Source organism: Nocardia sp. NPDC019323 (assembly GCF_044389845.1).
Taxonomy (GTDB): domain Bacteria; phylum Actinomycetota; class Actinomycetes; order Mycobacteriales; family Mycobacteriaceae; genus Nocardia; species Nocardia implantans.
Window position 1 is genome coordinate 1,412,958 of the sequence record NZ_JBIRYN010000001.1, and the last position, 113,618, is coordinate 1,526,575.

Below are 113,618 nucleotides of genomic sequence, written 5' to 3' on the forward strand. Positions count from 1 at the left end.
CCAGCCGCCAGCCCGCGGCGTAACCGAGATCCCATGCGGTGGCGGCCGGCTTCATCGGTCACCCGTCGGCGGCCTGCGTCGTTTCGTCGGTCGCCATGGCGGGCGTTGCGGTGACGGCGTCGCTGAAGACGGGCAGATGGACCGCACCGGGCGCGGGCGCGCCGGTCTCCACCGGCTCACTGCGATGGCTGAACAGGTCAGATGACGGTCGGTTACTTCGATACATTCCGGGGTTCTCCGCTCACTCGCGATCGATGGCACCCGACTGGGTGGCGTACCGCGAAGACACGATCGCCGCCGCCGTGAATTCGGCGGTCACCTCGAGACTCCACACTACGCCTACCCAGATCAAACGGAACGGTTTTTTCGGAACTGCAGCCACCGTCGACGACCCTGTGGCTGCGTCGATGGGTCAATGACACGATCACGCCAATCGGCGTTCATCCCTGGACAGGCGCACCCCCGCCGAGGCAGCGTATCGCCCTGAGTCGCTGGATCGACGAATCAGCGGACGTATCTTCACTCGAGCAGTACCAGAAAACCTCAAGGAGAACTGGTTATGCAACGACTGAGTTTTACGCGTCGCCTCGCTACCGCCATCGCCGCCTCGGCGGTGTTCGCAGCGCCGTTCGCCGGACATGCCGCCGCCGAACCCGCCGGGGTGGATTGGTCCGCCGCCGCACAGCAGCTGCGAGCCGCCGCATCCGGCAATCCGGCGGCGGAGCGGGCGGTGGACCGGCTGATCGCCTCCGGACAGCTGGCGAAGGCGGGCCAGGTGGCCTTGCCCGCGCAGCCGTTCCAGATCCCCGCGCAGTCGGACATCGGCCGCGGCGAGGGCCCGGGCGTGTACGGATCGGGAATCGCGCTCGGCATGGACGGATTCCGCATCGGATTCTTCGGCGGACCCGGCACCATCTCGCCGAACCAGGGCGGCGCGAAGCTCGAGGCGCTGTGGATCAATCTCGCGAACGGACGCAGCGGCACCGAATTGCTCTACGAACACAACGACGTTCCGGTGGACACCACCATCCGCACCCGCGCCTTGGACACCGGCGCGGGCCCGGTGGTCGCCGCGGTGTACGGCTCGCTGTGGCACCGCTGGTCGGTGCCGGTCAGCGACCAGAACCCGGACGGGTACGCCTACCGGCTGGGCACGATCTCGGTTCCGTCGTTCGGCGCCGTCTACAACTGAGCGCCGCGGCTCCGGCTCCCGCCGCCACGGGAGCCGGAGCCTTCGGTTTGTCGGAAGGTGGGTCCTTCCGTAGCTTTTGGGTTCGTGAGTCTGGAAGACCGGGTCGCCGAACTGGAGCGGCGGCTCAGCGCGCTGGAGGAAAGCATCCGGCCCGATGGCCTCCCACCGGGGGCCGAGCAGTGGGCGGTGGCTCGTTTGCGGGAGGAGTTCGCCGCGGCCGACGAACCCGACGGCGGCGTCGTGTTCGCCGGGTCCGTGCGTCTGCCCAACGATCAGCAGCGCGAGTGGCAGGCCCGGTTCACCACCGGCGACCTCATCGAGGACGACTGGGCCGAGACGGCGGAATGCCTTGCCGCGCTGGGCAGCCCGGTCCGGCTGCGCCTGCTGCGCGAGATCATGGGCGGGCGGCGAACCGCGGCCGAACTGGCCGGAGTCGACGGTGTCGGCGACTCCGGCCAGATCTACCGGCATTTGCGGCAACTGGCCGCGGTGGGCTGGCTGCACACCGCAGGGCGCGGGCGATTCGAGGTGCCCGCCGCCAGGGTGGTGCCGCTACTGGTCGCCCTGGCCAGCGCTCGCCGCTGATTCCGGCGGCGTCGCGGCGGCCACGTATCCCGCGGTGGCGAGCATGCCGCCGATCTGCTCGTAGGTCGCCCGCTCCCGTGGCGCGACCGTCGCCAGGCCGTCCACATAGCGGTTGAACATGCAGAACGCCGAGGCGACCAGGACCGCGTCGTGGATGTCCTCGTCCTTCGCGCCCGCGGCGCGCGCGTTCTCGATGTCCTCCGGCGTCACCTCCAGCCCGGACCGGCGCACCTTGTCGGCGATACGCAGCAACGCGCGCAGTTTCGGATCGATCGCGGCGGAGTCCACGTCCTCGATGACCGCGTCGACCAGTTCGCGGCCGCCGTCCACCAGCGCCGCCGCGGTCGCCGCGTGCGACTGGGTGCAGAAATAGGTCTGGTTGCGCGAGGACACGTACGCGGCGATGGTTTCGCGCTCTCCCGGCGTCAGCGGCGACGACCCGCGCAACAGCGTCTGCGCGAATTCGCTGAGCGCCATTCCGGTTTCGGGCTTGAAGGCGAACAGACCCCGGATGCCGGGCAGATCGCCGGGAATGTCGATGAATGGTGCACGGTCCTGCGGATCGGACATCGGCCGCGGCTCCCTTCGAGCGGTCTCGAGACGTTGCGAGGGTAGCGCTACCGGCCGGTAACGGCGGGCGAAAAGGGCGAAATCGGTCCGACGGCCGTTCCCAGCTGGGACGGAAGCCACCGAACCGAGACGGATTTGTCCGTTTCTATTGTGACCTGTCACACTCCGCACTGCTACGGTGGCAAGTCAACACGCCGTACCGGTTCGCTAGGTCGAGGACCGACGCGAGGGTTTTGTGGAGGTAATTCGACATGAACTTGGCCCACACGCTGGAGGCCGTGAAGGCGCTAGGGGTGCTGCGGAGCCGGGGTGTCACCGACCCGAAGAAGCCGCTGGAGACGCTGCGCACGATGCGGGAATCGCGCATCCTCGGCCCCCAGGCGACGCTGATCCGGCACTCCGCGCGGGTGGCCCCGGACGCGCCGGGCATCGTGGACGAGGCAGGCACGCTGACCTACCGGGAACTGGACGACCGGTCGACGGCCGTCGCGCGCGGCCTGCAGGCGGCGGGCATCACCGAAGGCCAGGTGATCGGCCTGCTCGCGCGCGATCACCGCGGGCTGATCATCGCCATGGCCGCCGCGGGCAAGCTCGGCGTGCGGGTCGCGTTGATGAACACCGGGTTCGCCAAGCCGCAGTTCGCCGAGGTGTGCGTCCGCGAGAAGGTCAAGGCGGTGCTGCACGACAGCGAGTTCCTGGGCCTGCTCGACGCGCTGCCCGCCGACTTGCCGCGCTACCTCACCTGGGTCGACGAGGGCACCGCCCTGCCCGAGGGCGCGCAGACGCTCGACGACTTGGTCGCGGCCAACTCCACCGAGCCGCTGCCTGCGCCGAGCAAGCCCGGCGGCTTCATCATCCTGACCAGCGGCACCACCGGCCTGCCGAAGGGCGCCCCGCGCACCAAGGTGACTCCGCTGTCCACGGCGCAGATGGTCGACCGCATCCCGTTCCCCCGGCGCGGCACCCAGGTGATCGTCTCGCCGATCTTCCACAGCACCGGCCTGGCCACCTGGCTGGTCGGCGCGGCGCTGTCGAACAAGGTGGTGGTGCGCAGGCGGTTCGACGCCGAGGCGACGCTCGCCCTGGTCGCCGAGCACCAGGCCGACATGCTGGTGGCGGTGCCGACGATGCTGCACCGGATGGTCGAACTCGATCCGGCGATCCGGGCCGAGTACGACACCTCCTCGCTGAAGGCGATCGTGCTGGCCGGCTCGGCGCTGTCGCCGGAACTGACCATCAAGGCCACCGAGGCGTTCGGCCCGGTGCTGTACAACCTCTACGGCTCCACCGAATGCGCCGTGGCGACCGTGGCCAATCCGGAGGACCTCGCGCTCGCGCCCGGCACCGTCGGGCGGGCGCCGATCACCTGCGAGGTGCGGCTCTACGACGACAACGACCAGCGCGTCACCGCCGTCAACACCACGGGGCGCATCTTCATCCGCAGCGGCGCGCCGTTCGAGGGCTACACCGACGGCAGGCACAAGCAGATCATCGACGGCTACATGTCCAGCGGCGATGTGGGCCATTTCGACGAGAACGGTCTGCTCATGGTGGACGGCCGCGACGACGACATGATCGTCTCCGGCGGCGAGAACGTCTTCCCGCAGGAGGTGGAGAACCTGCTGCTGGAACGGCCCGACATCTTCGACGTCGCGGTGGTCGGGGTGGACGACGTGGAGTTCGGCAAGCGCCTGCGCGCCTTCGTCGTTCCCGAGCCCGGCTCATCGCCCGACGGTGAGGAGATCAAGGCGTACGTGAAGAACAACCTGGCGCGCTACAAGGTGCCGCGCGAGGTGGTGTTCCTCGACGACCTGCCGCGCAACGCGACCGGCAAGCTGCTGCGCCGCGTGCTGGTGGAGTACGAGGTCAAGGCCTGACCGACAGCGGGCCGGGCCACCGCGCCCGGCCCGTTACCAGCGGGTATCAACCCGATGAGATACGTGACACAACCGGTTACACACGCTTGCTAGTGTTAGCACCAGCACTGGGTATATCGAATTGCGGTCCGCACCACCCGGAGGATCACCGGGTGCCACCGCCGGAAGGTTGTCGTCGATGTCTCTTTCCCTCCCCGCGTTGGGCGGCGCCGCCCGCAAGGCGGGCGATCTGGCCCTTGGCGTGAACGTGATGGTCAAGCGGCGGCTGTTCAATCCGCTGCGCCCCGACCATGCCGCACGGTCGGCGTTCAACATCTTGAAGTTCGGTCCGTTCGCCGGTGTCGTCATGCACGCCGCGCAGACCAGGCCGCACGCCGTCGCGATCGTCGACGAACGCGGGGAGCTGACCTTCGGCCAGCTCAACGAGCAGTCCAACGCCCTGGCCCGCGGGTTGCAGGCCAAAGGCATCAATCCCGGTGACGTGGTGGCGATCCTGGCGCGCGACCACCGCGGCATGGTGCTGAGCCTGCTGGCCACCGGCAAGCTCGGCGTGCGCGGGGTGCTGATGAACACCGGTTTCGCCAAGCCGCAGTTCGCCGACGTGGCCGAGCGCGAGAACGTCAAGGCGGTGCTGCACGACAGCGAGTTCATCGATCTGATGAGCGCCATTCCCGCCGCGATCCCGCGCATCCTCACCTGGGTGGACGAGAAGGACGGCGCCGATCCCGCGATCCCGACCATCGATTCGCTGATCAGCGGTCAGTCCGGCGCGGCGCTGCCCGCCCCGGCCAAGCCCGGCGGCATCGTCATCCTCACCAGCGGCACCACCGGCACCCCGAAAGGCGCCCCGCGCGACCGGGTCAGCCCGTTCGCCTCGGCCCAATTCATCGACCGGGTGCCGCTGCCCGCCGACGGCACCATGATCATGGCGGCGCCGATCTTCCACGGCACCGGTCTGTCCCAGTTCACTCTCGGCCTCGCGCTGGGCAACCGGGTGGTCTTCCAGCAGCGCCGCTTCGATCCCGAGCAGACCCTGGCGAATATCGAGAAGTACCGGGCGGATTCGCTGGTGGTGGTCCCGACCATGCTGCAACGCATCCTCGACCTGGACGCGGACGTGCTGGCGAAGTACGACGTCAGCAGCATCAAGGTGATCTTCGCGGCGGGCTCGGCCATCGCGCCCGACGTGGTGACCCGCACGCTGGACCACTTCAACGACAGCCTCTACAACCTCTACGGCTCCACCGAGTGCGCCGTGATGACCGTCGCGACGCCGGAGGACCTGCGCAAGGCGCCCACCACCGCGGGCAAGCCTCCGGTCGGCATCAGGATCGTGCTGCTCGACGCCGACCGCAAGCCGATCACCGAGCCGAACGTGACCGGAACCATCTTCGTGGACAACGGCTTCGCCTTCACCGGCTACACCGACGGCCGCACCAAGGAGATGGTGGACGGCATGATGTCCAGCGGCGACGTCGGGCACTTCGACGCCGACGGCCTGCTCTACATCGACGGCCGCGACGACGACATGATCGTCTCCGGCGGCGAGAACGTCTTCCCGCTCGAGGTGGAGAACCTGATCGCCGGGCGCGACGACATCTTCGAGGCCGCCGTGGTCGGCGTGGACGATCGGGAGTTCGGCAAGCGGCTGCGCGCGTTCGTCGTCCCGGGTCCCGAGTGCAAGCGCGACCCGCAGGAGATCAAGGACTACGTCAAGGCGAATCTCGCTCGCTACAAGGTCCCGCGCGAGGTGATCTTCCTCGACGAACTGCCCCGCAACGCGACCGGCAAGCTGCTGCGCAAGCCGCTGATCGAGATGGAGGTCGACGCGGGCTGAGCGGCGCGCGTCCACGGTCTGCTCGGCGGTGCGCGGGCCGCCAGCCTCGCGGGCCGAAGTAGGCCCAGTTGCAGCCGCATGTCGCACCGGATTTCGGTGCGTGCCGATGCGGTCGGACGCGTGCAATCGGTCCGCTATCATCAGCGGGTGAGTTACGAGTTCGACCGGTCTGCCGCGGGACGTCGCGGCGCCGTCGCGCGGGTGCGCGGTGGCTCGGCCGGTGCGATCTCGGGGGCCATTTCCGTCGCGGCGCACGGCTGGGCTTCCGGCGGCATGCTGCCGGGCACCACCGCGCTGGCCCTGCTCGCCGCCGCGTCCGCCGTGATCGGCGCGATGGTGGCGGGCCTGGCCCCGCTGCGCGAGACGTCGTCCGGGCTGGTCGCGGCGCTGGTCGCCGGGCAGCTGCTCGGGCACTTCACCATGGGGCTCGACTCGGGGCACCTGCATCACGGTGATGCCCAGCTGACTCCGGCCATGCTCGCCGCGCACGTGTGCGCGGCATTCGCGGCGGCCATCGTCATCCGGGGCGCGGAGGCCGCGTACCGGATCGCGACCGCGGTGCTGCGCCGCGTGCTGCCGGTGCGCCACACTTCGCCGATCGTCGCGGGCCGCGCTCCTTTGCGGACGGTCCATCGCGACCGGGTCGTCCTTCGTGTGTTCGCGGCCGAGGCGCTGCGCACACGTGCTCCGCCATTCGCGGTCGTTCGCTGATTCTTTCCACACCCGGTGCACGCGTGGCGTGAGTGTTGCTCATCGTCACGGTCTTTCGTGCGGCACCGCGTCGCCTCGCACCCTCGTGCCCACGCTGAGCGCGCGAACGCGACGTGTCGTCCCGGGTCGCGAATCCATCCCTCCGCCTGCGGCGGTGCGATCGGGCTCCCTCGAAGGAGCGCGTGTCCCGCCGTCGGAACAGTCGTATCCGCGACGAGCGCGTTCGATGTATGCGCTCTCGCCGTGGCGACCCCGTGCCCATGGCTATCGAAGGGTGGTGCGCGCCCCGACCGGGTTCCGCCGTCAGAAACGAAACGATCGTGAGTACAACAGAAACCATTTCCGACGCCGACTTATCGGCGCCGTCGGATTCCTCCGGCCCGCGCAGGGCCACCGCGCGTAACAGCCTGTACGCGCCGGCCATGCGCCTGCACTTCTACGCGGGTGTGTTCGTCGGGCCGTTCATCCTCATCGCCGCCGTCACCGGCGCGCTCTACGCGATATCGCCGACGCTCGAGTCGATCGTGTCGCGTGACCTGCTGACGGTCACCGAGACCGGAACGCCGAAGCCGCTGTCGGAGCAGGTCGGCGCGGCCGTCGCCACCCGGCCGGACCTGCCGCTGGCCGCCGTCGCCCCCGCCGCGGGCGCGCGGGACACCACCCGGGTGCTGTTCAACGACCCCTCGCTGGGCGAATCCGAGCGGCGCGCGGTGTTCGTCGACCCGTATACCGCGCAGCCGGTGGGCGATTCCGTCGTGTACGGCAGCTCGGGTGCGCTGCCGATGCGCACCTGGATCGATCGGCTGCACCGGGACCTGCACCTGGGCGAACCGGGCCGGCTCTACAGTGAGCTCGCCGCGTCCTGGCTGTGGATCGTCGGGCTGGCCGGGCTGGTCATCTGGGTGCGCCGGGTGCGCAGCCGCCGGACCCGCAACGGCTGGGGCTGGCTGCTGGCGGCCGATCGGTCGCAGCGTGCGCGAGGCCGCACCCTGAACTGGCACGGTGCGGTCGGGATGTGGGTGCTTCCCCTGGCGCTGCTGCTGTCGGCGACCGGCATGACCTGGTCGACCCACGCGGGTGAGAACATCACCGACTTGCGCGAGCAGCTCAGCTGGACCACACCGGCGGTCAGCACCGCATTGCCCGGTGCCGTCGCGCCGAGCCATGATTCGGGTTCCGATCACCACGGCGGCGGTCACACCGAGCACGCGCCCGCCGACCCGGCCGATCGGATCGCCCAGCTGGATCGGGTGTACGCGACCGCACGCGCCGAAGGCATCACACAGGCGGCCGAGATCGCCGTCCCGGCCGCGCCGGGCCGAGCGTTCGCGGTGAAGGAACGCCGGATGCCGGGCGTCTACACCGTCGATTCCGTGGCCGTCGACGGCGCGACCGGCGCGGTCACCGATCGTCTGCCCTACGCCGACTGGCCGCTGATGGCCAAGCTCACCAACTGGGGCATCCAGTTCCACATGGGCTTGATGTTCGGGCTGCTCAATCAGTTGTTGCTGCTCGCGGCGATGATCGGCCTGATCACCGTGATCGTGCGCGGCTATCTGATGTGGTGGCGCAGGAGGCCGACCCGCGACGCGGGGCGGTTCGCGCTGGGCCGGGCGCCGCGGCGCGGGGCCTTACGCAAGACCTCGCTGTGGCTGGTCGTCCCGCTGGTGGCCGCCGCGCTGGTGGTCGGCTGGTTCGTCCCGTTGGTCGGGCTGAGCCTGCTGGTGTTCCTCGCGATCGACGTGCTGCTCGGCCTCGCCGGACGGATGCGCGCCGCCGCTTAATCACATATCCACGGGCTGCGGCCCGTTACTTCCACGACCTACCGAACGTCACGGGTATGGCCGTCGCTTCGCCATGCCTCGAAAACCAAGGATTCCCATGCAGATCACGAAACTAGCCCTGGCCGCCGCGTTCACGACCGCCGCGGTGAGCATCGCCGCCGGCACGAGTTCCGCCGCTCCCGAGGTCGCCGCGGTGGACAGCACGTCCGTCGAGTCCACGTCCACCGAAGCCGCCGAGGCCGTCGGTTTCACCGCCCACGCCACCGAGACCGCCAGCGTCATCAGCATCGATTCCGGCTCTCTTGTGGTCGAGGATCACGTGTTGAAGGTGAAGGCCGCCGACGGCACCGTCGTCGCGGGCGCGCCGTTGACCTTCCTGGTCGACGAATTCGAATTCCCCATCGCCGCGGAGATCTCCGGCCGCACCGCGACCCTGACCCCGCAGTTCGACATGGCGCACGCGGTCTACAAGCCGGTCGCCCTCCCGTTCGAGGACAAGGCGCCGTGGAAGACCGAGTACGACCGTGAGCAGGCGGCCTGGTCCCGGATGACCAGCACCATCTCCATGGGCGCCACCATCGGTACCCTGGTCGGCGGCATCGGCGGCGCGGCGGTGGGCTGCGTGCTCGGCGGCATCGCCGGCGCGACCGTCGCCGCCGCCACCATCGTCGGCATGTTCGGCCCGTTCATCCCGGCCGCCGCCGTCGGCTGCCTCGGCGGCATCGTCGCCGTCGGCGCCCTCGGCACGGTCGCGGGCCAGATCCTGGTGACAGCGCCCGTCGCCATCGGCGCGGCGATCATGTACTTCTCCACGATCAACTCCCCCATGCCCGCTCCGCTCAAATGACCCGTTGACGCGAGTGGCACACCACCGAGAGTTCTGCCCGCGGTTCGCCGCAGTGGTGTGCCACTCGTGTTCGTCGGTGGGGGTCAGGCGCAGCAGGTGGCGCCGGAGGCGAGGGCTTCCTTCTTCGCCGCGGGGGTGCAGCAGGTGGCTTCGGCGGTGGGGCCGCAGCATGTCGGGACCGCGTCGGACGAGGTCGGTTCGGATGCGGTGCCGAAGGTTTCGCTGTCGGCCAGGACGGTGTAGACCTCCCAGCGCTCCTTGTCCGGTGCGGTGACCCAGACCTTGTCCTGAGTGGCGAAGCAACAGGTTGTGGCGAGCTGTTCTTCGGTGAACAACCCGGCTTCGGACAGGCGGGCGATCTCGGCGTGCACCTTCTCGGAGGTTTCGACCTCGACGCCGAGGTGGTTGACGCTGCCGCCGTGGCCGGGATTCTCGATCAGCACCAGTTTCAGCGGTGGATCGGTGACGGCGAAGTTGGCGTAACCAGGCTTGCGTTTGGCGGGCTCCGTCGCGAACAGGGTCGAGTAGAACGCCACGGCCTGGTCGATGTCGTCGACGTTCAGGGCGAGTTGGATGCGGGACATGACTACCTCCACTTGTGTGACATATATCGAAGAACCGGTTCGGTGCCGAGTCTGCCACCTTTTCGACATATGTCAATGCAGTCGGTAGAGTCGATCGCATGCCCAAGACGCTGCCCATGATCGATATGTCCGCCCCGGTCTGCTGCGCGCCGGTCGCGGCGGGGCCGGTCGACGACGCCGCCGCGCTGGCAGTGGCGCTGCGGTTGAAGGCGATCGCCGACCCGGTGCGGGTGAAGCTGCTGTCCCTGCTGCTGACCAGCGCCGCGGGCGAGGAGAACGGCGGCGACCTCGCGGCAGCGGTGGGTCTGTCGGAGTCGACGGTCAGTCATCACCTCGGCCAGTTGCGCAAGGCCGGGCTCGTGGAGTCCGAACGGCGCGGTATGAACACCTTCCACCGCGCCCGCCGCGATGCCCTGGCGGCGCTGTGTGTGGTGCTGGACCCCAACTGCTGCCGCTGAACTGCACCTGTCCTCGGCGTCGGTCCTGGCCGGGCGCCGCCGCCTTGGTGGCAGCCGGTAGCGGCGGTAGCAGGCCGGCGCGAGGAAGACGGCCGCGCGACCGGTGAAGACCCTGACTCAGCAGCCAGGTGCCGAGGGCGTTTCCACCGGGCCTGGTCCGCCTTCGTGCGGCGAGGGTGTCCAGGTCCGGCATGGCGGCTCCTGCGCCTACCCCGCCGGGACGGTGGAATGTCGGGCAGTTCAGCCGACCGAGAGTTTCACCACCGGATCGTGGCCCAGATCGGTGATGTAGATGTTGCCCGCCGAGTCGACCGCCACACCCTGAGGATTCTTCAGGCCGGTGAACGGTAAGGGGGTCGGCGTCGACGCGCCCGCCGCCAACCTCACCACCCATTTGTTACCCCAGTCCACGACGTACACATCGCCCGCCGCGTCGACCGCCAAGCCCTGGGGATCTTTGAGCCCGGTGAACGGCAACATGGTCGGCGCCGGCGCGCCCGCCGCCAACATCCGCACCTGCTCGGTACCCAGTTCGGTGACGTAGACGTTGCCCGCCGGGTCGACCGCCACACCATCGGGGCCTTGGAGCCCCGTCAACGGCAGCGTCGTCGGAGCCGACGCGCCCGCCGGCAATTTCAGCACCCGATCGTTGCCCCGGTCGGCGACGTACACGTCTCCCGCCTTGTCGACGGCCACACCATGGGGGTCCTTCAGGCCGGTGATCGGCAGCGGGGTCGGCGTAGGCGCACCCGCCGCCAATTTCAGCACCCGATCGTTACTCGTGTCGCTGACGTAGACGTTGCCCGCCTGGTCGACCGCCACATCCTGCGGATTCTTCAAGCCCGTGATCGGCAGCGGGGTCGGAGCCGACGCGCCCGCCGCCAATTTCAGCACCCGATCGCTATCCATGTCGGTGACGTACACGTTGCCCGCCGGGTCGACCGCCACACCGGTGGGCAGGCTGATGCCGGTGAACGGCAACGCAGTCTGTGACGAGTAGCCCGGGGCGATAAGCGTGGGTGAACTGCCACCTCCGCCCGATTCCCGTTGGACACCGAGGACGACGGCTACGGCGGCCACCACCGCGACCGCGGCGGCCAGCGCCCCGGCGGTCTTGGGCGACAATCCGAACCGCCGCCCCTGGCGCGCAGGCACGCCCACGGTGACGCCGGCCGAGGAATCGTCCACCGCGGCGCGGGCCGCCGCGGCCAGTTCACGCACGGTCTGGTAGCGATCGCCGGGGTCTTTGGCCATCCCCTTGGCGATGACCGCATCGAACGCAGCCGGTACATCAGGTGTGGTGGCGCTGGGGCGCGGCGGCGGGGTGTGCAGGTGATGGGCGATCACCCCTTGCATTCCGAAATCGCTCGCGAACGGCGGCCGACCGGTCAGGCACTCGTACAGCACGCACGTCAACGCGTACACGTCCACCCTGGCATCGGCCTTGACCTCCGCGCCGATCTCCTCCGGCGCCATGTAGGCGACGGTGCCGATGGTCTCGCCGGTCGCGGTCAGCGTGCGGTCGTCGGCGGCGTGCGCGATGCCGAAGTCGATCAAGGAGGCGAATTCATCGGCCCCCAGCAGGATGTTCGTGGGTTTGACGTCCCGGTGGACCAGCCCGGCGTCGTGGGCCGCCTGCAGCGCACCGGCCACCTGGGCGATGATCGCCACTGCCCGCCGCGGCGCCAAGGGGCCTTCGCGCGTGATCAGCGTGCGCAGGTCGGTGCCCTCGATCAGGCGCATATTCAGATAGAGCCGACCGTCGATGTCGCCGAAGTCGTGGATGGGGATCACATGCGGCTCGGTCAACTGCGCCACCGCGCGGCACTCCCGGCGGAACCGCTCGCGCAACTGCTCGTCATCGGCGAAGCGCTCGGGCAGCACCTTCAGCGCCACCACCCGGTTGGTCAGCGAATCGTGCGCCCGCCACACCTGGCCCATGCCGCCCTGACCCAGCAGCGACAACAGCCGATAGCGCCCGAACACCTCGGCCGACTCCGGCCCCCGGGCGGTGCCCCCGCCATCAACTGTCGCGTCATCCATGGTGCCGTCCCGTGACCACTTGTCTGGCTAACGGCCTCGCTCGCATCCCGACCCGCTCGCGAGCAGATAGCTCCACCCTAGTCGATCCGGCCAGGCCGGACGCCCGTAGTCGGGCAGGGAGGGCGGTGACGCATTCGTACATGTGGCCGTCGAAGGAGGTCATGGGGGCCACGCTCCAGAGCATGCCGGTTCCTCGAGGCTGGGGGTCCTCTGGTCGATGGTCTCGTGCGGTCGCCATGACGAATGCGTCACCGCCGCAGAGGCCAGGATCCCGCTCCGCGTTCTCGGGTGCCCTCGCACGTTTCGGGTGGTCCTCGCATCCGCTGCCGCGAGTGCGCGAAAGATGCCGTTCACAGCCGCCACGCGTCGCCGGCGCATCGGACGATGAGCGATGCCGAGACGGGCATCGCACGACGCGCAGTTTCGGTACCGGTGTCGAATGCCGCTTCGGCGCAACGGGTTACGGTGACGGATTTCACGGCGCGCCGCGGTCACATCACCCGGTTCGGCGTGATCATCGGCGAATTCGCGTTTCCGCCAGTTTCCGGTGCGCGTGACTCATCGGTCCGGATTTCAGCGTCGCTACCAGCGAAAATACGGCCGACCATGATCCGTGCCCGCACGTCGACCGGCCCTTCAGAGCGCGGGTGGCCCGACCGTCGCCTGTTTGCGCCCGAACCCCTCGGGTAAGCGACCAATGTCCCGAGTCGCCCCACAAGGGAGCGCTTGTCAACCGAGAGACGCCCGTCCGCGAATGACGCGGGCAGGCGAGGAAAGGGGTAGCAAGTGAGCACAATGGCCGCCACGGTGGACGTCGAGGTCCCGGTTCGCACCGCCTACAACCAGTGGACGCAGTTCGAGTCGTTTCCGCAGTTCATGGAGGGTGTCGAAGCGGTACAGCAGATCGATGACCGGCATATGCACTGGCGTGTCCATGTCGGCCCGTCGACGCGGGAGTTCGACGCCACCATCACCGAGCAGCATCCCGACGAACGCGTCGCCTGGAAGTCCGACAGCGGGCCCAAGCACGCTGGCGTCGTCACGTTCCATCGGCTCGACGACACCCACACCAGGGTGACCGCGCAGATGGACGTCGATCCCGAAGGCTTCGTGGAGAACGTCGCCGACAAGCTCGGTGTGCTCAAGCACCGGGTGAACGGTGACCTGGAGCGCTTCAAGCACTTCATCGAGCATCAGGGCCGGGAGACCGGCGCGTGGCGCGGTGACATTCCGCGTCCCGATGCCGGGAGCACCGCCACGGAGCGCGGCGCCGCTCCCCGCCCGGGCACGACCGGTACGCCAGGTGTGGGCGGAACCGGCATGCCTGGTGTCGGCGGAACCGGCACTCCCGGTGCCGGCGGAACCGGCGCCGGTGGAACGGGCACCTGGCCCGGCGGAACCGGCACTCCGGGCGTCTGACCCGTACGACAACGGTGCCCCCTGGGTCTTCCCAGGGGGCATCGTCGTGTCAGGCCGAGTCGCGCTCCTCCTCCGCGTCCGCCGGGCGCGATTCCGGCGGCACCTGGACCGGGCGCAGCACGGCCCAGGCCACGAAGGCCACCGCCACCACGCCCATGCCGAGCCCGGCCCAGAGGTTCACGTTCACTCCGCCGGTCTTGGCCTGCTCGGCGGCGGTGTCGTGGACCAGTCCGGTGACGACGAGAACGATCGCGTAGCAGCCGAGCAAGCCACCGACGATGGTGCGGATATCGAAAAGCATTGCGATGGTTCCTTATCCGACGAGGATGTTGAGCGCGATGACGAGCACGAGCGCGATGCCCGCGAGCAGGACCGGGCGCTGATACCAGGGCAGCGTGCCTGCCTCCGGGTCGGTGCGCACTTCCTTCGGCGTCTCCGAGTACACCAGCCCGATCAGCTCCGCCGCCGGTTTCGGCAGGGTCACCTGGGTGACCACGACGCTGACCACGATGTCGACCACGAACGCGGCACCGGCGGCGACGAAGCTCGCCCCCTGGCCGGACAGCTCGAAGACCTTCGTCTCGTGCAGGATGAAAACGACGATGGCGGAAGCGGTTCCGCAGACCAGCCCCATCCAGCCCGCCGTCGGCGTCATCCGTTTCCAGAACATGCCGAGGATGAACGTGGCGAACAGCGGCGCGTTGAAGAAGCTGAACAGGGTTTGCAGGTAGTCCATCATGTTGCTGAACCCGGAGGCGATGAACGCGGTGAAGATCGCGGCCACGGTCGCGCCGATGGTGGCCAGCCTGCCCACGCGCAGGTAGTAGCCGTCCGGGCGGTCGCGCCGCACGTACTGCTGCCACAGGTCGTAGCTGAAGACGGTGTTGAACGCCGAGACGTTGGCCGCCATGCCCGCCATGAACGCCGCGAGCAGACCGGCCAGCCCCACCCCGAGCAGCCCGTTGGGCAGCACATCCTTCATCAGGTACAGCAGCGCCTGGTTGTAGGTGGTGTCGCTCTCGAAGTCCGGATTCGCGGTCACCGCCGCCTTGTACTCCGCCATCTGCGGCACCAGCACCGCGCTGATCATGCCCGGGATCACCACGATCAGCGGGATGAACATCTTCGGGTACGCCCCGATGATCGGGGTGCGCCGCGCCGCCGAGATCGAGTGCGTCGCCATCGCGCGCTGCACCTCGACGAAGTTCGTGGTCCAGTACCCGAACGACAGCACGAACCCGAGGCCGAACACGATGCCGAGAATGGACAGGAAATCGTTGGAGAATCCGCTCAGCGCGTTACCCGGCCACGACTCCCACTGCGCCGCCCCTCCCGGTGACGCGGTCACCTTGTCCTGCAGACCGCTCCAGCCGCCGACGCGGTGCAACCCGACCAGAGTCAGCGGCAACAGCGCGGCCACGATGACGAAGAATTGGAGCACCTCGTTGTAGATCGCGGCCGACAGTCCGCCCAGGGTGATGTAGGACAGCACGATCACCGCGGCCACGATCACCGACACCCACAGCGGCCAGCCCAGCAGCACGTTCACGATGGAGCCGAGCAGATACAGGTTGACCCCGGCGATGAGGATCTGCGCGATGGCGAAACTCAGCGCGTTCACCAGGTGCGCACCGGTGCCGAACCGGCGGCGCATGAATTCGGGCACGCTGCGCACCTTGGAGCCGTAGTAGAACGGCATCATCACCACGCCGAGGAACAGCATGGCGGGCACTGCCCCGATCCAGAAGTAGTGGAAGGTCGGGAACCCGTATTCCGCGCCGTTGGCGGACATGCCCATGATCTCCACGGCGCCGAGATTGGCGGAGATGAACGCCAGGCCGGTCACCCACGCCGGCAGCGAACGCCCGGACAGGAAGAAGTCGATGCTCGAGGACACCCGCTGCCTGGCCAGCAAGCCGATGCCGAGCACGAACACGAAATACAGCGCCACCAGCGCGTAATCCACAGGCTGCGCGTCCAGGCGGAGGGTCTCGGCGGCTACCAGGGACGGTGGCGATGCGGCCGGGTGCGGGCCGGGCACGGCGGCGAGAACGGACGAATCGACGAGCGGCACAGCGTTCCTCCTGGCGGTGAAACCGGGGCGGCGAGCGAGGTCGTTCGTCGTGCGAGAGCTGCGCCGTGCTGGTCGAGCCCGGCGCGCGCGACCTCATCGTCGCCCGCCGAATGGTGTCGGCAGACACCACTCTGCGCGATCATGCCCGACCGGCGTGGCACATTCGCGCACAAATCCGGCCGGTCGCTCAGGCGACCCGGTGGGCTCCGTCGGCCGGGGCCACCGCGAAGGTCCGCGGGCCGGACAGATCCGCGTCGGCGAAACGCCGCCGCACCGACTCGGCCACCGCCTCGGTGCGGTCCCGGTCGACGAGCGCGATGACGCTGCCGCCGAACCCGCCGCCGACCATGCGCGCGCCGTGCGCCCCGGCCGCGAGCGCGGCCTCGACCGCCGTGTCCAGCGCAGGTGTGGACACCTCGAAGTCGTCCCGGAGCGAGGCGTGTCCCGCGGTGAGCAGCGGGCCGATGCCACGGGGGTCCACGCCCGCACGCAACTTTTCGGCAACCGCGAGCACCCTGGCGTTCTCCGTCACCACGTGCCTGGCGCGGCGGCGCAGCACGTCGTCGGCGATCCGGGTGGTGTCCGCGGCCGCTGCCACCTCACGCAAAGCGCCTACGCCGAGCGCCTCGGCCGCCGCCGCGCATTCCGCGCGGCGCTCTGCGTAGCGGCCGTCGGCCAGTTCGTGCGGTTGGCCGGTATCGATCACGAGCAGTTCCAGCCCGGAAGCGCCGAGGTCGAAGGGAATCTGCTCGGCGCAGCGTGGGACGTCGATGTCGGCGGCGAACGCCCGCATGTCCAGCAACAGCGCGTGCCCCGCGGTGCACAGCATCGCGGCCGATTGGTCGAGCAAGCCGGTCGGCGCGCCGACGTAGTCGTTCTCGGCGGCGCGGGCCACGTCGATCAGCCTGCGGTCGGTCAGCTCCGGTGCGAACAGATCACGCAGCGCGATCGCCACCGCGCAGGACAGCGCCGCCGAGGACGACAGTCCCGCGCCGATCGGCACCGCGCCGTCCACGTCGAGGTCCACGCCGGGGACCCCGTGCCCGCGCCGGATGAACTCGGCGACCACGCCGAGCGGGTAGCGCGCCCATCCCGGCACCCTGGCCCGCGCGCCGTCGAGGTCGGACACCGCGACGTGCACCGGCTCGCCGGGCCGCTGCCGCGAGCCGACCCGCACCAACCCGTCCGTGCGCCCCGCCGCCGCGCACCGCACCACCAGCGGCAACGCGATGGGCAGGACGTAGCCGTCGTTGTAGTCGGTGTGCTCACCGATGATGTTGACCCGCCCCGGCGCCACCCATGTCCGCACGCTCGCTCCTCGCTGTCCCGATCGCTGCCAGGGTACGAGACACGCCGCGCCGACTCCGCTTTCGACCCGCTGGGCTGCGGAAGGCGTTCGTGCCGCCCACCCGCAGTCGCCATCCCCCTCTGCGCCGGCCTGGCGGACATGACCGGGCGCGGCGACGCCGGCCGCAGTGGTGTGCCACTCGTGTTCGTCGGTGCGGGGTCAGGGTCGCGGTGCGGCCGGAGAACTGCGCGGCGATGGGGCTGGCTGCTGGCGGCCGATCGGTCGCAGCGCGCGTGAGGCCGCACCCTAACCGTGCCGTGGATCGGCCCGGACCATTTCGCGGCCCGCTCTCCCGAACCCGGGACGCGAACTACTACGCGGGATTCCCCCTTGTTGCGTCAAGTGCCCGCCAAGGGGCCGCGTTCCGTGCCATGATCAAATCAGTTGTCCAGATATTGGTTGCCGAGCGCGCCGCGGTCGGTTGGGACATCTGCTCGTACAACAACACTCGGTTCTCGTTCGCCGACAGCATCCGGGCGGTGCTCGGCGAACAGGCGAACGTCGAAGTCGCGGTGGAGGATTCCAGATCTATTACGCGGCCCGGTGCACCGGGGATGGAGCGACCAAGGGGGGCTGATGACACCCAGCGAACCGCCACAGACCAGCTGTCGGCGCAGCATCGGAACGGGTTGGTACGCGGCGCTTCTCGGGGGAAGCGGGGCCGCGATCGCGGTCTATCTGGCACTGGACTCGCAGGTCGCGGCGTTCGTGACGATGGCGGTCATCGTCGGCGAGACCCTCGCCATGATCGCCGTCGGCGTGCGCACCCACCGGCCGGCGCACCCGTTGCCGTGGTATCTGCTGTCCGGCTCGGCGGTGCTGTTCGCCACCGGCACCACGCTGCGCGACGTCTGCGACCACGCGGTACACCCGCTCGACGACGCGTTCACCCTGCTCGGCTACCTCGGCGTCGGGCTCGCCGCGCTGATCTGGTTGTTGCCGCGCCACGTGCACGGCGACTACGACCTGCTGCTGGACTCGGGCCTGATCGGACTCGGCGCGCTGCTCGCCTCCTGGACCTTCCTCATCTCCCCGATCCTGCAGGCCACAACGACCGGTCCGGACGCGCTGGTGGCGGCGACCTATCCGGTGCTCGACGCGCTGCTGCTCACCCTGGTGGCGCACTCGATGGCGACCTCCACGCGCGCGGAGACCTCGCTGTGGCTGCTGCACGCCGGACTCGTGGCGGTGCTGCTCGGCGACCTGGGCTACAGCTTGGAGACGGCGGGCGCGACCGCGCTCGGGCGCGGAGTGCTGCTCGCTCCCCTGCTCGCCGCCTACGCCACCGTCGGTGTCGCGGCGCTGCACCCCACCATGACCTCGCTCGGCGCGCCGCGGCGCATCCATCCGCACCACTCCAGGCAGCGCGCCAGCCTCATCGCGATCGCGCTGATCGTGGCCTCGCTGGTGCCGGTGGTCGGGTCGAGCCTGCGTCCGCTGGACCGCGTGGTGGTGTCGTCGCTGTTCGCGCTGTTGCTGATCGGCATGCTGGTGCGCAGCGAACGCGCGATCGTGCGCAGCGCCCGCAGCGAGCGGCGCGCGCAGTACCAGGCCGACCACGACATACTCACCGGATTGCTGAACCGGGCCGCGCTGCTGCGCGCGCTGCGGCAGCGCGGCGAACAGTGGGCGGAGCAACCGATCTCGCTGCTGTTCATCGACCTCGACGGCTTCAAGCGGGTCAACGACAGCTACGGGCACGCCGTCGGCGACGAGCTCATCGCGACGGCGGCCGGCCGGATCCGGCGGGTGGCGCGCCACGAGGACGTGGTGACCCGCTACGGCGGCGACGAATTCGTCGTCCTCGCCCGGCTGTCCCGGCCGGAGGCCGCCGTGCTGGCCGAACGGCTGCTCGGCGCGTTCGTCCGGCCGTTCGGGCTCAGCGCAGGGGAGATACCGATCACGGCGAGCGTCGGCGTGGCGTGCGTCGGTCCGCGCAGCTCGGACACCGACATGCACGGCCTGCTCCGGGAGGCGGACGCGGCCATGTACCACGCGAAGCAGCACTCGCTCGGTTACGCGTTCCACGACGACATGCGGCGCACACCACCCGGCACCGAGCGCCGGATCTGGCGCACGGCCGCCCGATCCGCCACTCCCGCCGTGTGATTCAGTCGCTCAGCTCGTCCAGCAGGCGCTTGGCCTCCTCGAGCTCGGCCTGTAACTGCTGCACCTTGGCCTCCTGCACCCCGCGCAACGCCTCCAGGACGCCCGCGACCACTTCGGCGACCTCCGGATGCAGGATCTTCGCCGCCTGCGCCACCGCCGAACCGGCCACCGGCAGGCCGCGCAGGGTGCGCTTCTTGCCGCTGACCACGTCGATCGACCACTCGCCGTCGGAAGTGCCGGTGAGCGTCACGGTGACCTCGGGCGCCTTGGCCTTGCGGGCGGCGGCCGCCTTGGCGGGTTTCGGCGCCGGGGCCTGCTTGGCCGCGCTGTCGGCTCGGCTCGCTTCCGCGGCCGCCTGCGCCGGCTTCGGGGCGGCCGACGGCGCGGGCGCGCTCGGCGGCGCGGGCTCGGTCGTGGCGCTCGTCGTGGTCGACGACTGGGTCACAGGGGATTCCTTCCTGGTTGACTGCTTCGGCTGGGCGGTGGCGCCCGCCGCCCCTCGCGGCGGCTTGGTCAAGGTCACCTCGGTGGGAGAGAAGGACAGTACATCCTTCGATCCGGTCGGCCGGACCTGCAAGAAATCACCGTCGGCAGGGTCGCCGAGCGAGATCACCTTGCCCGAGCGCCCCTCCGGCACGCCGACCGCGGCGGCGGTGAACCACACCATGGGCGGTCGGCCGCCGGCGATCTCCGCGGCGATCTGTTGAATCTCGCTGTCGGACAAGGGCTGCGGCTTGGTTCGTGGGGACGGCATGGGTAACTCCGAGCGATTCGTGGTTGGCTGCGTGCACAGATGATGCCGCACGACGCCGACACATTCGCGGGCCACCATCGAATACGGCCCGTCCAAGCCAATGTTCGAGCTCTCAGCGAACGATGGGCAACATACGCGGTCGGCCCGCGCTCGGTTCAGCTCGCCGTCGTCGGCGCGCGCAGCGCGGGAAACCAGATGTCGGTGAGCACTTCGACGGCTTGGTCCACCGAGACATCGATGGTGCCCTGCATCGCCCATCGCGTGAAGAATCGTTCCAGTTGCGCGACCAGCAATTCCACGCGCAGCCGCGCCTCGTCGCGCCGGTCGTCGGGCCACCCGGCGAGGTAGGCGGTCATCGCATTGGGCAACGCGAGGATCCCGGTGCGGGCGATCTCGCGGAACTCCGGCTCCAGCGCGGTCGCTTCGTCCCAGGCGGGCAACAGGTCCTTGTATTCGTGGAACCACTCGATGGCGCGGGTCATCCATCCGGAGAACTCGGCGCGCGAACCGGTCTCGAGCACCCGGTCGAGATCCTGATAGAAGTGCAGCACGGTGGGCACGGTGCCCTGCTCGGCGATCGCGCGCAAGATCTCCTGTTTCCCGGCGAAGTGCAAGTAGAAGGTGGCGCGGCTGCAGCCGACCGCGGCGGCGATGTCGTCCACCCGCACGGCCGCGTAGCCACGGGTGGCGAACAGCTCCTTGGCGCCCTCCATCAGCCGGGCCCTGGTCTGCTGCTTCTGCTCGTCCCGCAGATTCGTGCTCGCGTTCGTACGCATGGTGGACAGGTACCTCATATCCGTTGAAAAGAGGGCTCGACGTGCGGCTGCGCCGACCGAGTCTACGCGCGAACGATCTCGATGGACAGTGCGTCACTCACTAGACGTACTGTCTACCGACTGTTATTTTGTTGCCTACGTCACTCCGGCGCGCGAGCCGCGCCGGACGGTTCGGCCGTCACCGACGACGGCCTCCAGCACGAGGACAGTGAATGACGTCAACCGCACTCCCCCGCGTCTGCGTGATCGGGGCGGGCCCGTCCGGGATCACCGCCGCCAAGCGCCTGAACGACCACGGCATCCCGTTCGACTGCTACGAGGCTTCCGACGAAGTCGGGGGCAATTGGTACTTCAAGAACCCCAACGGCATGTCGGCCTGCTACCAGAGCCTGCACATCGACACGTCCAAGTTCCGCTTGGCTTTCGAGGACTATCCTGCGCCCGAGGAGTGGCCGGACTTCCCCCACCATTCGCAGCTGTTCCAGTACTTCCGCGACTACGTCGACCATTTCGGCATCCGCGATCGGATCGTGTTCAACACGAAGGTGACCGCCGCCGAGCGCGACGCGGACGGCCGCTGGGTGATCACCACCGGCGACGGGAGCACCAAGGACTACGACGCGCTCATCGTCTGCAACGGACACCACTGGGACCCCCGCGTCCCGGACTATCCGGGCGAATTCGACGGCACGCTGCTGCACAGCCACGCCTACAACGACCCGTTCGACCCGGTCGACATGCGCGGCAAACGCGTCGTCGTGGTCGGCATGGGCAACTCGGGCCTCGACATCGCCTCCGAGCTGTCGCAGCGGTTCATCGCCGCGAAGCTCTACGTCTCCGCCCGGCGCGGGGTGTGGGTGCTGCCGAAGTACGTCAACGGCAAGGTGGGTGACAAGCGCTCGATGCCGCGGTGGATGCCGCCGAAGCTGGGTCTCAAGCTCAAGCAGCGTTTCGTGCGCAAGTTCCGGGGCAACATGGAGGACTACGGCCTGCCCGAGCCCGACCATCTGCCGTTCGAGGCGCATCCGTCGGCGAGCGAGGAGTTCCTGCACCGCGCCGGCTGCGGCGACATCACGTTCAAGCCCGCGATCACAGCGCTGGAGGGCCCGCGCGTGCGCTTCGCCGACGGCAGCGCCGAGGAGGTGGACGTGATCGTCTGCGCCACCGGTTACCGCATCAGCTTCCCGTTCTTCTCCGATCCGGAACTGCTGCCCGACGCCGACAACCGTTTCCCGCTGTTCAAGCAGATGGTGAAGCCCGGCATCGACAACCTGTTCTTCCTCGGTCTGGCCCAGCCGCTGCCCACGCTGGTGAACTTCGCCGAGCAGCAGAGCAAGCTGGTCGCCGCCTACCTGACCGGCCGCTACCACCTGCCGTCGGCGCAGGAGATGCGGGCGGCCATGCGGTCGGCGGAATCGGCCAGGTCGGGCCGTTACTACGACTCACCACGGCACACCATCCAGATCGAATTCGAACCGTACGTGCGCGACCTGCGACGGGAGCTGGCACGCGGAGCCAAACGCGCCGCCGCCGCGGGGAACGCGCTGCCCGTTCCCGCTCGCACGCCCGAACATGTGTGAGGCGGCGATGACCACCACCACGGGCACCGCCACCTCGGGATTCTGCGCCGAACGATTCGCGCGCGTGCGCACGGAACTGGAGAACCGGCTCGCCTCCGGCGACGAGCTGGGCGCGTCGATCTGCGTCACGGTCGACGGCGAAACGGTCGTCGACCTCTGGGGCGGCCACCGCGACCCGGAACGCGCCGCGCCGTGGACCGAGGACACCTTGGTCAACGTCTTCTCCATCACCAAGACCATGACCGCGCTGAGCGCTCTGCTCCTGGTCGAGCGCGGCGAACTGGACGTGCACGCGAAGGTGGCCAGGTACTGGCCGGAGTTCGCGGCGAACGGCAAGGGCGGCATCGAGATTCGCCATCTGCTCGCGCACACCTCCGGCGTCTCCGGATGGCAACCGCCGATCGAGCTGGCCGACATCTACGACACCGAAGCGTCGGCCGCCCGCCTCGCGAGCCAGCCGCCGTGGTGGGAGCCGGGCACCGCGTCGGGCTATCACGCGCTGGCCTACGGCCACCTGATCGGCGCGGTGATCCGCCGCGTCACCGGCCGGTCGCTGGGCGAGTTCTTCGCCGAGGAACTGGCCGGGCCACTGGGCGCCGACTTCCACATCGGCACCGCGCCCGAACACCACGGGCGGATCGCGACCTTGATTCCGCCGGAGATGCCGGAATTCGACCTGGCCGCGCTCGACCAGGACAGCGTGCTGGTCAAGACGCTCACCAGCCCGCTGCTGGACATCGCCGCGACGGCCAGCGCCGAGTGGCGTCAAGCCGAGATCGGCGCGGTGAACGGCCACGGCAACGCCAGATCGGTGGCGCGGGTGCAATCGCTGGTGTCTTGCGGCGGCGAACTCGACGGGCGGCGGCTGCTGTCGGAGCGGACGATCGAGTTGATCTTCCAACAGCAGTCCGACGGTGTGGATCTGGCGCTTCTGACGCCGCTGCGGTTCGGCATCGGTTACGGTCTGCCGCAGCGGCAGACCGCCCCGGAAGTGCCCGACGGCCGGGTGTGCTGGTGGGCCGGGTACGGAGGCGCGATGGTGGTCAACGACCTCGAGCACCGCACCACGTTCGCCTATGCCATGAACCGGATGGCGCCGGGTCTGATCGGCTCCGACCGCGCCGACGCCTATCTGCGCGCGACGTTCGCGGCGGTGCGCGGATGATGCAGGCGCTCCAGCTCACCGAGCCGGGTGTGCTGGAACTGCGCGAGGTGCCGATACCGCGGATCGGTCCCACCGATCTGTTGCTGCGCGTGGGCGCCGCGGGAATCTGCCATTCGGATCTGCACGTGCTGCACATCCCCTTCCGGATGCGCGAGGAGCCGTTGACCCTCGGCCACGAGATCGCGGGAACCATCGAAGCCGTCGGCGACGGAGTCGACGGCCGCAGGCCCGGCGAGCGCGGCATCGTGTATCTGTGCTGGTCGTGCGGCGTCTGCCGGGAGTGCGCCGCAGGCAACGAGAACGTGTGCCTTGCCGCGGGACGCACCGCCATGCCACCGTGCCCCGGGCTCGGACCGGACGGCGGGATGGCCGACTACGTGCGGGTGCCTGCCAGTTCGTTCGTGCCGATCGGTGACCTCGACTTCGCCGAGGCCGCTCCGCTGGCCGACGCCGCGCTGTCGAGCTATCACGCCATCCGCGACGCTCGTGATCGGCTGGGGCCCGGGTCGGTGGCGGTGGTCGTCGGGATCGGCGGGCTCGGCCACCTCGCGGTGCAGATCCTGACCGCTACCACCGCGGCGAGGGTGCTGGCCGTGGACGTGAGCGCCGAGAAGCTGGAGCTCGCCGCGCGCTGCGGTGCGGCGGAAGGACTCATCGCGAGCGACGGCACCGCGAGCGAGATTCTCGCGCGGACCGAGGGGCGGGGCGCGGACGCGGTGTTCGACTTCGTCGGCGTCGACGCGACCGCGCGCCTGGCGGTGGAATCGGTAGCGCCCAACGGGGCCTACCGCATGGTCGGCCTCGGCGGCGGCGCGCCGGAGATCACGGCGGCCCCCGCCACCGGCACGGGCTGGCCGTGGGGCGCCACGGTGCGCAAGTCCTACGGCGGCACCAGATCCGACCTGATCGACTCCGTGGCGCTGGCCGCGGCGGGCAAGCTGCGCGCCGAGGTGGAGCGCTACCCGCTCGCCGAAGCACGCGCCGCCCTCGACCGGCTGGAGCGCGGGCTGGTCACCGGGCGCGCGGTGCTGGTCCCCGAGCCGTGACGAATCATCCCTGCGCAGTGACGAGGAAGTATCCGATATGACAAAGGCCATCGACCAGCAGGCGTTCGCGGCGCAGGCCGCGAGCAGGCTCACCGGACCCGGCGGTCGATTCGAGATGGTGGTCGAGGACGTGCTCGGCGCACCGATGCCGGTGGTGCGCCGTCGCAAGTCCTCGCTGCGGGAAGTGCTGGTCGCCGCGGCCGCGCACGGTGATCGGGACTACCTGGTCACCGCGGACCGGACGATGTCGTTCACCGAGCACGCCGCCGCGGTCGCCGCGCTGGCCACGGCCCTGCGCGACCGCTTCGGCGTTCGCAAGGGCGACCGGGTGGGCATTCTCGCCGCGAACACGCCCGAGTGGGTGCTCACGTTCTGGGCGGCCCAGGCGCTCGGCGCGATCGCGGTGGGCTACAACGCGTGGTGGGCGCCGCGCGAGGTCGCCTACGGCGTCGAACACACCAGCCCCACGGTGCTCGTCGTCGACGCGAAACGCGCGGCGCTGGTGGCGGAGCTGGACCTCCGGGTCCCGGTGCTCACCATGGAGCACGACGTACCCGCGCTCTTGACCGAATACCGCACCGCCGAGCTGCCCGACGCCGACATCGACGAGGACGATCCGGCGGTGATCCTGTACACCAGCGGCACCAGCGGACGACCCAAGGGCGCGGTGCACTCGCATCGGAACCTGGTGGCGGTCACCGACTATCACGCTTTCAACGACGCGCTGGCCGCCGCGCTCACCGGGGCGGCCGAACTGCCCAGCGGGCGGCGTTTCCTGCTCACCTCGCCGCTGTTCCACATCGCCAGCCTGCACAACCTGGTGGTGCCCCGGCTGGTCACCGGCGACGCGGCGGTGATCCACCAGGGATCGTTCGACGCCGACCGGGTGCTGCGGCTGATCGAGGCGCAACGGGTCACCAACTGGGGCGCCATGCCCACCATGGCGACCAGGATGCTCGAACTGGACCTGTCCGGCTACGACTTGTCCTCGCTGGCCGCCTTCTCCCTGAACTCCGCGCCGTCGTCGGCCGCGCTGCAACAGAAATTGCGCGATCAGCTGCCCGTCGCCCGAAACGCGCTGGTGACCAGCTACGGGCTCACCGAGTGCAGCACGGCCGCGACGCTGGCGAGCCCGGCCGAGCTGGCGGCGTACCCGGACACCGTCGGCCGCCCGGTGGTCGGGGTCACGCTGGAGATCCGCGACAGCGCGGGCAACACCCTCCCCGACGGCGCCGAGGGCGAGATCTGGGTGCGCAGCCCCTACGTGATGCTGGGGTACTGGCAGGACGAGGCCGCGACCGCGGCGGCGATCACCGCCGACCGCTGGTTGCGCACCGGTGACATCGGTGTGCTGGAGGACGGCAGGCTGCGCTTGTCCGGGCGCCGTTCGGATCTCATTCTGCGCGGCGGGGAGAACGTCTATCCCACGGAGATCGAGCAGTGCCTGGAAGAGCATCCGGCGGTGCGGGAATGCGCGGTGCTGGGGGTGCCCGACGCCGACCTCGGACAGCAGGTCGCCGCCTTGGTCGTGGTCGAAAGCGCCACGGCGACCAGCGAAGAGGAGCTGCGGGCGTTCACCGCCGAGCGCCTCGCCTACTACAAGGTGCCCGCCCGCTGGCGGCTCACCACCACCGCACTCCCGCGCAACGCGACCGGCAAGGTCGTGCGCGCCGATCTCGAGGTGTAAAGCCATGTATGACACCATCATCGCGAACGGCCAGTGGTTCGACGGCACCGCAGCGCCCTCGGCGATCCGGCACCTGGGCATCCGGGACGGGCGCGTCGCGACCGTCTCGGCCGACCCGATCGAGGATCCCGACTGCCCGGACGTCGTGGACGCCACCGGGAAATGGGTGATCCCCGGCATGCTCGACATCCACACCCATTACGACGTGGAAGTGCTGCAGCATCCGGCGCTGACCGAATCGGTGCGGCACGGCATCACCACGGTGCTGCTGGGCTCGTGCTCGCTGTCGACCGTCCACGTCGACGCCTCCGACGCGGGCGACCTGTTCGCACGGGTGGAGGCGATTCCGCGCAAGCACGTCCTAGCCGCGGTCGGCGAGCACAAGACCTGGCGCTCGGCGCACGAGTACGCCGCCGCGCTGGAACAGCTGCCGTTGGGGCCGAATGTCGCCGCGTTCATCGGTCATTCGGACATCCGGGCCGCCGAACTGGGTCTGGATCGCGCGACCCGCACAGACGTGCGGCCCGATGCCGCCGAACTGGCGGGGATGGAGGCGAAGCTGATCGAGGCGCTGGACGCCGGATTCGTCGGCATGTCCTCCCAGCAGTTGCTGTTCGACAAACTCGACGGTGCGGTGTGCCGGTCGCGCACCCTGCCGTCCACCTACGCGACCACCCGGGAAAGGCGCAGGCTCAACGCCATTCTGCGACGGCGCGGCGGGGCGCTGCAGGGCGGACCCGACGTGTCCCGGCCGCACAGCCTGGTCACGATGGCGGCCAGCAGCCTCGGCCTGTTCCGCAGGCCGTTGAAGGTGAGTTTGCTCTCGGCCGCCGACCTCAAGGCCATTCCCGGCATCGTGCACCTGTTCCCGCTGATCGCGCGGGTGCTCAACGCGCTGGGCGGCAACTTCCGCTGGCAGCATCTTCCGGTGCCCTTCGAGGTCTACGCCGACGGCATCGACCTGGTGGTGTTCGAGGAGTTCGGTTCCGGCGCCGAAGCACTGCACCTCGCCGACCAGGTGGACCAGCGCCGCGAACTGCTGCGGGACGAGCGGTACCGCCGTCGCTTCCGCAAGGATTACGACAAGAAGTTCGGTCCCCGCGTCTGGCACCGTGATTTCTTCGACGCGCAGATCGTGGAGTGCCCGGATCCGGGCGTGATCGGCAAGACCTTCGGCGAGGTCGGCGCGGAGCGCGGCGGCACGCACCCGGTGGACGCGTTCCTCGACCTCGTGGTCGAGCACGGCACCAAGGTCCGCTGGCGCACCACGATCTCCAACCATCGACCCGAGGTGCTCGACCGGCTCGCCGCCGATCCTGGCGTGCAACTGGGCTTCTCCGACGCCGGGGCGCATCTGCGCAACATGGCGTTCTACAACTTCGGGCTCCGCTTCCTGCGCCGGGTGCGCGACGCCGCGAACGCGGGCCGTCCGTTCCTGTCGGTGGAACAGGCGGTGCACCGGCTCACCGGCGAACTCGCGGACTGGTACGGCTTGGACGCCGGGCACCTGAGGGTGGGCGATCGAGCCGATGTCGTGGTGCTCGATCCGGCGCGCCTGGACGATTCGCTCGACGCCTACCACGAATCCCCGATCGCGCCGTTCGACAACCTGTCGCGCATGGTGAACCGCAACGACGAGACCGTCACGGCGGTCTTCGTCGGCGGCGTGCCGGTATTCCGCGACGGCGTCCCCGCTCCGGTGCTCGGCGCCCAGCGGACCGGCCGGTTCCTGCGCTCCTCGACCGCCGTCGGATAGCCCCAATCACCCGCTCGGGCCGGCCCCGCCCACGTAAAATCGCTGCTACCCGGCGGTTCGCTCGCCGGTGGTTCGCAGGGAGTCGGCGTGCGCGTATTCGAACATCGGGGCAGGTCCGTGGTCTTCGACCGGACCGGCAGCGGATCACCGGTCGTGCTCCTGCACAACGCGGGCACACAACGCCGCATCTGGGACGACCAGGTCGCGGCGCTGCGGGGCGGACACGAGGTCTTCGCGCTCGACCTGCCCGGCTACGGGCAATCCGACCGGCCCGCGACCGGCTACCGCCTGATCGACTACGCCGACATGCTCGCGGCGTTCCTGGACGCTCACCGGCTCACCGACGTGGTACTGATCGGCAACTGTCTCGGCAGCGCCACCTCGCTGCGCTACGCCATGGAGCGACCGGACCGGGTGCGCGCGCTGGTGCTGATCAATCCGCTCACCTTGGACACCGTCAGTTCGGGGCAGTCGGCGGGCCTGGCCTGGCTGGACGCGCGGTTGCCGCTGGCTCCGCTGGCCCGGCGGATCAGCCTGCCGAACCCGGTGGTCTCGCTGATCGTCGGCAATCAGCTCGGCCCCCGCGGCCGGGGCAAGCGCGACCAGCACGACCCGCGGGTGCGGGCGCACTGGACCGATCGGGGCAGACTGGAAGCGCTGCACGGCTTGGTGCAGGACTTCCCGTCCTACCGCGCGTTGGACACATTCGAACCGCCCTCCGGTTTCCCGCCCATCTGCACGATCTGGGGGCGGCGCAACCGCATCCTGTCGGCGAAGGCGGGCGGGCGGCTCAACCGTGCGCTGCGCCCGCACACGGCGGTGGAATTACCGGACTGCGGTCATCTTCCGATGGTGGAGGCCCCGGAACGGGTCGCGTCGATCATCACCGGCTTCCTCGCCGCGATCGACGCGCCCCTGCCGAAGCCCACCGGCGGCTGAACCGCGCTCAGAGCGGAGCCGCGGTCGGGCAGAGTTCGGCGAAACTGGCCGAGTGCACACCGCATCCGACGCATTCGAACACCACACCCATGTCGAGCATCCAATGGATGCGGGTATGGCAGGTCTCGCACAGGAAATCCACGCCCGCCGGATGGCAGCAGGACCGTTTACGGATGAACCATTCCGCCCGATGACGGCAGGGCACCGAATCGAAGCGGAACGTGCACTTCGGCGCGGCGGGCAACTCGGCGACGACGGCGTCGAACGCCGTTGCGGCCGTACGGGTGTTCACAGCAGATACCTTCCGGCGGAGCAGGGCGGGAAAACGAGCGGTGCGGCGGCGCCTTCACCCCCCAGATCGATTTCTCTCGATTAGCTGTTACCCGGATGAGGCGGCCTTCACACGGCGGCGGACCGGCGTGTTTGGCCCCGAACCGCGCGGGAATCCGAATTGTGACGCCATCAATGGAAGGGGTTTCGTCATGTTGTTGCGCCGACTGGCCCGGCCGCTACTGGCCACCGCGTTCGTGGTCGACGGGGTCCATACGCTGCGGCACCCGGACGAGCGGGTCAAGTCCGCGAACGCGCTACTGGAACGGGGACAGCGGCAGCTCCCCGAAGAGATCGCCGCGAAGTTGCCGTCCAATCCGTCGACCGTCGTGCAGGTCAATGCCTTCGCTCAGGTCGGCGGCGGTGTGCTGCTGGCCCTCGGCAAGGCGCCGCGCCTGGCCGCGCTGGTGCTCGCCGCGACCGTCGTGCCCGCGGCCGTCACCGAGCAGGACTTCTGGAACGAGCAGGATCCGGCCCGCAAGTCGGCGAAGCGGAACGCGTTCCTCAAGGATGTCGGGCTGCTCGGCGGACTGATGATCGCTGCCGCCGACACCGAGGGCAAGCCCTCGCTGGGCTGGCGCGGCCGCCGCGCCGCCCGTGACGCCGCGGCCGCGGTGACCGCGGCGCTGCCGTTCGGCGCGGCCTCGGACACCACCGGCGCGGCGCTGCGCAAGCACGCGCACGAAGCCGCGGACAAGGCGCGGGCGCTGGGCGCGGTAGCCGCGAGCAAGGGGGCCGAACTCGCCGAAACCGCCCAGCGGCACGGACCGGGGTTGGCGGACGCGGCCAAGGAACACGGCAGCGAGCTGGCCGACACCGCCAAGACCCACGGGCAGGAATGGGCCGAGATCGCCAAAGAGCGCGGCGCGGAATGGGCCGGAATCGCGAAAGAACGCGGCTCCGACTGGGCCGAGATCGCCAAAGAGCGCGGCGCGGAATGGGCCGAGATCGCCAAGGAACGCGGCTCCGAATGGGCCGAGATCGCCAAGGAGCAAAGCGCGCACCTGGCGGATCTGGCGAAGCAGCGCAGCGCCGAATGGGCCGACCTCGCCAAAGAGCGCGGACCTGAACTCGCCGAAACCGCCAAAGAGCGCGGGACGCACGCGGTGGACGTGGCCCGCGAGCGGGGAGCGCAGACCGCGCAGGCGGCGCGCGAAGCGATCGAGTCGCGTCGCCGCTGACGCGGCCAGGATCGGTGGCCCGCCGAACGACGCGTTCGGCGGGCCACCGGTGTGGGTACGACCCGGAACGCCACGACGCGCAGGCCAGGGTCGGTGGTCCACCGGCCGGTTTTCCGGCGCGGACCCTAGAGGTGCTCGCGCTCCCGCCGCAGGAGATGGTGACGGCCTCCCCGTTGAAGTGACGGCCGTGCTCGGAGACCAGTAACAGCATGGCCTCGGCCACCTCGGCGGGCTGGATCAGATCGCCGTTGGGCGGCCCTGATTCGATGATCGCCATCCAGTCCTCCCTGGTGGGATTCTCCTTGCCGGGCACCATGAGCCGCCAGGTCGCCGGGTTCTGGATCATGTCGGTGTCCACGCCGGAGGGCAGCAGCGCGTTCACCGTGATGCCGTACTCCGCCACCTCCAGCGACAGCGACTTCACCAGGCCGAGCACGCCCCACTTGCTCGCGGCGTAGTGCGCCGCGTTGCGCACGCCCATCTTCGCCACGATGGAGGAGGTGGCCACCACGCGACCCCAGCGCCGCTCGATCATGTGCGGCACGACCGCGCGGAAGCTGTGGAACACCCCCGTCAGATTGGTGTCGATCATGTCCTGCCACAACTGCTCGTCCATCTCGGCGACGGGCGAGTTGGACGCGATGCCCGCGTTGGCGATGAGGATGTCGATGCGGTCGAACTCCTCGAGCGCGCGCTCGGCGACCGTCCGCATCTGTTCCAGGCTGCGCACGTCGGCCCGGACGGCGACGCAGCGGCGGCCGGTCCGCTCCACCAGCGCGGCGGTCTCGGCCAGGTCGGCGGGCGTGCTCAGCTCGTAGGGAAGGCCGGACAGCGGTGCGGCGATATCGCACACCACGATGTCGGCCCCGGCGTTCGCCAGCGCCAAGGCGTGCGCGCGCCCCTGTCCGCGGGCTCCGCCGGTGATCACCGCAATCCGGTCGTCGAGGTTTCCCATGGCGGGCCTTTCGTCGGTCGCTGCCTGCTTCGGCCGTCACCCATCGTGTCACGGACGAACCGGCTGAGCTCCCGGTTTTGCGGTCGGCGGCCCGGAGGCGCGATTTCCCAGAATTGGGAACGGCCGGGACCTGACGGCGGGCGCGGCGGGCGCCTCTGCGCGCCGCAACACGACCACCACCTGCGCTGACGCGCCCGTTTTGCCGAATTGCCCTGGGACAGTGGAACAATGGGCACGATCTCCGCGCCGGAGCCGGCGCGGCCACGGCACGGACGAGCCGACCCGACTGCGGCACGGAGATCACCCGCACCCATTCCGACCCGGTACAGCGACCGACCAGTTGCGATGTACGCTGCGCCCCGGAACGATCTCGCCCGTGCCCACACAGTCGTTCCAGGCACGAGCGTCGCATGCACATGGTTTCCTGGGGGCCCGATGACCGATTGTGAGTACCTTCCCGTGAATCTCGACCGACAGCTCGACGCCGATCCGACCGAACACGACAGCACCCTCGTCGACCGCCTCGCCAGCCCGCGGTTGCGCAGGCTCCTGCACACGGCCATCGGCCTCTCCGAGGACTCCGTCGATCTGCTGACGACCATGACCACGCGCCTGCGTGCGGCCGAGGGCATGATCCTGCGCGACCCGCTCGACGACTGCTGACCTACGGGCCGGCGACGGCCGCGGTCGGCAATCGGTTGCCGAAGCGGCAACGATATTTGCCGTTTCGGCCGGGCCGATGGAGGGTGGGACACATGAGTGCGACACCCCATCACCACGCCGACCGGATGACCTCGACGACCGTCGAGTACTGGGAGGCCTTCTACCAGGAGCGCGAGCGGGTCTGGTCGGGACGGCCGAACTTCCTGCTGGTCCGCGAGATCGAGGCGCTCGCGCCCGGCACCGCGCTGGATCTGGGCTGCGCCGAGGGCGCCGACGCGATCTGGCTGGCCGAGCGCGGCTGGCGGGTCACGGCGGTCGACGTGTCGGAGACCGCGCTGGCCCGCGCCAGGACCAACGCGGCCCGGCACGACCTCGACGGCGAAATCGATTGGCAGCGGCACGATCTGGATCACACCTTCCCCGCCGGACGTTTCGACCTCGTCACGGCGCAGTATCTGCACTCACCGGCGGCCGAGGACGGCGAACGGACGCGAATCCTGCGCCGCGCCGCCGAGGCGGTGGCCCCCGGCGGGGTATTGCTGATCGTCGGGCACGCGCAATGGCCTTCCTGGGTGCTGGAACCACCCGCCGACGTGCATTTCCCGACCACGGCCGAGGTGCGCGCCGGTCTCGCGCTCGACCCGGCCGAATGGCGGGTGGAAGTGGAGGAGGAGGTCGAGCGCGAACACGCCGGACCGGAGGGCCAGCCCGGCACCAGAAAAGACAACATCCTACGAATTCGCCGCGGCTGACAGGTCTGCAAATAACGGGCGAATCTCCTTGCGGCCGAGGGAAATTCGGCGAAACAGCGGGTGAAATTAACTCCGATATTACTCAGGATTCATGGCGTCGATACGGCTTTCTCGCTACTGTGGACGAAGCCTACAACGCGGTGGCAATCGAGAATCTCACGTCGGTCGGGGGGACATTCGCCCGTAGGAGAGTTCCCAGTGAAGTATCCAGTATGCGCTCGCGTGCTAGGCCCGTTGACGCTTGCTCTGAACAATCACAACGCGACGCCGACTGCGCAGAAGCAGCGGCAGTTGCTGGCATTACTGTTGGTTCGGCACGACACCGTCGTCCCGGTGACGGCCCTGATCGAAGAACTGTGGAACGACGATCCGCCGCGCAGCGCGGTGACCGTCGTGCAGACATATGTGCTCGGAATTCGTAAGAAGATGGCGGAGCAGCTCGGGATCGGACAGGCCGAGGTAGCCGAACGCTTTTTGCGCACGTGCAGCAAGGGCTACTCCTTCGACGTGCGGGACTGTGTGTTCGACCTGCGCGACTATCAGTCCATGTCCGCTGCTGCCCGCTGCGCGGCCAAGACCGGCGACGACGAGCGCGCGGTGGATCTGTTCAGCGCGGCGGAAGCGCTGTGGAACGGTCCGGCGCTGGTGGACGTGGAGGGCGGCATCCCGCTCGCCGCGGAGATCTCGCATCTGGACCACCTGCGTCTGGCCAACATCGAGCTGCGGGTGGAGGCGGAATTGCGGCTGGGCAGGCACCGCGAGGTGTGCCCCGATCTGGCGCGGCTGACCATGCAGCATCCGCTGCACGAGCGGCTGCAGGCGTACTACATGTTCGCCCTGTGCCGGTCGGGACAGCGCGCCCGCGCCTTGGCCTCCTATCAGCAGTTCAGCAGGTCCATGCAGGACGAGCTCGGGCTCGACCCGTGCCAGAAGCTGCGGAAGCTGCACCAGGACATCCTGGCCGCCTCCGACGACTCGGTGAGCGCGATGCTCAACAGCTGTCACGCCGGTTACCTGATCGGCTGGCACTCCCCCGAGCTCAGCGCCGCCGCCGAGCCCGCATGACGCGGCCGCGTCCGAGCCCGGCCACGCTCGATGACGCGGGGCCGGGCAACGGTCCGGTGCGCTCATTCCCGTCCGAGCAGTTCGTCCACCAACCCGGTGGTGTGCGTGGCGGCGCGCATGGCCGGGTGGTCGAGCACCTCGTAGAGGAAATCGCGGGTGGTCGCGACGTGGGCGCCCGAGATCCGGAATTCCGCCAGCGCCCTGCGCATCCTGGCCAGCGCCCGGTCGCGATCGGGCGCCCACACCACCAATTTGGCCAGCAGCGAGTCATAGTTCGGAGGTATCGAATAGCCGGCGTGGGCATGGGTGTCGACACGGACGAACGGACCGCCCGGCGGGGTGAATTCCGTCAGGATGCCGGGAGCGGGCGCGAATTCGGCCGCAGGATTTTCGGCATTGATCCGGCATTCGATCGCCGCGCCACGCAGGACAATATCCTCCTGCGCGAGGCCGAGCGGTTCTCCCGCCGCGACGCGAATCTGCTCGGCGATGAGATCCATACCGGTGACCATTTCGGTCACCGGGTGTTCCACCTGAATTCGGCAGTTCACTTCCATGAAGTAGTAATCGCCGTCCCGATCGACCAGGAATTCCACGGTGCCCGCGCCGGTGTACCCGGCTTCGAGCACACCGTGCACGGCGGACTCGCCCATTCGCTGGGCCAGGCCGTCCGGTAACAGCGGCGCAGGCGATTCCTCGATCAGCTTCTGGTGCCTGCGCTGCACCGAGCAGTCGCGTTCACCCAGGTACACGCCGTTGCCGAAGGCGTCGCACAGCACCTGTATCTCGACGTGCCTGGCCGCGGCGAGGTACTTCTCCAGATACACTCGGCTGTCGCCGAACAGCATCCGCGCCGTCGCCCTCGTCTCCTGATATGCGCGCGGGAACGCCGCGCTCTCGTGCACCACCCGCATGCCGCGCCCGCCTCCGCCCGCGGCCGCTTTGACGATCACCGGATAACCGATCGAATCCGCGAGCGCGTGCGCCTCGTCGAGTTCGAGCGGATCGAGGCTGCCCGGCAGAAGGGGCAGCCCGGCCTTCGCCATCAGCGTGCGCGCCGACTGCTTGTCGCCGAGCTGGGCCATCACGTCGGCGGGCGGCCCGATCAGCGTTCTGCCCGCCGCTCGGCACGCGTCGGCGAAATCCGGCGACTCGGAGAGGAATCCGTAGCCGGGATGGATCGCGTCCGCGCCGGTGAGCTCGGCGGCGGCCAGGATCGCCGCGGCGTTCAGATAACTGCGCTTGGCCGCGGACGGGCCGATCTGCACCGCCTCGTCGGCGAAACGCACCACCGCCGACTCGGCGTCGGCGACCGAGTGCACCGCCACGGTGCGCACGCCGAGTTCGCGGCAGGTGCGCGCGACGCGAAGCGCGATCTCGCCGCGATTGGCGATCAGGATTTTCTCGAACACGACGCCACTCCTACGCGACCGACCGGACCAGGACCTGCTGCCGCGCGCCGAAGCGCCGGAACCGGGCGCGGCGTTCGTCGGCCAGCTCGGCGCCGCCGCGACCGGCGAGTTCGCCGAGGGTCGCGGCCAAGGCGCGGCGCAGTCGGTCGGCCGCGGCCACGGGAGCCGCGCCCACATCGTCGTCCGGCTCGGGCAGCACCGCGTCCACCACCCCGAGACGCAACAGGTCCCGGGCGGTCAGCGACAGCGCGGCGGCGGCGTCGGGCGCGGCGGCGGGATCGTTCCACACGATCGCCGCGCAGCCCTCCGGGCTGATCACCGAGTACGTGCCGTTCGCGAACATCAGCACCCGGTTGGCCACACCGAGCGCCAGGGCTCCGCCGCTGCCGCCCTCGCCGATCACCACACTGACGACCGGCACCCGCAGGGCGGACATCAGCCGGATGTTCTCCGCGATGACGATCGCCTGCCCCTGCTCTTCGGCGGTCGCACCCGGATATGCGCCGGGCGTGTCGATCAAGGTGACGACGGGCAGCCCGAGCTTCTCGGCCAGCCGCATCAGCCGCGCCGCCTTGCGATACCCGGCCGGGGTCGGCATGCCGAAGTTGCGTTCCATCAGTTCCTTGGGATCGTGTCCCTTCTGGTGGCCGATCACCATGACCGGCCGCCCCCCGAGCCACGCCGTTCCGCCGACCACCGCGGCGCAATCGCCGGAGATCCGGTCGCCGCGCAGCTCGCGGAATTCGTCGAAGGCGAGGGCGAAGTAGTCCATCGCGGTGGGCCGCCGCGGTGATCGAGCCCGGCCTACTTGCGTCCAGGGATCGGTCACGGGGACGCGGGCCGGATCGGTGATCGTTCCCGCGTCGGCGGGGACGAAGGTGTCGGCGGGATCGACCGGACTTGCGGCCCGCAGCAGCGAGCCGAGCGCCTGGCGCAGACCCGCGCGCGGGACGATCAGGTCGATGAGCCCGCGTTCCAGCAGGAATTCGGCGGTCTGGAACTTCGGCGGCAGCTCCTGGCGGATGGTCTGCTCGATCACCCGCCGCCCGGCGAACCCGAGGCGCGCGCCCGGTTCGGCGATCAGCACGTCGGACAGGGTGGCGAAGGAAGCCGCGACACCGCCGTAGGTGGGGTCGGTGATCAGGGTGACGGTGAGGATGCCCGCGCGGTCGAGTTGTTCCAGCGCCGCACTGGTCTTGGCCATCTGCATCAGCGACAGCGGACCCTCCTGCATCCTGGCGCCGCCGGACGCGGTGACGATGATCAGCGGAAGACGCCGGGCCAGCGCGGTTTCGGCGGCCGCGGTGATCATCTCGCCGACGGCGGTGCCCAGGCTGCCGCCCAGGAAGCGGAAGTCCATGGCGGCGATCACCGCCGGCCTGCCCTCGATCGTGGCCACCGCGCACAGCACCGCGTCGTGCATGCCGGTGTGAGCGCGGGCGGCGGCCAGCCGGTCGGGGTAGGGCTTGGTGTCGGTGAACGTCAGCGGGTCTTCGTCGGTGGCGGGGACCGGCAGCGGCTCGAAGCGGCCATGGTCGGCGAGCTGCTCGATGCGCTGGCGCGCCGTGATCGGCGTGTGCCTGCCGCATTCGCCGCAGACGCCGAGGTCGCGGGCGAACCGCTTGCCGTACAGCGGGATCAGGCATGCCGGGCAGAGCACCCAGTCCGCGGCGCCGTCTCGGCCGTGTGCTGACTTCATCACGCGTGTCTCCTGTGCTCGGGAACGGGTGATCGATCCGGGCGGCGCCGGCCGAATGATCACTGCGACAGCCTGCGCCGCACCGCTAGAGAACAGCTCGACTCCTTCGCTCGAGCGAGGTTCGAGGGCCGTCGCCGATGCTCGATCGCACCATCGAAGGGAGAACGCCATGAACCTCAACGCATCCGGTGGTCCACGATGAGCCGCCGCGTCGTCGTCACCGGGCTCGGCGTCCGCGCGCCCGGGGGGTCGGGCAAGGACGAGTTCTGGAAGCTGCTGTCGGAAGGCCGCACCGCGACGCGCCGGATCTCGTTCTTCGACGCCTCGCCGTACCGGTCCCAGGTGGCCGGCGAAGCGGACTTCGACCCGGTGCGGGAAGGGTTGTCCCCCCGAGAGATCCGGCGCATGGACCGTGCTGTGCAGTTCGCCGTGGTCTGCGCGCGGGAGGCGGTGGCCGACAGCGGGATCGACCTCGCCGCGGTCGATCCGCACCGGCTCGGTGTGAGCCTCGGCAGCGCGGTCGCCGCGGCCACCAGCCTGGAGCGTGAGTACCTGGTGCTGTCGGACTCCGGGAAGAACTGGCTGGTCGACGAGACGTATCTGTCCCCGCACATGTTCGACTACATGATTCCCAGCGTGATGCCCGCCGAAGTGGCTTGGAGCGTCGGCGCCGAAGGACCGGTGGCGATGGTCTCCAACGGCTGCACGTCGGGACTGGACTCGGTGGGCCACGCGGTGCAGCTGATCCGCGAGGGATCGGCCGACGTCATGGTGGCGGGGGCGTCGGACACGCCCATCACACCGATCGTGGTGGCCTGTTTCGACGCGATCAAAGCGACCACCCCGCGCAACGACGAGGCGGAGGTGGCCTCGCGTCCGTTCGACAACTCGCGCAACGGATTCGTGCTCGCCGAGGGCGCCGCGATGTTCGTGCTGGAGGAGTACGCGAGCGCGCGCAGGCGGGGCGCACACATCTACGCCGAGATCTCCGGGTACGCGACCCGGTGCAACGCCTATCACATGACGGGACTCAAAGCCGACGGCCGCGAGATGGCCGAGGCGATCCGGGTCGCGCTCGACGAATCCAGGATCGACCCGACAAGCGTGCACTACATCAACGCGCACGGCTCCGGAACCAGGCAGAACGACCGCCACGAAACCGCGGCGGTGAAGCGCAGTCTCGGCGCGCACGCCTACGCCACGCCGATGAGCTCGATCAAGTCGATGGTCGGGCATTCGCTCGGCGCGATCGGCTCGGTGGAGATCGCCGCCTCGCTGCTCGCGCTGGAATACCAGGTGGTGCCGCCGACGGCGAACCTGCACGAACCCGACCCCGAATGCGATCTGGACTACGTGCCGCTGGTCGCCCGCGACCACCGGATGGACACCGTGCTCACCGTGGGCAGCGGGTTCGGCGGCTTCCAGAGCGCGATGGTGCTGCGCAAAGCGGAAGCGGTGGCGGCATGATCCTCGTGACCGGAATGGGCGTGCTCGCGCCCAACGGCACCGGCGTGGAGCGTTTCTGGGACGCCGTGCTGGCCGGGCGCGGCGGGGTCGCGCCGCTCACCCGGTTCGACACCAGCCGCTCGGCGGCGCGCCTGGCCGGCCAGGTGGCCGATTTCGACGCCGGTGCCCACCTGCCGAGCCGGCTGCTGCCGCAGACGGACGTCTCGACCCGGATGGCGCTGGTCGCCGCGCAGTGGGCGCTGGACGACGCGAAAGTCGACACGGCGGCGATGACCGACTACGACATGGGCGTGGTCACCGGAAATGCCTCCGGCGGCTTCGAATTCACCCATCGGGAGTTCAACAAGCTGTGGTCGCTCGGCTCCGAGCACGTCAGCGTCTACGAGTCCTTCGCGTGGTTCTACGCGGTCAACACCGGCCAGATCTCCATCCGGCACGGCATGCGCGGACCGAGCAGCGCCTTGGTCGCCGAGCAGGCGGGTGGCCTGGACGCGATCGGTCACGCGCGGCGCACCGTGCGGCGCGGGACGCCGCTGGTGGTCACCGGCGGCGTCGATTCGGCGCTGGATCCGTGGGGGTGGGCCTCGCATCTGTCCAGCGGTGCGGTGAGCACCGCGACCGACCCCGAGCGCGCGTATCTGCCGTTCGACGCCCGCGCCGCCGGGTACGTGCCGGGCGAAGGCGGCGCGATGCTGGTGATCGAGGACGCCGCCGCCGCGCGGGCTCGTGGCGTGCCGAAGGTGCACGGCGAGATCGCTGGGTACGCATCGACCTTCGACCCGCCGCCCGGTTCCGGCCGGCCCTCTGGCCTGCGCCGCGCCGCCGAGCTCGCGCTGGCGGACGCCGGGATGACGCCCGGCGACATCGACGTGGTGTTCGCCGACGCCTCCGGCATACCCGATCGCGACCGCGACGAGGCCGCCGCCATCGAGGCGGTGTTCGGGCCCGGCGGCGTTCCGGTCACCGCGTCGAAACCGCTGACCGGGCGCCTGTTCTCCGGCGCCGGCCCGCTCGACGTCGTCACCGCGCTGCTGGCGATGCGCGACTCGGTGCTCCCGCCGACCGCGCACACCACCACCCTCGCCGAGGACTACCGGATCGATCTGGTTCTCGGCGCCCCGCGCTCCGCCACCGTCGGCGGCGCGCTCGTCCTTGCACGCGGGCGCTGGGGTTTCAACTCCGCGGTCGTCGTGCGCGCCGTATCCGATCGAGATCTGCCGAGGAGCGAATCATGACCATGACCATCACCGATTTACGCCGCATTCTGGTGGACTGCGCCGGCGGCGAAGACCTCGCCGAACTCGGCGGCGACATCGCGAGCGTGGAATTCGAGGAGCTGGGCTACGACTCGCTCGCGCTCATCGAGACCGCGGCGCGCATCCAGCGCGACTTCGGCGTGACAATCCCCGAGGAACAGCTCATCGAGGTCAAGACGCCACAAGAGCTGGTCGACATCGTGAACACCCAACTGCGCGGTGCGGCATGAGCGCGGAAGTGATGTCCCACTCCAGGGTGGTGCGGGCCGCCCCGGACGTCGTCTACGACCTGGTCGCCGACGTCACCAGGTGGCCGGTGATCTTCGAGCCGAGCGTGCTGGTGCGGCATCTGCACCGCGGGCCGGACGAGGAACGCTTCCGGCTGTGGGCGACCGTCGGCGGCGCGGTGCGGAACTGGACGTCGCGGCGGGTGCTGGACGCCGGACAGCGCCGCATCGCCTTCGAGCAGGAGCGCAGCCAGGCGCCGATCGCGTCGATGGGCGGCGGCTGGTCGTTCCGCGAGCTCGGCCCCGGCACGACGAAGGTGGTCTTGGACCACCACTTCACGGTGGTGGACGGGGCCGATGCCGCGCAGGTCGCCGCCGCGGTGGATCGCAACAGCGTGTCCGAGCTCGCGGCGCTGGCCCGTATCGCCGAACTCGGTCACCCGGCGCGCGAGGTGGTCCACACCTTCGAGGACACGGTGACGCTGGACTGCTCGGCCTCCGAGGCATACGACTTCGTCTACCACAGCGAACGCTGGCCCGAGCAGGTGCCGCACGTCGGCCGCGTAGAGCTCACCGAGGACGCCGACGGCGTGCAGCTGATGGAGATGGACACGGTGACGGCGGGCGGCCTCCCGCACACCACCAAATCGATCCGGGTATGCGTCGCGGGCGAACGGATCGACTACAAGCAGCTGGTGCCGCCCGCGATACTGTTCGGCCACAGCGGCGGGTGGGAGTTCGCCGACGGACCGGGCGGCGCGGTGGTGACCGCGCGGCACACGGTCGCGATCGATCCCGCGGCCGCGCGCGAGATCCTCGGTGCGAACACCGATCTCGCCGATGCCCGCGCGTACCTCACCGAGGCCCTTTCCAGCAACAGCCGCAACACGTTGCGGTGCGCGGAACGCCATGCCGCGTCGACGAAGTCGCCGACATGACCGCCACCGAGACGGCCGCGGCACCGCGCGTGCACGAGATCGCCGACGGCGTCTACGCCTACACCCACAGCCGCGGCGGCTGGTGCGTCAGCAACGCCGGTGTGCTGACCGGGCCGGACGGCGCGGTGGTGATCGACACGCTGGCGACGGAAGGGCGCACCCGGGCGCTCGTCGAGTTCGTCGACGGGCTGGGCGCCGGCCCGGCCCGCACCATCGTGAACACCCACCACCACGGCGACCACAACTTCGGCAACCACCTGTTCGGACCGGCGGCGGTCGTGGTCGGCCACGACCGGATCCGGCCGGAGATGATCGAGACCGGCCTGGCGCTGACGAAGCTGTGGCCGGACGTCGAATGGGGCGATGTGCGGGTCACGTTGCCCAGCATCACGTTCAGCTATCACCTCACCCTGCATCAAGGCCGGCGCCGGGTGGAACTGCTCCACTTCGGCACGGCCGCGCACACCACCAATGACGTGGTGGCGTGGCTGCCCGAGGAACGCGTTCTGTTCGCCGGGGATCTGGTGATGTCGGGCGCGGCGCCGTTCTGCCTGATGGGGTCGGTCAGCGGGGCGATCACCGCCGTCCGGCGGCTGGCCGCGCTGGGCGCGGAGACGGTCGTCGCCGGGCACGGCCCGGTCACCGGGCCGGAGATCTTCGACCAGACGCTGCGCTATCTGCGCTGGGTGCAGGACCTGGCGGTGGAGGGACGCGCGCTCGGGCTGACGCCGCTGGCGATCGCGCTGGAGGCCGACCACGGCGAGTTCGCCGACCTGGTGGATCAGGAGCGGCTGGTCGGCAATCTGTATCGCGCGGACGCGGAACTGTCCGGCGGCGAGCCCGGTGAGCCGCTGGATGTCCTGGCGATCTTCGACGAGATGGTGCTCTACAACGGCGGGCAGGTGCCGGCATGCCTGGCGTGAGCACCGAATCGGTGCGGGTGTGCGTGATCGGCGGCGGTCCGGCGGGGCTGATGACCGGTCTGCTGCTGGCGCGCTCCGGCGTACAGGTGCTCGTGCTGGAGAAGCATCCGGACTTCCTGCGGGATTTCCGGGGCGACACCGTGCACACCTCGACACTGCTCGCGATGAACGAACTCGGCCTGGCCGAAGAGTTCCTCGCGCTGCCGCACGTCGAGCTGCCCCGGCTGCCGATGGCGACCGCCACCGGGCCGGTTGTGTTCGCCGATTTCAGCGCGCTGCCAGGGCCGTTCCCGTTCGTGGCCTTCATGCCGCAGTGGGACGTGCTGAACTTCCTCGCCGAAGCCGGTCGCCGCTATCCCGGTTTCCGGCTGGTGCAGGAAGCGGAGGTGACCGAGCTCATCCTGCGCGACGGCAAGGTGACGGGCGTACGCGCCGAGACCACCGACGGCCCGCTGGAGGTCGCCGCGGATCTGGTGATCGCGGCCGACGGGCGGCATTCGATCGTGCGCCGGTCGGGGCTGCTCGAGGTCGCCGCCGCCGCGGCGCCCATGGACGTGCTGTGGTTCCGGGTCGGCAAGCCGGAGGGCGAGCGCCTGCCCACGGTGCGCAGCGGGAAGGGCTTCTTCATCGTCTGTATCGATCGCGGCGACTATCTGCAAGTCGCCTACATGATCCCGAAGGGCGGTTTCGCGACGATCCGGGCGGCGGGGCCGGCGCGGTTCCGTGCGGATCTGGCGGCCATCTATCCCGTGCTCGCGCCACGGCTGGACGCGGAGATTTTGGACTGGGACGACGTGAAACCGCTCGACGTGCGGGTGGACCGGCTGCGCCGCTGGTACCGCCCCGGACTGGTGGCGATCGGGGACGCGGCGCACGCGATGTCCCCGGCGGGCGGAGTCGGCATCAATCTCGCGGTGCAAGATGCCATCGCGACCGCCCGGCTGCTGGCGCCTGTCCTCGCGGCGGGCGTGAACCCGTCAACGGCCCAGCTGCGCACCATTCAGCGCCGCCGTGAATTGCCCATGCGCGTCGTGCAATTCGCGCAGCTGCACTTGCTGGCCGACCTCTACCCCAGCGCGGGACGGCCAGGCACCGACAATCCGCTGCTGGTCCGGCTGCTGCGCCGTTTCCCGCGCCTGCCCCGGCTGGTGGCCCGGGTGATCGGCCTCGGCATCCGGCCCGAGCCGGTGCCGCCCGCGACCGGAACCGTCACCGCACTGACGAGACTCAGGGAGAACTGATCGTGTCGACCTACTTGCTCATTCACGGCGCCTTCCACGGCGGTTGGGTCTGGCAGCGGGTGACTCCGCTGCTGGAGGACGCGGGGCATCGTGTCCTGGCCCCGTCGCTGGTCGGTTTGGGCGACCGCGCGGACCTGCTCACCGCGGATGTCGGCCTCGACACCCACGTCGAGGATCTGATCGACCTGGTCACCGCCGAAGATCTGACCGACATCGTCCTGGTGGGGCACAGTTACGCGGGCATCGTCGTCACCGCGCTGGCCGACGCCGTGCCCGACCGCATCGCCGAACTCGTCTACATCGACACCTTCGTGCCTCGCGACGGCGAGGCGGTGGCCGACATCATGCCGGGCATGGTCGAGGCCTTCGCCGCCGCGGCGGCGAAGGCCGGTGACGGCTGGCTGGTGCCGCCGCAGACCGAGCCGGCCGGCGACGGCGGACTGTACGGCGTCACGGAGGAACCCGATCTCAGCTGGCTGGCGTCCATGCAGACGCCGCAGTCGCTGAAGACCTTCCAGCAGCCGATGGTTCTGACGAACCCCGAGGCGCTGGCGGCGATCCCGGTGCGGCACGTCCATTGCGGCGAAGGCGGCGACGACTTCAAAGCGATGCGCGCCGCCATGCCCCGCACCCTGCCACCCGCCGATCTGCCCGCCGATCGCCTGCACGTCCTCCCCACCGGGCACGACTGCATGATCACGATGCCTCGCGAACTGGCCGGATTCCTGCTCACCGTGGCGCCGCGCCCGACATCCGCCCGCTGACCGCGGATCAGCTCACTCGCTCCCCCGCGTCGAAGGCGGCGCGCGCCGCGAGAACCTCGCCGAGATGCTCGGCGGACCAGGCCACGATGCTGCCGAACACCGGAGTGAGCGTTCTGGCCAGCGGGGTCGCCTCGTATTCGACGCGCGGCGGGACCTCGGGGTAATAGGTGCGCGCGACCAGGCCGTCGCGTTCGAGCTGACGCAGGCGCTGGGTGAGGACCTTCGGGGTCAGGCCGGGAATGCGCTGTTGCAGTTCGGTGAAGCGCAGCGTGCCGTCGTGGGTGAGCACCCACAGCACCTGGGTGGACCAGCGGCCGAACACCAGGTCGATGACGGGCGTGATCGGACAAGGATCGACGGGCTCCGGCACGGCTGGCATACGTCCTCCTGGTAAGTCACTTTCCCCTTGGTTACTACTATACTTTGGAAAGTAATGTGTTTCCAGGGGTCGCGAGTACGCGAAAACCGAAGGGAGCACAGTCATGACGACAACAGTGGACGGCCGCCTGGACCTGCCGCGCCGCTCCGGCGAGCGGCCGCGCACCCGGGAGCACAACCCACACCAGCAGCTCGACCAGATCGCGCCGCCCGAGTTGCAAGAGGAGCTGTGGTCGCGGATGACCACGCTCGACGGCGTCCTGCTCGGCCGCAGTGGCGTCTCCCTGCCCGACACCCGGGCGCTGCACCTGCGACCGGGGATCGCCCGAGGGCCGCGTGCGGCGTACCTCGCCGGCACGGAATTCGCCCACCTGCACGGGCACGGAGACGGCAGCCTGCACATGTGCCTGCCGGAAGACGTGGTGGCGCAGGCGGTTTCCCGAGGATGGGCGGAGGCGCATCCGATGGCGCGGCAGGGCTACCTGCCGGGGACGCTGGTGATGGTGTACGGGCCGCGCGATCACGCGGAGCTGGAGGTCGTCTGGCAGCTGGTGCGGATCAGTCACCGCTTCGCCGCCCGACCGGCTACAGCGTGATTAGAGCGGCGGCCGCCATCGTCGGTGTCATGAACGCATCCGATCTTGTCGGCACCTGGGAACTGGTGTCCTACTACGACATCGACGAGCAGGGCGTCACCAGCGAGGGACCGCTCGGCGACGCCCCGCGCGGCCTGCTGATCTACGGCGCGCACGGCTACATGTCCGTGAGCATGATGCGCACGGACGCAGCCACGGGAGCCACCCCGTTCATGGGATACGCGGGCACCTGGCGGCGCACCGGCGCGGAGGTGGTGCACGCGATCAGCGTGTGCTCCAACCCGGCGTGGGCGCGGACGGAGCAGGTGCGGCAGATGTCGCTGAACGGTGACGTGCTGACGCTGATCGGCGCCGCACAGGTCGGCGGGCGGACACAACGCCGGGTGCTCACCTGGCGTCGCGGCCGCCCGCCGGAATCCGGCCGTCATTCCGCGGTATACGAGAACAAGGGCTCGTCGAATTGAACCGGTTCGCCGTCTTCCTTCAGTATCCCGGTGATCACGCCGCCGGCCTGGGTGGTCACCGGGATCATCAGCTTCATCGCCTCCACGATGCCGACCTGCTGCCCGGCGCCGACCCGGTCGCCGACCGTCACGAACGGGTCAGCGCCCGGCTCGGGGCATCGATAGAACACGCCGACGCTGGGCGCGCGCACGACCGCGCCGAGCGCCTCCGGAGCGGCGACGGCTTCCACCCCGGCCACCGCGAGCGGGGCGGTCCCGACCGGGCTCGCTTCGGCCCACTCGGCCTCGACGGTCACCTCCCCCACCTGGAAACGCAGCGCGCTCGGCTGCCGCGGAAAACCCGCGAGCAACTGCAACGCGCCGGACTGGATCGCTTCCAGCACACGCAGATAGTCCTCGTGTCCGGTAGCGGGAGCGTTCTCCTCCACTGCGGTCATCGCCGTCACTCCTCGTCAGTAATTGCCCAGTCCGCCACAGACGTTCAACGCCTGCGCGGTGACGGCGCCCGCCCCGGGACCGATCAGATAGTCGACCATCGCCGCCACCTCGAACGGCTGCACATAGCGGCCGATGGGCACCCGCGCGCTGACCCGCGCGTGCACCTCGTCGGTGTCGACGCCCCACAGCCCGGAATACACCTCGCGCACCCGCTCGGCCATCGGCGTCTCCACGAAGCCGGGGCACACGGCGTTCACGGTGATCCCGGTCTTGGCCAGTTCGAGGCCGAGCGCCTTGGTGAAGCCGACCACGCCGTGCTTGGACGCGGAGTACGGAGCGCCGTGCACCACGCCCTGTTTGCCGCCGGTGGAGGCGATGTTGACGATGCGGCCGCTGCCGCGTTCGAGCATGCCGCCCGCGTTCAGCACCGCCTTCGTCATCAGGAACACGCTGTTGAGATTGGTGTTGATCACGTCGAACCACAGGTCGTCGGGCACCTGCGCGGTGACGCCGCCGCCGCTGCGGCCCGCGTTGTTGATCAGGATGTCGATCGGGCCGTAACGCCGCACACCGGCGTCGACGTACTCGCGCACCTGCGCGGCGTCGGCGACGTCGCAGACGGTGCCGTCCACCTCGTGGCCCTCGTCCTGCAGGCTCTTCACCGTGTCGGTCACCCGCTGTTGATCGCGAGCGCAGAGGAACACCGCGATGCCCTGGGCCGCAAGGCTTTTGGTGATCTCCAGGCCCATTCCGCTGGTCGCTCCCGTGACCAGCGCGACGCGCCGATTTTCCGCCATGACTCCTCCATCGGTCGAACTTCCGAACCCGCCGGGCTTCTCGACCACCAGGGTCGACCCGCGTCCTATAGATCCGGTCAACCGCGCCCGTGCCTCGGCTCAACCGAGGCTCTAGCGGCGTGCACCACGCTGGCGTGCAGCCGAGCCCCGCCGCGACCACAGGAGCAACCATGACCACCGTCGCCAGCCGCACCGAGTTGTACGCCGAGGTCCAGCAGTTCTACGCCGAGCAGATGCAGCGGCTGGACAACCGCGACATCCCCGGCTACGCCGCCACCTTCACCGAGGACGCGGAATTCGAGCACACGCCGGGCATTCCGCCCGCCCGGACCAGGGCGGGGATCATCGCCGACCTGGTCGAGTTCCACAAGCGCTTCGACACCGACCCGATGCAGCGCAGGCATTGGTTCAACATGATCAACCTGCAACCGCAGGACGACGGCACCATCGTGTCCACCGCCTACTGCCTGGTGGTGAAGATCCGCCCGAACAGCAAGCCGGAGATCGCGCCGAGCTGCGTCGTGCACGACGTGCTCGTCCGCACCGACGGCGGGTTGCTGACCCGGTCGCGGCGCGTCGTCCACGACTGATCCGACCACCCTTCGAGGAGAACCCGTGAACTCCGTTCAGCCCGCCTTGCTCACACTCGCCGCCGACGCTCAAGACCTGCTGTTCCGCGAGGCCCGCACGGCGAACGCGTTCACCGACGAGCCGGTCACCGACGAGCAGATCCGCGAGATCTACGAACTGGTGAAATACGGACCCACGTCGATGAACCAGCAGCCGCTGCGGATCGTCCTGGTACGCAGTCCCGAGGCGCGGGCACGGCTGGTCGGCCACATGATCGACAACAACAAGCCGAAGACGGCCGCCGCGCCGCTGTCGGCGATCCTGGCCGCCGACCTGAATTTCCACCAGCACCTGCCCAAGGTGTTCCCGCACGCGCCGGAGGCCAAGGACTACTTCGCCGACCCCGGCTATCGCGCCGAGTCCGCGCGCTTCAACGCGTCGATCCAGATCGGCTACTTCATCCTCGGCGTCCGCGCCGCCGGGCTGGCGGCGGGGCCGATGAACGGCTTCGACAGCGCGGGTCTGGACGCGGATTTCTTCCCCGGCGGGGAACACACCGGCCTCGTCGTGGTCAACATCGGCAAACCCGGTCCGAACGCCTGGTTCCCGCGTTCGCCGCGACTCGAGTACGCGGAGGTCGTCAGCACGGTGTGATCCGGGCGAGCGCTGCCCGGCCGCACAGCGCACTCCCAGCTTTGCCCCAGCTTGCGGGCAGCCCGCCTTCCTAGCCTTCGAGCAGAGGTTGACGAAAGGAAGGCGAAATCATGGCGCTGATCACGAGCGTCCCGCCGGGCGTCGAGGCCGACGAGCGACTCGTCGGCGCCCATCGCGCCCCGGCCGGACGGTCCTGGGCGGATCGCGTGTTCTTCGGGCCCGCGACGCAACCGCGGTGGGCGCGCCCGGCGCTGCTCGCGCTGCTCGTCGCGACCGCGGTGCTATATCTGTGGAATCTGACGGTGTCCGGTTGGGCGAACGAGTATTACGCCGCGGCGGCGCAGGCGGGCACGCAGAGCTGGAAGGCGCTGCTGTTCGGCGCGCACGACGCGGGCAACGCGATCACGGTGGACAAGCCGCCCGCGGCGCTGTGGGTGATGGGGCTGTCGGGGCGGCTGCTCGGGTTCGGCTCGTGGTCGCTGCTGGCGCCGCAGGCGTTGATGGGCGTGGGCTCGGTGGCGCTGCTGTATGCCGCGGTGCGGCGGTGGAGTGGGCCCGGCGCGGGCCTGCTCGCGGGTGCGGCGTTGGCGGCGACGCCGGTCGCCGCGTTGATGTTCCGCTTCGACAACCCGGACGCGCTGCTGACCCTGCTGCTGATCGCGGCGGCCTACTGCACGGTGCGGGCGATCGACTCGGACGCCCCGCGCTGGCGTTCGGCGAGTACCGGCTGGCTCGCGCTGGCCGGTGCCGCCATCGGGTTCGCGTTCCTGACCAAGATGATGCAAGCGTTCCTGGTGCTGCCGGCGCTGGGCTTGGTGTTCCTGGTCGCGGGAGCGGGCGGATTCTGGTCGCGCGTCGGCAAATTGATCACCGCGTGCGCGGCCATGGTGGTCGCGGGCGGCTGGTACGTGCTGCTGGTCGAGTTGTGGCCCGCTGATTCGCGCCCGTACATCGGCGGATCGACCGATAACAGCCTGTGGGAACTGGCGCTCGGTTACAACGGCATGGGCCGGTTGCTCGGCGGCAGCGGCAATCCGAGCGGCGGCGGCTCGGGCGGCCCGGGCGGTGGCGGCATGGGCGGGGCGTTCGGCGGCGAGACCGGACTGGCCCGGCTGTTCAGCGGCACCATGGCGACCGAGATCTCCTGGCTGCTTCCGGTCGCGCTGATCGGCTTGGTCGCCGGGCTCTGGCTGAGCGGCCGCGCACCGCGCACCGATCGGCTGCGGGCGGCGATGGTCCTGTGGGGCGGCTGGCTGGTCGGCACCGGCTTGGTCTTCAGCTACATGAGCGGCATCATCCACCCGTACTACACGGTGGCTCTCGCGCCCGGCGTCGCCGGTGTCGCCGCGATCGCGGTGACGCAGCTGTGGTGGCGGCGCGGACACGTGGCGGCCAGGATCACCTTGGCCCTGCTGTCGGCGGTCACCGGCGCCTGGGCCTTCGTACTGCTGAACCGCACGCCGGACTGGCTGCCGTGGCTGCGCTGGACGGTGGTGGCCGTGACGGCGATCGCCGCGGTGGCGCTGCTGCTCGGCGCGCACCGGTCGCGCCGGATCGCCGTCGTGATCGCGGCCACGGCGTTGCTCGCCGGATTCGCCGGATCGACGGCCTACGCGATCGAGACGGTCACGCACGCGCACAGCGGCGGCATCCCCACCTCCGGACCCGCGCAGACGGGGTCGATGGGCGGGCCTGGTGCACCCGGCCGGGGCGCGGGAGCCGACGACGGCCGCGCCCAGGCCGCAGACGGAGCGTCCGGGACCGGTCGGCCGACCGGAGACTCGGCCGGCACCGGCCAAGCAACCGGCGACGCGGCCCCCACCGGCACCGGCCAAGCAACCGGCGACGCGGCCCCCACCGGCCAGCCGACCGGCGACGCGGCTCTCGCCGACGGCGGCCTGCCGACCGGCGATGGGGCTCCCGCGAGCGGTCCCGGCGGCGGCGGACCTGGTGGCAGCGCCGACAACGCCGAGTTGGACGCCCTGCTGGCCGACACCGACAACCGGTGGTCGGCGGCGAGCATCGGCTCGGGCACCGCCTCCAGCCTGGAACTGCGCACCGGCACGTCGGTGATCGCGATCGGCGGCTTCAGCGGTGGCGACGACGCGCCGACGCTGGCCCAGTTCCAGCAGTACGTGGCGAACGGCGAGGTGCACTACTTCATCGCGCAGGGGCAGGGCATGCGGCCCGGCTCCAGTGGCGAGAAGTCGGCCGCGGACCAGATCACCGAGTGGGTGAAGGCGCACTACACCGCGAAGACAGTCGGCGGCGTCACGGTCTACGACCTGACCGCACCGACCAGCTGACGATTCCGGTCCGCGATATCGCCGCGTCCCACGACGCGGCGATATCGCGTTCCGCGGGTTCGAGGGCCGCGCGGCATCACTGTCCACGACCGCCCGGCAAGGCCAGCCGGGCGTTGCCCACGCACGTCTGCGGTGATCCCCGTTCACAGGAAACGTCCAGCTTGCTCGCAGGTTGCTCAGCGCTTGCGGCGCAACCATGGGTGCATGACCGGCACCGAACCCGAAGCCCGCGTCCTCATCGTGGACGACGAACCGATGATCATCGAACTGCTCGCCGTGAGCCTGCGGTTCCAGGGCTTCGAGGTGGCCACCGCGCTCAGCGGCACGCAGGCGCTGGACCGGGTGCGCACCTTCCGGCCGGACGCGCTCATCCTCGACGTGATGATGCCGGGCATGGACGGGTTCGGGATGCTGCGGCGGCTGCGCGCCGACGGGGTGAGCGCCCCCGTGCTGTTCCTGACCGCACGCGACGACGTCGACGACAAGCTCACCGGCCTCACCCTCGGCGCGGACGACTACGTGACCAAGCCGTTCAGCCTGGAGGAGGTCATCGCGCGTCTGCGAGTCATCTTGCGCCGCAGCGGAATACAGTCCGTCCAGGAGAGCGCCAACCGGATCGCGGTCGGCGACCTGGTGCTCGACGACGACAGCCACGAGGTGTGGAAGGCGGGCGCGCCGGTGTCGCTGTCGCCGACCGAGTTCACGCTGCTGCGGTACTTCATGGTCAACGCGGGCAAGGTGCTGAGCAAGCCGAAGATCCTCGACCACGTCTGGCGCTACGACTTCGGCGGCGACGCGGGTGTGGTCGAGTCGTACGTGTCCTACCTGCGGCGCAAGATCGACACCACCGAACCGAAGCTGCTGCACACGCTGCGCGGGGTGGGCTACGTGCTGCGTGAACCCCAGGCGAGCCGGACGTGAGCGCACGGGAGGAACTCGCGCGGCGGGTCTCGGCGGTCCCGCTGCGAATCGGGCTGGTGATCGTGCTGCTGCTGCTGACGGCGGCGGCGTTGTTCGCCTCGGGCGCGGCGGTGACCTCGGCGCTGAGCCGGTCGCTCACCCAGCGCACCGACGAGCAGCTCTACGACGCGGCGCGGTCCTGGGCGCAGCCGCGCCCGATGCGGCAGGTCACCACGAACGACGGTCGCACTCAATGGATTCCGGCCGACCTCCCGGCCGTGCCGGTGCAGCCGAGGTCGGCGGGCGAGCAGCCGCGCCGCTTCTTCGAACTGCGCACGGGAGCCGACGGGCAGGTGTACCAAGAGCTACCGGGCGCCAACAACGCCGCGGGCGCCCCTGAACTCGACGGCGCGAACACCCGCACGCCGCGGACGGTGGATTCCGCCGACGGTTCCTCGGTGCGCTGGCGTGTCCTGACCACCACCAACCAGTACGGTTCCACCACCATCGGCCTGCCGCTGACCGACAACCAGGAGACGGTCTCGCGGCTGATCTTCTTCGAGATCGGCACGGGAGCCGCGGCGCTGCTGGCCCTCGGCGCCGTCGGCTACCTGGTCATCCGGCGCAGCCTGCGGCCGCTGCGCGAGGTGGAGCAGACAGCGGCGGCCATCGCGGGCGGCGACCTGCACCGGCGCGTGCCGGTGCGCGGCGTCGACACCGAGGTCGATCATCTGGCGCGGTCGTTGAACGAGATGCTGGCGCAGATCCAGCACGGCGTGGCCGCGACCGAGGCCTCGGAGGAGGCGGCCCGCCGATCGGAGGCGCGGATGCGCCGCTTCGTCGCGGACGCCAGCCACGAACTGCGCACGCCGCTGACCACGATCCGCGGCTTCGCCGAGCTGTACCGCCAGGGCGCGAGCAGCGACGCTGGGATGGTGGTCGGCCGGATCGAGGCCGAGGCCGAGCGAATGGGACTGCTGGTCGAAGACCTGCTGTTGCTGGCGCGGCTGGACGAGAAACGGCCGCTGGAGCGCAAACCCGTCGACCTGCTCGCGCTCGCCGGTGACGCCGTGCACAACGCCAGGGCCATCGCCGCCCGCCAGAAACCCTCCCCCGACGCGCCGGATCGTCCGATCACGCTGGCGCTCGGCGACGGCGAGGGGACCATGGACGTCGTCGGCGACGAGGCCCGCCTGCGCCAAGTACTGAACAACCTGATCGGCAACGCACTCACCCACACTCCGCGGGAAACACCGATCACGGTGCGGCTCACCCCAGCGCCCGATCGCGTCCGCATCGACGTGATCGATGCGGGCCCCGGCCTGTCCCCCGACGCCGCGGCCCGGGTGTTCGAACGCTTCTACCGCGCCGACGCCTCACGCACCCGCGCCAGCGGCGGCACCGGCCTCGGCCTGTCCATCGTCCAAGCCTTGGTGACCGCCCACGGCGGACGGGTGTCGGTCGACAGCGAACCGGGACGCGGGGCGACCTTCACCGTGGTGCTGCCTCGGGAGCCCGTCGACACCGCCGGCGCGGTGCCGGCGCGGTAGGCGAGCTTCCGCGCCGAAGCCCGCCGCCGAGCCCGCGCTCGCCAGGTGTCGCCGTCGAGGACCGGTCGGCTTCCCTGTCGGCCCACAGGCCAGCCGGCGTGGTCCATCGGTACCACCGGAACGCGCAGGTCCACCGCAGAAAGGCGCCGGTCCGCCCGGGTCCACCGCGGAAGGAGCCGGTCCACCACAGGAACGCGCAGGCCCGCCGCAGAACGACCCCGGCCCACCGCGACCCGCCGACGATCGTACGGCTCGGATCGGCGACCGCGATCGCATCGCGACCTGCGATGTAGTCGAATCGGCCTGGATCACCGACCCCTCGGCACCGCGCGCGTAGCGAGGTGGGGTCGCGGGTGGTCTCGGCACACAGGTCGGCTCGTCACGAACCTCCGCACGCGAACCGCTCAGCGGGAGGCGGGCCGGAAGATGTCGTCGAGGGGAGGGCCGGAGGTAGGGGTAGCGCCTTCTTCGGCGTACCACTCCCACCGTATGACCCGGGCCAGCACCGGGGTCGGCATGCGCAGCAGCACCTTGGCGATGGCCGCGAAGCGGCTGGAGCCCTCGATGATCGACCGGTGGGCGGCCAGGGCGGTCTTGCGGCGGGCGGCGTGGCTGGAGACGTCGATGCGATGGGTGATCGCCGCACGCGGACTGTACAGCGAGTCCAGAACCGATGAGTCGTAGCGGAAAGGAAAGCCCAGCCGTGTCAGTGAACGGACGAGGCGGGTGTAGCCATCGCGGGGCAGGGTGGCGTCCAGAACCCGCGCCACCCCGGCCAGTTCGGCCGCGCGCTTGCCCACCTGGTGCACGCGGACGTGGTCGCGATGCCCGTACCCGCCGTTGGAGTCGTAGCTGAGCAGGATCTCCGCGTTCTCCTCGCGCAGGATCGCGGCCAGCCGCCGCGCCGCGTCCTCGGGGTCGGCGCGGGCGAAACGCGTCCGGTCCGGCGGGTCGGCGTACAGCACCGCGCCGTGCCCGCTGTCGGCGTAGCCGAGGTGGGCCACTCGGTGCACGCCGAGGGCGGCGGCGCTGGCCTCCAGCTCATCGAGCCGCAGCGCCTTCCGGCCGTCCAGATCGGCCATGTGGCCGTCGGTGGCCACCACGATGACGGTGCGGTGCCCGGCGGCGGACAGCTCGGCCAGCGTCCCCCCGGTCAGCAGCGTCTCGTCGTCGGGGTGCGCGTGGAATGCCACAACGGTCGCCATCGCAACAGTGTGCCAAAGACATTCACACGAGGTCCCTTGCCAGCCTGGTCGCGCCGACCAGCATGTACCCGCCGGTCAGAGCGACCAGCGCGACCGCGGTGGGCCGGGGGACGTCGCCGCGCACGAGGCGCACCCCGCCGTGCGTCGTGTCGAGGATGTCCACCAGCAACGCCAGGCGCTGCCAGCGCGGCAGCTCCTCGGCGGGCGCGGTCAGATATCCGAGGCCGAGCGCGATCGCCCGCGCGCCGAAGATCCGGGTCATGTAGTCGAGTTCGGGCGTCGGCCGCACGCCCAGCGCCCTGCTCAGCGTCCGCGGAGCCACGAGCGCGGCCGAGCCGAGCGCGACCCGTCCGAGCGCAAGGCCGCGCAGCGCACCGGCCAGCGCCGAGCGGTGTTGCCGCATGCTGTTCGTCACCATGGTCCCGAGCCTGGCCCACAACGCCGATCAGGTCGATTACCCGCGAGGTAATCGACCTGATCGGCGGCGAGTCGACGGACTCAGGGCAGCGGGATCCACTGGTTGAAGAACCAGAATCCGTGCGGGCTCGGCTGCGGGTCCTGGTGGTGCTGTTCGGGAACCGGGCCGCGGCCGCGGTCACGGTCGTCGTGACCGGGATCCGCGCTCGCGACGCCCGCGCCGACGCCGACCGCCGCCAGAGCGATGCCTCCGACCGCCGCGGCCTTCGCCACCTTGGACTTCAACGCCTTCATACTCGTTCTCCTAGGTCCGGGCCCCTCGGGCCGCCGGCCGGACTTCGACCGTGAGAACGATCCTCGGCGCGGGATCTCGAGAGATCCCGGTAGTGCGCTGAGAAGTAGCTGACAACCGGGGCCGGTATCTCGAGCCAACGCACAGGCTCGGCAGAGCCGCCGGGGCGGATCCGGACGCGATGATGAATCCGAACACCGACCCGGCCGTCGGCGCGCTCGCCACGGCCTACCCTGAGGTCTTCGGCCAGCCATCCAAGGAGAGGACACCCGTGAAACTTCTCGTCACCGGCGGCGCCGGCTACATCGGCAGCGTCGTCGCGCACCAGCTCGTCGAAGCAGGCCATGAAGTGGAGATACTCGACGACCTGTCCACCGGCTTCGCGTCGAACCTCCCGCCGCGCGCGACGTTCCACGAGCTGTCGATCCACCGCGTCGCCGACGTGCTCACCCCGGCGGCAGGCTTCGACGGCGTGCTGCACTTCGCCGCCAAGATCGAAGTCGCCGAATCGGTCGCCAACCCCGAGAAGTACTGGTGGAACAACATCGAAGGCTCGCTCGCGCTGTTGCGCGCCGTTCGCTCCGCCGGCACCCCGCGCCTGATCTTCTCCAGCACCGGGTCGATGTACACCGGCGACGGCAGCACACCTTTCGACGAGAACGCCGAAGTGCGTCCGGCCAATCCCTACGCGGCGACCAAGGCGACGGTGGACATGATGATCGCGGGCGAATGCGGCGCGAGCGAGCTCGGCGCGGCGTCGCTGCGTTACTTCAACGCCTCCGGCGCCGTCGTCACCGGGGACGCGCGGCTGGGCGAGCGGCACGAGCCGGAATCGCACCTGATCCCGATCCTGCTGCAAACCGCTGCGGGACAACGTGATTCGTTCACTCTCTACGGGACCGACTACCCGACGCCGGACGGCACCTGCATCCGTGACTACGTGCACGTGGCCGATCTGGCCGCCGCGCATCTGCTGGCGCTGGAGGCCATCCGCCCCGGCGAGTACGAGGTGTACAACCTCGGCAACGGCAGCGGGTACTCCAACCGGCAGGTGCTCGACACCGTGCGCGAAGTCACCGGGCGCGATTTCCCGGTGCACTACGGCCCGCGCAGGCCGGGTGACCCGGCCGTCTGCGTGGCCGCGAGCGGCAAGGCGGGCGCCCGGCTCGGGTGGAAGCCACAGCGTCCCGACCTCGCCGACATCGTCGCCGACGCATGGGACTTCCACCGGTCGGGCTACGGCGGCTGATCGATCGGGAGGACGATCCGGCGAAGCTCCGTAATTCCCGGGCAACCTCCGCCGGCGAGCCCGGGAAGCACGGGTCGCTCAGAGAATGAGCAGAATCAGCGCCTTCTGCAGAGTGTCCACGATGCGGCCGATGGTGATCGCGATTTCGACGGTGCCCATGACAGGCCCCTTTCCTCCGATGCGGCAAATCCTCGACATCTCAATTCAAACCCGCGCGAACGGTATTCGCCAAGCTCACGCCGCCACACGTGTGGTCCAGGAGGGTTGATCCGCGCGGCCGTGCTCTTCGAATCATCTGTGTCGCGGCGCCTGCCGCGACCGTGGGGCCGATCATCGCCGCGCGCACGCCTTTCGATCCACCGTCAGGAGCACCTGTGACGTCCTCGCAACCGTTGGCCCGGAAACCCTCGCACGACTGCGCTCGGCATGCGGCGAGCACGGTCGGGCAAGCCACGGCGATCCTCGGCATGCTCCATCTCGTTCCCGCCGATCACGCCGCCGTTTACGCCGGGCTCGCGGCACTCGCCGAGGACGACACGTGCGAGCCGGACTGCGATCTCACCCGCGCTCTGCGCGCCGTGGTCGTCCATCTCGGGACGACAGCCGAGCTGACACACCGGCACAGTGTGACAGCGCTCGCGGACGAACTCGCCGAGCTCATCGGCATCGTCGAGGATTGCGGCCGGAGCACGGCCCGATCGTTCGCGGCGCCGTTGGATTCCGTTGGCGCGCAACGCTACCGCGCCGAGATCCTGCGACTCGCCCGCGATGCCGACGACGCGTTCCGCCGCTTGTTCGCACGGTGGTACTTCGACACCGACGATCCGGCGGCGGTGGCCGGGATGCGCGACATGGGCGACGAACTGGAGAACGTGGTGCGAGCCTTCGAGTCGGTCGCCGACGCCGTGCGGCGACCGAGCGCGCCGCGAAGGTGATCCGGGGCCGTCACATCCCGGCGACGTCGATGATCGGCGCCGGATAGTCCGCCGGATCGACCTGTTCGCGCCACGGCCGGTGGACGCGCGCCCCGGGCAGATGCGCCAGCTCGGGGATCCAGCGCCGGACGTACGCGCCGTCCGGGTCGTAGCGCTGCGCCTGGCGCAGCGGATTGAGCACCCGGTTCGGCCTGGTGTCGGTGCCCGTGCCCGCGACCCACTGCCAGTTGAGCTGATTGTTCGCCAGATCGCCGTCCACCAGCCAGCGCAGGAAGTGCTGCGCGCCCACTCGCCAGTCGATCCGCAGCGACTTGGTCAGGAAGCTGGCCGTGATCAGGCGGGCCCGGTTGTGCATCCAGCCCTCCGCGCGCAGCTGCCGCATCCCCGCGTCCACGACCGGGTGCCCGGTGTGTCCCTCCCGCCAGGCGTCGACGGCCTGCTGGTCGTCGCGCCAGCGGATCGAGCGGGGGCGATAGTCCGACCAGGCCGCGGACGGGCGAGCGGCCAGCAACTGATGGTGGAAGTCGCGCCAGGCCAGCTGCCGGGCGAACGCGTGCCCGCCCTCGGTGGCCATGTCGACCCGGTGCGCCAGCTCCACCGGCGACACGCAACCGAAATGCAGATACGGCGACAGCCGCGAGGTGGCGTCGGCGGCGAGGTCGTCGTTGTCGCGCGCGTAGTGCTCGACCGGCCCGGACAGCCAGTCCCGCACGATCTTGCGGCCCGTCGTCTCACCGCCCACGGCCAGTCGAGGCGACGTCGGGCCCGCGCACAGTTCGGCCGCGTCCGGCAGCGGCAGGCCGGCCACCGGCGGCACCGTGAGGCGGCGCGGCCTACCGAGCGGCTCGCGCCGCGGCGCGTCGGACCAGCGCCGGAAATACGGGCCGAAGACCGCGAAGTGATCGCGCCCGGTGGCGGGCAGCAGGGTCGCCGGATCGGCGACGGTGACGGTGGCGGGATGGGTGTGCAGCAGGCAGCCGCGGCGGGAGAGAAGCTCACGCAGCGCGCGTTCGCGCCTGCGGCTGTAACCGCTGACGTCGGCGGCGACGTGCACGCTCTCGGCGCGCACCTGCGCCACCAGGCGATCGACCTCGGCGGCCACGTCGCCGCGGCGCAGGACCAGGGCGCCGCCGACGGCGCGCAATTCGTCGTCCAGTTCGGCGAGGGCGGCGGCGAGGAACCGGGCGCGGTTCGGCGCGGCGAAGCGGCCGGAGAGGATGGCGTCGTCGAGGACGAACAGCGGCACCACCGCGGCGCCCGCCCGGTGCGCGGCGGTCAGCACGGGATTGTCCCGCACCCGTAGATCGCGGGTGAACAACGCGATCGTGACGGTCATCGCGCACGCTTCCGCAGCACGGCCCGGATGGTCATCAGCAAGTCCTTTCGCCGGAACGTGCTCGGCGCCCGTGAGGGCCGCGCCGCGGCGGCATCGGGCGGCTCAGCCCTACCGTCTGCGACGCGTCCCTCGCGAGCGCCGAGCACGCCGGATCAGCTCGCGCAGAGCGGGACGATGCGCGACTCACCGCCCGTGGTCGGGGAGGTCAGATACAGGCACGGGTTCTGTCCTGCCGCGACGATCGCGGCGCGCACCTGCTGCCATGCGTCCGCGTCGAGCGACGCGGCGCGCGCGAGAACGAATCCGGATGTCCGGCTCGGGTCGGTGACCACCGCCCACGAATAGTCCGGGCCGAGCGCGGTGACGATGTAGTTGGTCGGCCCGTCCAGGCGGTCCTGGGTCGGCACGCCGGGGAAGCTGACGTGCAATTGCGCCCCGGTCTCCCGGTCGTTGACCACCGCGGTGCCGGTGATCTCGTTCCGCGTGTTCGACCACGTGGTGCAGGTGTTGCGCACCGCGATGTTGCCCTGCGGATCGAGCGCGTAGTTCGCCTGCGTGTCGCGCGCGCAGGCGAGATTGAAGTACTGCGGGACGGCGGCGAGCTGACGCCACGTGCCCAGGTACCGGTCCAGTTCCAGGCGCGGCACCGGCGCGGGCCCGGCGACCGCGCCCGGTTCACCGGAGGCGCCGCCCGCGGCCAGCGCCGTGACGGACAGCGCCGACACCACCCCGACGAGCAGGCGGGTCGACGTACGCAGCAGGTTGCGACGGTGCACGCTGACTCCTCGTAATCGGCGACGCTGACCACACTAGCATAAACGATGCATAATTGATGCATCCAGTCCTTCTGGAGGAACGATGACGCCGACAGCAGCGCCCCGTCTCGCGGGCACGGCCGGGCTCGGACGCCCGCGCCGCTGCGCCACGCCGCAGGCCGACAACCTCGGCGCACCGCAGCCACCCCGTCGGCCATCCACCGTTCTCCGGCGGCGCCGCGTCGGCGCGAGGACCGTTCTCCACCGAGAGTCGCCGGTCCTAGTCGCTGCGATGCTCGGATGCCGTCGCACCGGGGACGCCGCCGCACTCCACTGCCGTGAACCGCGGTGGCCGCCGCGCATTCGCGCGCAACGGCTCGCCGCGCGAGCGAGGGTGACGTGACGCCGCCGCCCGGGCCCACCGACCGGCCGGGTGGAACGGATCTCGTCGGCGGCGGGCAGAATGGGGCGATGCCCGCCGGTCCCGTCCCCGTGTCCGACGCGGCCGGATACACGGTGCGCGCGGTCGCCGAACGTCTCGGCATCCCGACCGCGACGCTGCGCAGCTGGAACCGCCGCTACGACATCGGCCCGCCGCAGCATCGCCCGGGGAAACACCGCTTGTACACCGAGGCCGACATCGCCATGCTCGAGCGGATGCTCACGCTGATCCGCACGGGCGCGAGCCCGGCGGGAGCGGCCGCCGCGGTGCGCGGGCCCGCACCCGCTCTCGGCCGCCGCGAAGCGCTGCTGGAGGCGGCCTTCGCGTTGGACACCACCGCGGTATCCGACCGGATCGAAGCGCACGTCCGCGCGTTCGGCGTGGTGGACACCTGGAATCTGTTGTGCCGTCCCGCTTTCGCCGACATCGTCGAGCGCCAGCTCAGCGGTGAGGGCTGCATCGATGTGGAGCACTTGCTGTCCTGGTGCGTGATCTCGGTGCTGCAGCGGACGAATCCGCCGTCGGCGCCCGCCGGGACTACGCCGGTGGTGCTCGCCTGCACCAGCGGAGAAACGCATTCGCTTCCGCTGGAGGTGCTGCGCGCCGCCCTCGCCGAACGCGGTGTGGGGGCGCGGATGCTCGGCGCCGACGTGCCCGCCGCCGCGCTCGCCGACACCCTGGCCCGATTCGACCGCCCCGCCGCCGTGCTGCTGTGGTCGCAGCAGGAGTCCACCGCGCTGACCTCCGCGGTGCGCGCCTGCCTCGGCGCGGGCGCACGCGTCCTGGTCGGCGGCCCCGGATGGGAGGCGGTCTTCCTCCCGGACGGCGTGGAACGCGTCGACAGTCTCCTCGACGCCGCGGATCTGCTCGCTGTGCGCGCGTCCGACGGATGACGCCGGGCCGAACGACCGCCGGACGTCTCGCTGCGACATCGTCGTCGCAAGTCGGCTCGATGGCCCATGCCCCAGCAACTCACGCGGACACAGCCGAATCCCGCCGATAGTTTCCGCCGGCTGTCCGGCTACGCCCGGCCGAATCCAGAGCGCCCCTTCGTCCAGCGCATCCGGCTTCCACCCCTGATCATCGCCGTGGTCAGTCCGCAGTCCTGCCGAGCAGATGCCGCAACGCCGGTTCCAAGGAAGGGGTACGGAACCGGTGACCGGCTGCGGTCAGCCGCGCGGGCACGACGCGCTGACAGGCGGACGCCACCTCCCGGTTGCCCTCCCGGCCCAGCAACAGCGCCGGACCGAAACCTGGAACCGGGAACAGCGCGGGCCTGCGCAGCACGCCCGCGAGGATCTCGGCGTATTCCGCGTTCCGGACAGGTTGCGGCGCAACGGCATTGACCGCCCCCGACAATCCGGTGTCCCAGAGCGCCCGATGGTAGACGTCGATCAGGTCATCGATCCCGATCCACGACAGCCACTGCCGACCGCTACCGATGCGCCCGCCGAGCCCGGCCGCGAACAACGGCCGCAACAACCGCAGCGTGCCCCCACGCGGGGACTGCACGATCCCGGTACGCACACGCACCACCCGCACCCCCGCTTCCGCCGCCGACGCCGTCGCCGCCTCCCACCCGTCGACCACGCCGGCGAGGAAGCCCGCACCGCGCGCCGACTGCTCGGTCAGCGCCTCGTCGCCCCGGTCGGCGCCGTAGTAGCCGATCGCGGAGGCACTCACGAACACCGGCACCCCCGCCGCGGCCGCTACCTCGGCGAGGCCGCGGGTTGGGCCGATCCGGCTGTCGGCGACGGCACGCTTGTGCCCCTCGGTGAACCGGCCGGCGATGGAGGCTCCGGCCAGATGCACCACCGCGTCCACCCCGTCGAGCAGGTCCGGCGCGGGATCGGCTGTGTCCCAGCGCCTTTCGTTCCCGGCGCGGGGCGGGTGCCGGACCAGCCGCAGCACGCGGTGCCCTCCGGTGGACAGGAACGCGGCCAGCGCCGAACCGACCATGCCGGACGCTCCGGTCACCGCGATGGTCTTGGACACGAAACCTTCCCGCGCCGCCCGCGCGTGCGCCGCGAGATCGTCGGCGAGCTGACGGTGGCGGTAGGCGAACATGGGCCGCAGCACCGCGGCGGGCACCGGCGCGTCCACCCGGTCCACCACCCGGGTGCGCGTCTCGTCGACGACCTCGAAATCGTGGGTGTGCCGCCACGGGAGCAGTCCGGCGGGCAGCGACCCGATGCCGTCGACGGTCACCGCGTCGACGAACCGGCGTGGCGGGTCGTACTCGCGGGAGTCGTGCCGCGCCACCCAGCGCAGCCCGCCGGGCAGTCCGAGCACCGCCCGCCCGTCGCAGAGCGAGTCCGCTTCCGCGCGCGGCGACACCGGTTGCCATGGCGGGGCAAGGCGAGTGAGAGCGCCGGGGCGCGCGTGCCAGGCGAACACCTCGGAGCGGGGTAGATCGATGACGCTCGCGTACTCGATACCCATGTCCCGACTGTAGTCCGAACCCGACTCGATGCAGCGTTCCCGCATCGTTTCTCGCCGTCGAGACGCCGGAATTAGAACTTGTTCTACCATTGGTCCAGACCTGATCACGTCGACGGAGGTTCCGCCATGCCGCTGGATCATTCGGGCGCAGCGCTGCTGACGGCCGTCGAAGCGTCGCCACGAGCGGTCGCGGCGCACGACAAGTCCGCGTGGGTCGGCCTGTTCGCCCCGGACGCGGAGGTCAACGACCCGGTGGGCTCCCGCCCGCACATCGGGCGCGCCGCCATCGAACGCTTCTACGACACCTTCATCGGGCCGAATACCATCGCGTTCCGGGTAGACCGCGACCTGGTCCATCCGCCGATGGTGGTGCGCGACCTGACCATCGTCACCACGATGTCGACCGGCGCCACCGTCTTCGTCCCGATGCATTTGCGCTACCGGCTCGTCGAGCAGGACGGCGTCTGGAAGATCGCCTACCTGGCCGCGCACTGGGAGCTGGCGGGCATGATCCGGCAACTGCTGCGCACCGGGCTACCCGGCATCGCCGCCGCGGTGAAGCTCGGGCCGCAACTGGTCGTCAATCAGGGCGTCGGCGGAGCACTGGGCATGCTGCGGGCGCTCGGCGGCGTGGGTGGTCGCGGAAAGCGGGCTACGACAAGGCTTTTCGCCGCCGCGGCGAGCACCGACCTGAGCCGTGTGCGCGAGCTGCTCGGGCAGCGGGCCGACATCGAACTGCCCGCGGGCACACCGGTGTCGGTGGAGGAATTCACGAATCGAGCTCGCAGCATGCGCTGGAGCAAGGTGATCGCGGCCGGGCGTACCGTCACGGCGAGTGTGCGGCTCGGCGCGGTATCCGGAGTGGCGGTCGTGGAGTTCGCTCAGGGCGGCGACGGCATCGCGAGTCTGCGGTTCTACCTCGATCCCGCCTGATCCGGGCTGAGGTCACCTGCGGCACGCGCTCGGCACGCCGGAGCCGGACGGCTCGCACCGCCCGGCTCCACAGCGGTCGATCAGGACGCGAGCTGCACGGCTGTGACGCGCTCCTCGGGCGACGGCTCCGCCACCGCGGCGGGCGTCGCGGGGTGCTCGGTCCAGCCGGGCGGGCCGAAGATGTACCCGAGCCGCCCGCGCCAGGTGCTCGCGCCGCGCACGTCGCGGATCAGCGCCGCGAGTTCGTGGTAGTTGACCTTCAGCGGATTGTCGGTGCCGATGTTCTTGGTCAGGCCGTAGCGAACCGGTTCGGACTCGGCGGCGAAGCTGCCGAACATGCGGTCCCAGATGATGAGGATGCCGCCGTAGTTCTTGTCGATGTAGGGCTTGTTCGAGCCGTGGTGCACACGGTGGTGCGAGGGGGTGTTGAACAGGAACTCGATCGGGCGCGGCAGCGTCTTGACCCGCTGGGTGTGAATCGGGAACTGGTAGAGCAGCCCGATGCCTTGCAGCAGGAAGATCATCCAGGCCGGGAAACCGAGCAGCGCGGCGGGCACCCACGCCAGGCCGCGCAGGATGTTCGGAACCGGATGCAGCCAGGAGAGGCGGATCGCGGTGGAGAGGTTGAAGTGCTCGCTGGAGTGGTGCACGTTGTGCGCGGTCCACATCAGCCGCACCCGGTGATCGGCGCGGTGGGCCCAGTAGTAGCACAGATCCGTCACGATCAGGCCGAGCACCCAGACCCACCACGATCGCGGCGACAGGTGCAGCGGCGTGACCGCCGCGGCGACGACCACCGCCGAGAACGGCACCACGTACTGCATCAGCGGCTTGGTCAACCGGCCCAACGTGAACGTCGCCACGTTGGAGGCGGTGTCGCGGGCCGAACCTCCGTTGCCGGATCGGTCGGGATCACGCCGGTAGGCGATCCACTCGACCAGCATGAGCACCGCGAATGCTGGTATGGCATAGCTCAGCAACTCGAACTCCACACGGCCCATGGGTACTCCTTCGTCGTCTGCCGTCGGCCTCCGACGCTACGGGCTCGTGCCTGGGAAAACATCGCGCCGCCGAGGGACTTCGCGTCCCCCGCGCGGGGGACGCGGGCGCGCAGGCGCACCGGCAGAGTTGTCGACCGTGCGTCGTCTTCCGGGGAGGTTCCGATCATTAGGATCACCCTCAGGACGGGCACCGGAACCAGACGGAGGCGGTGACGAACTGTTGGACGTGAGCAGGTCGCTGGCGCGTCAGTCGGTGGTCGTCGCCGTGGTGGCCGCCGCCATCGACGCGGTGGTGCTCGGCCTGTGCGGCGTGTTCGCGGTGGCGCCGTGGCAGACGGTCGCCGCCATCATCGCGATCGTCGCCGCCGATCTCGCCTTGGCCGCGCCGCCCCGCACGGCGGGCGTGGTCGCGGTCGTGCAGGTGCTGGTGCGCCTGCTGGCCGCGCTGCTGCTGTACCGGCACGGATTCCCGGTGCGATTCGCCGACGTCGGGTTCCTGGTGGCCGGATACCGCGCGGGAGCATGGCTCGCCGGGCCGACTTCCGTGCTCACCATGCTGCTGCTGTGCGCGGGAGTCGCCGGGGCGCACCTGCGCACCGACAGCGCCGCGGCGCACGACTGGAGGATATTGCTCGCCACGACCGTCTCCGCCGGTTGCGTGCCCTGGCTGGTCGGCCGCTATACGGCGGCGCGCGGCTCCTACATCGCCGATCTGGAGCAGCGCGCCCGGTTGCGGCAGCAGGAGCACCGGACGGCCGTGGAGCGCGCGGTCACCGAGGAACGGGCGGCCATCGCCCGCGACCTGCACGATGTGATCTCCCATCACGTCAGCGCGATCGGCATCCACGCCGGTGCGGCGCGGCTGGCGCTCGGCGGCACGGCGAACGCGGCCGCCGCCCGATCGCTGTCCGCGGTGGAGTCCAGCAGCAGGGCCGCGATGGTGGATCTGCGCCGCCAGCTCGACCTGCTGCACGGCCGCGAGGACGAGGGGCAGCGCCAGCCCGGCCTCGCCGACATCGACGGGTTGATCGAGCACGTCCGCGCCGCCGGGTTGGACGTCGAGACGAACCTGCGCGGCGAGGCGGTGGAACTGCCGGATTCGCTGAACATCACCCTGTACCGGATCGTGCAGGAGATGCTGACCAACGCGCTGCGGCACGGGGACGGCACGCACGCGCGCCTGGAGGTGGAGTACCTGCCGAAGCGGGTCGTGCTGCGCGCGACCAACCCCCTCGCTCCCGGACCGGTCACCACCGGCACCTCGGTGCCGCGCGGCCTCAACGGCATCCGCCGCCGCGCGGAGTTGTTCGACGGCGAAGTGGACTACGGCCGCGACGCCACGCACTGGCAGACCACCGTGTCGGTGCCGATCGGAGGATCGTGAACCCGCCCATCCGCGTCCTGATCGCCGACGACCACAGTGTGTTCCGCTCCGGCCTGCGCGCCGTCGTAGACAGCCAGCCGGACCTGGATTGCGTCGCCGAGGTGAGCGACGGCCGCGCCGCGATCAGCGAGACCGCCCTGCTGCGCCCGGACGTCGCGATCCTCGACGTGCGGATGCCGAAGCTGGACGGTCTCGCCGCCACCGCCGCGATCGTCGCCGCGGGCGGCACCCACGTCCTTGTGCTCACCACCTACGACAGCGACGCCAACCTGTATCGCGCCCTGCAAGCGGGCGCGAGCGGGTTCCTGCTGAAAAGCCTGCCGCCGGAAGAACTGGTCACGGCCATCCGGATCGCGGCGCGCGGCGACGCGCTGATCGACCCCTCGATGACCCGCCGCCTGGTCTCCCGCTTCGCGAACACGCTCGCACCGCCGCGCACCCCGCCGGAGGTCCAGCAGCTCACCGCCCGCGAACTCGAGGTGCTGCTGCTGCTCGCCGACGCGCGCAGCAATGCCGAGATCGCCGCGCAGCTCGGCGTCGGCGAGGAGACGGTGAAGACCCACGTCTCCCGTATCCTCGCCAAACTCGGCGTCCGCGATCGCATCCACGCCGTGGTCTACGCCCATCAGCACGGCCTGGTGTCGCCGGGATCGGCGCGCTCCGACTGACCCGGGTATACCGGCCGTCGCCCGGACCTCGACCAATCGCCGCACCCGTCGGCACGAGCGTCGTGCACGAGTCGTGTCGACCGGGCCCTACGCTCTCTCGCCGCGAGCCGCGGAGCCCGTCGACACCCCCGCCGAAACCACGATTGCCGCGGCGGCGACAACCGAGCGCGGCGGCTCGGGTGTGGCCGCCGGACGACTCACGCGCCGGTCGGCGGCTCCCCGACGGTCCTGGTCGGATCGATGACGCCGAACACCTCGCCCTGCGGCCCCTGGACGATGCCCATGCGGCCGAAGGGGCTGTCGTCTGGCCCGGTCATGACGGTGGCGCCCAGATCGCGCGCTTTGGCCAGCGCGTCGTCGGTGTCGCCGACCTGGAACCAGGCCAGCCAATAGGACGGATTGTCGCCCGGCATCTTCGTCGAATCGTTGATGCCGCCGACGGCGTCGCCGTCGGGCGCCAGGCTGAAGGTGGAGTAGACGAAGTTCTCGCCGTCGCCGATCTCGGTGTAGTGCCAGCCGAACACCTCGGCGTAGAACTGCTGAGCCTGCTTGTAGTCGCTGGTGTGCAGCTCGTTCCAGCAGTAGGCGCCGTGCTCGTTGTAGATCCCCGCGCCGCTGTGGGCCTTGGCCTCCCAGATGCCGAAGACCGCGCCGGTGGGGTCGGCGCCGACGACCATGCGGCCGACATCGAGCACGTCGAACGGTTGCATCATCAGCGAGCCGCCCGCGACGTTCACCTTCTCCGCGATGGCGTCGGCGCTGTCGGCGGCGAGGTAGGTGGTCCACACCGACGGCATCGGCATGCCTTCCGGCTTGGGCCCGATGCCCGCGGCCGCCCGGCCGTTGCGCATCGCCATCAGATAACCCCCCGCCTCGGGCGGGCTGTCTTGAATGTCCCAGCCGAAGAGTTCGCCGTAGAACTCGCGGGCGCGTGCCGGGTCGTCGACCTGGCAGTCGACCCAGCACGGTGTTCCCTGCGGCCAGCTTCCGTCATGAGTGGGCATTGCGGGTGCCTCCTGATACGGGTTGCCGATGTCCGGCCGAGACAGCCGGCACACGGCTAGTCAACCATCAGCATTCCGTTGGAGTGGGCGATTCGGCCGAGCACTCCGGTCCAGTTCGCGAGCCTGGAAACCCAGGCGAAAGACCCCCTACACAGATCAGTCCCCGGTAGTCTTCGTCGTTCCGTGAGCCTCAGTCGTCGCTGACGGCTCCGGTCTTCGACTGGCTTGCCGGGGGCCTAGCCGGATCCCGTATCGGTGTCTTCACTGCCTGCCGACGTCTCAGCTGACAGTGCGCTCACCGACCGTTGTTCCGGTGTAATGACCAGTTTCCTCCACATTTTCTGCTAGTCAAGAGGTCGGCGGGGCCAATTCTCCGGCGGAGAGCGGGCGCCACCCACGGCAGCGCGGACATCCTTCAGCACAGCGGATCGCGCCGTGCGCGCTCGGCATCCCAACCGAGAGCGCGGGACAGGTACGCCATCTCGCCTACCAATGCCGCCCTGTTCGCCGGCCGTCCCGTCGGAGGCTTCACGGCATGCCTTCCCCCTTCGGGTTCGACGCAGGGGACGCGTCCGAGCACCCCGCCGCAACCACCCCGCCATCGACACCGGATCCGCCGCCGCCGAGACAAGACGACGCACTTCCAGATCAAACGCAAAACGGCCCCGGAACCAGTGTTCCGGGGCCGTTCCTAGTAGCGGGGACAGGATTTGAACCTGCGACCTCTGGGTTATGAGCCCAGCGAGCTACCGAGCTGCTCCACCCCGCGTCGGTGAACACAACATTACACACGGGTTCGCGAAGTCTGCAAATCGCCAGCTCAGGGACGGTTTCGAGGAGTTGAACAGACCACGCGACATCCCCCGCGGCCCCGTCTCCGAGCCGGAAAGGCCCTGCGGCAATCCGATGGCGGCGATATTCCCCGCCACGGCACCGCGCCCACAAGATTCACCACTGAATACCCACTTCAAACGTGACCTATTTCACCATATCGTGGTGATCTCACTCACATAACGATGCGATAACTTCACCAGGATTCAGCGTGTTGACAGCGTTTCCCAGCTGGTAAAACACCGATATTCGGGTTATTCGCTTCATGCAATTCCGGCGTTATCAAGATGTGATCTGCTGAGAATTCTTCGTTACCGTCACTCCACGGCCCGGATCATCCGAGACGGGCTCGAACTCGAACCGCCGAACACCGGTGACCCTGTCCCGCGGTTCGAGGATCCCCGACGACCTGGGGACAGGGGCACGGCAAAAGCTTCGATCGCCGTGCCGGCGGGCGCAGGGAGGGAAACGACCATGACCGAGAACCGGAAGATCAGCACCCGCGCCATCGGCTTCGCCGCCATCACCGGCGCTCTTGTTGCCGTCCCGTTCGCATTCTCCACCGCTTCCGCCTCTGCGGCCACCCACGATTGGGACGGCGTCGCGCAGTGCGAGAGCGGTGGCAACTGGGGGATCAACACCGGAAACGGCTACTACGGTGGCCTGCAGTTCTCGCAGAGCACCTGGGCCGCCAACGGCGGCCGGGGCTCGGCCCACACCGCCAGCAAGGAAGAGCAGATCCGCGTGGCGGAGAACGTGCTCGCCACCCAGGGCCCCGGCGCGTGGCCGACGTGCGGCAAGTACCTGCGTCCCGGCACCTCCGAGCCCGAGCCGCTGGTCCGGGCCGAGGAACTTCCCACCGTGCCCGAGCCCGCCCAGCCCGCCGTGAGCGCCGCGCAGTCCCTGGTCGAGCAGGCCCAGTCCGCCGCAAGCGAGCTGGCCGAGCAGTACGGCTTCAAGGGTCAGGTCGAGCAGATCCTGAGCCAGAACAGCGCGCTGATCGACTCCCTCGGTCGCTGACGCGTTCCGCGCCGAACGAAAGACGCCGCCATCGCGATGATGGCGGCGTCTTTCGTTGTGCCCGTGGAAACGGCGCTACTCAGCGACCGGCGTCCTGGTAGGCCTTGACGGCGGCTTCCAGCTCGTCCAGCGCCCGGCCGAAGTCCTGGAAATTCCCGCTGCGCATGGCATTTCGCACATTCTCGATCTTGCGGTTGAGTTCGGCCGCGGCGGCGTCCTTTGCGGCGGACGAGCCCGTCGCCGGCGGCTGCGCCGAGGCGGGCGGCGGCGTCGAGGCGTTACTCGTCCCGTTGTTGCCCTGCTCGGCGGGCGCCGGAGTGGTGCCGGACTTGGGCCTGGTGCCGGAGTCGCCGCCGAACGGCGTCGCCAGCGCGCCCGCGCCGGGGATCACCTGGTTCAGCGCGTCCGCCAAGGTCGAGGCGTAGCCCACCTTGACGTTGCCCGCCTCGTCCCGATAGCTCACCAGCACCCGCAGCAACTGCGGGAAGGTCGCGGTGTTCGGGCCGGTGTTGCGCTCGTTGTAGAACGGCTCCACATAGAGAATGCCGCCGTCGGCGACCGGCAGGGTCAGCAGATTGCCATATTTGATCTTGTTCGAATTGGACAGCAGCGTTTTCTCCCGCGACACCTCCGGCGATGTCGTCATCCGGTTCTGTGTCTGCTGCGGACCCAATGTCTGTGTGTCCGTTGGCAATCGAAGGATCGTGAATTTACCGTAGCCGTCCGGGTCGGAACGCACCGAGATATAGGCCGCGAGATAGGGCCGGTTGTAGCCGGTCATCGCGCTGGTCAAATTGAACGTGGGCTTGTTCGTTTTCGGATCGCCCAGCAGCACGTAATACGGCGGCTGGTTGGCGGTGGTCCCGCCCTCGGTGGTCGGGTCGGCGGGAACCGACCAGAAAGCGTTGTTGGTGAAGAACTCTCGCGGATCGTCCACGTGATACTTCGACAGCATCTCGCGCTGAACCTTGAACAGATCCTCCGGATAGCGGAAGTGCGCCCGCAGTTCCGGCGAGATCTCGCTCTCCGGCTTCACCGCGCCGGGGAACACCCCGCGCCAGGCCTTCAGCACCGGATCCGACGAGTCGACCTCGTAGAGGGTGACGCTGCCGTCGTACGCGTCGACCGTCGCCTTGACCGAGTTGCGGATGTAGCTGACCGCCTTGCGGGGCAGCAGCCGCCCGGTCTTCTTGTCGATGCTGTCCTCCAGCGCGCCCTCCAGCGAGGTGGTCTGCGCGTAGGGGTAGTTGTCCAGCGTGGTGTAGGCGTCCACGATCCAGACGATCCGTCCGCCGACCACCGCGGGGTAGGCGTTGCCGTCGGTGGTCAGCCAGGGCGCGACCTTCTGCACCCGCTCGCGCGGGCTGCGGTTGAAGATGATCTTCGAGTCGTCGCCGATGGCCGAGGAGAACAGGATGTTGCGCTCGGCGTACTTGGCCGCGAAGGCCAGGCGATTGAACCAGTTGCCGATCGGTACGCCGCCCTTGCCGGTGTAGGTGTACTGCGCGGTGTCGGAGTCGTACTCACGCGGACGCTGACCGTCCATCGCGCCGACGATCGCGTAGTCCGGGTTGGCCTGCGAGATCAGTTCGCCGAAGTAGACGCGCGGCTGGTCCACCTTGATCTGCTGCTTGTCCGCGGGGGTGAACAGGTCGCTCACCATGAAGATCGGATAGCCGCCGTCGCCGCTGCCACCCGCGGCGTTCGGATCGTCCGACGGCGGCTTGTTCACCCGGTTGGCCGGCGCGGCGACGAAGCCGTTGCCGTGGGTGTACACCGTGTGCCGGTTGATCCAGTCGGTCTGGTTGCCACTCAACGCCGCGGGCGAGAGCTCCCGAGCGGCGACGATGTAGTCCTGCACGTCACCGTCGAGGTTGTAGCGGTCGATGTCCAGCGACTCCGGGAAGCCGTAGAAGTTCTTCAGCTGGCGCAGCTGGGTGAAGGTGGGCGAGAGGATGTTCGGGTCCAGCAGCCTGGCGTTGCCGATGGTCGCGGCGTCCACCGGCACCTCGAGCGGGCTCTTGCTGCTCTCGCCCTTGTAGTCCTTGTAATCGATCCTGTCGTCGGTGATGCCGAACGCCTGCCTGGTCGCGGCGATGTTGCGTTCGATGTACTCGCTCTCCTTGTCCGCGGCGTTCGGACGCACCGAGAACTGCTCGACCACCAGCGGCCACACCGCGCCGACCAGGATCGAGGACAGCACCAGCAGGGCGGCGGCCATCGCCGGCACCCGCAGATCGCGCAGCACGATGCCGGCGAAGAACGCCAGCGCGCAGATCACCGCGATGGACAGCAGGATCAGCTTGGCGGGCAGCACCGCGTTGATGTCGGTGTACGAACCGCCGGTGAAGGTGGGTTCCTTGCGGCTGCTGGAGAGCAATTCGTACCGGTCGAACCAGTAGGCGATGGCCTTGAGCAGGACGAACAACCCGGCCAGCAGGGCGAGCTGGATGCGCGCCGGGCGGGTGAGCGTGCCCTCGCGGCCGCTCAGGCGCAGCCCGCCGAAGACGTAGTGGGTGACCAGGCTGGCGAAGAACGCGATGACCACCGCGACGAAAAGCCAGTTCAGCACCATGCGGTAGAAGGGCAGGTCGAAGGCGTAGAAGCCGACGTCGAGGCCGAACTCCGGGTCCTTCTCGCCGAACGATCCGCCGTTGAGGAACAGCTGCACCGTCACCCAGTTCGACTGCGCCACCAGGCCCGACAGCAGGCCGAGCAGCACCGGGATGCCGACGCCGAACAGCCGCAGCCTGCTCATCACGGTGGTGCGGTAGCGCGCGATCGGATCGTTCGGGCCCGCCACCGGCACGAACACCGGCCTGGAGCGGTAGGCCAGCAGCAGCGCCAGCCAGACCACCAGTCCGACGAAGGCCGCCACCACGAGGAATAGCAGCACCCGGGTCCGCAGCACCGTGAGATACACGTTGCGGAAGCCGACCTCGCCGAACCACAGCCAATTCGTGTAGGCGTCCGTCAACCGCGGCCCGAGCAGCAGCAGCGCCGCGAGCACGATGGCCGCCACCAGCAGCACACGGCTGCGTCGGGACAGCGAAGGTAAGCCGGTGGGGGGCCGCATGCCCACGATGCCACTCTCCAAGGTCCGGCGACGCTCGCACCGAGAGGCCCGGCCGATGCGCCGCAGTCCGATGTTGCGGGTGGTCCTTCCGGACCGTCCCGGCCCACTCTACGGAAATCGGACACCATGCAGCTGGCAGGGTTGCGCTTGCCGCGCCGGGGAACCGTTCGCCCGGGTTTGCGGCTGCGCTCACCGGCGGTTTGATTGGATGTTCGGGTGACCCCAGACCTGCACGCCGAACTCGTCCTCGCCCGATCCGTCCGGGAGGTGGCGGAATTCGTCGACGCCGAGGGGTGGGGCCGTCCCCCGCAGATGTTCGCCTTGGTGCCGACCGCGGACCTGGTCGCGGCGCAGCCGGAACTGGAGGAGCAACTCGACGAGGGCGGCGAGCTGACGCCGGTCGCCCAAGAGGCGTTCCCGGACGACATCACCGGCGGCTCGATCGCCTTGGACGAATTCCTGGCCACCACCAGCTGGCCGCCCGCCGTCCGCGGTTGCGTGCTGGTGCAGGAGATCGTAGTGCTCCCGCCGGACGCCGAGTCGACGCTCGACGACGCGCTCGCCCCGCTGCTGGCCGACCACGAAGCCGCCGACGCGGCCGCGCGCGCCGCCGCCGAAGCCCACCCGGAACGCAGGGAGGCCAGGTTGTTCGCCGCGGTGCTGCGCGACGGCGCGTCGCTGTGCCTGTTGCAGCTGCGCCCCGAGGACGACGCGGACGATTTCGGCGACCTCGACCTGCGCACCTACCCGAACCTGGCGCCGAATCTGGTCGAGGCACTGCACCACACGCTCGAATGAACTACCGGCCTCGCAGACCACGGCACGACGCCGCTGCATCACGCGCAGACAACGCGGGTCGTTCGCCTGCGCGGGGATCACGCCGTGGCCGCGGTGAGCGCCCGGGCAGATGCGCGCGGCTTCCGGTGCGGATCACCGCTCCGGCGTCACCCGCAGCTGACCGGTTCTTTGCCGGTGTTGATCTCGTTGAGCGACTGCACCGCGCCGGTGAGGTTCTCGATGCGCACCAGCCGCAGGCCGTCGGGAGTCCGCTGCCTGGCCTCGTCGCAGTTGGCCGCGGGAACCAGGAAGGTCTCCGCGCCCGCCTCCCGCGCGGCCATCATCTTGTATTGGATACCGCCGATCGGCCCGACCTTGCCGTCTTGATCGATGGTCCCGGTACCCGCGACGAACTTGCCGCCGTCCAGTTCGCCGGGGGTGAGCTTGTCGATCAGGGCGAGGCTGAACATCAGGCCCGCCGACGGACCTCCGATGTCGGCGAGGTTGAACGCGACCTCGAGCGGCGGCCGCGCGCCTTCGCCCGGCGTCACGCCCAGGTAGCCCTTGGCCGGGTCGTCGGGGCGGGCGCCGAGCACGATCGTCGCGGTCTGCTCGGCGTTGTCGCGGCGGAACACCACGGTCAGCGTGCTGCCCGGCGCCTGGGATCCGACCGCGGTGACGACGTCCTTGGGCGTCGTCACCGGCGTGCCGTTGATGCTGATCAGTTCGTCACCGGCGCGCAGCGCGTCGCGAGCGGGCCCGTCGTCGGCCACCTTGCGCAGCAGCACGACCGTGGGCAGGTTCAGATAGTGCAGGGCGGCGACCTCGGCGTTGCCCTCGGAGTCCTTGAAGTCCTCCTGGTTGGACTTGTCGATCTCCTCGCGCGAGACGCCGGGCGGGTAGACCTCCGAGCGCGGCACCAGGCCGTGCTTGCCGCTGGCCCAGAAGCCGAACGCCTCGAAGATGCTCAGCCCGTCGCGCACCGACACCGTGGTCATGTTGAGATGGCCCGTGGTCGGATCGACCTCGGTGCCTCGCACGTCGACGACGTCCTTGCCGTCCACCGTGCCGAGGGTGTTGAAGGTGGGGCCGGGCCCGAGTGCGACGTACGGCACAGTCAGCACACTGCCTACGACACCGAGCACGAGGACCGGGATCAGGGCGGCCACCAGGGTGAGGATCCGACGATTCACCTGGACCACAGTAGTGACAGCCCGCGGCGCGAGTGGCCGGAGGCGGTCGTTTCGGCCCGCCGCGCCGCCGCCGATTTCGCGCCGCGCGAACAGAGGGATGCTGTGCTACACGCGTAACGTAAAGAACATGAACGACCTCCCCTTCGGATTCTCCAACCGCGACGACGACGATCGCAAGCGCGGTGACGAGCCGAGCGGTCCCGGCCCGAACGACCCGTTCGGTTTCGGTATCGGTGGGTCCGGCGCGGGCGGATTCGACCCGGCGCAACTCGGCCAGATGCTGACCTCGCTCGGCCAGATGCTCAGTGGCATGGGGCAACCGGGCTCGGCGCAGGCCGGGCCGGTGAATTACGACGTCGCCAAGCGGCTGGCCCGCCAGCAGCTCGGCTCGTCCGTCGCCCCGGTGAGTTCGGGCGCCGCGAGCGCGGTGGCCGACGCCGCGCACCTCGCCGAACTCTGGCTCGACAGCGCGACCACCCTGCCCGCGGGCGCCGCCAAGACGGTCGCGTGGACCGCCAACGACTGGATCGAGCAGACCCTGTCCACCTGGCAGCGGTTGTGCGACCCGGTCGCCGAGCAGATCTCGGGCATGTGGACCGCGGCGCTGCCGGAGGAGGCCAGACAGTTCGCCGCGCCGATGGTCGGCATGCTGGGCCAGATGGGCGGCTTGGCCTTCGGATCGCAACTCGGCCAGGCGCTCGGCCAGCTCGCCAAAGAAGTGCTGACCTCCACCGATATCGGTCTGCCGCTCGGCCCCACCGGCACCGCGGCGCTGCTGCCCGCGGCGATCTCGGAGTTCAGCGCCGGGCTGGAGCAGCCGGAGAGCGAGATCCTGGTCTTCCTCGCCGCGCGTGAGGCCGCCCACCAGCGGCTGTTCGCGCACGTGCCGTGGCTGCGTCAGCAGGTGCTCGGCGCGGTCGAGGACTACGCGCGCGGCATCCGCATGGACTTCTCCGCGATGGAGCAAGCCGCGCAGAACATCGATCCGATGTCGCTGACCGATCCGGCGAAGCTCGAGGAGATCCTGGCCCAGGGCACCTTCGAGCCGCAGACCACACCCGAGCAGAAGCAGGCGCTCGAGCGACTGGAAACGCTGCTGGCGCTCATCGAGGGCTGGGTTCAGGTCGTCGTCGCCGACGCCGTTGGCGACCGCCTGCCCGGCGCGGGAGCGCTGGCGGAGACGCTGCGCAGGCGGCGCGCCACCGGCGGGCCCGCGGAACAGACCTTCGCGACGCTGGTCGGGCTGGAGTTGCGTCCACGCAAGCTGCGCGAGGCGGCGGCGCTGTGGCGCAGGCTCACCAGCGACGCGGGCATGACCGCCCGCGACCGCGTGTGGGCGCACCCGGACCTGCTGCCGGATTCCGACGACCTGGACTCCCCCGCCGGTTTCATCGACTCGGTCATCGGCGGCGCCGCCACCGTCTTCGACGACCCGCTGGCGCAATTGGCCGAAACCGAGGCTCGCGAGCGCGCCGCCCGCGAGGGCAAGGACGACGACAGCGGGGCCGACCAGGGCGAAGAGGGCGGCGCATCGTCCTGATCCGGGTTGTGGATGACGCGAAATCCTGTGGATAACCGAGGATTTCGGCACCGGTAGCACATCGCGCGATCCGCATACTGATGACATGACAACGATGTGTCGCGGTCCGCGATTGCGCCCGAGGGTGACCGTCCTGGTCCGCCCGACCGGTGTCGTCCAGCTCGGGTGCGATCCGGAGACCGCGGTGGTGCTCGATCCGGACGGCATGGACGCCGAGACCGTCGTCGCTTTCCTGCGTCTGCTCGACGGTCTGCGCACCAAACCGCAGATCATCTGGCGTGCCGGAGAATGCGGCATCGATGCCGAACGCGCCGTGGCATTGCTCACGCTGGTCGACGAAGCCGGACTGCTCGACCACCCCGAGGAGCGGGCCGGGCATGTGCGAACGGTGCGGGTGCACGGTCTCGGCCCGCTGTCGGACGCGGTGTCGGCCGGTTTGCGGGCGCTCGGTATGCGGCCGAGCCGTTCCCGGGACTACCCGTCCGGTCCGGCGACGGTGCGGTCCTGGGGAGCGGATCTCGTAGTGCTAGCCGACACGCTGATGCCCGATCCCCGTCTGGTGAGCGACCTGGTCCTGCACCGGATACCGCATCTTCAGCTGCGCATCCGAGACAGCAAGGGCGTCGTCGGCCCGCTGGTGCTCCCGGGCGTCACCAGCTGCCTGCGCTGCGCCGACCTGATCCGCGCGCACAACGACACCGACTGGCCCCACCTCGCCGCCCAACTCCTCGGCCGCGTCGGCCACGCCTCCCCCGCCGGAATAGCCGCCACCACGGCAATCGCCCTGGCCGAACTAGAGACGATCATCGACTGCTCACCCCGGCGAGCCCCCGCCACCTTGAACGCGACCCTCGAACTGGACCTGGATTCCCACACCCTCGACCGCCGCGGATGGGACCGCCACCCCGCCTGCGGGTGCGCACACGTTTCGGCCGAACATGACGCCGGAATCCGGAGGTGATCGAAGATCGGCGTGGTTGGGCCCCCTCACCCCGCACCCGGATCTACGCACGTTTCCGCAGGACACGGCACCCGAATCCGGGCGTGATCAAGATTGCCGTGGCCGACCGGCCGGTCCTTCCGCCATGATGGGTACGTGTCTGAGATCGTGCGCCGTCGCTCGTCCCGCAACGCCAAGTTGGCCAAGATTCCGCTCGGCATAGCCGGACGGGCGGCCGTGGGGTTCGGCAAGAAGCTCGCCGGAGGCGACAGGTCCGAGATCAACGCGCAGCTCAATCAGAAGGCCGCCGAGCAGCTGTTCACAGTGCTCGGCGAGCTCAAGGGCGGCGCGATGAAGTTCGGGCAGGCGCTCAGCGTGATGGAGGCCGCGGTCCCCGAGGAGTTCGGCGAGCACTACCGCGAGGCGCTCACCAAGCTGCAGGCCGCCGCGCCGCCGATGCCGGCCGCGACCGTGCACCGCGTGCTCGACCAGCAGCTCGGCACCCAGTGGCGCACCCGCTTCCGTGAGTTCGACGACACTCCGGCCGCGTCGGCCAGCATCGGGCAGGTGCACCGGGCGGTGTGGTCGGACGGCCGCACCGTCGCGGTGAAGGTGCAGTACCCCGGCGCCGACGAGGCGCTGCGCGCGGACCTGAAGACACTGAACCGCATGTCCGGTCTGGTCGCTTCGGTGATCCCCGGCGCGGATGTGAAACCGATCCTCGCCGAGATCACCGAACGCACCGAAGAAGAGCTGGACTACCGCAACGAAGCGGCCAACCAGCGCGCTTTCGCCAAGGGCTTCGACGGGCACGGTGAGATCGTCGTGCCGAAGGTGGTGGCGAGCGCGCCGAAGGTGATCGTCACCGAATGGCTCGACGGCGTCCCCGTCTCCACGATCATCAAGCAGGGCGCCGAGGATCCGGAGGGCACCCGCGCGTTGCGCAATCGCGTCGCGGGGCTGATGGGGCGGTTCCACTTCTCCTCCCCCGAGGTCGTCGGACTCCTGCACGCCGACCCGCACCCGGGCAATTTCATGATGCTGCCCGACGGCAAGCTGGCGGTCATCGATTTCGGCGCCTGCGCGCCGATGCCGGACGGTTTCCCTCCGGTGCTGGGCCGAATGCTGGCCCTCGCGGTCGAGGAACGCTTCGCCGAACTCACCGAGCTGCTCTACGACCACGGCTGGGTGATTCCCGGCCGAGTGGTCACCCACCAGGAGATCGCCGACTACCTGCGGCCGTTCACCGACCCGATCCAGGCCGACTCGTTCCACTTCACCCGCAGGTGGATGCAGCGGGTGGCGGGCAAGGCTTCGGAAATCTCCAGCCCCGAGATGAAAACCGCACGCGCACTGCAACTCCCGGCGCAATACGTGATGATCTTCCGCGTACTCGGCGGCTCCGTCGGCATCCTGGCGCAACTCGACGCCGAACTGCCGTTCATGCAACTGGTCCGCACCTGGATGCCCGGCTTCACCGAGGAACGCACAGCCTCCTGAGCCGAATCCCCACCACTCGGTCGAAGCGGCAGCCCCCGCGTTGAATCGCGCACTCAGGCCGCTCCCGACCCCGGCGGGTGCGAGTCTTACGAGCGCCGTTCGCGGCCCGTCTCGCGTCCGAGTGACCGAAGCGCATGCGACGCAGTCGCGAGTCTCGGTCGCTCGGACGCGAGACTTCCCGGGGCCGCGAACACGCAGCGCCGCAGGCGCTGCAAAACCAACACCAACACAGCAGACCAGCCGCCCACCATTATGCGGTGGGCGGCTGTTCCGCTTTCTCGTTCGTTGGCTCGGCCCGTGCCGGTACCGACCGAATCGAGCACATCGACCGGAGGGAGGGAAGTCACTCCCCGGCTCATGCCGGGACCGCGACCTTGCGCGGACGACCGCGGGGACGCTTGCGGGCGATCACGACACCCTGGTCGAAGATCTCACCGCCCCAAACACCCCATGGCTCACGACGATCCATGGCGGCGCTCAGGCAGCCTTTGCGGATCGGGCAGGTCGCGCACAGCGCCTTGGCCTGCTCCAGCTGGACCGGGCTCTCGGCGAACCAGAGGTCCGGGTCTCCAGCACGGCAGGGCAGGACCTTGGTGATCTCCTGGGTCCGAGTAGTCGACGCCACGGTTCGGCATGTCACGTCAGTAGTGGCCTGCGGCCAACCCTGTGCGGTGAACACGTCGTTCTCCTTCAGCTCGTTTGCAGCGGTTCGTTTGTTGTGGCGAAACCGGTGCCGGTGGCTGAAGGGCCGGAGAATACTGGCCACGGTTTCGCTGTCGTGCGATCCGTGGCCAGGAGGTCGGGGAGGAGTTCCCTACCTAGGTCGACATCTGTGTCGAGTCCTGTTCACGGTCGCTGGGTGTGCGGTGCGGAGGCGTGCTGCCCGCGGGGCCGCCGGATCGAAGCCGGCTTCATCCGCGAAGACACCGACTGCTGCCTCGGCAGCCATCGGGCGCCAGCCCACGCTGGGCTTGTCCTGGATGTGGGTACGCAGCGACGCATGCATGGCAGCGCAATTCACTCGCGTGCCGGACGTGCCGAACGCACCGATTCCGGACAGACCGATCCCCTGCAAGGCGAGGATCCCCCGGGAGGCCGCCATGGGCGCATAGACCGCAACGCCACTGGCGCCGAAGTTCATGATGTTGTCCACTGCTCTGCCTCCCTCCTGTACTCGTTGTGTGTCGGTAACTGTGCGCGCCGAGATGCCCTCCCGGTGCGTGAAATACACCATAGGCAAGATCGCCGAGCGGGACAACCTATTTTCTACCTGCGGTTTTGTGATGTGGATCGAAGCCGGGACGCGACGATGGCGAGCACCTCGGCGCCGAACTGATCGATCTTCTTGGCGCCGATGCCCGCGATCGCGGCCAGCGCGGCGTCGTCGGCGGGCAGTTGTTCGGCGATCGCGGTGAGCGTGGTGTCGGTGAACACGACGAATTCGCGCACCCGCAGCGCCTCCGCCTTCTCCGCGCGCCAGTCCCGCAGTGCCGCAAGCAATTCCGGGTCCAGTTCGGCCGGACAGCGACGGCACCGGCCGAGCATGGTCGCGTAGGTGCCGATCAGCGGTTTCGCGCAGACCCGGCAGGTCGGGCGGACGCCGTTGGGCGCCGACGGCGGCGCCGCGATGCGCGAGGCAGGTGAATCGTCCGGAACCAGGCCGTTGAGGAATCGCGAACGCCGCCTGGTGCGCCTGCCGCCTTCGTTCCTGGCCAGCGCCCAGGACAACCGCAGATGTTCGCGTGCCCTGGTGACGCCGACGTAGAGCAGCCGCCGCTCCTCCTCCAGCGCCGCTTCGTCGGCGACCGAACCGTCATCGGCGAGAACGTGCGCGATCGGCATGGTGCCGTCGGACAGACCGACGAGGAACACCGCGTCCCACTCCAAGCCCTTGGCGGCGTGCAGGGAGGCCAGGGTGACACCCTGCACCGTGGGTGGGTGCCTGGCCTCGGCGCGGGCCGCGAGTTCGCGCAGCAGTCCGGTGAGGTCGAGCCGCTCGTCGTGGCCGACCAGTTCCTCGGTCAGCCGCACCAGCGCGACCAGCGAGGTCCAGCGTTCGCGCGCCTGGGCGCCCGCGGGCTCGGTGGCGGTCAGGCCCAGCGGGGCGAGCGCCGCGCGGACCAGCGCGACCAGGGAGCTGCCGCTGCGTGCCTGATCGGGCAAGTCTTCGCGGGCGGCGACCTGCCGCAGCGCGTGCACAGCCTGCCTGACCTCCGCGCGCGCGAAGAAACCCTCGCCGCCGCGCACCTGGTACGGGATGCCGCGCTCGGTGAGCGCCTGCTCGTAGCTCTCCGAGTGGGCGTTGATCCGATAGAGCACGGCGATCTCCGCCGCCGGTGTGCCCGCCGCGATCAACCGGCCGATCGCCTCGGCCACCGCCGCCGCCTCGGCGGGCACGTCGTCGTATTCGGCGAACGCGGGCTCGGGTCCGTCGGCGCGCTGGCCGATCAGTTGCAGCCTGGTGCCCGCGATACGCCCGCGCGCCGACCCGATCACCCGATTGGCCAGCGACACCACCTGCGGAGTCGAGCGATAGTCGCGTTCCAGCCGGACCACGGTGGCGTCGGGGAAGCGCCGGGAGAAGTCCAGCAGATAGCTCGGCGTGGCTCCGGTGAACGAATAGATGGTCTGGTTGGCGTCGCCGACGACGGTCAGGTCGTCGCGGTCGCCGAGCCAGGCGTCGAGCACGCGCTGTTGCAGCGGGGTGACGTCCTGGTATTCGTCCACGACGAAGCTGCGGTAGCGGCCGCGGAACTCGTCGGCCACCGCCGGATAGTCCTCCAGCGCGGCGGCCGTATGCAGCAGCAGGTCGTCGAAATCCAGCAGCAACCCGTCCGGTGTCGCCTTCAGCTTCTCGTAGCCCGCGTAGACGTCCGCGACCCGCAATGCGTCGTAGGGCGTCTCGCGCCGCTGCTTCGCGACCGCCGCCGTGTAATCCTCCGGCGCGATGAGCGAGGCCTTCGCCCACTCGATTTCGCTCAGCAGGTCGCGCACGCTGTCGGTGGCCGTGGACAGCCCGGCCCGGTGCGCGGCCTGCGCGACGATCGGGAACTTGGCATCGATCAGCCGCCACGGCACATCGCCGACGATCTGCGGCCAGAAGTACTTCAGCTGCCGCAGCGCCGCAGCGTGGAACGTCCGCGCCTGCACCTGGGTCGCTTCGCCGCCGAGACCGAGCGCGCGCAACCGGGTGCGCAGTTCGCCCGCGGCGCGCGCGGTGAACGTCACCGCGAGCACCTGATCGGCCTTGACGTGCCCCTGTGCGATCAGATGCGCGATGCGATAGGTGATGGTCCTGGTCTTGCCGGTGCCCGCGCCCGCGAGCACGCACACCGGGCCGCGCGGCGCCCGCACGGCGGCGGCCTGCTCGGGATCGAGGTCGGCGAGGTCGAGAGCGGGCACGCGGTCCATCATGACAGCGCCCACCGACAAGCCGCCGGTCGCCATGGCGGGCGCCACGCGCCGGTGGGTCGGCCGCACAGTAGGGAAGGCGCCGGGGTGCCGAAACCGCCCAGCGCAGTCCATGCCGCAGTAGCCCGAACGGTGGTGCGGCCCGTCGGCGAAACCTTGGATGTTCCATGCGGACGCTCGAGCAGTGTTCGGTGGTGTACCCAGGCATCGTCTGCGTGGCCGCTCCGGCTCGCGAGTTGGAGGAAGTTGTCGCCGCGATCAGCGTGGCCGGCCCGCCCCATCGATTCCAGCCCAGGACCGGCCCGGCATCGGCCCGCGCGGCCGCCGACGGTGCTCGGCTGTGCAGACAGGGATGCCCGCGGCGCCGCCATGCGCGATCTCGTCGTTCGGACCGGGCATCACCATCGGACCGGCACCGCGCGGCCGCCGACGATGCTCGGCTGTGCAGACAGGGATGCCCGCGGTGTCGGATGCGCGATCTCGTCGTTCGGACCGGGCGTCATCATCGGACCGGCGAGCCGGGCGTGCGCGGCGTTCAGCGGCCGCGTAGCTGCCGCAGGGAGCGGGCGAAGGCGCCGTCCTCGGCACCCAGCGGCGCGAAGAACTCCGCGTCGCACGTCTCCACCGCGACGATGGCCCGGTTCACCAGCGCCACGCCCGCTTCGGTGGCGACCAGCGCCTTGGCCCGGCGATCGCTCGGGTGGTCGCGGCGTTCGATCAGGCCCTTCTGCGCCAGCGCGCGCAACACCTGGGAGGTCATCATCGGATCGGTGGCGGCGTATTCGGCCAGGTCACGCTGCCGCACCGGATCTTCGCGGCCCGTAGCCAAATAGGTGAGCGAAGCCAACAGCACGAATTGCACGTGGGTCAGGTCGAATGGCGCGAGCGCCGCCCGCTGCGCCGCCTGCCAGCGATTGGTCACCTGCCACAGCAACAGGCCGGGACTTTCCTCAGCCGCGCGAAATCGGGAACGCAGCCGCCCGTCTTGCGCCTCGCGCATCGGCCTCCCTCACTCGTCGGTCATCTCTCGCGCGATCAACGCGTAATCGTGCGGGCTGAGTTCTATCAGGCCACGGCGCAGGACCATGCCCCAGTTCGGCACGCTGGTGAGGTCGAGCTCGGCACGCAGCGTGTCGATCGGGGTCTCCCGCGCTTCCGCTCGGTAGCTGACCGACCGGCGCCACGGCCGGAAGCAGCCGCCGTCCTGCGGGTCGGCCTGCCAGGCCGGGCGGTCGTCGATGGTGCCGATCGCGGTGAACGAGCGCACCGGCGCTCCGGCGCGCATGCCCTCGCGCGGCGAGTAGTACACCAATCCGTCGCCGGGCCGCATGCGTTCCACCGCCGCCCGCTTGCCGTGGTCGGCCTGGGCGATGCCCAGCCGCACGCCGCGCCGGACATGCTCCCTCGAGACCACGGCCAGCCAGTACTTCGCGCTCGATCCGGTCGCGCTCATACCGCAACCCCCTCGGCGACGGCCACCAGTGCGTCCAGGTCGGGCTGCACGGATTTCGCCAGGTCGGCGCCCAGAATCTTCGTCCACAACACCCGCAGCGGCCCGTCGATCGAGACGGTCACGGTGACCGTGGTGCGGCCGTCCGCGACGGCGACCTCGTGGGCGAAGGTGAGCCGCGCGCCGAACAGCCGGGAGACGTCCACGAACTCGCGGTCGGTCAGGCGGGCGACTACGAACCGGACCTTCGGGCCGCCCTTCGGCCGCAACGTTCCGGTGGCGCCCTCGGCGAACGGTCCGTCCAAGCGCACCCACTCGGTGTCGGTGTTCCACTCCGGCCAGGTGGCCACGTCGGCCCAGCGGGCGAAGAAGGCGGTCGGCGGCGCACTGGAGATGGCGTGCGCGCTGGCGATGATCGTCATGCATTTAGTATGCGCGCATATTAAATGTCGCGCAAGGTCCCGGATTGTTCGGGTCGGAACAGTCAGCGGTCGTCCGGCGTTGCAGTGTCCGTGACTGACGCGAACCCCACCCTGACGATGTACTCGACCACCTGGTGCGGCTACTGCCGCAGGCTCAAGAAGCAGTTGGACGAGGCAGGCATCAGCTACGTCGAGATCGACATCGAGCAAGACCCCGCGTCGGCCGAGTTCGTCGGCAGCGTGAACGGGGGCAACCACGTGGTGCCCACCGTCAAGTTCGCGGATGGCTCCACCGCGACGAACCCGTCGCTGGCTGCGGTCAAGCAGGTCCTCGCCGGTCTGTCCTGAGCAGCCGTCGCGCGCGGGCCGGCTTCGGCCCGCGCGTCAGTCGATCGCGGCCCAGGATTCGATGATCGTGCGCGCGATGGAGATCGAGCCGGGCAGCAGCAGCCGTGAGCCGCCGTCCCGGTTGGACCAGTCGCCCACCGCCAACGCTTCCCGCACCTGCGCGCGGGTGAACCACTCGGCCTCGGCGATCTCACCGTCGGTGAAGGTCAGCGGCTGAGCGGGATCGGCGACCGCGGCGAAGCCGAGCATCAGTGAGCGCGGGAACGGCCACGGCTGGCTGCCCAGGTAGCTGATCTCGCGCACGTCGAGACCCACTTCCTCGCGCATCTCGCGCTCCACGCAGCGCTCCAGCGACTCTCCCGCCTCGACGAACCCGGCCAGCAGCGAGAACAGCGACTTCGGCCAGCTGCTCTGGCGGGCCAGCAGCACCCGCTCGCCGCCGTCGTGGATCAGGCAGATCACCGCAGGATCGATGCGCGGGAACTCCTCGTAACCGCTCTCGGTGATGCGCGACCAGCCCGCCTTCGCCGACGTGGTGACAGCGCCGTCCGCGCCGTGGAAGCCGGCCTTGTCGTGCCAGTTCAGCAGCGCGATCGCGGTGGAGAGCAACCCGGCGGTGCGGTCGTCGACGGCGCCGCCGGCCAGCGCGCGCAGATCGGTCAGCGCCCCCTCCAGCTCCGGATCGCGCACCGCCCACAGGTGCACGCCCTCCTCCACACCGAGGAACACCGCGGCAGGACTCGGCTCGGCGGAGAACTCCACGGCCGCTTCCAGGACCAGGGCGCCCTCGTCGAAGCGCACCTGTCCGCGACGGTTGACCCGCAGAAGTTTCGCTTCCGCCCAGCCCTCCTTCAGGGCCTGGGCGTCACCGCGGATGTGCTCGGCCCGGTCGATGACGGAGCGGGAGAGCAACGGAACACTGTTGAGCTGAAACGCCGGCACGGTTCGAGACTATCGCGCCCCGAGCAACAACCTGGTTCGCGCCGGGTCACTTGCCCGCTCGACGGATGTACAACAGCTTGTCGCCCGCGTCGACCGCGTCGACTTCCGGCTCGCCCACCCGGTAGAGCACCCCGTTGCGCACCACGCCCAGGACGATATCGCTGAGATGCCGCGGCGAGCCGCCGATCTCGGACGCCTCCACCTCGCGTTCGGCGACGGCGAAGCCCTCCTCCGGGGTGAGCAGGTCTTCCATCATCTCCACGACCGTGGGCGTGGTGGTCGCGATGCCGAGCAACCGGCCCGCTGTCTCCGAGGACACCACCACGGAGTTCGCGCCGGACTGCCGGACCAGATGGGTGTTCTCCGCCTCCCGGATCGAAACCACGATCTTGGCGGCCTTGTTCAACTCCCTGGCGGTAAGGGTGACCAGCACGGCGGTGTCGTCCCGATTGGTCGCGACCACCACCGAGTCGGCGTTCTGCACGCCCGCCAGCCGCAACACGTCGGATTGGGTGGCCGAGCCGTGCACCGTGACCAGCCCGGCGTTGGCGGCCGCCTCCAAGGCGACCACGTCGGTGTCGACCACGACGATGTCGGCGGGCTGCACTCCGTCGCCGAGCATGGCGTCGATCGCGGTCCGCCCCTTCGTGCCGTATCCGACGACCACGGTGTGATTGCGCACGGTGTGCCTCCATCGCTGAATCTTGAAAGCCTGCCGGGAACGTTCGGTCAGCACGCCCAGCGTCGTTCCGACCAGGACGATCAGGAACAGGATGCGCAGCGGGGTGATGATGATGATGTTCGCCAGCCGCGCCTCGGGCGTCACCGGGTGGATGTCGCCGTATCCGGTGGTCGACAGCGACACCGTCGCGTAGTAGAACGCGTCCAGGAACGACAGCTCATTGCCCGAGTTGTCGTGGTAGCCCGCGCGTCCCAGGTACACCACCATCGCGGCCAGGAACAGCAGCGCCGTCGCGAACAGCACTCTTCTGGTCAGCGAAATCCATGGGCTGGTCTGCACTTCCGGGATGCGCAGCACGCCGACCAGGGCGAAATCGGGGCGACTGGCCAAGCCGAGGCCGCGCGCTCGGTCACCGAACACCGGGCACACCTGTCGTCGCGTCGGTCATACCCGGTAATCCTTGTCCCTCCGGCACACCGGGGAGCCTACTGTGTTTTATTTGCCGCGACTGCGTCGCGGCGTGTTCGCGGCCCCTTTATGGCTCGCGTTTGCGCGAACGGCGGATGCTCGGTCTCGCTTCGCTCGAAAGTCGTGGTGGAGGTCGGCTGGGCACGTCGGCGTTCGAGCGCACGATCCAGCGCGCGCCGCACGGCGACGAACGTCGAGTCGGCCGACTCCGCGACGCCCCGATACGTCCCAGCCGATCGGAACCGCGGCCAGGCCGCGAACTGCGCATGCTCGCGGTCACTTCGCGCGCAACACGAGGCCGGGCGAGCCGCGCAACACGAGGCCGGGCGAGCTGAGCACGTTCGCATTCGAACTCACGAGTCCGGCGCGCCTCCTGCGAGCGGCCATCCCGCCGACCGACACCACCAAGGCCCGATTCGCCCCAGCCGATCGAACCGCAGCCAATCCGCGCACAGTGCATGCTCGGGCCGCTTCGCTCGCAACACGAGGCCGGGGGAGCTGAGCAGGTTCGCATTCGAACTCACGATGCGGAGCGCTCCTCCACGGCGACCGACCGTCGGGCGACCGGCACTCACGAATCGCGGGATTATCCCGTTCGATGGAACTGGAGCCAGGCCGCTACTGGATACGCCTCTCCGCTGGGCTCGGGTAAGTGCTCGGACTGAGTGTGGGGATGTCGGGGCCGCCCGGGGTCGACGGGAAGCGGAGTAGATGTAAGGGTGCCTGCATGGCAGAAAACACGCTGACGTCCGGGTCCGATGGTGGGCGGCGGCCCGCGCTGGCTCTGGCCGCCATTCTCTTCGGGGCCGGGGTCCTGCATTTCGTCTGGCCGAAGCCCTTCGATTCGATCGTGCCGCGCTTCCTGCCGGGACGCGCCCGCGACTACACCTACGCCTCCGGCGTGGCCGAGATCGGCGTCGCGGCCGCCCTCGCCGTTCCGCGCACCCGCGGGTTCGGCGGACGGCTGGCGGCGCTGCTGTTCATCGCGGTGTTCCCGGCCAACGTGCAGTTCACCGTGGACATGCTGGCCAGCGAGAAGGCGCCGCGGCTGCTGAAGATCGGGTCGGCGCTGCGGCTTCCGCTGCAGATTCCGCTCGTCATTCAGGCGCTGGCGGTGAGCCGGCGGGCGCGGCGTTCCTGATCAGCTCCGCCAATTCGTCCGGACCGGCCAGGTTCGCCGGCGCGATGGTGCGCCCGGTGCGCACGTAGTGGAACGCGGCCCCGATCCGAGGGAGCATCTCGTGCTCGGGCCGTCCCTCGCGCGCGGCCATCAACCGCGCCCACGCCAGGCGATACACGGCCAGCTGCATGGCGACCGCGGGCTCTTCGGCGGCGCTCGGCTCGGCGCCGGTCTTCCAGTCGACCACGATCCAGCGCCCGCCGGGTTCGGCGAACACCGCGTCCATCCGGCCGCGGATCACGGTGCCCGCGATCGACGTCTCGAACGGAATCTCGACCTCGATCGGGCTGCGATCGGCCCAGCGCGAGTTCAGGAACGCCTCCTGCATGGCACTCAGCTCGGCGTCCGAGCTCGCGTCGGCCGCGCCGCCGTCGGCCGCGCCGGGCAGTTCGTCCAGACCGAGCAGACGGGTCGAGCCGAACCAGCGCTGCACCCAGGCGTGGAACGCGGTGCCCCGGCGCGCCAGCGGATTCGGCGGGTAGGGCAACGGACGACGCAGGCGGGCAGCGAGTCTCGCCGGGTCGGCGCGCAGCTCGACCAGGGCGGTCGCCGCGATCTGCCCGGGTAGCTCGACCGCTTCGTCGGTGACCGCCGCCGCGTGGTGTTCGGCGAGCAAGGCGTCGACATCGGCGGCCCAGCCCTCCGGATCGTCGGGGTCGGACACGGGGTGGGCCTGCTCCGGCCGGTACAGGTCCTCCGGCGGGGGCGGGGCGAAGCCGCTCGCGGCCAATGCCGGTTCGTCGGCGGACAGATACTCCTCCACCGGGTCCGGCGCCGTACCGAAATAGGGCTCGATATCGGCATAGGGATCGGCGTATTCGATCGACGTGACCTCGGATTCGTCCGCGAAATCGTCGGGGGGGTAGTCGTCGTCGGGTGGGTAGTAGGCAGATTCGTCCGCGAAACTCGGCTCGTCGGCGGGCGGGTGGTGACCCGTTTCGTCTGCGAACCCCGGACCCTCGCCGGGCGGCATTTCGGCGCGGACGGACCCCGCGCTGTGGTTGCGAGCAGCAGCATCGGACAGCCCCCTGCTATCGGCGGGACGGGCGCGCAACTCGGCCAAGGCCGCGCGGACGAGGGCGGCACCCTGTTCGATGGGGTCGCGGCGGGGGCCGAGAGGATCGCGCGGCCACTCGGCGGTCGCCGGGTTGTCGGTGAACGGGTTGACGGCGGCGGCGGCGGGCGGGTCGTCCCAGCGGTCGATCGCCAAGACGCCGTACGCGGGGCTGCCGGGGTCCTCGTGCGCGGCTTTCAGCTCGAGCAGGAAATCCGACGGGCCCTTCGGGGCGCTGCCGGTCTCCGCCCAGTAGTGGGCCGAAACGAGCAGCACGCGTTCGGTTCTGGTGAGCGCGACGTAGAACAGGCGGCGTTCCTCATCGATCCGGCGGCGCTCCAGCGCCTCCTTGTGCGCCTTGATCGCCCGATCGAGGTCGGCGCGGTCGTACAGATCGGTGAGTTCGAGCACCGGCACGCCTTCGGCAGCGTCGTCCTGCTGCCGGTCACCCCGCAGCGACGTGGGCAACTCGGCGAGCGCGCCGAGCCACGTGCCGGAGCCGACCTTGGACGGGAACACGCCGTCCACCACGTGCGGCACCGCGACGATCTCCCATTCCAGGCCCTTGGCCGCGTGCACGGTCAGCACCTGCACTCGATCCTTGGCGACCTCGACCTCGCCGGGTTCCAGCCCGTTCTCGACTTCTTCCGCGGCGGCGAGGAACCCCAGCAGTCCGCCGAGCGAAGCGCCGGTTTCCGCGGCGTATCCGGCCACCACTTCGGCGAACGCGTCCAGATGCTCGCGGCCGGCCCCGGTGCCAGCCATGGCCCGCCTGGTCTGGGTCTCCACCCCGACGCCGATGGTGCGCTCCACGTCGGCGACCAATTCCGCCAGCGGCTGACCGCTGCGTTCGCGCAACGCGGCCAGCTCCCGTCCCAGCGCCTCGATGCGGGCGAACCCGGAGGGCGAATACCGCTCGGGCGGACCGGGATCGGCGATCGCGTCGGCCAGCCCGGCCTGTTCGGCGGGTTCCGGGGCCACTTCGCGCAACGCCTCGTTCAGCGCGGCGCCGTCGGCGATCTCGGCCGGGCTCTCCGAGCCGGGACGCCGGATGGACAGGTCCCTGGCGCGGCGGGCGAGCGCGGCGATGTCGGCGACCCCGATGCGCCACCGCGCGCCGGTCAGCACGCGCATGGCGGCGCTGCCCGAACCCGGTTCGGCGATCAACCGCAGGGTGGCGACGACGTCGGCGACCTCCGGCGTGGCGAGCAGACCGCCGAGCCCCACGATCTCCACCGGAAGGCCCTGCGCCCGCAGCGCTTCCGCGAGCGGAGCGGCGTCGGCGTTGCGGCGCACCAGAACGGCGGACGTGGGCGGCTGCTGCCCGTCCGCACGCCGGGCGGCCCACTCCGCGGCGATTCGCTCGGCCACCCACTCACGCTCATCGGCGACGGTGCCGGTCAGCGCCAGCGCCACCACACCCTGACCCGCGCCCGGCTTGGCCCGCAGAGCGTCGACCGTCACCCCGCCGCCTTCGGTCGCCTTGCGCCGCAACGGTTGCGCGACCAGATTCGCCAATGCCAGCGCCTCCGGCGGATTGCGCCAGCTGGTCAGCAACGACAACGTGGGAGCGGGCACGCCCGGCGCACTGGGGAAGTCGGTGGCGAACCGGGGCAGGTTCGCCGCCGAAGCGCCGCGCCAGCCGTAGATGGACTGCATCGGGTCGCCGACGGCGGTCACCGCCAGGCGTTGCGTTTCGTGCGAGTGCTGGTCGCCTCGCCTCGCCACGACGTGCGGGTCGTGTGCGCCGGCGAACCGCGCTTGCCCTTCGGGGTCGTCCACGCCGACGCGCGACGGTGTGCCCTGCAGGGAGTCGTCGTCAGCCGACGGCCTCCCACCGGACCCGCCCGCACGGGAGGACGGACCACCCTGCGCACTCGGATTCGCCGCCGCGCCACGCGCGAGCGACTCGCCGCCGCTTCCCGGACCATCTGCCCGAGCCGCCCGCTGCGGACCGCTGTGGATGTCCGCGTGTGCCCGATCATCATCGTCGTCGCGAGAATCGTCCGTTACCGAACGAACGTCTCCCGACGCGCCCCCGAACAACGCGGAGAGCAGGACCCGCTGGGCGTGGCCGGTGTCCTGGTACTCGTCGAGCAGGACCAAGCGGAAGCGGGCGCGTTCGGCCGCGGCGACCTCGGGATGCTCGGCGGCCAGCCGGGCGGCGAGGGACATCTGCGAGCCGAAGTCCAGCGCGCCCCGTCGACGCAAAGCCTCGGCCAACTGCTGCACCAGCGGCAGCAGCGCTACCCGTTCCCGCTGCACTTGGACGATGTTGAGCAGCGCCTGACTCGGCCCGCCACGCTGTCGCGGGCCAGGCGGCAGCGTGTGCACCAGCTTCGCCAGTTCGGTGTGCGCCTCGGCCAGTTGCTCCGGCTCGACCAGGTGCTCGGCCAGCTGCCCGGACAGCGCGAGCACCGCCTCGGTGACCGACACCGGGGTGCGATCGGTCTCCAGGTCGCCGTCCCAGGTGCGAACCACCTGGTGGGCGAGCTGCCAGAGCTGGGTCACGGTCAGCAGCGTCGCCGACGGTTCCACCGGGAGCAGCAGGCCGTGTTCGGTGAGCAACCTGCCCGCGTACGAGTGGTAGGTGCTGATCTCCGGCTCCGCGCCGGTCAGCTGGGCGCGCAGGCGGCCGCTCGGGTCGAGTTCACGCAGCAGCGGCGCTCCGGCGAGCCGGGCCAACCTGGTCCGGATCCGGGCGGTCAACTGCTGGGCGGCCTTGCGCGTGAAGGTCAGCCCGAGCACCTCGTCCGGCAGCACGAGACCGTTGGCGACCATCCACACCACCCGGGCGGCCATCGTCTCGGTCTTGCCCGCGCCCGCGCCCGCGACCACGAGGGTGGGGCCGGGCGGCGCCGCGATCACGGCGGCCTGTTCGTCGGTCGGCGGCGGCAGGCCGAGCGCCTGCGCCAGCTGATGCGGCGTCACCCGGCCCGTCACGGCGGCGCCCCGGCGACCGGCGGCGGGACCGCGAGCGCGCTCACTCGTCGGTCACCTGCCTCCCGCTGTCCTGCACGGGGCAACTGCCCGCCACCGCGCAGTGGCGGCAGCCGTCGTTGCGCATGGCGAGATAACTGGGGCCCTGCGTGGACGACGCGGCCTGGTGGATCGTGTCGCGCCAGTGCTCGAGCGCCTCGGCGTCCAGTGGCGGCTGCATGCGCTGGGTGGCGCCCTCCGTCTTGCTCGGCTTCGCGACGTAGACCAATCGCGCCCCGCCCGGTTCGCCGGATGCCGCTTCGGCGGAGCCCGATTCCGCCGCCGCGTCGAGAGCTCCCGCGGCGGCCGCCACCTGGTAGGTCGCCAGCTGCGCGTGCTCGACGGCGGCCTGCTTGCTGATCGGGGACTTGCCGGTCTTCACGTCCACGATGACGAAACGGCCTTGCGCGTCGCGCTCCAGCCGGTCGACGCGGCCCCGGATCCGCACGTCGCGTTCGTCTTCCGTGCGCGCGGGCAGCACGCAGTCCACCGGCACCTCGACCCCGGCCTGGGTGAGTTCGCCGCGGGTGTTGCGCACCCAGGCCGAGAAGGTCTCCAGCATCGCCTCGGTGCGGCGCAACTCCTGGCGGGAATGCCAGCCGGTGCCGGGATCAACGGCCCGCCAGGCGCGTTCCAGCGCGGCGCGCACCTGGTCCTCCGGCACTTTGCCCGCCAGCGCCTGCACGAGCGTGTGCACCAGATTTCCCTTGACGGCGTGCGGGTTGTCGCCGTCGGTGCCGCCGTTGCGTTCCAACGCCCAGCGCAGCGGGCAGGTGCGCAGCAATTCGACGGTGGAGGGCGACAGCGCCACCGCGCCGTCGTCCTCGGCCCACAGCGGTCGCCGCGAACTGAGTTCCGCGGTGCCGTACCAGTCGTCGGGATGGGCGCCACGCACGCCCGCGTCCGCCAGTCGCGCGAGCTGGTGCGCGGCGCGGCGCCTGCGCTCCTGGTCGGCGTCGGGATCGCAGACCACGCCGCGCAATTCGGCGACCAGCGCGTGCATGACCAGGGCGCGGCCGGGATCGAGCACCGGGAGCGCACCGGGCTCGCCGTCCTCGTCGTGCCCGAGCAGTTCGGCGAGGAAGCGCGACGGGACCAGATCGCGATCGCCCGCGACCGATTCCACGGCGGTGACCAACAGCGACCGCCGAGCCCGGCTGCACGCGACGAGCAGCAGCCTGCGCTCCTCGGCGAGGATGGGCGCCGCACGGCTCACCCGCTCCCCCGCGTCGGACACCCCGGCGGTGAGATCGACCAGATCCTCGGTATGCAGCAGGGTGCCGCGAACGCGCGGATTCGGCCAGATCCCCTCTTGGACGGCGGCGACGGCGACCACATCCCACTCCCGCCCCGCGGCGGCGTGCGCGCTCAGCAGCGCCACCGCTTCACCCGCCAGCGTGCGCGGCGCCGCGTCCTGCGGGATCTCCTGCTGGGTCAGGTATTCGACGAACCCTTCGATGCTCGCGCGCGGCAGCCGGTCGACATAGGCGGCGGCCGCGTCGAACAACGCCACGGCGGCGTCCAGATCGCGATCGGCCTGCATGCCCACCGCGCCGCCCCGCTCCGACTGCGCCACCCAGCGCCGCTCCAACCGGGAACCGGTCCACAGCGCCCACAGCACGTCCTCCAGGCCCGCCCCCCGCCCGCGCACCTTGCGGGCCCGGCGCAGCGTGTCCAGCACCCGGCGCAACGGCGCGGCCTCGACTTCGGTGAGCCGGTCCAGGATCACCGGATCGCCGGTTCCGATCAGCAGATCGCGCAGCATCAGCGCGGAAGGGCGGTCGATGTCCGCATCGGGAGCGGGTGGCGAGTCGTCGCCCTGGTCCGGTGACTTCGCCCCGGCGCGCACCGATTCCAGCACCGCGCGCCGGATGCCGCGGCGCAATCGGCGCAAGGCGATCTGATCGGCGCCGCCGAGCGGTCCGGACAGCAGGTCGAGGGCGTCCTCCGGCTCGAACGCCGGTTCCGCGTCCCGCGACGCCGCCTCCCCCGCCAGAATCGCGCGCAGGGACAGCAGCATCCATGCCGCGCCGCGCCTGCGCGCCAGCGGCGTGTCCAGCGCGGGCTGCCGCACCGGCACGCCCGCGGCGAGCAGGGCGCGGCGCAGCGGCGCCAGCGACAGCGGCACCGAGCGGACGATCACCGCCATCCGCGACCACGGCACGCCACCGGTCAGATGCGCGCGGCGCAAGTGGTCGGCGATGAGCGCGGCCTCCTTCGCGGGCGTGGCCAGCACGCGCACCCGCACCTCGGTGCCGTCCTCCCGCGGCCCGGTGTCCTTCGGCACGGGGATGCGCTGCGGCGCAGTGCCGGGCAGACGTGCGGCGATCCGAGCCACCGCCAACTCGACCTGACCGCCGAACCGATGGTTGTCGCGCAGCACGACGCGCCGCTCGGGCGGCACGTCGAGTTCGGCGACGAACCGCGCGTCGGCGCCGCGGAAGGTGAAGACGGCTTGATCGGGATCGCCCGCGATCACCGTGGTCCGCGCGCTGTGCCCGATCGCCTTCACCAGGATCGCGGCCTGCGGGTCCAGGTGCTGCGCGTCGTCGACCAGCAGGTATCTGATCCTGGCGCGTTCGGCGGCAAGCAGATTCGGGTCGGCGGCCAGCGCGTCCAGTGCCGCGCCGACCAGTTCGGCGGCGTCCAGCGCCGGCGCGGTGGCCTCCGGCGCCTCGACGCCGACCGACCAGCGCAGCAGCATCGTCTGCTCGTAGCGGAGCGCGAACCGGCCCGCCGCCACCCACTCGGGCTTGGCGTGCTCGCGGCCCAGCCGCTCCAGGTCCTCCGGCCCGATGCCGCGTTCGGTGGCCCGGAGCATGAGATCGCGCAACTGCTCGGCGAACCCGCCGAGGGCGAGCGCGGGCCGCAGCCGCTCCGGCCACAGTCCGCGCGCGCCCTCGGCCATGTCGGCCAGATCGCCGCGCAGCATCTCGCGTACCACCGCGTCCTGTTCGGCTCCGGTCAGCAGACGCGGCGGCGGGTTGCCGTGCGCCATCGCGTGCCTGCGCAGCACGGAGAAGGCGTACGAGTGCAGGGTGCGCACCAAGGGTTCTCGTGTGGCGCCGGGCACACCGCCCTCCGCGCCGGGCCCCGGACCGCTCAGCCGCGTCGTGATGGCATCGCGCACAGCGCCCGCTGCCTGTTTCGAATGGGTCAGTACCAGCACCGATTCCGGATCGGCTCCGGCCGCGATGCGTCCGGCGGCGATGTCGACCAGCAGGGCGGTCTTCCCCGAGCCCGGTCCGCCGAGCACCTGCCACGGCCGCCACCCCGGACGGGCGGGACCGTCCGCGGCCGCGGCGTCCAGCAGCACGCGAACGTCGGCCCCCCAGTCTCGCGGCCGGGGCGCCACCACATTCCGGCGAACCAGTCGCACCGCGCCATCCGATCGCACCACGCGGGCTATTGCAACAGACACGACCGACACGCCGGTACACGCCTCCGCCCGACCGGCACTGCGGCCGATCGCGGCGCAGGTCAGAATGGACCGGTGTCTGTTCTGAATGTCCATCGGTTCGGTCCGGCGACGGGACCGGTGGTGCTCGCCCTGCACGGTGTCACCGGTCACGGCAAACGCTGGGAAGACCTGGCGACCCGGCACCTGCCCGATGTCAGGGTGCTCGCGCCGGATCTGCGCGGGCACGGTCGCTCGACCTCGCTGCCACCGTGGAACTTCGAGACCATCGTCGACGACCTGGTCGAGTTGGTCACCGCCGAAGCGGACGGCCCGGTGGTGGTGGTCGCGCACTCCTTCGGCGGGGCGTGCGCGCTGCACCTGGCGCACCGGCATCCGGACCTGGTGCGCAAGCTCGTGCTGCTGGATCCGGCGATCGCGCTGGAGCCGGAATGGCTCAACGAGATCGCGCTGTCCACCCTGGTCTCGGCCGACTACGACAGCGTCGACCAGGCGCGTCAGGACAAACTCGACACCGGCTGGGGCGACGTCGAGCCCCGGTTGCTCGAAGCCGAGCTCGACGAACACCTGATGCCCACCGCGGACGGGCGCTTCGGCTGGCGGATGAGCCTGCCCGCGATCAACTCCTACTGGGGCCAGCTGGCCCGCCACTGGGTGCTGCCGCCCGCCGATCTGCCGACCGTGCTGGTGCAGGCGATGAAGGTGGACCCGCCGTTCGTCACGCCGGAGTTCCGCGCGGCGCTCACCGAACACATGGGCGCCAGCTTGACGGTGCTGGAATGGAACTGCGATCACATGGTCGCCCAGGCGTATCCGGCCCGGACCGGCGAACTCGTGCGATCGGTGCTCTGAGCCCGATGCCGACCAGCGATGCCCAGATCGAGCAGGTGCACGCCTTGGTGGCGGCGATCCCGCCCGGCCGGGTGGTCACCTACGGCGACATCGCGGCGGCCGCCGGTCTGTCCACCCCGCGCACGGTGGGCTGGATCATGCGCACCGACTCCGCCGACCTGCCCTGGCACCGGGTGCTCGGCGCCGGCGGCAAGCCCGCCGCTCACCTTGCCCATCGCCAGTTGCGCTTGCTGGCCGAGGAGGGCGTGCCGATCCGGGACGGGCGCGTCGATCTGCGTGCCGCGCGCTACTGCTTGCCCGATCTCCCCGGTGACTGAGCGCCGCTGTCCGAATCGGCTCCGTGCCGCGAGGACGGCCAGTACCGTGGATCTATGCCCACCCGCCTGGCATGTGTCGTCTTCGACGCCGACCGGCCGCGTTCGGTCGCGGATTTCTGGGCCGAACTGCTCGGCTGGAGCATCACCGTCGACCGTCCCGACGAGGTCAACGTCGCGGCCCCCGATGTAGACGGTGGCGACCTGGCGCTGACCTTCCTGCCCGCGATGCGGGCCAAGATCGGCAAGAACCGCCTGCACCTCGATCTGGCCACCCGCTCGCTGGACCACCAGCGCACCCAGGTGGACCGGGCGCTGGCCTTGGGCGCGCGCTCGATCAACATCGGGCAGGGCGCGGTGCCGTGGGCGGTGCTCGCCGACCCGGAGGGCAACGAGTTCTGCGTGCTCGAACCCAGGGAGGAGTACGTGGACACCGGAGCCGTCGCGGCGATCGTGGTCGACACGCGCGATCCGCAGCGGCTCGCCGAATTCTGGTCGGCCGCCACCGGCTGGCCGTCCATGCGGCGCGGTGAGCGGCTGGCCGGACTGCGCGCGCCGACCGGCCTCGGTTCCTGGCTGGAGTTCGTCCGCACGCCGGACGCGGGCACCGGCCGGACCAGACTGCGCCTGGATCTCACCTCGTTCCCGGCCGACGACCGGGCCGCCGAGGTGGCCAGGCTGCACGCGGCGGGCGCCACCTCGATCGACCGCGGCGCCCCGGCTCCGGCCAGGGACACCGACCTCGTGCTCGCCGACCCGGAACTCAACGAGTTCCGGCTGCTGCCCCCTGCGCGGTTCTGGTCGAACGCCTGATCGGCGCCGTCCGCTCCCCGGCTTCCCTGCGCCGACGAATTAGCATGGCCGCCATGGTGTACCTAGCTCCGGGTCGTGGCGTGTGACGGCCGCCGACGCGATCGTGCTCGCGGGCGGGCGGGCCAGCCGGATGGGCGGCGTGGACAAACCGGCCATCGTCATCGGCGGCCGTTCCATGCTGGAGGTGGCGCTCGCCGCCGTCGCCTCGTGCGGGCGGACGGTGGTGGTCGGGCCGCACCGCCCCGAGTTGCCGCCGGAGATCATCCAGGTGCGCGAGGTGCCGCCCGGGTCGGGCCCGGTGGCGGCGGTCGACACCGGGTTGCGTGCCCTCGGCTCCGCCGCACCGCTAATCGTGGTGCTCGCCGCCGACCTGCCGTTCCTGTCGCCATGGGCGGTCGCCGAACTCATCCGGCACGCCACCGAGTCCGGCGCGGACGCGGTGTTCGCGGCCGACGAGTCCGGTCGCCCGCAGTACCTGATCGGGGTGTGGCGGCGTTCGGCGCTCGCGGCCGCGCTGGACGGGCTCGACGCGCTGATCAACCAGCCGATGAAGGCGCTGGTGCCCGCCGCCGCCGCGATCATCCCGCTGTCCGGCGTCGGCGATTGCGACACCGAGGAGGAGGTGCGGCAGGCCAGGGCTGCGGTCGACGCGCCACGCCGGCAGCCGCCGCTCGAGCTCGACGAGGCACGGAACTCGCTGCGCTCGCAGCTGTCTCGGCTCACCGCGTACGAGGCCGATTTGCGTTCGGTGATCGGGGCCGCGCTCGCGAGTCCGCTGACGGCCGCCGGGCCGCTGCCGCGCTTCGACGTCTCGGCGATGGACGGGTACGCGGTAGCGGGCGACGGACCCTGGCGCCTGCGGCGCGACATCGGCTTCGCGGGCGGACGGCGACCGGTGGGGCTGCTGCCGGGCGAGGCGGTGCGCATCGCCACGGGCGCGCACGTCCCCGACGGCACCACGAGCGTGCTGCGCGACGAGTTCGCCCACGTGGCCGACGAAACGCTGTACCGCCTGCCCGACACCCCGCTGCGCGACGACATCCGCCGCCGCGGCGAGGACCGCGGCGCCGGTGATCCGATCGCGCCGGAGGGCACGCCGGTCACCCCGGCGCTGGTCTCCGCGGCCGCGAGCGTCGAGGTCACCGCCGCCCCGGTGCGCGGGCCGGTCCGCGCGCGCGTCGTCATGACCGGTGACGAGATCCGCAGCGAGGGTCCGCTCCAGGCGGGCCAGACCCGCGACTCGATCGGCCCGATCCTGCCGGAACTGCTGTCCCGGTGCGGCATTCGCACCACCGACCGGGTGCACCTGCGCGACACTCCGCACGGCTTCGACGAGGTCCTCACCGCCGCGCCCGAGTGCGACCTGCTGGTGATCGTCGGCGCGACCGGCGGCGGGGCGGCCGACCAACTGCGTGCCGCCCTGACCCGGGCGGGCGCTTCGATCGTGGTGCCCCGGGTGCGGCTGCGGCCGGGCGGTTCCACGGTCGTCGCCCGGCTCGCCGCTGGCACCACGGTGCTCGGCTTGCCCGGCAACCCGTTCGCCGCGGTCGCGACGCTCATGGCGCTCGCTCCCGCGATCGTCGAGGGCCGCACCGGCGCGTCCACCGCGCGCCCGCTGCGCGGGCCGCTGCGCAACGCCGCCGAGATCGCCGGACAGGTGACGCGCATCGTCCCGGCTCGCCTCGCCGAGGAAGGCGGATGGATCGGCGACCCGACCATCCGGACGGCTCATCTCGGCGGCCTGGTCGATCGCGACGGTCTCGTGATCGTCCCGCCCGATGCGGGGGACGGCGCGATCGTCGAATTCCTGCCGCTGCGCTGAACTCCTCGGTCGCGGTGTTCGGAAGTCGTTGCCGCACTTGAATTCATCGATCAATAGGCACGAGCAGAAGACGACAGTATGCCGACACGCAGCCGATCTCGCCCGAAACCATTGCACTCCAGCGATTTCGCCTGGACCGCGCCGAGCCGCGCGCAATCCCATACGACAGCGGAGCCGAATTCGACGCGAGTGCGCCGAGAACGCGAACCGAGAGGAAATAAACGAACGCATGACCGCGATGTTTTGATCGGTCCACTTCCTCCCTCGACGCTGCTCAACCGACCGGAAGAAAGGTCCGCACCGGACTCCAGCTGAACTGGATTCATTACTGCATCCAAGCACCAAAAACGTCTCTACCTGGAGTAATGCAACACCCCGGCCGCTCGGAGCCATATTTTCCATTTCCCCTTCCACGGGCCATATCCGCTCGCTATCGTGTGTTCGTTAGGCGAATATCAATCACCCGGAAAGGACCGAGTGGAGATGGCTGAAAAGTCGAAGAAAACGCCTAAGAAAATGCCGAAGCAGATGCCGAGGCAGCAGCAGCAACAGCGCCAGGAGCAGGACATGCGTGAGGGCGCTGACATGGAAGGCCGTCGGGGCAACCGGTCCGAGATGCCCGACCGGCGCGGCGAGCAGGAGCGCCGCCGCTAGCTGATCTGCGCCACCCGCGCCGCCGGCCCCCACCTCCTCCCGGGACCGGCGGCTGCGGTCGTTCCGGGGGCCGTGCGTTTTACCCGACAGGTAATTGTCACCCCGCGCCAGGCGAACCTACCGTCGGTTCGACGTCATCCCCGGTGTCATCGAACGAAGGAACGCCACACCATGTCCGCCTATGGCTTCGCCCATCTCCGTAGTCGCAGGCCGCATCCCGACATCCTGGAATACCTCGAGCGCATCCAGGCCACGCTGGACCCGTTCGGCGGCCGCTTCGTCATCCACGGGCCCCCGGCCGAGGTGGTGGAGGGCAGCTGGCCGGGCAGCATGGTGCTGATCGAGTTCCCCGGGATGGCCGAGGCGCGGGAGTGGTACCACTCGCCCGCCTACCAGGAGATCCTGCCGCTGCGCGCCGATCACATCGACGGCGACCTGCTGCTCATCGAGGGCGTGGGCCCCGACTACGACCCGCGCGAACGCGCCGCCAAGCTGCGCGCCGGGACGGCCTGACGCGATTTCGGCTCGCCGTCCCCGGTCCGATACCGTTGACCAGGCACGACCCGGTTCGACGCGAAGGATGCGCCTGATGGACGACAGCTCACTGGTCTGGGACGACGGCGCGCTCGTCACCATCGACCAGCGCGGACTGCCGCACGACGTGCGTGAACTGCGGTTGAGCACCGTCGACGAGGTCATCGACGCGATCAAGACGCTGGCCGTTCGCGGCGCGCCCGCCATCGGCATCGCGGGCGCGTTCGGCGTCGTCCTCGCCACCGCCGCGCACACCCTCGACGGCGTGGTGGACGAGGCGGCCGTGCAGGCCGAGGCGGACCGGATCGCGGCGGCGCGGCCGACGGCCGTCAACCTGGCCTGGGCGGTTCGGCGGGTCAGGGCGAAGGTGGGCCGGGGCGCGGATGCGGTCCTCGCCGAGACCCTCAACATGCTGGCCGAGGACGGCCGGGTCAACCGGGCCGCCGCCACCAACGCCGCCGACCTGGTACAGCGCCTGTGTCCCGACCGGCCGCTGCGCATACTCACCCACTGCAACACCGGGCGCCTGGCGACCAGCGCGTTCGGCACCGCCATCGGCACGCTGCGGGTGCTGTCCGGGCGCGGCGCGATCGAGCAGGTACTGGTGGACGAGACCCGCCCGCTGCTCCAAGGCGCGCGGCTGACCACCTGGGAACTGGCCGAGGCGGCCATCCCGCACCGGCTGACCATCGATTCCGCCGCCGCGTGGGCGATGGCGACCGGCCAGGTCGACTGCGTGCTGGTCGGCGCGGACCGGGTCACCGCCAACGGCGACGTCGCCAACAAGATCGGCACCTACGGTCTCGCGCTCGCCGCCCGCCATCACGGCATCCCGTTCATCGTGGTGGCTCCGGAGTCCACCCGCGATCCGAAGACGGCCACCGGCCGGGAAATCGTCGTGGAGGAACGCGCGGCGGCCGAGGTGACCGGATTCGGTGGTGTGGCAACGGCTCCCGCGCACACCGAGGTGTTCAACCCGGCCTTCGACGTGACGCCCGCCGAATTGGTGACCGCGGTGGTCACCGAGCACGGCGTCGTACACCGCAATGATCGCTCCCACGAAGCGTCGATCGCGGATCCATCCCGCGAACTCCGAACCGATCCCTCGCACGGCACGGCGATCGCGGACATAGCCCGCGAGCTCTATCGACGCGGCTGGATGCCCGGCACGGCGGGCAACATCTCGGTGCGCACGGGCGTGACCGCCGTCGTCACCGGCAGCGGGCTGTCCAAAGGTGAACTCACCGAACGCGACATGGTGACCGTGCGGGTCGCGGATGCAGCGCCGGTGTCCTGCTCCGGGCGCAAACCGTCGGCGGAGACCACGATCCACACCGCCGTCTACCGGGCTCGGCCCGCGCAAGCGGTGGTGCACATCCATCCGCCGTTCGCCACGGCATTGGCTACCCGCTCGGCGGCGCCCGGCACGTTCGCCACGCTGCGGATCACCGACTACGAGCTGATCAAAGGACTCGGCGGTGGCGACCCGGCCGTCGCGGACATCCCGGTCTTCCCGAACTGGCCCGAGGTGCCGCGCATCGGGGCCGACATCGAGCGCTACCTGCTCGACCATCCCGACGCCCTTCCGGTCCTGGTCATCGCCGGGCACGGGATCACCGCGTGGGGCGACGATCTCGCTCAGGCGCGCGATCGCGCCGAATGCCTGGAAGCATTGTGTGAGCTGGTGTCCCGCACCGGCAGTCCGGCGGCGTTCGGACCGCGCGACGACTTCTCGAGATTGGACTGACATGACCCTGCTGCAGGTGATGGCCGCCGGCGACGCGGCCGACGTGCGCGTACGCACCAGCGACGACGAGGTGATCGGCGCCGAACTGGCCAAGCACGGCATCACGTTCGGCCGCTGGCCGGTGGTGGAGAACGCCGCCTCGGTGCCGTCGGAGCAGTTGCTCGCGCACTACGAGAAGAACGTCGCCGAACTGAACGAGTCCGGACGCTACAAGCACATCGACATCGCGCGCATCCACCCCGACGACGCCGACCCGCGGTGGCCGGAGATCGCCGAGGGCGCGCGCGGCAAGTTCCTCGACGAGCACCGGCACGCCGAGGACGAGGTGCGCTTCTTCGCCGCCGGGCGCGGCTGCTTCTACTTGCATCTGGGCGAGGAAGTACTCGCGGTGGTCTGTGAGGGCGGCGACCTGCTCTCGGTTCCCGCGGGCACGCTGCACTGGTTCGACATGGGCGAGCGCCCGGACTTCATCGCCATCCGCTTCTTCGAGGAGGAGGACGGCTGGGTCGGCGACTTCACCGGCGACAAGATCAGCGCGGGCTTCCCCACCCTCGACCAGCTGCTGACCGCGCCGTGACCGACGCCGTCGTCGTCGACATCGAGGGAACCACCAGCCCCACCACGGCGGTTCGCGAGGACCTGTACGGCTACACCCGTGCGCGGCTCCCGGAGTGGTTGGCCGAGAACAGCTCCGGGGACGCCGCGCCCGTGCTGGCCGCGACCAGGGAGCTGGCCGGGCGGCCGGACGCGGACCCGGCCGAGGTCGCCGCCATCCTGCGCGGGTGGCTCGACACCGACGTCAAGGCCGAGCCTCTGAAGACCGCGCAGGGCCTGATCTGCGCGGAAGGCTTCCGCAGCGGCGCGCTGCACGGCGAGTTCTTCCCGGACGTGCCACCGGCTCTGGCCGCGTGGCACGCCGCTGGTCTCGCCTTGTACGTCTACTCCTCGGGATCGATTCGCAATCAGCAGGATTGGTTCGCCTTCGCGCGCGGCGGCAGCCTGTCCGGCCTGATCAGCGGTTACTTCGATCTGTCGACAGCGGGCGGCAAGCGCGAGTCGTCGTCCTACGACAAGATCGCGGGAGCCATCGGCGCCCCCGCCGAACGCATCTTGTTCCTGTCCGACCACCCGGACGAACTCGACGCCGCCGTCACCGCCGGATGGCGCGTCGTCGGTCTCGCCCGCCCGGGCGAGCCCAATCCCCCACGGCCGCCCCACCATTGGGTCGATACGTTCGCCGCCATCGATCCCGTCACCCCCGCCTGAACCGGCGGCGGGCACCTTGATGGCCGGTGCCGCAATCGTTCGAGCCGGGTACGCCGCCCGAACAACCGGTCGACGGGTAGCCGAATCGTGTGACCCGAGCGTCCACCGTCGGCGGGCACGGCGGCCCCCGTTGACGAAGCCGCCGTCCGTGGAGAGCAGGGATTCGACGGCGGCGGGGCCCGGGAGCCCCACCCGGTCACGGGAATTCATCGGCCATGGCGAATTCCCGGCGAATTGTGATTGCGCTTACAATATATTGCCGGGAAGTCGACGCAGAAACCCGTCGGATCGGATAAACGCAGCGCCGCCGACGGCTCATCGGATGTGTTAACAAATGTAAATCACTGGAGAACCCGCCGTTTCCAAAGCATCACCGGCGCGGGTGCGAGCGGACTCCTCGGATCCAGTTCTCTCCAGTTCAGAGCGGGTTCCCCCAGGTCGACCCCACGGACGACGCCCGGCAGCCGCCCGTCACCGTGACCGTGACGTTGCGCCGATCTCACAACTCACCACGTGTGCGAATGGGCTGTGAGAAAGATGTTTGGTCAGTTGTGCGCGCCTCTTTACAGTCGGAACATCCACCCGATCGCACAGCTCGAAGGGGACCTCGTGGTTAATTCGCGTGCCCAGGGTCGTACACCCTCCGGCCCGGCCACCGACGCCGGGGACGCGCTCCTGCGGCTGGGAAAATATTTCCACCGGGGCGAGGTGTCGTCCGATCAGCGGACGCTGCACAAGGTCGGCGGGCGCAGCGCCGACGAGTTCTACCGGGATCGCTGGTCGCACGACAAGGTGGTGCGCTCCACGCACGGCGTGAACTGCACCGGATCCTGTTCGTGGAAGATCTACGTCAAAGACGGCGTGATCACCTGGGAATCGCAGCAGACCGACTACCCCTCGGTGGGCTCGGACAAGCCGGAGTACGAGCCGCGCGGCTGCCCGCGCGGCGCGTCGTTCTCCTGGTACACCTACTCGCCCGCCCGGGTGCGTTACCCGTACGTGCGCGGCACGCTGCTGGAGCTGTACCGCGAGGCCAAGTCCCGGCTCAAGGACCCGGTGCTGGCCTGGGGCGAGATCGTCGAAGACGCCGAGAAGGCGCGCAGCTACAAGGCCGCGCGCGGCAAGGGCGGCTTCGTCCGCGCCGAATGGTGGGAAGCGGCCGAGATCGCCGCCGCCGCACACGTTTACACGATCAAGCAGTACGGCCCCGACCGGGTGGCCGGGTTCTCGCCGATCCCGGCCATGTCGATGGTCAGCCACGCCGTCGGCGCCCGCTTCATCTCGCTGCTCGGCGGCTCCATGCTGTCGTTCTACGACTGGTACGCCGACCTGCCGGTGGCCTCGCCGCAGGTGTTCGGCGACCAGACCGACGTGCCGGAGTCCGCGGACTGGTTCGACGCGGGCTACCTGATCATGTGGGGCTCGAACGTGCCGGTCACCCGAACGCCGGACGCGCACTACATGACCGAGGCCCGCTACCGGGGCCAGAAGGTCGTCGTGGTCTCCCCCGACTACGCCGACAACACCAAGTTCGCCGACGAGTGGGTGCCCGCGCGTCCCGGCACCGACGCCGCGCTGGCCATGGCGATGGGCCACGTGGTGCTGAAGGAATTCTTCGTCGAGAAGTCGACGCCGCGGTTCCTCGACTACATCAAGCGCTACACCGATCTGCCGTACCTCATCACGCTGGACGAGCGCGACGGAGCGTTCGTGCCGGGCAAGTTCCTTACCGCCGCCGACCTCGGCCGCACCGGCGAGGGCGTCGAGTTCCAGACGGTGCTGCTGGACGCGCAGGCGCAGCCGGTGGTGCCGAACGGGTCGCTCGGACATCGGTTCGGCGATGCGACAGCCGGGCGCTGGAACCTCGATCTCGGGGACGTCGATCCCCTCCTGAGTCTGTACGGCCGCACCGACGACGCTGCGGCTGTACAGATTCCCCGCTTCGACAGCGACGTTCCCGGTGTGCTCGTGCGCGGCGTGCCGACCGCGACCGTCGCGGGCAGGCGCGTCACCACCGTCTTCGATCTGCTGCTGGCCCAGTACGGCGTCGGCCGTGACGGGCTGCCCGGCACCTGGCCCAGCGGCTACGACGACGCGGCCGAGCCCTACACCCCGGCCTGGCAGGAGGCCATCACCGGCGTGCCCGCCGTGCAGGCGCAGCGCATCGCACGGGAATTCGCCGACAACGCCGATCGGTCCGGCGGCCGCTCGATGATCCTGATGGGCGCGGGCACCAACCACTGGTTCCACTCCGACCAGATCTACCGCGCGTTCTTCACGCTCACGTTGCTGACCGGCTGTCAGGGCGTGAACGGCGGCGGCTGGGCGCATTACGTCGGACAGGAGAAATGCCGCCCCGTCACCGGCTGGTCCACCTTGGCCTTCGGCCTGGACTGGCAGCGTCCGCCGCGGCAGATGCAGGGCACCGTGTTCTGGTACCTGACCAACGACCAGTGGCGCTACGACCCGTTCACCGCCGAGTCGTTCGCCTCGCCGCTGGGCACCGGCAAGTTCGCCGGACGCACGGCCGCCGACAACATCGCGCTGGCCAGCAGGCTGGGCTGGATGCCGAGCTACCCCACCTTCGACCGCAACCCGCTCGACCTGGTGGACGAGGCCGAGGCCGCGGGCAAGACCGCGCCGGAGCACGTGGTGGACGGGCTGAAGTCCGGCGAGCTGAGGTTCGCCTGCGAGGACCCGGACGCGCCGGAGAACTTCCCCCGCTGCCTGACCGTGTGGCGGGCGAACCTGCTGGGCTCCTCCGGCAAGGGCAACGAGTACTTCCAGCGCCACCTGCTGGGCGCCGACTCCAACCTGCAGGCCGCCGAGGCCGCCGGCGTGCGGCCGCAGGAGCTGAACTGGCGCGACACCGCCGCCACCGGCAAGCTGGATCTGCTGCTGTCGCTGGACTTCCGGATGACCAGCACCACGCTGTTCTCCGACATCGTGCTGCCCGCCGCCACCTGGTACGAGAAGCACGACCTGTCCTCCACCGACATGCACCCGTTCGTGCACGCCTTCTCCCCGGCCATCTCGCCGCCATGGGAGGCCAAGACCGACTTCGACGCCTTCCACCGCATCGCGCGCGGCTTTTCCTGGATGGCCGAGAAGCACTTGGGCAAGCGCAAGGACATCGTCGCCGTGCCGTTGCAGCACGACTCGCCGGACGCGACGGCGCAGGCGGGCGGGCGCGTGCTGGACTGGAAAGCCGGTGAATGCGAGCCGATTCCGGGCAAGACCATGCCGAAGCTGGTGGTGGTCGAACGCGACTACCCGAAGATCGCGGAGAAGATGGCCGCGCTCGGGCCGCTGGTCGACACGCTCGGCGTCACCACCAAGGGCGTCACCACCTACCCCGACCAGGAGGTCGAGTACCTCGCCGGGGTGAACGGCACGGTGGTGTCCGGCGTCGCGCAGGGCCGCCCTTCGCTGGCCAAGGACACGCACGCGGCCGAGGCGATCCTCGCGCTGTCGGGCACCACGAACGGCCGCCTCGCGGTGGAGGGCTTCCACGCGCTGGAACGCCGCACCGGAACGAAACTGGCCGATCTGGCCGCCGAGCACGAGGGCAAACGGATCACCTTCGCCGACACGCAGGCGCGTCCGGTGCCGGTGATCACCTCGCCGGAGTGGTCGGGCAGCGAGACCGGCGGACGCAGGTACTCGCCGTTCACCATCAACACCGAGCGGCTCAAGCCGTGGCACACGCTCACCGGGCGGCAGCACTTCTACCTCGATCACGACTGGATGATCGAACTCGGCGAGCAGCTGCCGATCTTCCGGCCGCCGCTGGACATGACCGCGCTGTTCCGCGAGCCGTCGATCGGCGCGGTCGGCGAGCAGGGCGTCACGGTGCGCTACCTGACGCCGCACTCGAAGTGGTCGATCCACTCGGCCTACCAGGACAACCTGCACATGCTGACGCTCTCGCGCGGCGGGCAGACGATCTGGATGTCCGATCGTGACGCGGCGAAGATCGGCGTGGGCGACAACGACTGGATCGAGGCGATCAACCGCAACGGCATCGTGGTCGCCCGCGCCATCGTCAGCCACCGGATGCCCGAGGGCACCGTGTTCATGTACCACGCCCAGGACCGCGCGGTGGACGTGCCGCGCATCGAGGGCCTCGGCGAGGACACCAAGGGCCGGGGCAAGCGCGGCGGCATCCACAACGCGCTCACCCGCATCATGATCAAGCCCTCGCATCTCATCGGCGGCTACGCCCAGCAGTCCTTCGCGCTGAACTACCACGGCCCCACCGGAAACCAACGCGACGAGGTGACCACGATTCGCAGGCGCTCGCAGGAAGTGGAGTACTGACATGGGCGACGGCGGCACGGCACCATCCACCGACGCGAGAAAGCGGTACTGACATGCGCGTCATGGCACAGCTGGCCATGGTGATGAACCTGGACAAGTGCATCGGCTGCCACACCTGCTCGGTCACCTGCAAGCAGGCGTGGACCAATCGCGGCGGCACCGAGTACGTCTGGTTCAACAACGTGGAAACCCGCCCCGGGCAGGGGTATCCGCGGCAGTACCAGGACCAGGAGAAGTGGAAGGGCGGCTGGACGCTGAACAAGCGCGGCAAGCTGACCCTGAAGTCCGGGTCCCGGCTGAAGCGGCTGCTGAACATCTTCGCCAACCCGGATCTGCCCACGGTAGAGGACTACTACGAGCCGTGGAGCTACGACTACGACAACCTGCTGTCCTCCCCGCCGGTGGACACCACGCCGGTCGCGCGGCCCAAATCGCTGATCACCGGCGAGGACACGAAGGTCACCTGGGGCGCGAACTGGGACGACGACCTCGGCTCCGGCCCCGAGCAGGTCGGCAGGGACCCGCTGCTGGCGAAGCTGTCGGAGCAGGTGAAACTGGAGTTCGAAGAGACCTTCATGTTCTACCTGCCGCGCATCTGCGAGCACTGCCTGAATCCCTCCTGCGCGGCCTCCTGCCCGTCCGGCGCGATCTACAAGCGCGCCGAGGACGGCATCGTGCTGGTGGATCAGGACAAGTGCCGCGGCTGGCGGCAGTGCGTGTCGGGCTGCCCGTACAAGAAGATCTACTTCAACCACAAGACGGGCAAAGCGGAGAAGTGCACCTTCTGCTACCCGCGCGTGGAGGTCGGCATTCCGACGGTGTGCTCGGAGACCTGCGTCGGGCGGCTGCGCTACATCGGCGTCATGCTCTACGACGCCGACGCCGTGCTCGAGGCCGCCTCGGTCACCGACGACAAGGATCTCTACCCGTCGCAGTTGGGGGTGTTCCTCAATCCCCATGACCCCCGCGTGATCGCGGAGGCGGAACGGGCCGGCATCTCGCCGGAATGGATTCAGGCGGCGCAGGATTCGCCGGTCTACAAGCTGATCGTGGACTACCAGATCGCGCTGCCGCTGCATCCGGAGTACCGCACCATGCCGATGGTCTGGTACGTGCCGCCGCTGTCGCCGGTGGTGGACGTGCTCAGCGAGACCGGTCACGACGGCGAGAACGTGTCGAATCTGTTCGGCGCCATCGACGCGCTGCGCATTCCGGTGGAGTACCTGGCCGAGTTGTTCACCGCGGGCGACGTGGGGCCGGTGCGAGCGTCGTTGCAACGCCTCGCGGCCATGCGCTCCTTCATGCGGTCGGTGAATCTCGGCGAGGAACCGGACCCTTCCATCGCGCCGTCGGTGCGGCTGGAGCCGGAAGAGATCGAGGCGATGTACCGGCTGCTGGCCATCGCCAAGTACGAGCATCGCTACGTCATTCCGACGGGTGCGGGAGCTCGCGCGCACGAACTGGACTCGCTGGCCACCGGGTGCAGCCTGGACACCGACGGCGGTCCCGGCATGACGGCGTTCGACCAGATGGTGGAGAAGTTCCACCTCACCGACACCAACGGCGCCGCGCCGGAGCAGAAGTCGGGCCGGATCAACCTGTTGAACTGGGACGGCAAGAGCACCGATGGCCTGGTGCCGAGCAATGGCGCCGCGAACGGCAACGGGCACGCCGACGGCACGAGCAACGGGCACGCGGGTAACGGACACGCGAACGGCGCGGGCAACGGGGTCGCAGGCAACGGGCACGGTGCGGGCAGCGTCGCGGGTGACCCGGCCTCCGCGCCGAGCGGAGCGGGGCGATGAGCCTGCTGAAGTTGCGCCGCCGCCCGGAAGCGGTGGTCGAACTCGCCCAGCGCGACCGCCAGCTGGTGTGGCGCATGGCCGCATTGCTGCTGGACTACCCGAGCGAGCAGACGCTGGCCATGATCGGCCAGTTGACCAGCGCCGCGACAGGTTTGCCCGACGAGGTGCGCGCGCACCTGGACGAATGCCTCGACTACCTGCGGACCACCCCGCCGCTGGAACTCGCGGCCGCCTACGTCGCGACCTTCGACATGCGCCGCCGCGCCAGCCTGCACCTGACCTTCTACGCCTACGGCGACACCCGCAAGCGCGGCATGGCGCTGCTGCGGTTCAAGCACGCCTACCGGCACGCCGGTGTGGAACTCGGGGACGAAGAGCTGCCCGATCACCTGCCGGTGCTGCTGGAGTTCGCCGCGACCGTCGACCCGATCGGCGGCGAACGGCTGCTCGGCGAGCACGTTCCGGTGCTGGAACTGCTGCGGCTCTCCTTGTCGGACAACAACTCTCCCTACGCGGGCGTGCTGGCGGCGATCGGGGCGACGTTGCCGCCGCCGACCACCGCCGACCGCAGGCGCATCGCCGAACTCGCCGCCCAGGGCCCGCCCGAAGAGGAAGTCGGGCTGGAACCTTTCGCGATGGACCCCTCCCTGTTCGACGGATCGGAAGGCCGACGATGAACGCAACGCCGCATCTGCCCGTCTCGCTGTGGCTGATCCTGCCGTACGTCGCGTTCACCTCGTTCCTGCTCGGGCACCTGTGGCGCTACCGCAACGACCAGTTCGGCTGGACCACCCGCTCCTCGCAGATCTACGAGAGCCGCCTGCTGCGGCTGGGCAGCCCGCTGTTCCACTTCGGCATGGTCGGGGTGTTCGGCGGGCACGTGCTCGGCGTGCTGATCCCGGAATCGTGGACCTCGGCGATCGGCATTTCCGAGCACGTCTACCACGTGATCGCCGTCGGGGCCGGCTCGGTGGCCGGTCTGGCCGTGCTGGCCGGCGTCGGCATCCTGCTCTACCGTCGCTTCACCGTTCCCGCCGTCCGCAAGGCGACCACGGGCAACGACAAGCTGATGTACGTGCTGCTGGCCGCGGCGCTGATCACCGGTCTGCTCAACACCTGGGGCAGCAATCTGCTGTGGGGCACCTACAACTACCGCGAGACGGTGTCGCCGTGGTTCCGCAGTCTGTTCACGCTCAGCCCGCGACCGGAGCTGATGGTGGACACCCCGTGGACCTTCCAGCTGCACGGGCTGGTGGTGCTCGCCCTGATCGGGCTGTGGCCCTACACCCGGCTGGTGCACATGTTCAGCGCACCGGTCGGCTACCTGGTGCGGCCGTATGTGGTCTACCGCAGCAAGGAATACAACGCTCCGGACAAGCGCCGCTACGCCCGTGCGTGGGACGCCCCCGTGACGCCCGAACACTGGCGCTGACGACGCCGCGAGACCCCGCCCGGACAACGGCGTCCCGGCGGGGTCTTCGGCGTTCGCGGCGCGTGATCAGGCGTTGTCGTAGGCGTTCTGGAGCGCCGCGAGATCGAGCTTGGACATCGACCGCAAGGCGGTGCCGACCGCGATGGTCTTGGCCGGATCGTCACCGCCCATCAGCTTCGGCAGCGCCGAGGGCACCACCTGCCAGGACAGGCCGTAGCGGTCCTTCAGCCAGCCGCACGGGCCGGGCTCGCCGCCGTCCGCGGTGAGCGCGTCCCACAGTCGGTCGACCTCGTCCTGGGTGTCCACGACCACTTGCAGCGACGCGGCATCGGTGTGCGGGTGATCCGGTCCGCCGTTCATCAGCGTGACCGCCTGACCGTCCAGGTCCAGCGAGACGATGAACGCCGAACCGTCGGAATCGCGGGAGACCTCGACCACCCGCGAGTTCGGGATCACCGCGGCGTACATGGCGGCGGCTTCCTCGGCGGCGTTGTCGAACCAGAGGAACGTGTTGACGGACATGATGTGCTCCTGTGCTGTGGTGTGACTTGCTGTCACCTACCGGTCGGAGCCGCCCGCTCGCCTTCGACATAGTTCGCGAAGATTCCCGAACTATTTTTCCGGCAGTGTCCACTGCTCTCTGCCAAGTGGTCGCTGACCAGCCTCGACAGACCCATCTGATCACCAGTTTTCGCAGGCAAAGACATCGACCTCATCGATAACCAGGCATACGCTGAAGTTTGGCCGCCGCAATGTGGTCTACCCCACTTCTGGGGACGTCAAGTCTCGACGCCCCGGCTTCGCCGGTGCGGTGGCAGTCGAGGCGAGCAAGGAGTGAGTGATGAAAGGCGGAGGAAGAATTGCGTTAGGGGTCGGCATCGGTTACCTGCTGGGCCGCACCCGCAAGATGCGCTTCGCGTTGTCGCTGGCGGGCGCCGCGATGGCCCGGCGGTCCGCGGGAGGGCCGGGGGATCTGATCGGGCGCGGGACCGAGTTGCTCAAATCGACGCCGGAGTTGACCCGGATCACCGACACCGTGCGTGACGAACTGCTCGGCGCGGCGCGCGCGGCAGCGGTCACCGCGGCGAGCAATCGCATCGACGCGCTCAGCAACCGGTTGCAGCAGGGGGCGACGCTCCTGGCGGACCAGGATCGGGGCGGCTCGCGGGCGACGGATTCCGACGAGGGCGAGTACGACCAGGAGTCGGACGAGTACGAGGAGGAAGCGCCCGAGGACGAGGACGAAGAGCAGGCTCCGGAGGACGAGTACGAAGACGAAGACGAAGACCAGGGCCCCGAGGACGAGTACGAAGAGGAGAACGAGGCCCCCGAGGACGAGGACCGGGCCCCCGACGACGAACTCGAAGACGAATACGAGGACGAAGACCAAGCGTCCGACGAGGAAGACTCCGACCGAGACGCCGAAGAAGAGGACGCCGAACGGCCCGCCGCGCGGGGGCGTGCTCGCCGGTCGAGCACCGCCGCCAAGCGCGGAGCGGGTTCGCCGACAGCGGATCGCTCGTCCGACTCCGCGGACCGCAAGCCGTCCGGTACCCGTGGCCGCCGAAGTCGCGCCGAGGCCGGTCAAGCCCCCGTGCGCCGGACGAGGAGGTGACCGGCGATGGCGAAGATTCTGCGTGACGCGACGGCTGGTGTCGGCAAGGTAGCCGCCGACACCGCGAGCCGGGCCACCCAAGCCGCGACCGGAGCGGGATCATCCGCGAAGAAGGCGGGAGCCTCCGCCAAGAAGGCCAGGTCCTCCGCCAAGAAGAAGGCGCCACCTCCCCCGACCGGCCTCTTGCAGCAGTCGGTCCAGAACCTCACCGGAGCATTGGCCGAACGTGCGGTGGCCGGGCTCACCAACCAGGTGTCGAAGACCGCGGGCCGGTTGACCGAGTACGCCGAGGGCAGCGGCGGCGGGAACCTGCTGTCGGCGCTGACCGGCGTGCAGAAGCTGGGTGAAGGCGCCTCGCCGTTGAGCGCGGTCATGAGCATGGGCAAGACCAAGATCGGCCACTCGCTGCGCGAGCAGTTCGACACCGTCAAGCAGTCGCTGACCGGCGGCAAGGGCAAAGGCGGCGGCAAGAAGATCAAACTGACCAACATCGTCGAGCACATCGACGTCGGCGTTCCGGTCGATCTGGCCTACGACCAGTGGACCCAGTTCGCGGATTTCCCGAAGTTCACCAAGAAGCTCGAGCAGGTGGAGCAGGTCGCCGACGAGAAGCTCAGCTGGACCGGCAAGGTGTTCTGGTCCCGGCGCACCTGGGAATCCACGATTCTCGAGCAGGTGCCGTTCGAGCGGATCATCTGGCGTTCCAAGGGGCACAAGGGCTACATCGACGGCGCGGTCACCTTCCACGAGATCGCACCGGAGTACACCCGCATCCTCGTGGTGCTGGAGTACCACCCCCAGGGAGTCTTCGAGAAGACCGCCAATATCTGGCGCGCGGCCGGCCGCCGCTGCCGCCTGGAACTGAAGCACTTCCAGCGGCACGTGATGACCGAGTCGGTGTTGCACCGTGACGACATCGTCGGCTGGCACGGCGAAATCCACGAAAGCAAGGTCGTCAAGGACGACGAGACCGCACGACGCGAGGAACAGGAGAACAGCGAGCAGGACGAAACGGATCGGGAACCGGACGAGGAAGAGCAAGACGAGACCGACGAGCAAGAGACGGACGAGCGAGACGAGGACCGGGAAGCCGGAGAGCGGCGTCCGCGCCGTCGACCCGCCGCCCGCCGCAGCACGGTGACCCGCCGGTCGCGTGAGAAGCGAGGAGCACACGCATGACAATCGAACCCGCAGGCGGCGGAGGCGGTGGCGGAGCGGGCACGATGGCGCGCCCGAACTCCTCCAGCCTGGCCGACGTGATCGACACGATTTTGGACAAGGGACTTGTCATCGACGCGTTCGCACGCGTGTCGCTGGTCGGCATCGAACTGGTGACCATCGACGCCCGCGTCGTGGTGGCCAGCGTCGACACCTATCTCCGTTTCGCCGAGGCCGTCAACCGGCTCGAGATCTCCACCAGCGAACCGAAGGGTTTGACCGACATCGTCGGCGACGTCACGCAGGGCGCGGCGAAGCACAAGACACAGGGCGCGCTCGAGGCGGCGGGCGAGAAGGTCATGGACTTCCTCGGCGACGTGCAGGACAAGCGCCAGACGGCGAACAGGCCCAAACGTAGGGAGGGCTGATGACCACCGGTCAAGCCGCCGTATACGTCTACGGCATCGTGCCCGCCGACGTGGAGCCCGAGCCGCATGCCAGCGGCGTCGGCGATCCACCCGGCGAGGTGGGAGTGGTGCGGCACGGCGAGATCGCCGCGTTGATCAGCAGGCTCGAATCCGATCGACCGCTCGGCACGCCCGACGACCTCACCGCGCACGCCGAGCTGCTGGACGGCTCGGCTGCCGTCGCTCCGGTGCTGCCGCTGCGCTTCGGCGCGGTGATGACCGACACCGAGGCGGTGGAGAACGAATTGCTCGGGGCGAACGAAGCCGAGTTCCGCTCCGCTCTGGAGCAGTTGGAGGGCCGCGCGCAGTTCGTGGTCAGAGGCCGTTACGTCGAGAACACCATCCTCCGGGAACTGCTCGAGGAGAACGCCGAAGCCGCCCGGCTACGCGACGCGATCCGCGACAAACCGGAGGACGCCACCCGCAACGAACGCATCGCGCTCGGCGAGATGATCAACCAGGCCATCGAGTCCAAGCGCGCCGCGGACACCCGCAAGGTGGTCGACGCGCTCGAGCGGTTCGAGCCGTTGGTCAACTACCGCGACCCCACCCACGAGGAGGAGGCCGTGCACATCGCGCTGCTGGTCGAACTGGAACGGCAGCAAGAGCTGGAGGAGACGCTGCGCGAGCTCGGCGAGGAGTGGGACGGCCGGGTCGAGCTGAATCTGCTCGGCCCGATGGCGGCCTACGACTTCGTGGCGAAGCGCGGACCGGAGGGGTGAGGACATGTTCGGCGTGGTCACATCGATTCTGTCGTTGCCGTTGGCGCCGGTCCGCGGGGTGATCTGGCTGGGCGAGTTGATCCAGGACCAGGTGGACCAGAAGATGCACGATCCCGCCCTCATGCGCCGCGAACTA

At 70.0% G+C, this 113,618-nt stretch carries 102 protein-coding genes, 1 tRNA gene and 2 pseudogenes (2 of these 105 cut by a window edge); 66 read left to right on the plus strand and 39 right to left on the minus strand.

Features of this window, described 5'->3' with window-relative positions; all coding sequences use genetic code 11:
- Positions 1 to 55 carry the 5' portion of a phosphatidylinositol mannoside acyltransferase gene (locus ACH49X_RS06715; RefSeq protein ID WP_195078457.1) on the minus strand. It extends 845 nt beyond the left edge of the window, so 55 of the gene's 900 nt are visible here — the first part of the coding sequence; the start codon lies at positions 53 to 55; the stop codon falls past the left edge of the window.
- Positions 56 to 58: 3 nt separating this feature from the next.
- Positions 59 to 226, minus strand: coding sequence for a hypothetical protein (locus tag ACH49X_RS06720; RefSeq protein ID WP_195078456.1), 168 nt, complete (start codon positions 224 to 226; stop codon positions 59 to 61).
- 333 nt (positions 227 to 559) lie between these two features.
- Between ACH49X_RS06720 and ACH49X_RS06725 the strand changes: the two genes are divergently transcribed.
- Both ACH49X_RS06725 and ACH49X_RS06730 read left to right on the plus strand, forming a co-directional pair.
- Positions 560 to 1,192, plus strand: a complete 633-nt coding sequence (locus ACH49X_RS06725; RefSeq protein ID WP_195078455.1) for a hypothetical protein — start codon at positions 560 to 562, stop codon at positions 1,190 to 1,192.
- Positions 1,193 to 1,276: 84 nt separating this feature from the next.
- The gene (locus tag ACH49X_RS06730; protein WP_195078454.1) at positions 1,277 to 1,777 is read left to right on the plus strand and encodes a helix-turn-helix transcriptional regulator; all 501 of its coding nucleotides are present in this window, start codon (positions 1,277 to 1,279) and stop codon (positions 1,775 to 1,777) included.
- Here ACH49X_RS06730 and ACH49X_RS06735 read toward each other — a convergent pair.
- A complete protein-coding gene (locus ACH49X_RS06735) occupies positions 1,745 to 2,347 on the minus strand; it encodes a carboxymuconolactone decarboxylase family protein (protein ID WP_195078453.1) in 603 nt (200 codons plus the stop codon). The two genes, ACH49X_RS06730 and ACH49X_RS06735, sit on opposite strands and share 33 nt — an antisense overlap.
- Before the next feature lie 251 nt (positions 2,348 to 2,598).
- Here ACH49X_RS06735 and ACH49X_RS06740 point away from each other — a divergent pair, with 251 nt between their 5' ends.
- From ACH49X_RS06740 to ACH49X_RS06760, 5 genes are all read left to right on the plus strand, one after another.
- Positions 2,599 to 4,224 carry an acyl-CoA synthetase gene (locus ACH49X_RS06740; RefSeq protein WP_195078452.1) on the plus strand — a complete coding sequence of 542 codons (1,626 nt, stop codon included), beginning with the start codon at positions 2,599 to 2,601 and terminating at the stop codon, positions 4,222 to 4,224.
- Between the two features lie 178 nt (positions 4,225 to 4,402).
- Complete coding sequence (locus ACH49X_RS06745) at positions 4,403 to 6,061, plus strand: acyl-CoA synthetase (RefSeq protein WP_195078451.1); 1,659 nt, start codon at positions 4,403 to 4,405, stop codon at positions 6,059 to 6,061.
- A gap of 147 nt (positions 6,062 to 6,208) precedes the next feature.
- Entirely contained in the window at positions 6,209 to 6,772 is a 564-nt protein-coding gene (locus tag ACH49X_RS06750; protein WP_323124173.1) for a hypothetical protein, read from the plus strand.
- 320 nt (positions 6,773 to 7,092) lie between these two features.
- A complete protein-coding gene (locus tag ACH49X_RS06755; protein ID WP_357108261.1) occupies positions 7,093 to 8,556 on the plus strand; it encodes a PepSY domain-containing protein in 1,464 nt (487 codons plus the stop codon).
- A 97-nt stretch (positions 8,557 to 8,653) separates the two neighbouring features.
- Entirely contained in the window at positions 8,654 to 9,403 is a 750-nt protein-coding gene (locus ACH49X_RS06760; protein WP_357108258.1) for a hypothetical protein, read from the plus strand.
- 83 nt (positions 9,404 to 9,486) lie between these two features.
- Here ACH49X_RS06760 and ACH49X_RS06765 read toward each other — a convergent pair whose 3' ends face one another.
- Positions 9,487 to 9,987: an ArsI/CadI family heavy metal resistance metalloenzyme gene (locus ACH49X_RS06765; protein ID WP_357296656.1), complete on the minus strand. Its 501-nt coding sequence runs from the start codon at positions 9,985 to 9,987 to the stop codon at positions 9,487 to 9,489.
- A gap of 98 nt (positions 9,988 to 10,085) precedes the next feature.
- On the opposite strand from ACH49X_RS06765, the gene ACH49X_RS06770 reads away from it, so the two are divergent.
- A complete protein-coding gene (locus ACH49X_RS06770) occupies positions 10,086 to 10,445 on the plus strand; it encodes an Rv2640c family ArsR-like transcriptional regulator (protein WP_357296654.1) in 360 nt (119 codons plus the stop codon).
- A gap of 240 nt (positions 10,446 to 10,685) precedes the next feature.
- On the opposite strand, the gene ACH49X_RS06775 is transcribed toward ACH49X_RS06770, so the two are convergent.
- The gene (locus tag ACH49X_RS06775) at positions 10,686 to 12,488 is read right to left on the minus strand and encodes a serine/threonine-protein kinase PknD (RefSeq protein ID WP_357208338.1); all 1,803 of its coding nucleotides are present in this window, start codon (positions 12,486 to 12,488) and stop codon (positions 10,686 to 10,688) included.
- Positions 12,489 to 12,872: 384 nt separating this feature from the next.
- Between ACH49X_RS06775 and ACH49X_RS06780 the strand changes: the two genes are divergently transcribed.
- Positions 12,873 to 13,178: a hypothetical protein gene (locus tag ACH49X_RS06780; RefSeq protein ID WP_357208340.1), complete on the plus strand. Its 306-nt coding sequence runs from the start codon at positions 12,873 to 12,875 to the stop codon at positions 13,176 to 13,178.
- Between the two features lie 96 nt (positions 13,179 to 13,274).
- Positions 13,275 to 13,730, plus strand: a pseudogene (locus ACH49X_RS06785) (SRPBCC family protein); the annotation flags it as partial.
- Between the two features lie 226 nt (positions 13,731 to 13,956).
- Here ACH49X_RS06785 and ACH49X_RS06790 read toward each other — a convergent pair.
- From ACH49X_RS06790 to galK, 3 genes are all read right to left on the minus strand, one after another.
- Entirely contained in the window at positions 13,957 to 14,208 is a 252-nt protein-coding gene (locus ACH49X_RS06790; RefSeq protein ID WP_357108246.1) for a hypothetical protein, read from the minus strand.
- 12 nt (positions 14,209 to 14,220) lie between these two features.
- A complete protein-coding gene (locus ACH49X_RS06795) occupies positions 14,221 to 15,912 on the minus strand; it encodes a sodium:solute symporter family protein (protein ID WP_195082127.1) in 1,692 nt (563 codons plus the stop codon).
- 256 nt (positions 15,913 to 16,168) lie between these two features.
- Positions 16,169 to 17,290, minus strand: a complete 1,122-nt coding sequence (gene galK, locus ACH49X_RS06800) for a galactokinase (protein WP_357108243.1) — start codon at positions 17,288 to 17,290, stop codon at positions 16,169 to 16,171.
- Between the two features lie 615 nt (positions 17,291 to 17,905).
- Between galK and ACH49X_RS06805 the strand changes: the two genes are divergently transcribed.
- Positions 17,906 to 19,438 (plus strand): GGDEF domain-containing protein, encoded by a 1,533-nt coding sequence (locus tag ACH49X_RS06805; protein WP_357108240.1) that lies wholly within the window; start codon positions 17,906 to 17,908, stop codon positions 19,436 to 19,438.
- A gap of 1 nt (position 19,439) precedes the next feature.
- On the opposite strand, the gene ACH49X_RS06810 is transcribed toward ACH49X_RS06805, so the two are convergent.
- On the minus strand, positions 19,440 to 20,192 hold the full coding sequence (locus ACH49X_RS06810) for a DUF6319 family protein (RefSeq protein ID WP_195081881.1): 753 nt from the start codon (positions 20,190 to 20,192) through the stop codon (positions 19,440 to 19,442).
- A 155-nt stretch (positions 20,193 to 20,347) separates the two neighbouring features.
- Positions 20,348 to 20,968 (minus strand): TetR/AcrR family transcriptional regulator, encoded by a 621-nt coding sequence (locus ACH49X_RS06815; RefSeq protein WP_195081882.1) that lies wholly within the window; start codon positions 20,966 to 20,968, stop codon positions 20,348 to 20,350.
- A gap of 212 nt (positions 20,969 to 21,180) precedes the next feature.
- On the opposite strand from ACH49X_RS06815, the gene ACH49X_RS06820 reads away from it, so the two are divergent.
- From ACH49X_RS06820 to ACH49X_RS06845, 6 genes are all read left to right on the plus strand, one after another.
- Positions 21,181 to 22,548 (plus strand): NAD(P)-binding domain-containing protein, encoded by a 1,368-nt coding sequence (locus ACH49X_RS06820; protein ID WP_357108233.1) that lies wholly within the window; start codon positions 21,181 to 21,183, stop codon positions 22,546 to 22,548.
- A 7-nt stretch (positions 22,549 to 22,555) separates the two neighbouring features.
- Complete coding sequence (locus tag ACH49X_RS06825; protein WP_357108230.1) at positions 22,556 to 23,713, plus strand: serine hydrolase domain-containing protein; 1,158 nt, start codon at positions 22,556 to 22,558, stop codon at positions 23,711 to 23,713.
- Positions 23,713 to 24,759 (plus strand): NAD(P)-dependent alcohol dehydrogenase, encoded by a 1,047-nt coding sequence (locus ACH49X_RS06830; RefSeq protein ID WP_357208436.1) that lies wholly within the window; start codon positions 23,713 to 23,715, stop codon positions 24,757 to 24,759. The genes ACH49X_RS06825 and ACH49X_RS06830 overlap by 1 nt, the downstream gene beginning before the upstream one ends.
- Before the next feature lie 37 nt (positions 24,760 to 24,796).
- Positions 24,797 to 26,446, plus strand: coding sequence for a class I adenylate-forming enzyme family protein (locus tag ACH49X_RS06835; RefSeq protein WP_357108227.1), 1,650 nt, complete (start codon positions 24,797 to 24,799; stop codon positions 26,444 to 26,446).
- Positions 26,447 to 26,450: 4 nt separating this feature from the next.
- Positions 26,451 to 28,202 carry an amidohydrolase family protein gene (locus tag ACH49X_RS06840; protein WP_195081886.1) on the plus strand — a complete coding sequence of 584 codons (1,752 nt, stop codon included), beginning with the start codon at positions 26,451 to 26,453 and terminating at the stop codon, positions 28,200 to 28,202.
- Between the two features lie 87 nt (positions 28,203 to 28,289).
- On the plus strand, positions 28,290 to 29,141 hold the full coding sequence (locus ACH49X_RS06845) for an alpha/beta fold hydrolase (protein ID WP_195081887.1): 852 nt from the start codon (positions 28,290 to 28,292) through the stop codon (positions 29,139 to 29,141).
- Positions 29,142 to 29,148: 7 nt separating this feature from the next.
- On the opposite strand, the gene ACH49X_RS06850 is transcribed toward ACH49X_RS06845, so the two are convergent.
- The gene (locus ACH49X_RS06850) at positions 29,149 to 29,433 is read right to left on the minus strand and encodes a hypothetical protein (RefSeq protein WP_357108224.1); all 285 of its coding nucleotides are present in this window, start codon (positions 29,431 to 29,433) and stop codon (positions 29,149 to 29,151) included.
- 190 nt (positions 29,434 to 29,623) lie between these two features.
- On the opposite strand from ACH49X_RS06850, the gene ACH49X_RS06855 reads away from it, so the two are divergent.
- Positions 29,624 to 30,652, plus strand: a complete 1,029-nt coding sequence (locus ACH49X_RS06855; RefSeq protein WP_357208342.1) for a DoxX family protein — start codon at positions 29,624 to 29,626, stop codon at positions 30,650 to 30,652.
- A gap of 199 nt (positions 30,653 to 30,851) precedes the next feature.
- Here ACH49X_RS06855 and ACH49X_RS06860 read toward each other — a convergent pair.
- A pseudogene (locus ACH49X_RS06860) lies at positions 30,852 to 31,607 on the minus strand (mycofactocin-coupled SDR family oxidoreductase); the annotation flags it as partial.
- 459 nt (positions 31,608 to 32,066) lie between these two features.
- Between ACH49X_RS06860 and ACH49X_RS06865 the strand changes: the two are divergent.
- The 3 genes from ACH49X_RS06865 to ACH49X_RS06875 all read left to right on the plus strand — a co-directional run bounded on the left by ACH49X_RS06865 (position 32,067) and on the right by ACH49X_RS06875 (position 34,087).
- Positions 32,067 to 32,270: a hypothetical protein gene (locus ACH49X_RS06865; protein ID WP_195081891.1), complete on the plus strand. Its 204-nt coding sequence runs from the start codon at positions 32,067 to 32,069 to the stop codon at positions 32,268 to 32,270.
- 92 nt (positions 32,271 to 32,362) lie between these two features.
- Entirely contained in the window at positions 32,363 to 33,022 is a 660-nt protein-coding gene (locus ACH49X_RS06870) for a bifunctional 2-polyprenyl-6-hydroxyphenol methylase/3-demethylubiquinol 3-O-methyltransferase UbiG (protein ID WP_195081892.1), read from the plus strand.
- Positions 33,023 to 33,220: 198 nt separating this feature from the next.
- Positions 33,221 to 34,087: an AfsR/SARP family transcriptional regulator gene (locus ACH49X_RS06875; RefSeq protein WP_357296652.1), complete on the plus strand. Its 867-nt coding sequence runs from the start codon at positions 33,221 to 33,223 to the stop codon at positions 34,085 to 34,087.
- A gap of 62 nt (positions 34,088 to 34,149) precedes the next feature.
- Here ACH49X_RS06875 and ACH49X_RS06880 read toward each other — a convergent pair whose 3' ends face one another.
- Complete coding sequence (locus tag ACH49X_RS06880) at positions 34,150 to 35,499, minus strand: acetyl-CoA carboxylase biotin carboxylase subunit (RefSeq protein WP_357108216.1); 1,350 nt, start codon at positions 35,497 to 35,499, stop codon at positions 34,150 to 34,152.
- A gap of 10 nt (positions 35,500 to 35,509) precedes the next feature.
- The gene (gene accA / locus ACH49X_RS06885; protein WP_357108213.1) at positions 35,510 to 37,198 is read right to left on the minus strand and encodes an acetyl-CoA carboxylase carboxyl transferase subunit alpha; all 1,689 of its coding nucleotides are present in this window, start codon (positions 37,196 to 37,198) and stop codon (positions 35,510 to 35,512) included.
- Between the two features lie 198 nt (positions 37,199 to 37,396).
- Between accA and ACH49X_RS06890 the strand changes: the two genes are divergently transcribed.
- Genes ACH49X_RS06890 through ACH49X_RS06920 form a run of 7 tightly spaced genes read left to right on the plus strand, consistent with a single transcriptional unit; the run spans position 37,397 to position 44,014 of the window.
- Entirely contained in the window at positions 37,397 to 38,665 is a 1,269-nt protein-coding gene (locus tag ACH49X_RS06890) for a beta-ketoacyl-[acyl-carrier-protein] synthase family protein (RefSeq protein WP_357108210.1), read from the plus strand.
- Positions 38,662 to 39,900 carry a ketosynthase chain-length factor gene (locus ACH49X_RS06895; protein ID WP_357208343.1) on the plus strand — a complete coding sequence of 413 codons (1,239 nt, stop codon included), beginning with the start codon at positions 38,662 to 38,664 and terminating at the stop codon, positions 39,898 to 39,900. Before ACH49X_RS06890 ends, ACH49X_RS06895 begins: the two co-directional genes overlap by 4 nt.
- On the plus strand, positions 39,897 to 40,151 hold the full coding sequence (locus tag ACH49X_RS06900) for an acyl carrier protein (RefSeq protein WP_323124396.1): 255 nt from the start codon (positions 39,897 to 39,899) through the stop codon (positions 40,149 to 40,151). Before ACH49X_RS06895 ends, ACH49X_RS06900 begins: the two co-directional genes overlap by 4 nt.
- Positions 40,148 to 41,086 carry an aromatase/cyclase gene (locus tag ACH49X_RS06905; RefSeq protein ID WP_195081898.1) on the plus strand — a complete coding sequence of 313 codons (939 nt, stop codon included), beginning with the start codon at positions 40,148 to 40,150 and terminating at the stop codon, positions 41,084 to 41,086. The genes ACH49X_RS06900 and ACH49X_RS06905 overlap by 4 nt, the downstream gene beginning before the upstream one ends.
- Positions 41,083 to 42,009, plus strand: a complete 927-nt coding sequence (locus ACH49X_RS06910) for an MBL fold metallo-hydrolase (RefSeq protein WP_357208345.1) — start codon at positions 41,083 to 41,085, stop codon at positions 42,007 to 42,009. Before ACH49X_RS06905 ends, ACH49X_RS06910 begins: the two co-directional genes overlap by 4 nt.
- On the plus strand, positions 41,997 to 43,250 hold the full coding sequence (locus ACH49X_RS06915) for an FAD-dependent oxidoreductase (protein WP_195081900.1): 1,254 nt from the start codon (positions 41,997 to 41,999) through the stop codon (positions 43,248 to 43,250). Before ACH49X_RS06910 ends, ACH49X_RS06915 begins: the two co-directional genes overlap by 13 nt.
- 2 nt (positions 43,251 to 43,252) lie before the next feature.
- Positions 43,253 to 44,014 (plus strand): alpha/beta fold hydrolase, encoded by a 762-nt coding sequence (locus ACH49X_RS06920; protein ID WP_195081901.1) that lies wholly within the window; start codon positions 43,253 to 43,255, stop codon positions 44,012 to 44,014.
- Between the two features lie 7 nt (positions 44,015 to 44,021).
- Here ACH49X_RS06920 and ACH49X_RS06925 read toward each other — a convergent pair whose 3' ends face one another.
- Positions 44,022 to 44,393, minus strand: coding sequence for a helix-turn-helix domain-containing protein (locus ACH49X_RS06925; protein WP_195081902.1), 372 nt, complete (start codon positions 44,391 to 44,393; stop codon positions 44,022 to 44,024).
- A gap of 103 nt (positions 44,394 to 44,496) precedes the next feature.
- Here ACH49X_RS06925 and ACH49X_RS06930 point away from each other — a divergent pair, with 103 nt between their 5' ends.
- Positions 44,497 to 44,988 carry a luciferase family protein gene (locus tag ACH49X_RS06930; RefSeq protein ID WP_067798258.1) on the plus strand — a complete coding sequence of 164 codons (492 nt, stop codon included), beginning with the start codon at positions 44,497 to 44,499 and terminating at the stop codon, positions 44,986 to 44,988.
- A 29-nt stretch (positions 44,989 to 45,017) separates the two neighbouring features.
- Positions 45,018 to 45,452, plus strand: a complete 435-nt coding sequence (locus tag ACH49X_RS06935; RefSeq protein WP_357108202.1) for a lipocalin-like domain-containing protein — start codon at positions 45,018 to 45,020, stop codon at positions 45,450 to 45,452.
- On the opposite strand, the gene ACH49X_RS06940 is transcribed toward ACH49X_RS06935, so the two are convergent.
- Together ACH49X_RS06940 and ACH49X_RS06945 are read right to left on the minus strand one after the other, a co-directional pair.
- Complete coding sequence (locus ACH49X_RS06940; protein ID WP_357208347.1) at positions 45,413 to 45,889, minus strand: biotin/lipoyl-containing protein; 477 nt, start codon at positions 45,887 to 45,889, stop codon at positions 45,413 to 45,415. The two genes, ACH49X_RS06935 and ACH49X_RS06940, sit on opposite strands and share 40 nt — an antisense overlap.
- Before the next feature lie 15 nt (positions 45,890 to 45,904).
- Positions 45,905 to 46,687, minus strand: a complete 783-nt coding sequence (locus tag ACH49X_RS06945; protein WP_357108196.1) for an SDR family NAD(P)-dependent oxidoreductase — start codon at positions 46,685 to 46,687, stop codon at positions 45,905 to 45,907.
- A 170-nt stretch (positions 46,688 to 46,857) separates the two neighbouring features.
- On the opposite strand from ACH49X_RS06945, the gene ACH49X_RS06950 reads away from it, so the two are divergent.
- From ACH49X_RS06950 to ACH49X_RS06970, 5 genes are all read left to right on the plus strand, one after another.
- On the plus strand, positions 46,858 to 47,277 hold the full coding sequence (locus tag ACH49X_RS06950; protein WP_357108193.1) for a nuclear transport factor 2 family protein: 420 nt from the start codon (positions 46,858 to 46,860) through the stop codon (positions 47,275 to 47,277).
- Between the two features lie 25 nt (positions 47,278 to 47,302).
- Entirely contained in the window at positions 47,303 to 47,911 is a 609-nt protein-coding gene (locus tag ACH49X_RS06955) for a malonic semialdehyde reductase (protein WP_195081907.1), read from the plus strand.
- 110 nt (positions 47,912 to 48,021) lie between these two features.
- Positions 48,022 to 50,217, plus strand: coding sequence for a glycosyltransferase family 39 protein (locus ACH49X_RS06960; RefSeq protein WP_357108190.1), 2,196 nt, complete (start codon positions 48,022 to 48,024; stop codon positions 50,215 to 50,217).
- 204 nt (positions 50,218 to 50,421) lie between these two features.
- Positions 50,422 to 51,138 (plus strand): response regulator transcription factor, encoded by a 717-nt coding sequence (locus ACH49X_RS06965; protein WP_195081909.1) that lies wholly within the window; start codon positions 50,422 to 50,424, stop codon positions 51,136 to 51,138.
- A complete protein-coding gene (locus ACH49X_RS06970) occupies positions 51,135 to 52,667 on the plus strand; it encodes a HAMP domain-containing sensor histidine kinase (protein ID WP_357108187.1) in 1,533 nt (510 codons plus the stop codon). The genes ACH49X_RS06965 and ACH49X_RS06970 overlap by 4 nt, the downstream gene beginning before the upstream one ends.
- Positions 52,668 to 53,071: 404 nt before the next feature.
- Here the strand turns inward: ACH49X_RS06970 and ACH49X_RS06975 are convergent, their stop codons facing one another.
- The 3 genes from ACH49X_RS06975 to ACH49X_RS06985 all read right to left on the minus strand — a co-directional run bounded on the left by ACH49X_RS06975 (position 53,072) and on the right by ACH49X_RS06985 (position 54,574).
- On the minus strand, positions 53,072 to 53,872 hold the full coding sequence (locus tag ACH49X_RS06975) for a PIG-L family deacetylase (protein ID WP_357108184.1): 801 nt from the start codon (positions 53,870 to 53,872) through the stop codon (positions 53,072 to 53,074).
- Positions 53,873 to 53,894: 22 nt separating this feature from the next.
- The gene (locus ACH49X_RS06980; protein ID WP_323124395.1) at positions 53,895 to 54,290 is read right to left on the minus strand and encodes a hypothetical protein; all 396 of its coding nucleotides are present in this window, start codon (positions 54,288 to 54,290) and stop codon (positions 53,895 to 53,897) included.
- Between the two features lie 80 nt (positions 54,291 to 54,370).
- Positions 54,371 to 54,574 carry a hypothetical protein gene (locus ACH49X_RS06985; RefSeq protein ID WP_195082131.1) on the minus strand — a complete coding sequence of 68 codons (204 nt, stop codon included), beginning with the start codon at positions 54,572 to 54,574 and terminating at the stop codon, positions 54,371 to 54,373.
- A gap of 278 nt (positions 54,575 to 54,852) precedes the next feature.
- Between ACH49X_RS06985 and galE the strand changes: the two genes are divergently transcribed.
- Both galE and ACH49X_RS06995 read left to right on the plus strand, forming a co-directional pair.
- Positions 54,853 to 55,830 (plus strand): UDP-glucose 4-epimerase GalE, encoded by a 978-nt coding sequence (gene galE / locus ACH49X_RS06990; protein WP_195082132.1) that lies wholly within the window; start codon positions 54,853 to 54,855, stop codon positions 55,828 to 55,830.
- Between the two features lie 374 nt (positions 55,831 to 56,204).
- A complete protein-coding gene (locus ACH49X_RS06995) occupies positions 56,205 to 56,765 on the plus strand; it encodes a hypothetical protein (RefSeq protein WP_195081912.1) in 561 nt (186 codons plus the stop codon).
- Between the two features lie 10 nt (positions 56,766 to 56,775).
- Here the strand turns inward: ACH49X_RS06995 and ACH49X_RS07000 are convergent, their stop codons facing one another.
- The gene (locus ACH49X_RS07000; protein WP_195081913.1) at positions 56,776 to 58,101 is read right to left on the minus strand and encodes a deoxyribodipyrimidine photo-lyase; all 1,326 of its coding nucleotides are present in this window, start codon (positions 58,099 to 58,101) and stop codon (positions 56,776 to 56,778) included.
- 152 nt (positions 58,102 to 58,253) lie between these two features.
- A complete protein-coding gene (locus tag ACH49X_RS07005; protein WP_323124394.1) occupies positions 58,254 to 58,877 on the minus strand; it encodes a lipocalin family protein in 624 nt (207 codons plus the stop codon).
- Between the two features lie 450 nt (positions 58,878 to 59,327).
- Between ACH49X_RS07005 and ACH49X_RS07010 the strand changes: the two genes are divergently transcribed.
- Positions 59,328 to 60,191, plus strand: coding sequence for a MerR family transcriptional regulator (locus ACH49X_RS07010; RefSeq protein ID WP_195081914.1), 864 nt, complete (start codon positions 59,328 to 59,330; stop codon positions 60,189 to 60,191).
- Positions 60,192 to 60,390: 199 nt separating this feature from the next.
- On the opposite strand, the gene ACH49X_RS07015 is transcribed toward ACH49X_RS07010, so the two are convergent.
- Positions 60,391 to 61,740, minus strand: a complete 1,350-nt coding sequence (locus tag ACH49X_RS07015) for a TIGR01777 family oxidoreductase (RefSeq protein ID WP_357208349.1) — start codon at positions 61,738 to 61,740, stop codon at positions 60,391 to 60,393.
- A gap of 126 nt (positions 61,741 to 61,866) precedes the next feature.
- On the opposite strand from ACH49X_RS07015, the gene ACH49X_RS07020 reads away from it, so the two are divergent.
- Complete coding sequence (locus ACH49X_RS07020; RefSeq protein ID WP_357108173.1) at positions 61,867 to 62,673, plus strand: nuclear transport factor 2 family protein; 807 nt, start codon at positions 61,867 to 61,869, stop codon at positions 62,671 to 62,673.
- Between the two features lie 80 nt (positions 62,674 to 62,753).
- On the opposite strand, the gene ACH49X_RS07025 is transcribed toward ACH49X_RS07020, so the two are convergent.
- The gene (locus ACH49X_RS07025; protein WP_357108170.1) at positions 62,754 to 63,674 is read right to left on the minus strand and encodes a sterol desaturase family protein; all 921 of its coding nucleotides are present in this window, start codon (positions 63,672 to 63,674) and stop codon (positions 62,754 to 62,756) included.
- Between the two features lie 226 nt (positions 63,675 to 63,900).
- Here ACH49X_RS07025 and ACH49X_RS07030 point away from each other — a divergent pair, with 226 nt between their 5' ends.
- Entirely contained in the window at positions 63,901 to 65,058 is a 1,158-nt protein-coding gene (locus ACH49X_RS07030; protein WP_357208352.1) for a histidine kinase, read from the plus strand.
- On the plus strand, positions 65,055 to 65,726 hold the full coding sequence (locus ACH49X_RS07035) for a response regulator transcription factor (protein ID WP_357208355.1): 672 nt from the start codon (positions 65,055 to 65,057) through the stop codon (positions 65,724 to 65,726). Before ACH49X_RS07030 ends, ACH49X_RS07035 begins: the two co-directional genes overlap by 4 nt.
- Before the next feature lie 197 nt (positions 65,727 to 65,923).
- Here the strand turns inward: ACH49X_RS07035 and ACH49X_RS07040 are convergent, their stop codons facing one another.
- Both ACH49X_RS07040 and ACH49X_RS07045 read right to left on the minus strand, forming a co-directional pair.
- Positions 65,924 to 66,730 carry a VOC family protein gene (locus tag ACH49X_RS07040; protein WP_357208358.1) on the minus strand — a complete coding sequence of 269 codons (807 nt, stop codon included), beginning with the start codon at positions 66,728 to 66,730 and terminating at the stop codon, positions 65,924 to 65,926.
- Between the two features lie 695 nt (positions 66,731 to 67,425).
- Positions 67,426 to 67,499 (minus strand) — tRNA-Met (locus ACH49X_RS07045).
- Positions 67,500 to 68,035: 536 nt separating this feature from the next.
- Between ACH49X_RS07045 and ACH49X_RS07050 the strand changes: the two genes are divergently transcribed.
- On the plus strand, positions 68,036 to 68,581 hold the full coding sequence (locus ACH49X_RS07050) for a transglycosylase family protein (protein ID WP_195081921.1): 546 nt from the start codon (positions 68,036 to 68,038) through the stop codon (positions 68,579 to 68,581).
- A 79-nt stretch (positions 68,582 to 68,660) separates the two neighbouring features.
- Here ACH49X_RS07050 and ACH49X_RS07055 read toward each other — a convergent pair whose 3' ends face one another.
- Positions 68,661 to 71,663 carry a UPF0182 family protein gene (locus ACH49X_RS07055; RefSeq protein ID WP_357208360.1) on the minus strand — a complete coding sequence of 1,001 codons (3,003 nt, stop codon included), beginning with the start codon at positions 71,661 to 71,663 and terminating at the stop codon, positions 68,661 to 68,663.
- A gap of 210 nt (positions 71,664 to 71,873) precedes the next feature.
- On the opposite strand from ACH49X_RS07055, the gene ACH49X_RS07060 reads away from it, so the two are divergent.
- Positions 71,874 to 72,455, plus strand: a complete 582-nt coding sequence (locus ACH49X_RS07060) for a PPA1309 family protein (RefSeq protein WP_195081923.1) — start codon at positions 71,874 to 71,876, stop codon at positions 72,453 to 72,455.
- A gap of 146 nt (positions 72,456 to 72,601) precedes the next feature.
- Here ACH49X_RS07060 and ACH49X_RS07065 read toward each other — a convergent pair whose 3' ends face one another.
- Entirely contained in the window at positions 72,602 to 73,627 is a 1,026-nt protein-coding gene (locus tag ACH49X_RS07065) for a PDZ domain-containing protein (RefSeq protein ID WP_357108157.1), read from the minus strand.
- 127 nt (positions 73,628 to 73,754) lie between these two features.
- Here ACH49X_RS07065 and ACH49X_RS07070 point away from each other — a divergent pair, with 127 nt between their 5' ends.
- From ACH49X_RS07070 to ACH49X_RS07080, 3 genes are all read left to right on the plus strand, one after another.
- Positions 73,755 to 75,167: a zinc-dependent metalloprotease gene (locus tag ACH49X_RS07070; RefSeq protein WP_195081925.1), complete on the plus strand. Its 1,413-nt coding sequence runs from the start codon at positions 73,755 to 73,757 to the stop codon at positions 75,165 to 75,167.
- 85 nt (positions 75,168 to 75,252) lie between these two features.
- Positions 75,253 to 76,128, plus strand: coding sequence for a hypothetical protein (locus ACH49X_RS07075; protein ID WP_195081926.1), 876 nt, complete (start codon positions 75,253 to 75,255; stop codon positions 76,126 to 76,128).
- 135 nt (positions 76,129 to 76,263) lie between these two features.
- The gene (locus tag ACH49X_RS07080; protein ID WP_195081927.1) at positions 76,264 to 77,607 is read left to right on the plus strand and encodes an AarF/ABC1/UbiB kinase family protein; all 1,344 of its coding nucleotides are present in this window, start codon (positions 76,264 to 76,266) and stop codon (positions 77,605 to 77,607) included.
- A 355-nt stretch (positions 77,608 to 77,962) separates the two neighbouring features.
- Here the strand turns inward: ACH49X_RS07080 and ACH49X_RS07085 are convergent, their stop codons facing one another.
- The 6 genes from ACH49X_RS07085 to ACH49X_RS07110 form a co-directional block, all read right to left on the minus strand.
- Complete coding sequence (locus ACH49X_RS07085; protein ID WP_157106825.1) at positions 77,963 to 78,286, minus strand: WhiB family transcriptional regulator; 324 nt, start codon at positions 78,284 to 78,286, stop codon at positions 77,963 to 77,965.
- Between the two features lie 135 nt (positions 78,287 to 78,421).
- Positions 78,422 to 78,760, minus strand: a complete 339-nt coding sequence (locus ACH49X_RS07090) for a hypothetical protein (RefSeq protein WP_357113179.1) — start codon at positions 78,758 to 78,760, stop codon at positions 78,422 to 78,424.
- A gap of 113 nt (positions 78,761 to 78,873) precedes the next feature.
- Positions 78,874 to 81,021, minus strand: a complete 2,148-nt coding sequence (locus ACH49X_RS07095; RefSeq protein WP_357208440.1) for an ATP-dependent DNA helicase UvrD2 — start codon at positions 81,019 to 81,021, stop codon at positions 78,874 to 78,876.
- A gap of 532 nt (positions 81,022 to 81,553) precedes the next feature.
- Entirely contained in the window at positions 81,554 to 82,018 is a 465-nt protein-coding gene (locus tag ACH49X_RS07100) for a MarR family winged helix-turn-helix transcriptional regulator (protein WP_195081929.1), read from the minus strand.
- Between the two features lie 9 nt (positions 82,019 to 82,027).
- Positions 82,028 to 82,471: an EVE domain-containing protein gene (locus tag ACH49X_RS07105; RefSeq protein WP_195081930.1), complete on the minus strand. Its 444-nt coding sequence runs from the start codon at positions 82,469 to 82,471 to the stop codon at positions 82,028 to 82,030.
- Positions 82,468 to 82,890 (minus strand): SRPBCC family protein, encoded by a 423-nt coding sequence (locus tag ACH49X_RS07110; protein ID WP_357113173.1) that lies wholly within the window; start codon positions 82,888 to 82,890, stop codon positions 82,468 to 82,470. Before ACH49X_RS07110 ends, ACH49X_RS07105 begins: the two co-directional genes overlap by 4 nt.
- A 117-nt stretch (positions 82,891 to 83,007) precedes the next feature.
- Between ACH49X_RS07110 and ACH49X_RS07115 the strand changes: the two genes are divergently transcribed.
- Positions 83,008 to 83,238: a mycoredoxin gene (locus tag ACH49X_RS07115; RefSeq protein ID WP_157111606.1), complete on the plus strand. Its 231-nt coding sequence runs from the start codon at positions 83,008 to 83,010 to the stop codon at positions 83,236 to 83,238.
- A 36-nt stretch (positions 83,239 to 83,274) separates the two neighbouring features.
- On the opposite strand, the gene nudC is transcribed toward ACH49X_RS07115, so the two are convergent.
- Together nudC and ACH49X_RS07125 are read right to left on the minus strand one after the other, a co-directional pair.
- Positions 83,275 to 84,180 carry an NAD(+) diphosphatase gene (gene nudC / locus ACH49X_RS07120; RefSeq protein WP_195081932.1) on the minus strand — a complete coding sequence of 302 codons (906 nt, stop codon included), beginning with the start codon at positions 84,178 to 84,180 and terminating at the stop codon, positions 83,275 to 83,277.
- Between the two features lie 46 nt (positions 84,181 to 84,226).
- Complete coding sequence (locus ACH49X_RS07125) at positions 84,227 to 85,282, minus strand: TrkA family potassium uptake protein (RefSeq protein ID WP_195081933.1); 1,056 nt, start codon at positions 85,280 to 85,282, stop codon at positions 84,227 to 84,229.
- Between the two features lie 775 nt (positions 85,283 to 86,057).
- On the opposite strand from ACH49X_RS07125, the gene ACH49X_RS07130 reads away from it, so the two are divergent.
- Complete coding sequence (locus ACH49X_RS07130) at positions 86,058 to 86,471, plus strand: hypothetical protein (protein ID WP_195081934.1); 414 nt, start codon at positions 86,058 to 86,060, stop codon at positions 86,469 to 86,471.
- On the opposite strand, the gene ACH49X_RS07135 is transcribed toward ACH49X_RS07130, so the two are convergent.
- Both ACH49X_RS07135 and ACH49X_RS07140 read right to left on the minus strand, forming a co-directional pair.
- A complete protein-coding gene (locus tag ACH49X_RS07135; protein WP_357208363.1) occupies positions 86,428 to 90,507 on the minus strand; it encodes an ATP-dependent DNA helicase in 4,080 nt (1,359 codons plus the stop codon). The two genes, ACH49X_RS07130 and ACH49X_RS07135, sit on opposite strands and share 44 nt — an antisense overlap.
- A gap of 40 nt (positions 90,508 to 90,547) precedes the next feature.
- On the minus strand, positions 90,548 to 93,964 hold the full coding sequence (locus tag ACH49X_RS07140; protein WP_397069094.1) for an ATP-dependent helicase: 3,417 nt from the start codon (positions 93,962 to 93,964) through the stop codon (positions 90,548 to 90,550).
- Positions 93,965 to 94,036: 72 nt separating this feature from the next.
- Here ACH49X_RS07140 and ACH49X_RS07145 point away from each other — a divergent pair, with 72 nt between their 5' ends.
- From ACH49X_RS07145 to narI, 13 genes are all read left to right on the plus strand, one after another.
- Positions 94,037 to 94,813, plus strand: a complete 777-nt coding sequence (locus ACH49X_RS07145; RefSeq protein WP_323124391.1) for an alpha/beta fold hydrolase — start codon at positions 94,037 to 94,039, stop codon at positions 94,811 to 94,813.
- 5 nt (positions 94,814 to 94,818) lie between these two features.
- Positions 94,819 to 95,130 (plus strand): MGMT family protein, encoded by a 312-nt coding sequence (locus tag ACH49X_RS07150; RefSeq protein WP_357208367.1) that lies wholly within the window; start codon positions 94,819 to 94,821, stop codon positions 95,128 to 95,130.
- Between the two features lie 54 nt (positions 95,131 to 95,184).
- Positions 95,185 to 95,940 (plus strand): VOC family protein, encoded by a 756-nt coding sequence (locus ACH49X_RS07155; RefSeq protein WP_195081939.1) that lies wholly within the window; start codon positions 95,185 to 95,187, stop codon positions 95,938 to 95,940.
- A gap of 82 nt (positions 95,941 to 96,022) precedes the next feature.
- Positions 96,023 to 97,762: an NTP transferase domain-containing protein gene (locus ACH49X_RS07160; protein WP_357208369.1), complete on the plus strand. Its 1,740-nt coding sequence runs from the start codon at positions 96,023 to 96,025 to the stop codon at positions 97,760 to 97,762.
- 483 nt (positions 97,763 to 98,245) lie between these two features.
- Positions 98,246 to 98,416, plus strand: a complete 171-nt coding sequence (locus ACH49X_RS07165; RefSeq protein ID WP_195081941.1) for a hypothetical protein — start codon at positions 98,246 to 98,248, stop codon at positions 98,414 to 98,416.
- A gap of 171 nt (positions 98,417 to 98,587) precedes the next feature.
- Positions 98,588 to 98,929 (plus strand): DUF1330 domain-containing protein, encoded by a 342-nt coding sequence (locus ACH49X_RS07170; protein WP_357111455.1) that lies wholly within the window; start codon positions 98,588 to 98,590, stop codon positions 98,927 to 98,929.
- 76 nt (positions 98,930 to 99,005) lie between these two features.
- Positions 99,006 to 100,697, plus strand: coding sequence for an S-methyl-5-thioribose-1-phosphate isomerase (gene mtnA, locus ACH49X_RS07175; RefSeq protein WP_357208371.1), 1,692 nt, complete (start codon positions 99,006 to 99,008; stop codon positions 100,695 to 100,697).
- 1 nt (position 100,698) lies between these two features.
- Positions 100,699 to 101,274 (plus strand): cupin, encoded by a 576-nt coding sequence (locus tag ACH49X_RS07180; RefSeq protein ID WP_357208373.1) that lies wholly within the window; start codon positions 100,699 to 100,701, stop codon positions 101,272 to 101,274.
- Complete coding sequence (gene mtnC / locus ACH49X_RS07185) at positions 101,271 to 101,963, plus strand: acireductone synthase (protein WP_357208375.1); 693 nt, start codon at positions 101,271 to 101,273, stop codon at positions 101,961 to 101,963. Before ACH49X_RS07180 ends, mtnC begins: the two co-directional genes overlap by 4 nt.
- Before the next feature lie 609 nt (positions 101,964 to 102,572).
- Positions 102,573 to 106,283, plus strand: coding sequence for a nitrate reductase subunit alpha (locus tag ACH49X_RS07190; RefSeq protein WP_357208377.1), 3,711 nt, complete (start codon positions 102,573 to 102,575; stop codon positions 106,281 to 106,283).
- Positions 106,284 to 106,345: 62 nt separating this feature from the next.
- Entirely contained in the window at positions 106,346 to 108,088 is a 1,743-nt protein-coding gene (gene narH / locus ACH49X_RS07195; protein ID WP_357208443.1) for a nitrate reductase subunit beta, read from the plus strand.
- Positions 108,085 to 108,765, plus strand: a complete 681-nt coding sequence (narJ, locus tag ACH49X_RS07200; RefSeq protein ID WP_195081948.1) for a nitrate reductase molybdenum cofactor assembly chaperone — start codon at positions 108,085 to 108,087, stop codon at positions 108,763 to 108,765. The genes narH and narJ overlap by 4 nt, the downstream gene beginning before the upstream one ends.
- Positions 108,762 to 109,520: a respiratory nitrate reductase subunit gamma gene (gene narI / locus ACH49X_RS07205; RefSeq protein ID WP_357208380.1), complete on the plus strand. Its 759-nt coding sequence runs from the start codon at positions 108,762 to 108,764 to the stop codon at positions 109,518 to 109,520. Before narJ ends, narI begins: the two co-directional genes overlap by 4 nt.
- Positions 109,521 to 109,586: 66 nt before the next feature.
- On the opposite strand, the gene ACH49X_RS07210 is transcribed toward narI, so the two are convergent.
- Positions 109,587 to 110,042 (minus strand): VOC family protein, encoded by a 456-nt coding sequence (locus ACH49X_RS07210; RefSeq protein ID WP_357111438.1) that lies wholly within the window; start codon positions 110,040 to 110,042, stop codon positions 109,587 to 109,589.
- A 319-nt stretch (positions 110,043 to 110,361) separates the two neighbouring features.
- On the opposite strand from ACH49X_RS07210, the gene ACH49X_RS07215 reads away from it, so the two are divergent.
- The 5 genes in view from ACH49X_RS07215 to ACH49X_RS07235 are tightly spaced (at most 6 nt apart) and all read left to right on the plus strand, a layout consistent with a single transcriptional unit that may run on beyond the window.
- Positions 110,362 to 111,135, plus strand: a complete 774-nt coding sequence (locus ACH49X_RS07215; RefSeq protein ID WP_357208383.1) for a hypothetical protein — start codon at positions 110,362 to 110,364, stop codon at positions 111,133 to 111,135.
- A gap of 6 nt (positions 111,136 to 111,141) precedes the next feature.
- On the plus strand, positions 111,142 to 112,314 hold the full coding sequence (locus ACH49X_RS07220; protein WP_357208386.1) for an SRPBCC family protein: 1,173 nt from the start codon (positions 111,142 to 111,144) through the stop codon (positions 112,312 to 112,314).
- A complete protein-coding gene (gene gvpJ, locus ACH49X_RS07225; RefSeq protein ID WP_157112160.1) occupies positions 112,311 to 112,721 on the plus strand; it encodes a gas vesicle protein GvpJ in 411 nt (136 codons plus the stop codon). Before ACH49X_RS07220 ends, gvpJ begins: the two co-directional genes overlap by 4 nt.
- The gene (locus ACH49X_RS07230) at positions 112,721 to 113,482 is read left to right on the plus strand and encodes a GvpL/GvpF family gas vesicle protein (RefSeq protein ID WP_195081953.1); all 762 of its coding nucleotides are present in this window, start codon (positions 112,721 to 112,723) and stop codon (positions 113,480 to 113,482) included. The genes gvpJ and ACH49X_RS07230 overlap by 1 nt, the downstream gene beginning before the upstream one ends.
- A 4-nt stretch (positions 113,483 to 113,486) precedes the next feature.
- Positions 113,487 to 113,618, plus strand: the 5' portion of a protein-coding gene (locus ACH49X_RS07235; protein WP_195081954.1) for a gas vesicle protein GvpG. Its footprint extends 102 nt past the window's final position; 132 of the gene's 234 nt are visible here — the first part of the coding sequence; its start codon is at positions 113,487 to 113,489; its stop codon lies off the right edge, out of view.

What these genes read in the sequence shown, in the direction of transcription:
- mtnA (WP_357208371.1), top strand. Translation starts at nt 99,006, where the DNA reads ATGGACGACAGCTCACTGGTCTGGGACGACGGCGCGCTCGTCACCATC.
- ACH49X_RS06790 (WP_357108246.1), bottom strand. Translation starts at nt 14,208, where the DNA reads ATGCTTTTCGATATCCGCACCATCGTCGGTGGCTTGCTCGGCTGCTAC.
- ACH49X_RS07010 (WP_195081914.1), top strand. Translation starts at nt 59,328, where the DNA reads ATGCCCGCCGGTCCCGTCCCCGTGTCCGACGCGGCCGGATACACGGTG.
- narI (WP_357208380.1), top strand. Translation starts at nt 108,762, where the DNA reads ATGAACGCAACGCCGCATCTGCCCGTCTCGCTGTGGCTGATCCTGCCG.
- ACH49X_RS06725 (WP_195078455.1), top strand. Translation starts at nt 560, where the DNA reads ATGCAACGACTGAGTTTTACGCGTCGCCTCGCTACCGCCATCGCCGCC.
- ACH49X_RS06960 (WP_357108190.1), top strand. Translation starts at nt 48,022, where the DNA reads ATGGCGCTGATCACGAGCGTCCCGCCGGGCGTCGAGGCCGACGAGCGA.
- ACH49X_RS07155 (WP_195081939.1), top strand. Translation starts at nt 95,185, where the DNA reads ATGCCCACCCGCCTGGCATGTGTCGTCTTCGACGCCGACCGGCCGCGT.
- ACH49X_RS07130 (WP_195081934.1), top strand. Translation starts at nt 86,058, where the DNA reads ATGGCAGAAAACACGCTGACGTCCGGGTCCGATGGTGGGCGGCGGCCC.
- ACH49X_RS07050 (WP_195081921.1), top strand. Translation starts at nt 68,036, where the DNA reads ATGACCGAGAACCGGAAGATCAGCACCCGCGCCATCGGCTTCGCCGCC.
- ACH49X_RS07100 (WP_195081929.1), bottom strand. Translation starts at nt 82,018, where the DNA reads ATGCGCGAGGCGCAAGACGGGCGGCTGCGTTCCCGATTTCGCGCGGCT.
- ACH49X_RS07210 (WP_357111438.1), bottom strand. Translation starts at nt 110,042, where the DNA reads ATGTCCGTCAACACGTTCCTCTGGTTCGACAACGCCGCCGAGGAAGCC.
- ACH49X_RS06940 (WP_357208347.1), bottom strand. Translation starts at nt 45,889, where the DNA reads ATGACCGCAGTGGAGGAGAACGCTCCCGCTACCGGACACGAGGACTAT.
- ACH49X_RS06820 (WP_357108233.1), top strand. Translation starts at nt 21,181, where the DNA reads ATGACGTCAACCGCACTCCCCCGCGTCTGCGTGATCGGGGCGGGCCCG.
- ACH49X_RS06915 (WP_195081900.1), top strand. Translation starts at nt 41,997, where the DNA reads ATGCCTGGCGTGAGCACCGAATCGGTGCGGGTGTGCGTGATCGGCGGC.
- ACH49X_RS06945 (WP_357108196.1), bottom strand. Translation starts at nt 46,687, where the DNA reads ATGGCGGAAAATCGGCGCGTCGCGCTGGTCACGGGAGCGACCAGCGGA.
- ACH49X_RS07115 (WP_157111606.1), top strand. Translation starts at nt 83,008, where the DNA reads ATGTACTCGACCACCTGGTGCGGCTACTGCCGCAGGCTCAAGAAGCAG.
- ACH49X_RS07165 (WP_195081941.1), top strand. Translation starts at nt 98,246, where the DNA reads ATGGCTGAAAAGTCGAAGAAAACGCCTAAGAAAATGCCGAAGCAGATG.
- ACH49X_RS07075 (WP_195081926.1), top strand. Translation starts at nt 75,253, where the DNA reads ATGACAACGATGTGTCGCGGTCCGCGATTGCGCCCGAGGGTGACCGTC.
- ACH49X_RS06890 (WP_357108210.1), top strand. Translation starts at nt 37,397, where the DNA reads ATGAGCCGCCGCGTCGTCGTCACCGGGCTCGGCGTCCGCGCGCCCGGG.
- ACH49X_RS06900 (WP_323124396.1), top strand. Translation starts at nt 39,897, where the DNA reads ATGACCATGACCATCACCGATTTACGCCGCATTCTGGTGGACTGCGCC.
- ACH49X_RS07000 (WP_195081913.1), bottom strand. Translation starts at nt 58,101, where the DNA reads ATGACCGTCACGATCGCGTTGTTCACCCGCGATCTACGGGTGCGGGAC.
- ACH49X_RS06925 (WP_195081902.1), bottom strand. Translation starts at nt 44,393, where the DNA reads ATGCCAGCCGTGCCGGAGCCCGTCGATCCTTGTCCGATCACGCCCGTC.
- ACH49X_RS06935 (WP_357108202.1), top strand. Translation starts at nt 45,018, where the DNA reads ATGAACGCATCCGATCTTGTCGGCACCTGGGAACTGGTGTCCTACTAC.
- ACH49X_RS06930 (WP_067798258.1), top strand. Translation starts at nt 44,497, where the DNA reads ATGACGACAACAGTGGACGGCCGCCTGGACCTGCCGCGCCGCTCCGGC.
- ACH49X_RS06975 (WP_357108184.1), bottom strand. Translation starts at nt 53,872, where the DNA reads ATGGCGACCGTTGTGGCATTCCACGCGCACCCCGACGACGAGACGCTG.
- ACH49X_RS06775 (WP_357208338.1), bottom strand. Translation starts at nt 12,488, where the DNA reads ATGGATGACGCGACAGTTGATGGCGGGGGCACCGCCCGGGGGCCGGAG.
- ACH49X_RS06895 (WP_357208343.1), top strand. Translation starts at nt 38,662, where the DNA reads ATGATCCTCGTGACCGGAATGGGCGTGCTCGCGCCCAACGGCACCGGC.
- ACH49X_RS06840 (WP_195081886.1), top strand. Translation starts at nt 26,451, where the DNA reads ATGTATGACACCATCATCGCGAACGGCCAGTGGTTCGACGGCACCGCA.
- narH (WP_357208443.1), top strand. Translation starts at nt 106,346, where the DNA reads ATGGCACAGCTGGCCATGGTGATGAACCTGGACAAGTGCATCGGCTGC.
- ACH49X_RS06745 (WP_195078451.1), top strand. Translation starts at nt 4,403, where the DNA reads ATGTCTCTTTCCCTCCCCGCGTTGGGCGGCGCCGCCCGCAAGGCGGGC.
- ACH49X_RS07110 (WP_357113173.1), bottom strand. Translation starts at nt 82,890, where the DNA reads ATGACGATCATCGCCAGCGCGCACGCCATCTCCAGTGCGCCGCCGACC.
- accA (WP_357108213.1), bottom strand. Translation starts at nt 37,198, where the DNA reads ATGAAGTCAGCACACGGCCGAGACGGCGCCGCGGACTGGGTGCTCTGC.
- ACH49X_RS06810 (WP_195081881.1), bottom strand. Translation starts at nt 20,192, where the DNA reads ATGCCGTCCCCACGAACCAAGCCGCAGCCCTTGTCCGACAGCGAGATT.
- ACH49X_RS07070 (WP_195081925.1), top strand. Translation starts at nt 73,755, where the DNA reads ATGAACGACCTCCCCTTCGGATTCTCCAACCGCGACGACGACGATCGC.
- ACH49X_RS07150 (WP_357208367.1), top strand. Translation starts at nt 94,819, where the DNA reads ATGCCGACCAGCGATGCCCAGATCGAGCAGGTGCACGCCTTGGTGGCG.
- narJ (WP_195081948.1), top strand. Translation starts at nt 108,085, where the DNA reads ATGAGCCTGCTGAAGTTGCGCCGCCGCCCGGAAGCGGTGGTCGAACTC.
- ACH49X_RS06815 (WP_195081882.1), bottom strand. Translation starts at nt 20,968, where the DNA reads ATGCGTACGAACGCGAGCACGAATCTGCGGGACGAGCAGAAGCAGCAG.
- ACH49X_RS06910 (WP_357208345.1), top strand. Translation starts at nt 41,083, where the DNA reads ATGACCGCCACCGAGACGGCCGCGGCACCGCGCGTGCACGAGATCGCC.
- ACH49X_RS06735 (WP_195078453.1), bottom strand. Translation starts at nt 2,347, where the DNA reads ATGTCCGATCCGCAGGACCGTGCACCATTCATCGACATTCCCGGCGAT.
- ACH49X_RS07025 (WP_357108170.1), bottom strand. Translation starts at nt 63,674, where the DNA reads ATGGGCCGTGTGGAGTTCGAGTTGCTGAGCTATGCCATACCAGCATTC.
- ACH49X_RS06780 (WP_357208340.1), top strand. Translation starts at nt 12,873, where the DNA reads ATGAGCGATGCCGAGACGGGCATCGCACGACGCGCAGTTTCGGTACCG.
- ACH49X_RS06720 (WP_195078456.1), bottom strand. Translation starts at nt 226, where the DNA reads ATGTATCGAAGTAACCGACCGTCATCTGACCTGTTCAGCCATCGCAGT.
- ACH49X_RS07040 (WP_357208358.1), bottom strand. Translation starts at nt 66,730, where the DNA reads ATGCCCACTCATGACGGAAGCTGGCCGCAGGGAACACCGTGCTGGGTC.
- ACH49X_RS07105 (WP_195081930.1), bottom strand. Translation starts at nt 82,471, where the DNA reads ATGAGCGCGACCGGATCGAGCGCGAAGTACTGGCTGGCCGTGGTCTCG.
- ACH49X_RS06980 (WP_323124395.1), bottom strand. Translation starts at nt 54,290, where the DNA reads ATGGTGACGAACAGCATGCGGCAACACCGCTCGGCGCTGGCCGGTGCG.
- ACH49X_RS06825 (WP_357108230.1), top strand. Translation starts at nt 22,556, where the DNA reads ATGACCACCACCACGGGCACCGCCACCTCGGGATTCTGCGCCGAACGA.
- ACH49X_RS06805 (WP_357108240.1), top strand. Translation starts at nt 17,906, where the DNA reads ATGACACCCAGCGAACCGCCACAGACCAGCTGTCGGCGCAGCATCGGA.
- ACH49X_RS07170 (WP_357111455.1), top strand. Translation starts at nt 98,588, where the DNA reads ATGTCCGCCTATGGCTTCGCCCATCTCCGTAGTCGCAGGCCGCATCCC.
- ACH49X_RS06770 (WP_357296654.1), top strand. Translation starts at nt 10,086, where the DNA reads ATGCCCAAGACGCTGCCCATGATCGATATGTCCGCCCCGGTCTGCTGC.
- ACH49X_RS07180 (WP_357208373.1), top strand. Translation starts at nt 100,699, where the DNA reads ATGACCCTGCTGCAGGTGATGGCCGCCGGCGACGCGGCCGACGTGCGC.
- ACH49X_RS07220 (WP_357208386.1), top strand. Translation starts at nt 111,142, where the DNA reads ATGGCGAAGATTCTGCGTGACGCGACGGCTGGTGTCGGCAAGGTAGCC.
- ACH49X_RS07020 (WP_357108173.1), top strand. Translation starts at nt 61,867, where the DNA reads ATGCCGCTGGATCATTCGGGCGCAGCGCTGCTGACGGCCGTCGAAGCG.
- ACH49X_RS06965 (WP_195081909.1), top strand. Translation starts at nt 50,422, where the DNA reads ATGACCGGCACCGAACCCGAAGCCCGCGTCCTCATCGTGGACGACGAA.
- ACH49X_RS06830 (WP_357208436.1), top strand. Translation starts at nt 23,713, where the DNA reads ATGCAGGCGCTCCAGCTCACCGAGCCGGGTGTGCTGGAACTGCGCGAG.
- ACH49X_RS07230 (WP_195081953.1), top strand. Translation starts at nt 112,721, where the DNA reads ATGACCACCGGTCAAGCCGCCGTATACGTCTACGGCATCGTGCCCGCC.
- ACH49X_RS06740 (WP_195078452.1), top strand. Translation starts at nt 2,599, where the DNA reads ATGAACTTGGCCCACACGCTGGAGGCCGTGAAGGCGCTAGGGGTGCTG.
- ACH49X_RS07215 (WP_357208383.1), top strand. Translation starts at nt 110,362, where the DNA reads ATGAAAGGCGGAGGAAGAATTGCGTTAGGGGTCGGCATCGGTTACCTG.
- ACH49X_RS06870 (WP_195081892.1), top strand. Translation starts at nt 32,363, where the DNA reads ATGAGTGCGACACCCCATCACCACGCCGACCGGATGACCTCGACGACC.
- ACH49X_RS06760 (WP_357108258.1), top strand. Translation starts at nt 8,654, where the DNA reads ATGCAGATCACGAAACTAGCCCTGGCCGCCGCGTTCACGACCGCCGCG.
- ACH49X_RS06855 (WP_357208342.1), top strand. Translation starts at nt 29,624, where the DNA reads ATGTTGTTGCGCCGACTGGCCCGGCCGCTACTGGCCACCGCGTTCGTG.
- ACH49X_RS06905 (WP_195081898.1), top strand. Translation starts at nt 40,148, where the DNA reads ATGAGCGCGGAAGTGATGTCCCACTCCAGGGTGGTGCGGGCCGCCCCG.
- ACH49X_RS06835 (WP_357108227.1), top strand. Translation starts at nt 24,797, where the DNA reads ATGACAAAGGCCATCGACCAGCAGGCGTTCGCGGCGCAGGCCGCGAGC.
- ACH49X_RS06950 (WP_357108193.1), top strand. Translation starts at nt 46,858, where the DNA reads ATGACCACCGTCGCCAGCCGCACCGAGTTGTACGCCGAGGTCCAGCAG.
- gvpJ (WP_157112160.1), top strand. Translation starts at nt 112,311, where the DNA reads ATGACAATCGAACCCGCAGGCGGCGGAGGCGGTGGCGGAGCGGGCACG.
- ACH49X_RS06765 (WP_357296656.1), bottom strand. Translation starts at nt 9,987, where the DNA reads ATGTCCCGCATCCAACTCGCCCTGAACGTCGACGACATCGACCAGGCC.
- ACH49X_RS07095 (WP_357208440.1), bottom strand. Translation starts at nt 81,021, where the DNA reads ATGATGGACCGCGTGCCCGCTCTCGACCTCGCCGACCTCGATCCCGAG.
- ACH49X_RS07015 (WP_357208349.1), bottom strand. Translation starts at nt 61,740, where the DNA reads ATGGGTATCGAGTACGCGAGCGTCATCGATCTACCCCGCTCCGAGGTG.